The 114,755-nt window shown below is 58.2% G+C and carries 111 protein-coding genes and 1 rRNA gene (1 of these 112 running past the window's edge); 39 read left to right on the top strand and 73 right to left on the bottom strand.

What is annotated here, in order from left to right; all coding sequences use genetic code 11:
- The 6 genes in view from ACXWTF_RS10460 to ACXWTF_RS10435 are tightly spaced (at most 60 nt apart) and all read left to right on the top strand, a layout consistent with a single transcriptional unit that may run on beyond the window.
- Window positions 1–42 carry the end of a hypothetical protein gene (locus tag ACXWTF_RS10460; protein WP_416768555.1) on the top strand. It extends 423 nt beyond the left edge of the window, so the window shows 42 of its 465 coding nt (coding positions 424–465); the start codon falls outside the window, past its left edge; its stop codon occupies window positions 40–42.
- Window positions 14–1,810 carry an excinuclease ABC subunit UvrC gene (gene uvrC, locus ACXWTF_RS10455; protein WP_461714936.1) on the top strand — a complete coding sequence of 599 codons (1,797 nt, stop codon included), beginning with the start codon at window positions 14–16 and terminating at the stop codon, window positions 1,808–1,810. The genes ACXWTF_RS10460 and uvrC overlap by 29 nt, the downstream gene beginning before the upstream one ends.
- 60 nt (window positions 1,811–1,870) lie before the next feature.
- Window positions 1,871–2,290, top strand: coding sequence for a PAS domain-containing protein (locus ACXWTF_RS10450; RefSeq protein WP_461714935.1), 420 nt, complete (start codon window positions 1,871–1,873; stop codon window positions 2,288–2,290).
- Between the two features lie 15 nt (window positions 2,291–2,305).
- On the top strand, window positions 2,306–4,081 hold the full coding sequence (locus ACXWTF_RS10445; RefSeq protein WP_461714934.1) for a hypothetical protein: 1,776 nt from the start codon (window positions 2,306–2,308) through the stop codon (window positions 4,079–4,081).
- 12 nt (window positions 4,082–4,093) lie between these two features.
- Window positions 4,094–7,216 carry an ATP-binding protein gene (locus ACXWTF_RS10440; protein WP_461714933.1) on the top strand — a complete coding sequence of 1,041 codons (3,123 nt, stop codon included), beginning with the start codon at window positions 4,094–4,096 and terminating at the stop codon, window positions 7,214–7,216.
- A 17-nt stretch (window positions 7,217–7,233) separates the two neighbouring features.
- Window positions 7,234–7,611, top strand: coding sequence for a response regulator (locus ACXWTF_RS10435; RefSeq protein ID WP_461714932.1), 378 nt, complete (start codon window positions 7,234–7,236; stop codon window positions 7,609–7,611).
- Between the two features lie 26 nt (window positions 7,612–7,637).
- On the opposite strand, the gene ACXWTF_RS10430 is transcribed toward ACXWTF_RS10435, so the two are convergent.
- Both ACXWTF_RS10430 and ACXWTF_RS10425 read right to left on the bottom strand, forming a co-directional pair.
- A complete protein-coding gene (locus tag ACXWTF_RS10430) occupies window positions 7,638–8,387 on the bottom strand; it encodes an exonuclease domain-containing protein (protein WP_461714931.1) in 750 nt (249 codons plus the stop codon).
- 2 nt (window positions 8,388–8,389) lie between these two features.
- Entirely contained in the window at window positions 8,390–8,698 is a 309-nt protein-coding gene (locus tag ACXWTF_RS10425; RefSeq protein WP_461714930.1) for a hypothetical protein, read from the bottom strand.
- A gap of 57 nt (window positions 8,699–8,755) precedes the next feature.
- On the opposite strand from ACXWTF_RS10425, the gene ACXWTF_RS10420 reads away from it, so the two are divergent.
- From ACXWTF_RS10420 to ACXWTF_RS10375, 10 genes are all read left to right on the top strand, one after another.
- Entirely contained in the window at window positions 8,756–9,883 is a 1,128-nt protein-coding gene (locus tag ACXWTF_RS10420; RefSeq protein ID WP_461714929.1) for a DUF819 family protein, read from the top strand.
- Complete coding sequence (locus tag ACXWTF_RS10415; protein ID WP_461714928.1) at window positions 9,880–10,911, top strand: dipeptide epimerase; 1,032 nt, start codon at window positions 9,880–9,882, stop codon at window positions 10,909–10,911. Before ACXWTF_RS10420 ends, ACXWTF_RS10415 begins: the two co-directional genes overlap by 4 nt.
- A 228-nt stretch (window positions 10,912–11,139) precedes the next feature.
- The gene (locus tag ACXWTF_RS10410; protein WP_461714927.1) at window positions 11,140–14,232 is read left to right on the top strand and encodes a hypothetical protein; all 3,093 of its coding nucleotides are present in this window, start codon (window positions 11,140–11,142) and stop codon (window positions 14,230–14,232) included.
- Between the two features lie 81 nt (window positions 14,233–14,313).
- The gene (locus ACXWTF_RS10405; protein ID WP_461714926.1) at window positions 14,314–14,586 is read left to right on the top strand and encodes a GIY-YIG nuclease family protein; all 273 of its coding nucleotides are present in this window, start codon (window positions 14,314–14,316) and stop codon (window positions 14,584–14,586) included.
- Window positions 14,587–14,613: 27 nt separating this feature from the next.
- Window positions 14,614–14,874, top strand: coding sequence for a hypothetical protein (locus ACXWTF_RS10400; RefSeq protein WP_461714925.1), 261 nt, complete (start codon window positions 14,614–14,616; stop codon window positions 14,872–14,874).
- 5 nt (window positions 14,875–14,879) lie between these two features.
- Window positions 14,880–15,641: a pyrroline-5-carboxylate reductase gene (locus tag ACXWTF_RS10395; RefSeq protein ID WP_461714924.1), complete on the top strand. Its 762-nt coding sequence runs from the start codon at window positions 14,880–14,882 to the stop codon at window positions 15,639–15,641.
- 183 nt (window positions 15,642–15,824) lie between these two features.
- Window positions 15,825–19,355 (top strand): hypothetical protein, encoded by a 3,531-nt coding sequence (locus tag ACXWTF_RS10390; protein WP_461714923.1) that lies wholly within the window; start codon window positions 15,825–15,827, stop codon window positions 19,353–19,355.
- The gene (locus ACXWTF_RS10385; RefSeq protein ID WP_461714922.1) at window positions 19,349–20,032 is read left to right on the top strand and encodes a type II secretion system protein; all 684 of its coding nucleotides are present in this window, start codon (window positions 19,349–19,351) and stop codon (window positions 20,030–20,032) included. The genes ACXWTF_RS10390 and ACXWTF_RS10385 overlap by 7 nt, the downstream gene beginning before the upstream one ends.
- Window positions 20,029–20,871 carry a type II secretion system protein gene (locus ACXWTF_RS10380; RefSeq protein WP_461714921.1) on the top strand — a complete coding sequence of 281 codons (843 nt, stop codon included), beginning with the start codon at window positions 20,029–20,031 and terminating at the stop codon, window positions 20,869–20,871. Before ACXWTF_RS10385 ends, ACXWTF_RS10380 begins: the two co-directional genes overlap by 4 nt.
- The gene (locus tag ACXWTF_RS10375) at window positions 20,847–21,341 is read left to right on the top strand and encodes a hypothetical protein (RefSeq protein WP_461714920.1); all 495 of its coding nucleotides are present in this window, start codon (window positions 20,847–20,849) and stop codon (window positions 21,339–21,341) included. Before ACXWTF_RS10380 ends, ACXWTF_RS10375 begins: the two co-directional genes overlap by 25 nt.
- 50 nt (window positions 21,342–21,391) lie before the next feature.
- Here ACXWTF_RS10375 and hpf read toward each other — a convergent pair whose 3' ends face one another.
- Window positions 21,392–21,925 (bottom strand): ribosome hibernation-promoting factor, HPF/YfiA family, encoded by a 534-nt coding sequence (gene hpf, locus ACXWTF_RS10370; protein WP_461714919.1) that lies wholly within the window; start codon window positions 21,923–21,925, stop codon window positions 21,392–21,394.
- A 112-nt stretch (window positions 21,926–22,037) separates the two neighbouring features.
- On the opposite strand from hpf, the gene recG reads away from it, so the two are divergent.
- Window positions 22,038–23,837 (top strand): ATP-dependent DNA helicase RecG, encoded by a 1,800-nt coding sequence (gene recG, locus ACXWTF_RS10365; protein ID WP_461714918.1) that lies wholly within the window; start codon window positions 22,038–22,040, stop codon window positions 23,835–23,837.
- Between the two features lie 210 nt (window positions 23,838–24,047).
- Here recG and ACXWTF_RS10360 read toward each other — a convergent pair whose 3' ends face one another.
- The 9 genes from ACXWTF_RS10360 to ACXWTF_RS10320 all read right to left on the bottom strand — a co-directional run bounded on the left by ACXWTF_RS10360 (window position 24,048) and on the right by ACXWTF_RS10320 (window position 30,273).
- Complete coding sequence (locus tag ACXWTF_RS10360) at window positions 24,048–25,292, bottom strand: M16 family metallopeptidase (RefSeq protein WP_461714917.1); 1,245 nt, start codon at window positions 25,290–25,292, stop codon at window positions 24,048–24,050.
- 47 nt (window positions 25,293–25,339) lie between these two features.
- Window positions 25,340–26,389, bottom strand: a complete 1,050-nt coding sequence (locus ACXWTF_RS10355; RefSeq protein WP_461714916.1) for a dehypoxanthine futalosine cyclase — start codon at window positions 26,387–26,389, stop codon at window positions 25,340–25,342.
- Window positions 26,390–26,509: 120 nt separating this feature from the next.
- Complete coding sequence (nusB, locus tag ACXWTF_RS10350) at window positions 26,510–26,917, bottom strand: transcription antitermination factor NusB (RefSeq protein WP_461714915.1); 408 nt, start codon at window positions 26,915–26,917, stop codon at window positions 26,510–26,512.
- The gene (ribH, locus tag ACXWTF_RS10345; protein ID WP_461714914.1) at window positions 26,917–27,387 is read right to left on the bottom strand and encodes a 6,7-dimethyl-8-ribityllumazine synthase; all 471 of its coding nucleotides are present in this window, start codon (window positions 27,385–27,387) and stop codon (window positions 26,917–26,919) included. Before ribH ends, nusB begins: the two co-directional genes overlap by 1 nt.
- Window positions 27,388–27,428: 41 nt before the next feature.
- Window positions 27,429–28,226 carry a 3-deoxy-8-phosphooctulonate synthase gene (gene kdsA, locus ACXWTF_RS10340; RefSeq protein WP_461714913.1) on the bottom strand — a complete coding sequence of 266 codons (798 nt, stop codon included), beginning with the start codon at window positions 28,224–28,226 and terminating at the stop codon, window positions 27,429–27,431.
- Complete coding sequence (locus ACXWTF_RS10335; RefSeq protein WP_461714912.1) at window positions 28,223–28,510, bottom strand: hypothetical protein; 288 nt, start codon at window positions 28,508–28,510, stop codon at window positions 28,223–28,225. The genes kdsA and ACXWTF_RS10335 overlap by 4 nt, the downstream gene beginning before the upstream one ends.
- A gap of 101 nt (window positions 28,511–28,611) precedes the next feature.
- Entirely contained in the window at window positions 28,612–29,358 is a 747-nt protein-coding gene (locus ACXWTF_RS10330; protein WP_461714911.1) for a TerB family tellurite resistance protein, read from the bottom strand.
- Window positions 29,346–29,840, bottom strand: coding sequence for a hypothetical protein (locus ACXWTF_RS10325; protein WP_461714910.1), 495 nt, complete (start codon window positions 29,838–29,840; stop codon window positions 29,346–29,348). Before ACXWTF_RS10325 ends, ACXWTF_RS10330 begins: the two co-directional genes overlap by 13 nt.
- Window positions 29,833–30,273, bottom strand: a complete 441-nt coding sequence (locus ACXWTF_RS10320) for a phosphoribosyltransferase (protein WP_461714909.1) — start codon at window positions 30,271–30,273, stop codon at window positions 29,833–29,835. The genes ACXWTF_RS10325 and ACXWTF_RS10320 overlap by 8 nt, the downstream gene beginning before the upstream one ends.
- 79 nt (window positions 30,274–30,352) lie before the next feature.
- On the opposite strand from ACXWTF_RS10320, the gene ACXWTF_RS10315 reads away from it, so the two are divergent.
- Entirely contained in the window at window positions 30,353–31,297 is a 945-nt protein-coding gene (locus tag ACXWTF_RS10315) for a hypothetical protein (protein WP_461714908.1), read from the top strand.
- 15 nt (window positions 31,298–31,312) lie between these two features.
- Here the strand turns inward: ACXWTF_RS10315 and ACXWTF_RS10310 are convergent, their stop codons facing one another.
- From ACXWTF_RS10310 to trpA, 9 genes are all read right to left on the bottom strand, one after another.
- Window positions 31,313–31,717, bottom strand: a complete 405-nt coding sequence (locus ACXWTF_RS10310) for a hypothetical protein (protein ID WP_461714907.1) — start codon at window positions 31,715–31,717, stop codon at window positions 31,313–31,315.
- A gap of 13 nt (window positions 31,718–31,730) precedes the next feature.
- Complete coding sequence (locus ACXWTF_RS10305; protein WP_461714906.1) at window positions 31,731–32,918, bottom strand: MopE-related protein; 1,188 nt, start codon at window positions 32,916–32,918, stop codon at window positions 31,731–31,733.
- A 148-nt stretch (window positions 32,919–33,066) separates the two neighbouring features.
- The gene (locus tag ACXWTF_RS10300; protein ID WP_461714905.1) at window positions 33,067–34,323 is read right to left on the bottom strand and encodes an ATP-dependent DNA helicase; all 1,257 of its coding nucleotides are present in this window, start codon (window positions 34,321–34,323) and stop codon (window positions 33,067–33,069) included.
- A gap of 29 nt (window positions 34,324–34,352) precedes the next feature.
- Window positions 34,353–36,530, bottom strand: coding sequence for a polyribonucleotide nucleotidyltransferase (locus ACXWTF_RS10295; protein WP_461714904.1), 2,178 nt, complete (start codon window positions 36,528–36,530; stop codon window positions 34,353–34,355).
- Window positions 36,531–37,169 carry a phosphoribosyltransferase gene (locus tag ACXWTF_RS10290; protein ID WP_461714903.1) on the bottom strand — a complete coding sequence of 213 codons (639 nt, stop codon included), beginning with the start codon at window positions 37,167–37,169 and terminating at the stop codon, window positions 36,531–36,533.
- Complete coding sequence (locus ACXWTF_RS10285) at window positions 37,169–39,328, bottom strand: LPS-assembly protein LptD (RefSeq protein WP_461714902.1); 2,160 nt, start codon at window positions 39,326–39,328, stop codon at window positions 37,169–37,171. The genes ACXWTF_RS10290 and ACXWTF_RS10285 overlap by 1 nt, the downstream gene beginning before the upstream one ends.
- The gene (locus ACXWTF_RS10280; protein ID WP_461714901.1) at window positions 39,321–39,770 is read right to left on the bottom strand and encodes an RDD family protein; all 450 of its coding nucleotides are present in this window, start codon (window positions 39,768–39,770) and stop codon (window positions 39,321–39,323) included. The genes ACXWTF_RS10285 and ACXWTF_RS10280 overlap by 8 nt, the downstream gene beginning before the upstream one ends.
- Window positions 39,771–39,773: 3 nt before the next feature.
- Window positions 39,774–41,039 carry a phosphoribosylamine--glycine ligase gene (gene purD, locus ACXWTF_RS10275; RefSeq protein ID WP_461714900.1) on the bottom strand — a complete coding sequence of 422 codons (1,266 nt, stop codon included), beginning with the start codon at window positions 41,037–41,039 and terminating at the stop codon, window positions 39,774–39,776.
- 322 nt (window positions 41,040–41,361) lie between these two features.
- A complete protein-coding gene (gene trpA, locus ACXWTF_RS10270; protein ID WP_461714899.1) occupies window positions 41,362–42,105 on the bottom strand; it encodes a tryptophan synthase subunit alpha in 744 nt (247 codons plus the stop codon).
- Window positions 42,106–42,279: 174 nt separating this feature from the next.
- On the opposite strand from trpA, the gene panB reads away from it, so the two are divergent.
- The 4 genes from panB to ACXWTF_RS10250 are packed head-to-tail and all read left to right on the top strand — an operon-like array spanning window position 42,280 to window position 45,349.
- Complete coding sequence (panB, locus tag ACXWTF_RS10265; protein WP_461714898.1) at window positions 42,280–43,071, top strand: 3-methyl-2-oxobutanoate hydroxymethyltransferase; 792 nt, start codon at window positions 42,280–42,282, stop codon at window positions 43,069–43,071.
- Window positions 43,072–43,082: 11 nt separating this feature from the next.
- Window positions 43,083–43,274 carry a hypothetical protein gene (locus ACXWTF_RS10260; protein WP_461714897.1) on the top strand — a complete coding sequence of 64 codons (192 nt, stop codon included), beginning with the start codon at window positions 43,083–43,085 and terminating at the stop codon, window positions 43,272–43,274.
- 2 nt (window positions 43,275–43,276) lie between these two features.
- The gene (gene ruvB / locus ACXWTF_RS10255; RefSeq protein ID WP_461714896.1) at window positions 43,277–44,287 is read left to right on the top strand and encodes a Holliday junction branch migration DNA helicase RuvB; all 1,011 of its coding nucleotides are present in this window, start codon (window positions 43,277–43,279) and stop codon (window positions 44,285–44,287) included.
- A gap of 9 nt (window positions 44,288–44,296) precedes the next feature.
- Window positions 44,297–45,349: an AI-2E family transporter gene (locus ACXWTF_RS10250; RefSeq protein WP_461714895.1), complete on the top strand. Its 1,053-nt coding sequence runs from the start codon at window positions 44,297–44,299 to the stop codon at window positions 45,347–45,349.
- Window positions 45,350–45,546: 197 nt separating this feature from the next.
- Here ACXWTF_RS10250 and ACXWTF_RS10245 read toward each other — a convergent pair whose 3' ends face one another.
- From ACXWTF_RS10245 to greA, 13 genes are all read right to left on the bottom strand, one after another.
- On the bottom strand, window positions 45,547–46,227 hold the full coding sequence (locus ACXWTF_RS10245) for a dUTP diphosphatase (RefSeq protein WP_461714894.1): 681 nt from the start codon (window positions 46,225–46,227) through the stop codon (window positions 45,547–45,549).
- Window positions 46,228–46,322: 95 nt separating this feature from the next.
- On the bottom strand, window positions 46,323–46,763 hold the full coding sequence (locus tag ACXWTF_RS10240) for a pyridoxamine 5'-phosphate oxidase family protein (protein WP_461714893.1): 441 nt from the start codon (window positions 46,761–46,763) through the stop codon (window positions 46,323–46,325).
- A gap of 64 nt (window positions 46,764–46,827) precedes the next feature.
- Window positions 46,828–47,052, bottom strand: a complete 225-nt coding sequence (locus tag ACXWTF_RS10235; RefSeq protein ID WP_461714892.1) for a hypothetical protein — start codon at window positions 47,050–47,052, stop codon at window positions 46,828–46,830.
- A gap of 93 nt (window positions 47,053–47,145) precedes the next feature.
- The gene (locus tag ACXWTF_RS10230) at window positions 47,146–47,871 is read right to left on the bottom strand and encodes an SIR2 family NAD-dependent protein deacylase (RefSeq protein ID WP_461714891.1); all 726 of its coding nucleotides are present in this window, start codon (window positions 47,869–47,871) and stop codon (window positions 47,146–47,148) included.
- Between the two features lie 97 nt (window positions 47,872–47,968).
- Window positions 47,969–48,625: a hypothetical protein gene (locus ACXWTF_RS10225; protein WP_461714890.1), complete on the bottom strand. Its 657-nt coding sequence runs from the start codon at window positions 48,623–48,625 to the stop codon at window positions 47,969–47,971.
- A gap of 152 nt (window positions 48,626–48,777) precedes the next feature.
- Window positions 48,778–49,950, bottom strand: a complete 1,173-nt coding sequence (locus ACXWTF_RS10220) for a PatB family C-S lyase (protein WP_461714889.1) — start codon at window positions 49,948–49,950, stop codon at window positions 48,778–48,780.
- Entirely contained in the window at window positions 49,937–50,572 is a 636-nt protein-coding gene (locus tag ACXWTF_RS10215; RefSeq protein WP_461714888.1) for an ABC-type transport auxiliary lipoprotein family protein, read from the bottom strand. Before ACXWTF_RS10215 ends, ACXWTF_RS10220 begins: the two co-directional genes overlap by 14 nt.
- Window positions 50,569–51,534 (bottom strand): MlaD family protein, encoded by a 966-nt coding sequence (locus tag ACXWTF_RS10210; protein ID WP_461714887.1) that lies wholly within the window; start codon window positions 51,532–51,534, stop codon window positions 50,569–50,571. The genes ACXWTF_RS10215 and ACXWTF_RS10210 overlap by 4 nt, the downstream gene beginning before the upstream one ends.
- The gene (locus ACXWTF_RS10205; RefSeq protein ID WP_461714886.1) at window positions 51,531–52,271 is read right to left on the bottom strand and encodes an ABC transporter ATP-binding protein; all 741 of its coding nucleotides are present in this window, start codon (window positions 52,269–52,271) and stop codon (window positions 51,531–51,533) included. The genes ACXWTF_RS10210 and ACXWTF_RS10205 overlap by 4 nt, the downstream gene beginning before the upstream one ends.
- Window positions 52,272–53,387, bottom strand: a complete 1,116-nt coding sequence (locus ACXWTF_RS10200) for an MlaE family lipid ABC transporter permease subunit (protein ID WP_461714885.1) — start codon at window positions 53,385–53,387, stop codon at window positions 52,272–52,274. It lies immediately after the preceding gene.
- Between the two features lie 5 nt (window positions 53,388–53,392).
- Window positions 53,393–54,136: a UDP-2,3-diacylglucosamine diphosphatase gene (locus ACXWTF_RS10195; RefSeq protein WP_461714884.1), complete on the bottom strand. Its 744-nt coding sequence runs from the start codon at window positions 54,134–54,136 to the stop codon at window positions 53,393–53,395.
- Entirely contained in the window at window positions 54,126–55,133 is a 1,008-nt protein-coding gene (gene argC, locus ACXWTF_RS10190; protein WP_461715090.1) for an N-acetyl-gamma-glutamyl-phosphate reductase, read from the bottom strand. The genes ACXWTF_RS10195 and argC overlap by 11 nt, the downstream gene beginning before the upstream one ends.
- Complete coding sequence (gene greA, locus ACXWTF_RS10185) at window positions 55,126–55,626, bottom strand: transcription elongation factor GreA (protein ID WP_461714883.1); 501 nt, start codon at window positions 55,624–55,626, stop codon at window positions 55,126–55,128. The genes argC and greA overlap by 8 nt, the downstream gene beginning before the upstream one ends.
- 175 nt (window positions 55,627–55,801) lie before the next feature.
- Here greA and ACXWTF_RS10180 point away from each other — a divergent pair, with 175 nt between their 5' ends.
- Complete coding sequence (locus ACXWTF_RS10180; RefSeq protein ID WP_461714882.1) at window positions 55,802–57,151, top strand: FAD-dependent oxidoreductase; 1,350 nt, start codon at window positions 55,802–55,804, stop codon at window positions 57,149–57,151.
- Between the two features lie 207 nt (window positions 57,152–57,358).
- Complete coding sequence (locus ACXWTF_RS10175) at window positions 57,359–60,217, top strand: WD40/YVTN/BNR-like repeat-containing protein (RefSeq protein WP_461714881.1); 2,859 nt, start codon at window positions 57,359–57,361, stop codon at window positions 60,215–60,217.
- Window positions 60,218–60,229: 12 nt separating this feature from the next.
- On the opposite strand, the gene ACXWTF_RS10170 is transcribed toward ACXWTF_RS10175, so the two are convergent.
- From ACXWTF_RS10170 to surE, 4 genes are read right to left on the bottom strand one after another with little or no spacing between them, the layout of a single operon-like run.
- The gene (locus ACXWTF_RS10170; protein WP_461714880.1) at window positions 60,230–61,171 is read right to left on the bottom strand and encodes an AEC family transporter; all 942 of its coding nucleotides are present in this window, start codon (window positions 61,169–61,171) and stop codon (window positions 60,230–60,232) included.
- Between the two features lie 16 nt (window positions 61,172–61,187).
- Window positions 61,188–62,477: a redoxin domain-containing protein gene (locus ACXWTF_RS10165; RefSeq protein WP_461714879.1), complete on the bottom strand. Its 1,290-nt coding sequence runs from the start codon at window positions 62,475–62,477 to the stop codon at window positions 61,188–61,190.
- The gene (locus ACXWTF_RS10160) at window positions 62,474–63,115 is read right to left on the bottom strand and encodes a tRNA threonylcarbamoyladenosine dehydratase (RefSeq protein WP_461714878.1); all 642 of its coding nucleotides are present in this window, start codon (window positions 63,113–63,115) and stop codon (window positions 62,474–62,476) included. The genes ACXWTF_RS10165 and ACXWTF_RS10160 overlap by 4 nt, the downstream gene beginning before the upstream one ends.
- A 2-nt stretch (window positions 63,116–63,117) precedes the next feature.
- Window positions 63,118–63,891 carry a 5'/3'-nucleotidase SurE gene (gene surE / locus ACXWTF_RS10155; RefSeq protein WP_461714877.1) on the bottom strand — a complete coding sequence of 258 codons (774 nt, stop codon included), beginning with the start codon at window positions 63,889–63,891 and terminating at the stop codon, window positions 63,118–63,120.
- A gap of 73 nt (window positions 63,892–63,964) precedes the next feature.
- Between surE and ACXWTF_RS10150 the strand changes: the two genes are divergently transcribed.
- On the top strand, window positions 63,965–64,345 hold the full coding sequence (locus tag ACXWTF_RS10150) for a hypothetical protein (RefSeq protein WP_461714876.1): 381 nt from the start codon (window positions 63,965–63,967) through the stop codon (window positions 64,343–64,345).
- Here ACXWTF_RS10150 and ACXWTF_RS10145 read toward each other — a convergent pair.
- The 5 genes from ACXWTF_RS10145 to ACXWTF_RS10125 all read right to left on the bottom strand — a co-directional run bounded on the left by ACXWTF_RS10145 (window position 64,340) and on the right by ACXWTF_RS10125 (window position 70,050).
- Window positions 64,340–65,620 (bottom strand): ArsS family sensor histidine kinase, encoded by a 1,281-nt coding sequence (locus ACXWTF_RS10145; protein ID WP_461714875.1) that lies wholly within the window; start codon window positions 65,618–65,620, stop codon window positions 64,340–64,342. The genes ACXWTF_RS10150 and ACXWTF_RS10145 overlap by 6 nt on opposite strands.
- Window positions 65,617–66,285, bottom strand: coding sequence for a response regulator transcription factor (locus ACXWTF_RS10140; protein ID WP_345985120.1), 669 nt, complete (start codon window positions 66,283–66,285; stop codon window positions 65,617–65,619). Before ACXWTF_RS10140 ends, ACXWTF_RS10145 begins: the two co-directional genes overlap by 4 nt.
- A gap of 45 nt (window positions 66,286–66,330) precedes the next feature.
- A complete protein-coding gene (gene feoB / locus ACXWTF_RS10135; protein WP_461714874.1) occupies window positions 66,331–68,493 on the bottom strand; it encodes a ferrous iron transport protein B in 2,163 nt (720 codons plus the stop codon).
- Window positions 68,486–68,713, bottom strand: a complete 228-nt coding sequence (locus ACXWTF_RS10130; RefSeq protein ID WP_461714873.1) for a FeoA family protein — start codon at window positions 68,711–68,713, stop codon at window positions 68,486–68,488. Before ACXWTF_RS10130 ends, feoB begins: the two co-directional genes overlap by 8 nt.
- 62 nt (window positions 68,714–68,775) lie before the next feature.
- A complete protein-coding gene (locus ACXWTF_RS10125) occupies window positions 68,776–70,050 on the bottom strand; it encodes an OprD family outer membrane porin (protein WP_461714872.1) in 1,275 nt (424 codons plus the stop codon).
- A gap of 173 nt (window positions 70,051–70,223) precedes the next feature.
- Here ACXWTF_RS10125 and ACXWTF_RS10120 point away from each other — a divergent pair, with 173 nt between their 5' ends.
- A complete protein-coding gene (locus tag ACXWTF_RS10120) occupies window positions 70,224–70,778 on the top strand; it encodes a CDP-alcohol phosphatidyltransferase family protein (protein WP_461714871.1) in 555 nt (184 codons plus the stop codon).
- On the opposite strand, the gene ACXWTF_RS10115 is transcribed toward ACXWTF_RS10120, so the two are convergent.
- The 5 genes from ACXWTF_RS10115 to ACXWTF_RS10095 form a co-directional block, all read right to left on the bottom strand.
- Complete coding sequence (locus ACXWTF_RS10115; protein WP_461714870.1) at window positions 70,747–70,971, bottom strand: hypothetical protein; 225 nt, start codon at window positions 70,969–70,971, stop codon at window positions 70,747–70,749. The genes ACXWTF_RS10120 and ACXWTF_RS10115 overlap by 32 nt on opposite strands.
- Entirely contained in the window at window positions 70,968–71,948 is a 981-nt protein-coding gene (locus ACXWTF_RS10110; RefSeq protein ID WP_461714869.1) for a sensor histidine kinase, read from the bottom strand. Before ACXWTF_RS10110 ends, ACXWTF_RS10115 begins: the two co-directional genes overlap by 4 nt.
- Window positions 71,945–73,333 (bottom strand): DNA recombination protein RmuC, encoded by a 1,389-nt coding sequence (locus ACXWTF_RS10105; RefSeq protein ID WP_461714868.1) that lies wholly within the window; start codon window positions 73,331–73,333, stop codon window positions 71,945–71,947. Before ACXWTF_RS10105 ends, ACXWTF_RS10110 begins: the two co-directional genes overlap by 4 nt.
- A gap of 84 nt (window positions 73,334–73,417) precedes the next feature.
- Window positions 73,418–75,841 carry an endopeptidase La gene (lon, locus tag ACXWTF_RS10100; protein ID WP_461714867.1) on the bottom strand — a complete coding sequence of 808 codons (2,424 nt, stop codon included), beginning with the start codon at window positions 75,839–75,841 and terminating at the stop codon, window positions 73,418–73,420.
- Window positions 75,841–76,593, bottom strand: coding sequence for an outer membrane protein assembly factor BamD (locus tag ACXWTF_RS10095; RefSeq protein WP_461714866.1), 753 nt, complete (start codon window positions 76,591–76,593; stop codon window positions 75,841–75,843). The genes lon and ACXWTF_RS10095 overlap by 1 nt, the downstream gene beginning before the upstream one ends.
- A 247-nt stretch (window positions 76,594–76,840) precedes the next feature.
- On the opposite strand from ACXWTF_RS10095, the gene ACXWTF_RS10090 reads away from it, so the two are divergent.
- The gene (locus tag ACXWTF_RS10090; protein WP_461714865.1) at window positions 76,841–78,337 is read left to right on the top strand and encodes a DEAD/DEAH box helicase; all 1,497 of its coding nucleotides are present in this window, start codon (window positions 76,841–76,843) and stop codon (window positions 78,335–78,337) included.
- 3 nt (window positions 78,338–78,340) lie between these two features.
- Here ACXWTF_RS10090 and ACXWTF_RS10085 read toward each other — a convergent pair whose 3' ends face one another.
- From ACXWTF_RS10085 to gspG, 3 genes are read right to left on the bottom strand one after another with little or no spacing between them, the layout of a single operon-like run.
- On the bottom strand, window positions 78,341–79,555 hold the full coding sequence (locus ACXWTF_RS10085; protein WP_461714864.1) for a type II secretion system F family protein: 1,215 nt from the start codon (window positions 79,553–79,555) through the stop codon (window positions 78,341–78,343).
- Between the two features lie 9 nt (window positions 79,556–79,564).
- Window positions 79,565–80,131: a prepilin-type N-terminal cleavage/methylation domain-containing protein gene (locus ACXWTF_RS10080; protein ID WP_461714863.1), complete on the bottom strand. Its 567-nt coding sequence runs from the start codon at window positions 80,129–80,131 to the stop codon at window positions 79,565–79,567.
- Window positions 80,109–80,561: a type II secretion system major pseudopilin GspG gene (gene gspG, locus ACXWTF_RS10075; RefSeq protein ID WP_461714862.1), complete on the bottom strand. Its 453-nt coding sequence runs from the start codon at window positions 80,559–80,561 to the stop codon at window positions 80,109–80,111. Before gspG ends, ACXWTF_RS10080 begins: the two co-directional genes overlap by 23 nt.
- A 130-nt stretch (window positions 80,562–80,691) precedes the next feature.
- Here gspG and ACXWTF_RS10070 point away from each other — a divergent pair, with 130 nt between their 5' ends.
- The 9 genes from ACXWTF_RS10070 to ACXWTF_RS10030 are packed head-to-tail and all read left to right on the top strand — an operon-like array spanning window position 80,692 to window position 88,776.
- Entirely contained in the window at window positions 80,692–81,621 is a 930-nt protein-coding gene (locus tag ACXWTF_RS10070) for a hypothetical protein (RefSeq protein WP_461714861.1), read from the top strand.
- Window positions 81,605–82,561, top strand: a complete 957-nt coding sequence (locus ACXWTF_RS10065; protein WP_461714860.1) for a hypothetical protein — start codon at window positions 81,605–81,607, stop codon at window positions 82,559–82,561. The genes ACXWTF_RS10070 and ACXWTF_RS10065 overlap by 17 nt, the downstream gene beginning before the upstream one ends.
- Window positions 82,554–82,961, top strand: a complete 408-nt coding sequence (locus tag ACXWTF_RS10060) for a hypothetical protein (protein WP_461714859.1) — start codon at window positions 82,554–82,556, stop codon at window positions 82,959–82,961. Before ACXWTF_RS10065 ends, ACXWTF_RS10060 begins: the two co-directional genes overlap by 8 nt.
- Window positions 82,958–83,488, top strand: coding sequence for a hypothetical protein (locus ACXWTF_RS10055; protein ID WP_461714858.1), 531 nt, complete (start codon window positions 82,958–82,960; stop codon window positions 83,486–83,488). Before ACXWTF_RS10060 ends, ACXWTF_RS10055 begins: the two co-directional genes overlap by 4 nt.
- Entirely contained in the window at window positions 83,472–84,281 is an 810-nt protein-coding gene (locus ACXWTF_RS10050) for a PDZ domain-containing protein (protein ID WP_461714857.1), read from the top strand. Before ACXWTF_RS10055 ends, ACXWTF_RS10050 begins: the two co-directional genes overlap by 17 nt.
- Complete coding sequence (locus ACXWTF_RS10045) at window positions 84,265–86,172, top strand: secretin N-terminal domain-containing protein (protein ID WP_461714856.1); 1,908 nt, start codon at window positions 84,265–84,267, stop codon at window positions 86,170–86,172. Before ACXWTF_RS10050 ends, ACXWTF_RS10045 begins: the two co-directional genes overlap by 17 nt.
- 2 nt (window positions 86,173–86,174) lie before the next feature.
- Complete coding sequence (locus ACXWTF_RS10040) at window positions 86,175–87,689, top strand: GspE/PulE family protein (RefSeq protein ID WP_461714855.1); 1,515 nt, start codon at window positions 86,175–86,177, stop codon at window positions 87,687–87,689.
- Window positions 87,689–88,162 carry a prepilin-type N-terminal cleavage/methylation domain-containing protein gene (locus tag ACXWTF_RS10035; protein WP_461714854.1) on the top strand — a complete coding sequence of 158 codons (474 nt, stop codon included), beginning with the start codon at window positions 87,689–87,691 and terminating at the stop codon, window positions 88,160–88,162. The genes ACXWTF_RS10040 and ACXWTF_RS10035 overlap by 1 nt, the downstream gene beginning before the upstream one ends.
- Window positions 88,159–88,776, top strand: a complete 618-nt coding sequence (locus ACXWTF_RS10030) for a type II secretion system protein (protein ID WP_461714853.1) — start codon at window positions 88,159–88,161, stop codon at window positions 88,774–88,776. Before ACXWTF_RS10035 ends, ACXWTF_RS10030 begins: the two co-directional genes overlap by 4 nt.
- A gap of 10 nt (window positions 88,777–88,786) precedes the next feature.
- Here the strand turns inward: ACXWTF_RS10030 and dxs are convergent, their stop codons facing one another.
- The 21 genes from dxs to ACXWTF_RS09925 form a co-directional block, all read right to left on the bottom strand.
- Window positions 88,787–90,613, bottom strand: coding sequence for a 1-deoxy-D-xylulose-5-phosphate synthase (gene dxs, locus ACXWTF_RS10025; RefSeq protein WP_461714852.1), 1,827 nt, complete (start codon window positions 90,611–90,613; stop codon window positions 88,787–88,789).
- A 74-nt stretch (window positions 90,614–90,687) separates the two neighbouring features.
- Window positions 90,688–91,554 carry a hypothetical protein gene (locus ACXWTF_RS10020; RefSeq protein ID WP_461714851.1) on the bottom strand — a complete coding sequence of 289 codons (867 nt, stop codon included), beginning with the start codon at window positions 91,552–91,554 and terminating at the stop codon, window positions 90,688–90,690.
- Window positions 91,555–91,566: 12 nt separating this feature from the next.
- Window positions 91,567–92,661, bottom strand: a complete 1,095-nt coding sequence (gene hisC, locus ACXWTF_RS10015; protein WP_461714850.1) for a histidinol-phosphate transaminase — start codon at window positions 92,659–92,661, stop codon at window positions 91,567–91,569.
- A complete protein-coding gene (gene pheA / locus ACXWTF_RS10010; RefSeq protein ID WP_461715089.1) occupies window positions 92,658–93,740 on the bottom strand; it encodes a prephenate dehydratase in 1,083 nt (360 codons plus the stop codon). Before pheA ends, hisC begins: the two co-directional genes overlap by 4 nt.
- A 20-nt stretch (window positions 93,741–93,760) precedes the next feature.
- On the bottom strand, window positions 93,761–94,546 hold the full coding sequence (locus ACXWTF_RS10005; RefSeq protein ID WP_461714849.1) for an HAD-IIA family hydrolase: 786 nt from the start codon (window positions 94,544–94,546) through the stop codon (window positions 93,761–93,763).
- A gap of 3 nt (window positions 94,547–94,549) precedes the next feature.
- A complete protein-coding gene (lysA, locus tag ACXWTF_RS10000; protein WP_461714848.1) occupies window positions 94,550–95,764 on the bottom strand; it encodes a diaminopimelate decarboxylase in 1,215 nt (404 codons plus the stop codon).
- A gap of 94 nt (window positions 95,765–95,858) precedes the next feature.
- Window positions 95,859–96,932, bottom strand: coding sequence for an LptF/LptG family permease (locus tag ACXWTF_RS09995; protein ID WP_461714847.1), 1,074 nt, complete (start codon window positions 96,930–96,932; stop codon window positions 95,859–95,861).
- 29 nt (window positions 96,933–96,961) lie between these two features.
- Window positions 96,962–97,522 (bottom strand): aminoacyl-tRNA hydrolase, encoded by a 561-nt coding sequence (gene pth, locus ACXWTF_RS09990; protein WP_461715088.1) that lies wholly within the window; start codon window positions 97,520–97,522, stop codon window positions 96,962–96,964.
- Complete coding sequence (locus ACXWTF_RS09985; protein WP_461714846.1) at window positions 97,522–98,058, bottom strand: 50S ribosomal protein L25/general stress protein Ctc; 537 nt, start codon at window positions 98,056–98,058, stop codon at window positions 97,522–97,524. The genes pth and ACXWTF_RS09985 overlap by 1 nt, the downstream gene beginning before the upstream one ends.
- Before the next feature lie 70 nt (window positions 98,059–98,128).
- Window positions 98,129–99,349 (bottom strand): type IV pilus twitching motility protein PilT, encoded by a 1,221-nt coding sequence (locus ACXWTF_RS09980; RefSeq protein ID WP_461714845.1) that lies wholly within the window; start codon window positions 99,347–99,349, stop codon window positions 98,129–98,131.
- Window positions 99,350–99,352: 3 nt separating this feature from the next.
- Window positions 99,353–100,336: a transaldolase gene (locus ACXWTF_RS09975; protein ID WP_461714844.1), complete on the bottom strand. Its 984-nt coding sequence runs from the start codon at window positions 100,334–100,336 to the stop codon at window positions 99,353–99,355.
- 70 nt (window positions 100,337–100,406) lie between these two features.
- Window positions 100,407–102,206: an Lnb N-terminal periplasmic domain-containing protein gene (locus ACXWTF_RS09970; RefSeq protein WP_461714843.1), complete on the bottom strand. Its 1,800-nt coding sequence runs from the start codon at window positions 102,204–102,206 to the stop codon at window positions 100,407–100,409.
- Between the two features lie 77 nt (window positions 102,207–102,283).
- Entirely contained in the window at window positions 102,284–102,730 is a 447-nt protein-coding gene (locus ACXWTF_RS09965) for a DUF3015 family protein (protein WP_461714842.1), read from the bottom strand.
- Between the two features lie 94 nt (window positions 102,731–102,824).
- A complete protein-coding gene (locus tag ACXWTF_RS09960; RefSeq protein WP_461714841.1) occupies window positions 102,825–103,397 on the bottom strand; it encodes a lipid-binding SYLF domain-containing protein in 573 nt (190 codons plus the stop codon).
- A gap of 11 nt (window positions 103,398–103,408) precedes the next feature.
- Window positions 103,409–104,080 carry a leucyl/phenylalanyl-tRNA--protein transferase gene (aat, locus tag ACXWTF_RS09955; protein WP_461714840.1) on the bottom strand — a complete coding sequence of 224 codons (672 nt, stop codon included), beginning with the start codon at window positions 104,078–104,080 and terminating at the stop codon, window positions 103,409–103,411.
- A complete protein-coding gene (gene clpA, locus ACXWTF_RS09950; protein ID WP_461715087.1) occupies window positions 104,077–106,281 on the bottom strand; it encodes an ATP-dependent Clp protease ATP-binding subunit ClpA in 2,205 nt (734 codons plus the stop codon). Before clpA ends, aat begins: the two co-directional genes overlap by 4 nt.
- Window positions 106,281–106,580 (bottom strand): ATP-dependent Clp protease adapter ClpS, encoded by a 300-nt coding sequence (gene clpS, locus ACXWTF_RS09945; RefSeq protein ID WP_231019129.1) that lies wholly within the window; start codon window positions 106,578–106,580, stop codon window positions 106,281–106,283. Before clpS ends, clpA begins: the two co-directional genes overlap by 1 nt.
- A 165-nt stretch (window positions 106,581–106,745) precedes the next feature.
- Window positions 106,746–107,459: a Rieske 2Fe-2S domain-containing protein gene (locus tag ACXWTF_RS09940; protein ID WP_461714839.1), complete on the bottom strand. Its 714-nt coding sequence runs from the start codon at window positions 107,457–107,459 to the stop codon at window positions 106,746–106,748.
- 10 nt (window positions 107,460–107,469) lie between these two features.
- Entirely contained in the window at window positions 107,470–108,834 is a 1,365-nt protein-coding gene (locus ACXWTF_RS09935) for an FAD-dependent oxidoreductase (protein ID WP_461714838.1), read from the bottom strand.
- Between the two features lie 188 nt (window positions 108,835–109,022).
- Complete coding sequence (locus ACXWTF_RS09930; RefSeq protein WP_461714837.1) at window positions 109,023–110,663, bottom strand: SUMF1/EgtB/PvdO family nonheme iron enzyme; 1,641 nt, start codon at window positions 110,661–110,663, stop codon at window positions 109,023–109,025.
- 125 nt (window positions 110,664–110,788) lie between these two features.
- Complete coding sequence (locus tag ACXWTF_RS09925; protein WP_461714836.1) at window positions 110,789–112,024, bottom strand: aminotransferase class I/II-fold pyridoxal phosphate-dependent enzyme; 1,236 nt, start codon at window positions 112,022–112,024, stop codon at window positions 110,789–110,791.
- A gap of 56 nt (window positions 112,025–112,080) precedes the next feature.
- On the opposite strand from ACXWTF_RS09925, the gene bioD reads away from it, so the two are divergent.
- The 3 genes from bioD to ACXWTF_RS09910 are packed head-to-tail and all read left to right on the top strand — an operon-like array spanning window position 112,081 to window position 114,546.
- Complete coding sequence (gene bioD, locus ACXWTF_RS09920) at window positions 112,081–112,722, top strand: dethiobiotin synthase (protein ID WP_461714835.1); 642 nt, start codon at window positions 112,081–112,083, stop codon at window positions 112,720–112,722.
- Window positions 112,723–112,745: 23 nt separating this feature from the next.
- Complete coding sequence (locus ACXWTF_RS09915; protein ID WP_461714834.1) at window positions 112,746–113,627, top strand: aspartate carbamoyltransferase catalytic subunit; 882 nt, start codon at window positions 112,746–112,748, stop codon at window positions 113,625–113,627.
- The gene (locus ACXWTF_RS09910) at window positions 113,614–114,546 is read left to right on the top strand and encodes an aminodeoxychorismate synthase component I (RefSeq protein WP_461714833.1); all 933 of its coding nucleotides are present in this window, start codon (window positions 113,614–113,616) and stop codon (window positions 114,544–114,546) included. Before ACXWTF_RS09915 ends, ACXWTF_RS09910 begins: the two co-directional genes overlap by 14 nt.
- A 121-nt stretch (window positions 114,547–114,667) precedes the next feature.
- On the opposite strand, the gene rrf is transcribed toward ACXWTF_RS09910, so the two are convergent.
- Window positions 114,668–114,755: ribosomal RNA gene (rrf, locus tag ACXWTF_RS09905) — 5S ribosomal RNA — on the bottom strand; the annotation flags it as partial.

Genomic DNA, 114,755 nt, shown 5'->3' with positions numbered 1-114,755 from the left:
AGAGAACACATCCATGCTCGAACAGATTCAGAACCTGCCTGACCGTCCCGGCGTCTACCACTACTACGACGCCGGCGGCCACCTGCTTTATGTCGGCAAGGCCAAAAGCCTGAAGAAAAGGGTCAAGAGCTACTTCCGCTTTACCCCCGTGCTCGCCCCCAACCCGACCCTCTCCCCCCGCATCCGCAAGATGCTCGGCGAAACGGTGTCGCTGCACTATATCGTCGTCGAAAGCGAGCACGACGCGCTGATCCTGGAAAACTCCCTGATCAAGCAGCTCAAACCCAAGTACAACATCCTGCTGCGCGATGACAAAACCTACCCCTATATCTACATCGACCGGGCCCTCCCTTTCCCCCGTTTCGAGATCACCCGCAAAGTCATTACCGGCAGTAAGATCGAGTACTTCGGCCCCTACTCCGTCGGGGCGCGGGACATCCTCGACTCCCTCTATGACCTCGTACCGCTCGTGCAGAAACAGGGGTGCCTCTCCGGGGGAAAAACCTGCCTCTTCTACCAGATGAAACAGTGCCTGGGCCCCTGCGAGGGGCTGGTGACGCCGGAGGCGTACGCCGAGCTCATCGACGAGGCCAAAAGCCTTATCGACTCGAAACGGAAACTGCTCGCCCGCCTCGAAGCGCGGATGGCCTTTTACGCCGAAGCGCTGCGCTTCGAGGAGGCGGCCAAGCTGCGCGACCGCATCGACCGTATCGAACGGAGCGAACAGCTCTCCAAGATCGACCTGGCCAACGCGGCGGATTACGATATCTTTGCCGTCGCCCACAACGACCGCTACGCCGCCATCGTGCGCCTCTTCATGCGGCGCGGCAAGATCGTCTCTTCGGCCTTCGATACGATCCGTACGGGTGCCCTCTTCGATCCCGGCGAACTCTACGAACGCACCCTGCTGGAATTCTATGTCCATGACCAGCCCCCCATCGTCGCCCCCATCCTCGTTGCGGACGATTTCGAGACCCGCGAATGGGTCGCCTCGGCGCTCTCCAAACACCTGGGGCGCAACGTTCAGATCCACGTGCCGCAGCGCGGCGAGAAGCGCAAGGTCATCGATACCGCACGCCTCAATGCCGTGGAGCTGCTCCAAAAACAGCGCCACAGCGGTGCGGAACGGACGGCGGAGGCCCTGCAGGAGCTCTGCAACCTCTCCGCCTTCCCCGAACGTGTCGAAGTCTTCGACAACTCCCATCTTGCCGGGGTCGCGCCCGTCGGTGCCATGATCGTCGCCGAAAAAGGGACGTTCCTGAAAAAGGCCTACCGTCACTACAACCTCGACGCCCGGGACGAATACGCCCAGATGCGCGAAATGCTCTCCCGCCGGATCGAGAGTTTCGGCACCAACCCGCCGCCGGACCTCTGGGTGATCGACGGGGGGCGCACCCTGCTGCTGCTGGCACAGGAGCTACTGGCCTCGGCCGGGGTCAACCTTGACGTCATCGCCGTCAGCAAGGAGAAAATCGATGCCAAAGCGCACCGGGCAAAGGGAAAGGCCGCCGACCTGATCCACACCGCCGAAGAGACCCTGAGACTCCCGACGACCGACCCCCGTCTGCACTGGGTACAGCGGCTGCGGGACGAGGCCCACCGCTTCGCTATCACCTTTCACAAAAAGCAACGAGAAAAAGAAGCAAAAAGCTCCCATCTGCTGCAACTGAAGGGGATTTCCGAAGCCAAGGTGAAAAAACTTCTCAATCATTACGGCACCTTTGAAGCCATTTATGCAGCCCCCGAGGCGGAACTGGCCGCCCTCCTCAACACCGCTGATGCAAAAAAGATCAAAAACAGTTATCGATAAGTTGCATTTTGCGGTTAATATGCTATATTTATCCAGACACAAATTAAAACAAGGCCGACTATGCAGGTAGTAGAACCGATAGATGAAGAGTTTAAATTCGAAGGCCGTGCGATCGTCAGTGAAACAGACCTGAACGGGGTCATTACCTTTGCCAACCGGAAGTTCTGTGAAATCTCCGGCTACACCAAAGAGGAGCTGATCGGACAGCCGCACAATATTATCCGCCACCCTGATATGCCGAAAAAAGCGTTTGAAATGATGTGGAACACCATCAAGCAGGGCAATGTCTGGACCGGTCTTGTCAAAAACCTGCGCAAAGACGGGCGCTACTACTGGGTCGAAACAACCATTACGCCGATCCAGGATGAAAGCGGGGCGATCACCAAATACGCCGCCGCACGCAAAGGGGCCAGCGAAGCGGCCGTCGAAGAGGCCGAGGCCCTCTACGAGCGCCTACGCGGCGAAGAAGCAGAATCATAAAGTGAAGGAGGCATTGTGCTAATCTACAACCACAACAAACAACTGGTGGGTATTGACGACGAAACGCTACACCATCTCGGCTATAAAACCCTCTCCGAGTTTCTGGCGGACTACAAGGATGTAGCTGAAATGTTCGTCAAGAAGCCGGGCTATATCCACAATTTCCAGAATTTCCCCTGGATCGATTTTGTCCTTCACGCCGACGCCGAAGATACCCGCGCCATCATCCAGAACGAGAAGGTCAACTTCTCCTGTGTCCTCAGCCTCTCGCCGATCTTCATGACCGATGCCCCGGAGAATGAGGGGTACGTCGTCCACCTGAAACAGATCAAATCCCTCAGCGGAACGATGGAGCCCTTCGAACGCCCCGCACCCACGGAGCCGGCACCCTTTGCGGAACCGGCTGCATTCACGCAACCGCCCCACCCTGCTGCCGAGCCCGAAGCACCGATCGCGCCCCCTAGCGAGCCAGAAGAGGAGTTTGAGTTCAAAGAGCTGCCGGCGATCGACCTGCCGGACATCAACCTCGACGGGTCGCTCAACGAACCGGAGAGCTTTGAAGCCGAAAGTGTTGAACCGGAACCCTTCGCCCTCGAAGAAGAGCCCTATATGCCGGAAACCTTTGAACCGGCTGTCACCCCGGCCAAAACCGAAAGACCGATGCTCGGTGACTATATCAACCAAGAAGAGCAGGCCTACCTCGACAACCTTCAGACCGACAGCGACTATGTTTTCGATCCCCACGTTGCGGCGGATGAGCTCGGCCTCCCCGTCGATCTGATCGAGGAGTTCATCGGTGACTTTATCCAGCAGGCCCACGAGTTCAAAAACGGCCTCTTCAACGCTAACCACGAGGAGGACTTCGACGAAGTCCACCTGCTCTCTCACAAACTCAAAGGGGTCGCGGCCAACCTGCGGATCGAAGACGCCTTCGAGGTCCTGAGCATTATCAACTCTTCCCGTGACCAGATCGAGATCGAGGCCAACCTGAAGCAGTTCTACCTGATCGTCGCGAAGATGGAGGGCAAACCGCTTCCGGAGATGCTGGAGACAGCCGCACCGGCTGCAGAGGAATCCCTCCCGCCGGCACCGGCGGAAGAGCCCGAAGAGGATCTCTACGACTTCGGCGACCTTCTTGGAACCAAGGAGACAGAAGAGGAACTGCCCGCCTTCGATAAAGAGCCGCCGGCCCCGATCCCCGAACCGGAAGAGGAAGAGGACCTTCTGCCCCTTGACCTCGGCCTTCCGGATGAGGAGCTTCCGGAAGAGGCGGAGGAGTCCGTCGAACTCCCGCCGCTCAAAGATGAGCACACGCCGCCGGTCGAGGAAGAGCCTCACGAGCCGGTCGAGGATGTCGAACCGTTCGGTCTCGACATCATCCCCGAGACAGAGCAGCACCTTATTGATGATGCCGAAGAGGGAGAACACTACAAGCAGGTCAGCGGTGACGCCGCAAAAGACGCCGCACTGATGTCCGGAGCCGAAGAAGCAGAGCTGCATTACGACCTCACACGGGCGGCGGCCGAGATCGGTCTGAGCGACTCCTTCGTCAAAAGCCTGGTAGAGGATTTCGTTGATGACGCCAAGAAGAAAAAAGGCGAAATCATGCAGGCGATCGATGACGGCGACCTGAAAAAAATCCGTGCCGCGGCCTTCGAATTCAAAGGCCTTTCGGACAACCTCCGTATCGAGGATGTCTCCCGCAGCCTCACCAAGCTGCTGCGTCATGAACAGCAGCCCGCCCTGAAACGGGAAGCGGAACACTTTTATTCACTCTTGAATCAACTCTAAAAAGGAAGCTATATGAATTTGGGACTTAAAAGCCAGTTACGCCTGATCAGCCTTTTGCCGATCCTCCTCCTGCTGAGCCTGGCCAGTTTCTACGTTTATACCTCGTTCAGGGACTACCAGTCCGCGGAAGTCCTGCAGACGAAGTTGGCTGAGAACAAATACCTCAACGGATTGTTCACCAATATTTCCCGCGAACGCGGGATGACCGTTATGTACATGGGTAACCACTCCGAAGCGACCAAAAAATCGCTGCTCTCCCAGCGCGATATCGTCGACCAGTCGCTTGGGCAGCTTGCCGGTACCCTGAACTCAAAGGATGCAGCAACGCTCAAAGGCATCACCGGCACCATCGAAGAGGTGCGTAATGCCGTCGATACCGGCAATGCGGAGTTCGAATCCGTTTATGCAGAAGCCTACGGGGTCGTCCTGAGCAACATCCTCGAGATCCTGGGGCACATTACCCAGATCTCCGATGACAAAGCGCTCTCTTCCAGTGCTTCGGCCTACTTCAACCTGCTCCAGTCCGAGTTCTACACCGCTTCCGAACGCGACTTCATCTCCTTCATTCTCGCCCGTTCGACGGCGCTGGAGACCGAAGAGGTCAACCGCTGGCTCTCACTGATCGGCCGGGCGGACGCCATCAGCTACGATACGGCCCTCGATGCCGACCTCAAAGCCGCGATGGATGCCCTCTTCAAAGGGGAGGATAATATCGAGCTCTTTGAAGACATCACTGCCGAACGTGCGGAGATCATCCAAGCGATCAACGACGGACTCTACTCCACACAGTCCGGTGTCTGGTTCGCCATGCTCTCAGAAAAGACCAACCTTCTCTCCGAAGCGGAAAATGTCCTGATCGAAGCGATGGATAAACGCGCGGCCGTGGTTCAGACCCAGGCCCTCGAGATCCTGACCGCCGCCGTCGTCATCTGGGCCATTGCGATCATTATCGCACTGCTGGGCTACTTCCTCGCCAACGATATCGCCCGCAACATCAAGGACCTCGAATCGGTCCTCAAACGTGCGGCAGAGGGTATCGAAACGGAAAGCACCGATATCAACCTCGAGACGGCGAAGGGTACGGCGCAGGCCTACGCCCTGCTTGAAGGGGTCATCGAACAGACCCGGATGGATAAGGTCTCCGCCCAGGAAGCGAGTGAAGCGAAATCGATGTTCCTGGCGAACATGTCCCACGAGATCCGTACCCCGCTCAACGGTATCGTCGGCTTCACCGAACTCCTGAAAGACACCGACCTCCAGGAGGAGCAGCGCGAGTTTATCGATATCATCGAGAAAAGCTCCGAGAACCTGCTGGAAATTATCAATAACATCCTCGACCTCTCCAAGATCGAAAGCAACAAGCTCGAGATCGAAGAGATCGCCTTCAACCCGCTCGAAGAGTTCGAAAGCGCCGTCGAGGTCTATGCCGTCCGTGCTTCCGAAAAACACATCGACCTCGGCTGTTTCATCGACCCGAGCCTCGAACGTCCGCTCAAAGGGGACCCGACCAAGATCAAAGAGGTCGTCATCAACCTCCTCTCCAATGCGGTCAAGTTCACCAACAGCGGCGGCGCGATCAACGTCAATGTCCGCCGCGAAGCGTGCGATACGCCGAACCGTGCCCGTATCCGTTTTGAAGTCAAAGACAGCGGTATCGGTGTTACCGCCGAGCAGAAAGCCCGTATCTTCGAAGCCTTCGGTCAGGCAGACACCTCCATTACCCGTAAATACGGCGGTACCGGCCTGGGACTGACGATCTCGAGCAGCTTCATCGAACTGATGGGCGGCAAGCTCGATCTCGAGAGCGAACCGGGACAGGGAACCACCTTCTTCTTTACCCTGGAGCTCGAAGAGATTGAGACCCTGAACGATTCGCTCAGAAACACCTTCTCGAATATCAACGCCCTGGTTATGAACGATGCCACCCGCCAGAAGGCGCAGACGGAGTACCTGCTCGAGTACCTCAACTTCTATGGGGTCAAACATACGACCTTCGAGGACCTGCGCGAACTGAAACAGCTTCAGGAGAAGGGCAGCTATGACATGCTGATCGCCGACTTCGACTACTGCGACGAAGAGGTACTTCAGCAGGTCAGCGCCACACCGGAAGCGACCGTACTTGTCACCAAGTCCTACTACATGAAGAAGATCGAGAGCATGGAGCTCGACCTCTTCAAAGTACTCTACGAGCCGCTGAACGGTACCAAACTGCAGTCGGTGCTTGAATCCTTCGACGCCGAAGACTATGTCGTCAAAAAGGCGCAGAAAAAACGTAAAAAAGTCAGTGCGGACAGCCGTTTCGATGCCAAGGTCCTCGTCGCCGAAGACAATATCATCAACCAGAAGCTTATCCGCCGCACCCTCGAAGAGCTCGGCTTGGAGATCACCATCGCCAACAACGGACTCGAAGCTTTCGAAAAACGCAAAAACGGCGACTTCGACCTGATCTTCATGGATATCCAGATGCCGGTCCTCGACGGAATGGAAGCGACCATGGAGATCCTCGACTATGAAGAGGACGAGAACCAGCCGCACGTTCCGATCATCGCCCTGACGGCCAATGCCCTCAAAGGGGACCGCGAACGCTTCATGGACGTCGGGATGGATGAGTATACGACCAAACCGCTGGTCCGCACCGAGATCCTCAACCTGCTCAGCCAGTTCATCGGAGACAAGATCGTCGATACCCGTACACTCGAAACGGCAGAACCGGCGGAATCGGCACCGGAAGAGGTCGCAGCTGCCGTCGAAGAAACCGCAGCCGAACCGGCAGCGGAGGTCACCTACAGTGCCGATATCCTGCTGGTCAAGAAAGGGGTACTGGAGAACAAACTCTTCGGACAGCTCCTCTCGGATCTCGGCTTTACGTATGACAGCGTCAGCGGTGCCCAGAATATGGTCGAGGCCATCGAAGACAAGGCCTACAAGCTTGTCCTGTTCGACCAGGAGATCGAAGGACTCGATATGGAGCTCCTGCAACGGGCGCTGGACAGCAATGCGCACAAAACCGCAACCGTCATGATGATCGACCCGGGCGTCGAACCTGACGACGCCACACGCAGCCAGGTGGATGACGTTATCAAGAATGTCATCAACAAAGACCTTCTGCGTCTGATCTTTGAAAAATACGTATAAATACTAAAGGAAACTGAATGCCGAACAAACAACTGAAAGTACTTGCCGTCGATGACGACCTGATCAACCTGAAACTGCTCAAATCCATGCTGATGAAAACGGGATATGTCACTGAGGTTATCGAAGCCAAAAACGGCGCCGACGCGATCGGCGAGCTGAAAAACGCTCCGGATATCGATGTCGTACTGCTTGACATCATTATGCCCGTGATGGGCGGGCTGGATATGCTTCGCGTTCTGCGTGCAGACGAAAACCTGAAGCAGCCGCCGGTCATCGTGCTCACCACGGACGAGACGAAAAAAGCCGAGGCTCTCGAGGCCGGTGCGAACGGCTTCCTGATGAAACCGGTCCGCGAAAAAGAGCTCAGCGCCAAGATCTCCCAGCTGATCCTCTGATCGGCGGGGCTTTCCCCTCTTCTCCCTTATACGCCCGACAATACCCTGTTGATCGAATAGCGCATATCTTCATCGAGACTTTCCATCTTTTCGACCATCCACTGCAGATAGCCGCGATCATCCGCCGCGATTTCAAAGAGGGTCTTCCCTTTGTACTTGCCAAAGCGCATCGGGCCTTTGTAAAAGACGGGCTCCTTCGTCAGCGCGACCATCTTTTCGACGGGATTCTCACCCGGGAAACGCTCCTGGACACGCGCACGCAGACGGCTCAGAAAGAGCTTCAGTGTCAACACGTCGCCGATGGCGTCGTGCGCCTTGATCTCGACGCCGAGCTTCTGCGCTTCCGCTGGCTCCTCTTTGTAAAGCCCCATCTTATAGCGGAAATACTGCAGGCGGTGCGCCTCTTCATCGTCAAACACATGGCGGGCGCAGCGCAGGGTGTCGATCAGTTTCATCCCGTTGGCGAAGCCCTCTTTTTCGAGCATCCCCAGGTCAAAGGGGGCGTTATGGATCACAAGGTAGTTCTCGTCCCGGTTGAGGGCCATGAGGGCCCGGTAAGCCGGCGTCTCCGTACAGAGCGGTTTGCCTTCGATCATCTCCGGGGTAATGTGATGCACCTCCATCGCGCCATACGCGATCGGCACCTCCGTGGAGCAGAAGTCGTTATAGATTTCCGTCTGCTGTCCCGCCTCCAGTACCATAAAGCCCAGCTGTATAATGCGGTCCGTTTCTCCCGCCCCTGTCGTCTCCGTGTCCAGCAGTACGAATTTCGCCATGCCTATTGTTCCTCCTCGTCATAAAGTTCGCTGAACAGCCGTTCCATATCGAATACCGCCTTGGGTGCCTTCCACAGCAGATGCGGCAGCAGTTCCAGGAAAAAATAGCCCGCATAGATCATCGGATAGAAGATTTTGACTTCGTAATAGAGCTGCTTGTAGGTGTGATGTGCGCGGATCCATTTCTGGGCGATCTTCGATCCCCCCATGGCCAGGTTGACTTCGAACGATACGATAAAGCCCCAGACAAGGTAGGTGAGGATTGACCCGAAAAAGAGGTACCAAAAAGAGAACTGGAGCGAATAAAACATCCTGTCATTGTGCCATAGCAAACCCGTAACTAACCAAAAAGTGTCTACAATGTGCCCATGATAGAAAGCATCTACGGCTACCTCGGCATTGTCATCACCCTCGGCGGCGGTCTGTGGTGGATCGAGATGCGCACGCCCCTCAAACTCTTTACTTGGCTCCCCGCCATCGTCCTCATCTATCTCATTGCCATCACCCTGTCGCAGAGCGGTCTTTTTGCGCAGAATGCCGTACAGGCCGCGGCATACGGCGAGCTGAAAGCCTGGCTCCTGCCGATGATGCTCTTTAGCATGCTGCTTCAGCTCGACCTGCGGGCCTTCGCCGCACTCGGCAAACCCCTTCTGCTGGCCTACGGCGGCGCCGTGTTCTCCATTACCGGGGCCTTCTTCGCCGTCTTTGCCCTTTTTGGTTTCGGCCCGGAAGCCGCCGGGGTTTTCGGGGCACTCGGCGGCAGCTGGACCGGCGGGACGGCCAATATGCTTGCCGTCGCAGCGGCTCTCGAGATCTCCGAAACCCAGCTCGGCCCCGCCCTCGTCATCGACTCGCTGCTCTATACCCTCTGGGTCAGCGCCCTGCTGCTCGCCGTCCCTTTTGCCCGCCGCTTTGACCGCTGGAGCCGTGCGGAGGGCATAGAGATCACCTTGACGAAGCCCGAGGAAACCAAAAGCAGCCCGCGAACCATCCTCTTCCTTCTGACAGGCGCGCTCCTGATCGCCTTCGCCATCAAAACAGCATCCCCGCTGCTGCCCCTGCTGCCCGCAAGCACCTGGAGCGTACTGCTCGCGACCCTTGCCGGTGTCGCGGGAAGTTTCACGCCGATGCGGCGGCTGGGCGGCAGCAGTACCCTCGCCTCTTTTCTCCTCTACGTTCTGATCGCGCTGATCGGCTCCCATGCCGCGCTGCACGGCTTTGCCGATGTGCCTGTCTATCTTGCCGCCGGTGCGGCCATTCTGCTCCTGCACGCACTCTTCATGCTCCTGTTTGCCCGGACCTTCAGGCTCTCGCTTTTCAGCATCGGGGTTGCGTCGCTTGCCAATATCGGCGGGGTCGCCTCCGCCCCCATCCTTGCCGCCGCCTATAGCCGCCTGCTCGTCGGTCCCGCCGTTATCATGGCGATCATGGGCTACCTCATCGGCACCCTCGTCGGCCTCACCATCGCAACCGGCCTGCGGAGTGTGGCCGCATGACCATCAGCAGTGCCAGAGTTTTTCGGGCGTCACTCCCCCTGGCCACCCCCTTTGTCACGGCCCTGCGGCGCGTTGACGATGTCGTCTTTGTCATCCTCGAGCTGCAGACCGACAGCGGCCACACCGCCTACGGCAGCGCCCCCGCGACCAAGGCGATCACGGGTGAAACGCTCGAGAGCATCGAAGAAGCCCTGCAGCATCATATCCTGCCACGACTGTTCGGCCGTCCCTTCGAGTTCGAAACACTACTTCAAACCGTTGCCGCATCACTGCCGGGCAACAGCAGTGCCAAAGCGGCAGCCGACATGGCGCTCTACTCCCTGGCCGCACAGTGCGACGGGCTACCGCTTTACCGTTACCTTGGAGCAAATGAAGCGGCCCCCGTCACCACCGCCGTCACCGTCAGCCTGGGGACACCTGAAATGATGCGGGAGAAAGCTGCCGAACTCTTCCGTAACGGCTACGATATTCTGAAGGTCAAAGTCGGCGGCGGGGACGGGCTGGATGCCCTGCGCATCAGGGAGATCGCAGCCGTCCTGCCCGACGCACAACTGCTCGTCGATGCGAACCAGGCCTGGAACCTGCAGGAGAGCCTGGCCTTCATCGACGCCTGCGCCGACCTGCCCCTCGCCCTGATCGAACAGCCTGTACCCGCACCGGATCTCGAAGCGCTGCGGCAGATCACCGCTCACTCCCCCTTCCCGATCCTGGCCGATGAAGCGGTCTTCGATGCCGAAGACGCCCGGCGTGTACTTGATGCCGGTGCGGCGGACCTCATCAATATCAAGCTGATGAAATGCAGCGGCCTCTCCGGGGCCCTTGCCATCCTCGACGTCTGCCGCGCTTACGATATTCGGTGTATGCTCGGCTCCATGCTTGAAGGCCCCGTCTCCATCACCGCGGCACTGCATCTCGCCGTTGCCCACCCCGACCGTTTCGCCTGGATCGACCTCGACAGCCCCCTGCTCTACCACACCCTGCCTGCCGACCTCCCTTTCAGCGTCGATGGAAACCGTTACCTGCTCTGATACCGAAGCAAGCTTAGCTACATCCAACCTCTTCACTTATGATTTTTCATAAAAAACATACATAAAAAAATAAGTATAAATTTTTGACAATATGAATAATACTAAACTGAAATCTTTTTCAATTTTTTCACTCTTTAGAACATATTTGCTCTATACTCAAAAAAAATCCAGATTAAATCGTGAAAAATTAATATTTTTCAGCTGATATTATCCGCCAAAGGATACACCTTGAAACGTGTTATGTTCATTCGTTTGTTTGTCAAGGTTAGTGCAATCCTTTTCCTTCTCACCATCGAAGGGAATGCTGCCTGTTCAGAGCAACAGAATCAAAATTTATGCGAACGGGCCGGATACTGTACCTGGGATTCTGATATTGGGACCTGTAAAACAGGTCCGCAGCAGGACCTTTGTTACGGTACGCCGGTAACAGAGTGTTCGTTAGGTGCTGTCGTTGGCGGTCTGCTTGACATCGCGACGGACCTTCTCCCGATCCTCACCCCCATTCTTGATGATGCAGGAATCGTCTACACCGTAGTCGACGGTGTTATCTATATCGCCTGCGATGTTGTCGACCTTGTGCAAAGCATTCTGGATGCCATCAATATCGAGCTGCTAGGGGGGCTTATCCAGATCAATCTCGGAGAGGGTATCCAGATCCTTCGGACCAGTACGATCCCCATTAATCATGCCAATACAGACGGCGATCTCACCGATGTCGAAGTGATCGCCGACAATACACTGCTTCAGTCCCTACTAGGCGTCGTGGATTTTTGCGGTGTTGACGGGAGTGCCGGGAACTGTCAGTACGAGAGTGCACTGTCCCTCAATCTTGGCTATCTGGGACTCCTCGATCTCCTGAGCGACGCCATCGTTTACGACATGCCGGACATGGATGTCGCAGACGGCAACCATTCGATTTTCGCAACAACCACGCTTAATATTGATCTTGCATCCCTGCTTGGTGATTCTGCTTCGCCGCTGCTATACGGCCGCTACATAAAAAATGGTGAAACTTACGGAGGGAGAATTGCCAGCTGTTCCGGAGGCGGTGGAAACAGCGAGGAACCTTCCATACCCTCAACGGCAGATATTGTCGACACCGATGAATACCCCTATTTTGGAACGAGACAGGTCCTGAAAACAAAGGTTGCAGGAAACCCCGAAATCGCGCTGACCGTAGCCTACCTCGATCCGACGACGCATGAGCCCAAAACCTATAACAGCAGCGGGGAGTTTAACTGGTTACCGCCCCTTGAAGTCCTGCTCTACCGCACGGACAGCAGCTGTACGGACGAGCTTCCGCTGGCGGCACCGACAGCGGGAAGCCCCGCGGGCGAACCGGTCATCGCTTTCATTGAAAACGGCACGAGCTATGCGGACGCCAATACCTTTACGATGGCTGCCGTCGCCAACAGCAATACCCGGATACTTGCCAAATATGCAGACTGGGGAGATCTGCTCAATGACCTTGAATCGGCCAGCAGCTGCTTTTTGAACTCCAACTGGTCCGCGAACTTGAACGGTCTTCCTCAATGTCTGAACAATCTGGGAAGCTCCAGCGGAATTTCTCAAGAACTGATAGATAAATACCCCAATATCGCCACGGAGTGTCTCAACCCGCTTTTAACGACCGACCAGCAACCCTGCGGCTCCTCCGCCTACGACAACAGTGGTTCCAAAGGTTTTATCCTGCCGGAAAAATACAATCACGCCTACGGATGTCTGGCCTGTATTCTGGACAACGCCGCGAATGTGACGGCCTGTTCAAGTGACAATTTTGCCATTCGGCCTGCATCCTACAGCCTTGATATCAACGACTCAACCACCCCCAAAATCGGTGGAGAAGCCTATACACTGGAAGCCAATGCCACGTATGTCGGAGGTGGTGTCTCCCCTACCTCCGGATATACTGTTCTGCTCAACAATACGGCAGACAAAAACGCTACATTCACATTCAACCCCATGCCTACGGCAACGAACTGTCCGGGCGGTGACCATGGCTTTGACTACACGTTCACGGACGGAACGGGGAGTACCGCAATCACCTATCCGAATGTCGGCGATGTCAATATCACTCTGGCCGATGCGAACTGGACAGGCGTGGATCAGAACAAAGACGGATGGCTGGAGTGTCTGCCGGATTCGGACCGAACCTCTCCCGATCCCGTAGGCTGTCTCGTGAGCGCGCGTATCTCCGAGCGCTATATTCCCGATCATTTCGACGTCAATGCTTCGCTTAACAATGCCGGTGCAGGGTTCACTTACCTCTACGACATGAACCGATACAATGATGTCAACCAGACAGGTTACGATTACAACCTCTCAACGGCATCCCTCGAGATCAAGGTCTCGGCAATGGGGGCAAACGGGGTCGGAGTTATGAGCAACTATCTCGACAATTGTTACGCCAAAGACACCAATATCACGCTACAGACATCAGGTACACAACTCGACCCGCCATCGGCGCTGAACTACTTTCTTTATTTCAACCCGAACGAAGCGGATCCAGCGCTATCCAATAGCGGGGAAGGAAATACCACCCTTCCTTCACACGGTCTCATAACCTCCCTGCCCCTTACCAACACCACGGCTAGCTTCCCCGCTCGGAGCGCGCCAGATGCCAACGGAACAACAACCATCGCCTACAGAATCAACTTCGACCGCAAGGTCAACACTCCCCTCAACCCTTTCCGCCTTGCATTGGCCGGCGTCGACATTGTGGATACCGACGGCGTCTCCGGTTCCGACTTCAGCCCCAGCCCTGATACTGCGACCTTCCTCTACGGTCGGGTGCATGCACCGCGCTACCGTATCGACTGCAGCACTGCCGTAACAAGTCCCTGTAATTCCACACAACCACTCCAACTCTATTTCGCTTTTTACAGCACCGATACCAATCTGACACTACGGCGTCAATACGCCCATGACGACGAGAGAAGCAAAGATGCCATTTACTGGTTTCGCAATACAAACCATAGTGCACTGATCGATGGCAATGTCACTATTCTCAGCCACCTATACAACGGCTATAACCTCTCTACGACATCCGCGCCGCTGCATCAAAACAGCACTATCAGCGTTCCTGCTGCCGGCACATCCACGGTAACAATCGGCTATGACGGCAGCAGAGGCTACCCGTATAAATCATCGATTGGTCTTCATACGCAGAAATGGTTGAACTACCATCGCTTCAACACTAATCCGGATGTCAACGCCTCTTTCCTGATTGAATTCAATGCCGTCGGCCTAGAGGCAGGCGAAGGCAATTTATCCGATACGCATAGTGCACCAGCCAATTCACACAGGAGGATCAGGTGGTAATGCAATGAGGCCCGTTTTTCAGCCCGTTCAAAGATGCCAAAGGAAACAATGGTGTGAACAAAGAGTGCAAAGGAAACAGTAATGTTCTACAGCGTGTATATCGTCCACTGTAGTGATGGAACTTACTATACGGGAGTCGCTGTCGACACGGAGAAACGTCTTCATGAGCACAACCATACTTCAAAAGGGGCCCGCTATACCCGTGCAAGACGTCCGGTCGTCCTCGTCTACGCAGAAACACATCCGGACCGCAGCAGCGCCCAAAAACGCGAGTATGCCATCAAACAGATGACACGGGCGGCAAAAGAGGCCCTTATCCGACGCCACGAGGCTTCAAGCCGCCCTATGTTATAGTGTTATAAACACTTGCAAAGGGCCCTTATGACCGAAGCCGAAGACCTTATCGACCTTTTGGAAAACGACGTGATCCCCGAGATCGAATCCTTTATCGACGACCTCTACGAAAAGATCGCCGAAACGAAAAATGCCACGGAAGAGGACAAAACACAGCTTGCTGAACTGCAGGAGCTGAAAAAAGAGTTCGCCCTGCTGCTCGACGACGTCAAAAACGGTGACCTGGATGAGGAAGAGTGCCGTGCCATCATCGATGAGATCGACATGATGCGCGAAGAGGAGGAGTAGTCAACATGAAAAAGACCATTACCTTTATTGGCAACGGCAACATGGCCACGTCCATGGCGAAGACCCTTAAAAACAACTACCTCATAGAGGTTGTCGGCCGGAACCTGGAAAATCTTGATACCTTCGAAGCGGCCGTCGGCACCGACGTCAGCAAGCATCTCCTCAACGACTTCGATATTACCGGCAAGACCCTTCTGCTCTGCGTCAAACCGGCCAATATCGCCGAAGTCGGCACCAAACTGACCGGCAAAGCCGAGGCACTCTTCTCCGTGCTGGCCGGAACAAAGATCGAAGTCCTCAAAAGCCATATCGCCTCCGCCGGTACCGTACGTGCCATGCCGAACCTTGCGGCAACCGTGGGCCGTTCCATGACGACCCTCACCGGCGACCGCCACCTCGAGGCCGAAGCAATTTCGCTCTTTAACGCGATCGGTACGACACTCTGGCTTGGCAGCGAAAAAGAGCTCGATATCGCCACGGCACTCGCCGGAAGCGGTCCGGCCTACCTCGCACTCATCGCCGAAGCCCTCGCCGACGGCGCCGTCAAGCAGGGTCTCAGACGCGACGATGCTATGACAGTGATGCGCGGTCTCTTTGGCGGTTTTGGGGAACTCATCCAGAACGAACACCCCGCCCTCCTCAAGGACGGAGTCATGAGCCCTGGCGGCACAACGGCCGCCGGATATGGCGCATTGGAAGCTGCAGGTGTCCGGCGAGGGATGATTCAGGCTATTGAAAAAGCCTACAAAAAAGCGCTGGAACTGTGAGTTGTTCCGGCTTTTTAACAAAAAACAATATATCATTAAAATGATCCTTGGCTCACTTCACTGTTTTCATTGTTTTAAGATATCTTAAATCTATTGCACTCTATACTAAAAGATAAACTACTGTTATTTCGTCAACCCACTCAGGTTGATTTACATGTATGCAAGTACGTTAAAGGGCAGACAATGCAGAGAAGTATCCTGACGAAAATTGTTGCAGCCGTCATCCTCCTCATTTTTTCAGTGACGCAGGCTGAAGCTGAGGGGGTTTGCGGTGCGACAGCAGCAAACAGTTTTACGTTCAATGAAACGAATACAACAGGAAGCTGGAGCGGCGCTGTTGATTACAATAGTACCACTGATTATTACTTTCAAATAGACTATCCGGGGACACTGACAATTGAAATCTCTAGCCCCGCCAGTAAAGTGAACTTGGCATACAGTAACGGTGTTTCCTGCCCTACTCCGGGGACAAGTCCATCATTCAACACGACGTTTGAGTTTCAAAGCGACCCGCAGACCCTGCCTTTTGTACTTAACTTGACAGCTTATGCAGACAGTAATAACGAAACCCTTTATACGATTAGCGCCACCTTTACACCATCCCCGATCGGGCTTTCAAAAAGCAACTACCCCATGCAGATATTAAATGGTGCCGACACGGAGGTCACCTATTCGCTGACGGCTTACAACTACAGCAATGTTCAAGGGTTGCTGACGCTTGAAGACACCCTCCCGGCTGAGCTGAATGTTTCAACGATCCAACCGATCAGCACCCCGCCGGGTTGGAACTGTACGTATCCGACAGCGCCGTCTAATACATTCACATGTACGATGTACGGCAGCGATGTTGCCCAGAATGGTACAACGCTCACATTCGCTGCAACACTTCAACCCGATGTCGCAGTCAATCAGACGCCCTATCCCATTACGAATACAGCAACCTTGTATGATCCGGATTCCGGTTATGTAGCCAATGCTGCTTCCACCGTCGAGGCAGTTGACAACGGCAACAGCGTGGACCTTGAGATCCAGAAGTATGCCGAAGCGGACATGATTCCGGCTGACACCGATTTCAAATACGCGATTTTCGTTCTCAATCACGGGAATAAAGACGCCTATATGATCAATGTCACCGACAGCTTTCCGAATGGGCAGGTAGACGTCGTGAGCTATGATACTACCAGAGGCTGGACCTGTCCGACACTACCGCCAACCGGTACTGCGACAAACCCCGCATCGTTCAATTGTACCTATGACAGTACCCTCTCAAGCAATGACATTGCCGTTCTGGTCATCAATGCACGTACAAAAGATTTGACCGTTGTCGCCAACGGCGATAATGTATACAATGTTGCCGAAGTCGATGCCATCAACCCCCTAGAGGACGAACCTGACCATCCGCACGTCGATGATGCGAACTTTACCATCGGCTATAACAGCTCGGCGGTTGTCGGCGGTATTTACCCGGAAAATGGTATTGTCGACGCCTCGGATGTCTCGCTTAACAGTATGGGAAGTCATCGCAGCCTAGCTTATCTGCATACCAGGGTTGCTTCCGAACCAAATCAGGTTGAAAATGTCTACTTTTTTGACAACAATCTCACGGCACCCTACGACACTAACGTGGAAGGTAAGGCTGTTCCGCTGACAGTTATTTTCAGGCTGGGTCATGAAGACAGCAATGGGCGTTGTGTCTTGACAGACGATGACAGACTCACTTATGACGGTTCACAAGTCGTTGCCATCTTCGATGAGACTAATAATCAGAGCCCCCGGACAAGTAATGCATTCCAGATGCGGAACCAGGCCATAAAAAAAGCCCGTCTGATTATGAAATATATCGACATCAATAAACTGCTCGACCTCAAAGATGAGGACTGTGCACAATCCAACATGTCTTCGAACCTGGCCGGTATTCCACAATGCTTCAACTCGGGCGGCTCCACCAAGCTCGACAATAATAAATATATTACTGTCTTTGGAGCCGATGCTTATGTCCGATGTATTCTAGGAAACGGCAATCCATGTGACTCTAACAATCACGGTAGAAGCTGCGGTGGTATCGTCAATGGGTGTCCCGGATATAATGACGAATATGACCATGATTTCGGATGCTATGAATGTACCCTTGGCGGCAGCGGTTCGTGTGCACGAGACCCTTTTGCCATTCGTCCGAAGGCATTTGATGTCAACATTTCCAACGGCGATGTCTTTAGAGCGGGCAGTGAAAACAGCTGGGCGTTCAAAGCATTAACGGCAAATCCGACACTGACGTCCGAGGCCACGCTCGACTACAACGAAACAAACAATCCCATGTATGACACATCGTTTATCGTCGATCTTAACTTCACCAAGAAGCCAATCTGTAATGACGTCAACCTCACACCCTATGTCCAGTTTCAAGACGGTGTCGACCTTGGCGATTTCGCTTTCGATAACGTTGTCACGGATGCCACATTCTCTATACATGAAGACCATGAGAACAATGCAACTGCATACGCAAGCATCGACGCCAACGACACCGCCGAGACGGAAAGCATGTTGTTTATTGAAGACTTTAGCCTTTCAAACATCACAATCATTCCCCACCACTTCAACGTCGATGGCAACCTCAGCGATTATGATGAAGCCAATGCATTCACCTATATGTTTGATATGAACCTCTACGATGGGGATGCTGCTTCGAATGAATATAATCTCAGTACGGCGTCTTTGGATGTGAAGATCAAAGCTGTCGGAAAGTACGATAAAGTCACGACCAACTATATCGATGAGTGTTTTGCTGATCCTGACGTAAACGTTACCTTGAAAATCAAAGGAACTAAGGTTGTACCCGCAAATGCACTCACAAAATTCCTCTATCACTATTACGCCAGGGACAACAACAATAGTGTTGCGGAGTGGGATGGAAATACCACACTGACCCAGAATGCGACTATAACGGAGCTGCACATTGAAAACAACGCTGCGCTGCATCCTGTATTTATTAAAGATGCAGAACCCGATGGAAATGGGACGGTCTTTATTCAATACAAACTCAATTTCGATCGAAAGATAAACAAAGCAGCCAATCCAATGCGCCTTTCACTCAAGAGCGTCGACGTCAATAACACCAAAACGGATCCGGACTATAATGTATTTGGCCAGGACGTTACGACGGATACTGCAACATTCCTTTATGGCCGGGCCCATTCACCCCGCTATCGTGTTGATTGTAATACGACGAATACCGGTCCTTGTACCTCGTCCCCCTTGGAACTTTTCTTTGAGTTCTACAGTACCGATTCGAACCTGACCCTGCGGAAAGAGTATGCACAGGACAACCAAAGAAGTAAGGATGCCATTCGCTGGTTCCGAAATACCCATCATAGCTTGTCATCGGATGGAAATATTACCGGCCTGAGTCACAAATATTTCCTTTACTATCTTGATGGGACCTCCGGACCTCTGAAACAGATCGGGAGTATTAGCACGCCTGCGGCCGGCATCTCTTCTGTAACGCTTGGCTATACCGGTAGCGACGGCTATCCCTACAAAGGCTCAGTCGAACTCCATACCCAGAAATGGCTCAACTATGACCGGTTCAACCCGAACCCGGATGTCAACAGCTCATTCCTGATTGAGTTCAATGCCATCGGACAGGAGACGGGTGATGGGACCTTAGCAGATCCGGGCGATGGACCGGCCAACTCCAACAGGAGGATCCGATGGTAAGCCGCAAACACGCCTTTACTATGATAGAAATGATCTTTGCGATCGTCATTATCGGTATCACTGTTGCCGGGGTCTCACAGATCATGACACGGAGTGGTCAGACCATGGAGGGGGCACTCTCCCAGGAGGCTGTTTTCCTGGCCTCCATGGAAGGGGCCAGAGTCTTTTCCAGTCTTTGGGACCCCAACTCCAAAGATGGTGCAAGTGAACTCTCATATTCGAAGATCCTTGACACAAATGCATTGGCAAATTATATGCGTACATGTATCGACCCTATAACCGATATAAGGTCAAATCAACCCTGCACCGCTACACAAGCATCGAGCGTTTTGCGTTATGGAGGGATCGCCCAAGACAAACACCGACGATTCCATAGCCAACCTACCGCAAGTTCCGTACCTTACCCTGAGGGGATGCCTGACAATGCGACCGCACTACCTATTACCGGTCCCAATGGGTATAAACACACGTATGAAGTTTCAAGAAGCTCAGACTATGTAAACTTTAATAACAACGGGTTTAATACGAACGGAACAGGCGGTGCAGAGACGGATATCAAAATGACAGAGATCAATATCAATGCAACCGAGAACGGGAATACTGTCAATCTCGTCAAAATGCGCGTATACTCCTACAACATCGGTGAGATTGACTTTTCTAAAAGGATTTTCGAATGAGAAAGCTTCATTTGAAAACGCGTCATGCCTTTACAATGATCGAACTCGTTTTCGTCATCGTCGTGATGGGGATTCTTGCAAAATTCGGCGTCGATCTTTTTCTTCAGATATATGAAGGGTACACCCGAACAACAATCGGGGCCTCTCTTCTGAGCAAAACCGAAGCAGCCGTCGGCCAGATCGCCAACCGATTGACTTACAGGATCAAAGATTCTGTTATTGCAACGGATGCAGCCGGCGGGTTTGGACCTCTTGTAAGTGCAAACGGCACAGAAAAGATTTTTGAATGGGTCGGGCTTGATCATAACGGCTGGGATGACGGTGACTACAGCGGTATCATCGACCTCGACCTCAGTACAAAAACGCTATTGGCCAGCCCCGGAACGAGTGCACTGCCCGTGAATGGAGCACTCCTTTTCGCCGGTTCTAAAATAGATGTAGCAAACAGTTTCGGGTGGTATGGATCCTATGATGAAAATACGAGCGATCTGCACATTTATGACGGTGTTGCAGCAGGTGGTGGAGCTATCTCGTTTGCAACGAACAGTTTTAAAACAGGCGATGAAATCTTCGAGTTTTATCAGGTAGCCAGCAGCGCCTTTGCACTCGAACTCGATACGACAGACGCTTCAAATAAAAAACTTCTCTTGTACCAGAATTACTACCCGTGGCTTGATGGTGTCTATACGGATGTCACCCCTGACCTTCTTGTCGATCATGTCAGTACATTTACACTGCAAAAATCAGGCGATATCATCAAAATCGAGCTTTGCCTTAGCAATGCGAATTTCATGGGCGAAGGGGAATACTCCATATGCAAAACAAAAATCGTGTTCTAAAACGCGGCGGCTTCGCCGTCATCGCCTCCGTCTTTATGATGTTGCTGATCACGTTGATGCTGTTGAAAATGCTCTCTTACACAACAGACACCGCAAAGCGTACCAGCAACAATTACCTCAATGAGCAAGCGCAATTGCTGGCCTTCAATGCCACCGAGGATGCGGTCTACCGTATTTCCGGAGAAAATAGCAGCGGTGGAAATGCCTGTACACAATCTTACAATATACACTACCCTTCTGCCGCGCCCTACATGTTCGATATCAACGTCAGTATCAGTTATATATGGGCGACAGATTTAACGCCGGGCGATGCGAGTTGTCGAAACTATATAGGTGCTGGAGCCACGTACCAGCTTGAAAGTAATATTACAAACGGGGCCGCTGTTGTCGATGTCATCGTCACTACCAACGACACCCTGAACCTCAGTGAACCTGTCCGTTTTCATCGTAAAACACTGCAAAAATTGTAACTCAGAGAAGTCTTTAAAGAAGAGACGGCAAAAGCCGTCAAATAAATAATTCAGTAAAGGCCGAAGCGGCCATCGTTACGTTTGTAAAGTACCCGTGTCTTTCCGTCGTTATCGAGGAAGATGTCGAACTGTTTCTCACTCCCTTTCAACTCCTCAAGTACATCGGCAACTTCCCGTGGTTTGTAACTGTCCAGTTCGACCGGGATCACCTCGTCTTCAAGCGCTTCGGCGGCCGCTTTGACGTCTGCCGATCCGCTTTTGGCATCGTTCATGCTCTCATGGTGATGATCATTGATCTTGTCATGCATGCGGCGCAGCGCCTTTTGGGCACGGTCGATCGCAATGTCGATCGCGGCATACATATCATCGTCGCTCTGCTTGATGACAACGGTATTCTTGCCGGCCAGGTTGATGGTAAACTCTACAGAAACCCCCTGCTTTTTGCCGGCGCTTCGTTTGGCGCAGACCGCCTGTGCCGAAATGATGTCCAGATTGAACTTCGAGAGCGATGTAATCGCGTTTTGCAAATACTCTTTGATAGGATCGGTCAACTCGATCGCTCTTCCGGTCAGTGAGATATTCATCATGGAACCTTTCCGGGCCTCGCCCTCTGTTGTATTGTCGTAGGCAACGATTATAGCACAGGAAACATGTCATTTTTCAAGCCGGACCGCCATAAACGCGCTAAAATATCCCATGCAGATTGAACAGGCCGATATCGAAAAATTCAAAAAACTCGGGGTCTACTCGGCCACAGAGCTTGCGATTCATATACCGGTCCGTTTTGAAGACCGCCGGCTCTACCCCAGACTCAAAGAAGGCACCGAGCAGGCCATCGATGCCACCGTCGAATCGATACACCGCTCGCCGCGTACAGTCACAATCACCCTGTTTGTGCACAATTTCGACCACCGCATCGAGGGGGTCCTGTTCAATCCGAAACCCTATATGCTGCGTTTTTTCACCGAAGGGGAGCGCACCCTCTTCTACGGCCGAATCGACTGCAGGCAGGGGCGCTGCCAGATGAGCCATCCCCAGCGCATCCCCGAAGCGGGTACGCTCACCCCCAAATACAAAACACCACTTCGCACCGACGTCATGGCCCGTATCGCCGCGCGCTATATCACCCGCGCAAACCTCCTGGACGAAGGACTGCCCCCCGCTGTCGCCGATGCGCTGCTTGGACTGCACTTCCCCAGGGAAGCGCCGCTGAAAGAACCGACTCCCCAGCAGCTCTACGCACTCAAATACGCCGAACTCTACAGTTATATGCGTTCACTACAGGGCAAGCGGCGCTACTTCCATGCATTGCAAAAACTGGATAGTGACTGGCGCGGCTGGGCCATGCGTCTGCCCTTTCTCCTGACGGATGAGCAGACAAAAGCGATCGAGGCGATCGAAGCGGACTTTAAAAAGCCCCATGCCGCCAAACGGATGGTCGTCGGGGATGTCGGCGCAGGCAAAACGATGGTGATCCTGGCCGCCATGCAGATGGCTTCTCCCCACCGGAGCATCCTGATGGCCCCTACCACCATCCTCGCCAACCAGCTTTACGAAGAAGCGCGGAAGTTCCTGCCCGAAAAGAAGATTCTCCTCGTCACAAATGCCACGCCTAAGAAAATGGCGCTGGGGGAGGCCGATGTCCTTATCGGCACCCATGCCCTGCTCTACCGTGAGCTCCCCGACGCCGTGCTCGTCATGGTGGATGAACAACACCGCTTCGGTACCGCACAGCGCCACCGGCTGGAAAAACTGCTCTCGGAGGGTGCCCAACACCCCCACTACCTTCAGTTCTCCGCCACGCCCATCCCCCGTACCCAGGCGATGATCGACTCCGCCCATATCGACGTCAGCCTCATCACCAAGACTCCCTTTAAAAAAGACATTTCAACCTCGGTCATCCACAAACCTGACTTCCCCGCTCTGTTGCAGCATATCCGCTCGGAAATCGCGCAAGGGCACCAGGTTCTCATCGTCTACCCTCTTGTCGAAGAGAGCGAGAATTTCGGCTATCAGAGCATCGAGGAAGCAAGAGGCTACTGGGAAAAACATTTCAAGAACGTCTACGTCACGCACGGAAAAGACAAGGAGAAAGAGGCGATCCTGGAGACCTTCAGAGAGCGGGGAGACATCCTGCTCGCAACAACTGTCATCGAGGTGGGCATTTCACTGCCGCGCCTGACGACCGTGGTCATCGTCGGTGCCGAACGGCTCGGACTCGCCACCCTGCATCAACTGCGCGGACGCGTCAGCCGAACGGGCCTCAAAGGGTGGTGCTTTCTCTATACAAACCTCAAAGAGAGCGAGCGCCTCAACGCCTTCCGGAAGACCGACAACGGTTTCGACATCGCCGCCCTGGACCTCAAATACCGCAAAAGCGGCGACCTTCTCAAAGGCAGTATTCAAAGCGGCAAAAAATTCCTCTGGGCCGACATGTCCGAGGATGAGGCGATTGTGCGGGAGGTCAAAGCGGCGCTGTCGCGTGGTAAGTGGTAAGTGGTAAGTGGTAAGTGGTAAGTGGTAAGTGGTCAGTGGTAAGAAGCTTGTCAGTACCCTCTACTTCTGTCAAGGCAAGAACGGTAGTTAGCGGGTCAGGTGGATCACCGGGGAATGGAGTGCCCCGAAAGCGGCAGCCTTTTATCCTTTTTTCTTCCCGGTTCGGCTTCTGCTTTACACAAGTAAAGAAGAAGCCGAACAAAAGACCCGTTACTCCTCCGTCACAATCGCGAAGGTCAGTTTCTCGATCTCTTTATGCTTCTTGATAAAGGCGTTGAGTGTGGCAAGATCAAGCGTTTCGATCTGGGAAAGTTCGCGGGCAGACGCACCGATCCCCTCCCCCTTGTAATACTCAAGGAACGTGCGCGAAAGGCGCTGGGAGAGTGTCTCGACCCGCAGCGGTTCGGACCCGAGCAGGAAACGTTTTGCCTGGTCGAGTTCCTCCTGGGTAGCCCCCTGCTCGATAAAGGTATCGATCACTTCACGCACAGTTTCAACGGCCTCTTTCTGCGAAGCGATCTTCGTCTGGAGGTAGCCGAAGAAGTAGCTGCTGGAACGGGCGATATTCGCGCGGCAGTAGGCGGAGTAGGCCAGCCCGCGCTTGACCCGGATCTCTTCCATCATCCGGCTGCCGAAACCGCCGCTGCCGAGGATGAACATGGCCACGCGGCTGATGTAGTGCTCGGGATCCCCCACCTTCATCTCAAAAGGCGCGCCGAAATAGACATAGGCCTGTTCCGTTTTCCGCTTGAACAGCTCCGTCTGTGCCGCGGCACTTGCCGGGTAATACCCGAGCGTCTCCAAGGAACCTTTCGGCAGGGTGCTCAGCAAACGACGTGCGGCATCCTCTGCGGCTGCCTTGGAGATGTCGCCGCCGATCACGACGATAGCCCGCGAGGTCTGGAGATGGTTCTCGACAAAGGCTTTGACCGCTTTGAGCTCCATCGCCTTGACGCTTTCAACCGTTCCCGACGCCGGGGATGCCAGCGGGGTGTCGGCGAAGAGCGCCGCGCGCAGCTCGCGGTTGGCGACATAGTCGAAATCGTTCTCTTTCCGGCTCAGTGCGCCGACCATCGTCGTCTTCACCTTCTGCAGAGCCTCTTTGCTGAGATTCGGCGCAGAAAGAAGCTCTTCAAGCAGTTCCACCGCTTCACCGAACTCCTCTTTGAGCGAGCCCATTTCAAACACCATCGTCTCCGTCCCGGCATGGACACTGAGGTGGATGGCGCGCGCGTCAAGTGCCTCGGCAAAACCGACGGCGCCGCGTTTTTTGGTCCCTTCGTTGAGCATCGAAGCGCTGACCTTCGCCAACCCCGCGCGAGCACCGTCCTCGATCGAACCGCTCTGGCGGAAGACCAGCTGCATGGAGACGATCGGCAGCCGGGAATCCTGCTCAAATATCATCGGCACTTTGATGCCGTCTACTTCTACCTGTTCCACCGTCGTTTCAGCCATTACAATCTGTCCTGTCAAAAAAATGAATAATAGTAGCGCTTTGAGGCTCACGCAAAAAGCTCCAGCGTTTCATACGCCGTGTTCCGGATCGCCGGCGTTTCACCGAGATCGCGGATCAGGCGGACCATCTCCTCCTTGGCCATACGGAAGCCCGCCCCCGCACTGCGGACGACGTTCTCCTCCATCATCGTTGAGCCGAGGTCGTTCGCACCGAACTGCAGCGCCATCTGCCCGATGTAAGGTCCCTGGGTAACCCACGAGCTCTGCAGGTTCGGTACGTTGTCCAGGAAGAGGCGAGAGACCGCCAGCAGACGGAGATAGCGGTTGGCCGAATGTTTCTTCATCTCGGGGAACTCTTCGAGCAGTTTGGTATTCTCTCCCTGGAACGACCACATGATAAAGGCACGGAAGCCCTCCGTTTCGTCCTGCAGGCGGCGGACCATATCCCAGTGCTCCACGATCTCTTCGTCCGTCTCCATCGTACCGTACATCATTGTCGCCGTGGATTTGATCCCGAGCTTGTGCGCCTTGCGGTGGATGTCGATCCAGACGTCGGCGTCGATTTTGCGCGGGGCGATGATATCGCGGACACGGTCGTTGAGGATCTCGGCGCCCGCTCCCGGGATGGAAGCGAGCCCTTTTGCCTTCAGGCGGGTCAGAACTTCCTCGACGCTGATGCGCGACACTTTGGCAATGAAGTCAATCTCGATGGCCGAAAAGCCGTGGATGGTGATCTGCGGGTATTTCGTATGGATATGTTCGACAAGATCCTCATACCACTCGATCTTCAGTTTGGGATGAACGCCGCCCTGGAAAAGGATCTGGGTCCCGCCGATGGCAAGCAGCTCATCGATCTTCGCATCGATCTCATCGTAAGTGAGGACGTACGCATCCTCGTCCTTCTCGTGGCGGTAAAACGCGCAGAACTTGCAATCGACCCAGCAGATATTGGTGTAGTTGATATTGCGGTCGACGACGAAAGTCGTAACCCCTTTGGGGTGCAGCTCTTTTTTACGGGCCGTGGCAAGCTTTCCGAGGGTTTTGAGGTCGGCGTTGCGGATCAGGTCAACCGCTTCTTCTTTGGTGAGTCTGCTCATGATGATTCCATTTTCGTACATTTTTTCCTTGGCCGCAGTATAACTGTTCAAGGATTCAGTTCCGCCCCCGCGTCCGAAGACAGAGGAGTTTGAAAAGTTTGATTTAAGCGCAGGCGGGGCTCAGGAAGCGCTTTTCTCTTTGGCGATCGCATCAAGCACGCCGTTGATGAATTTGGGAGACTGTTCCGTGCCGAACGCTTTGGCGACTTCGATCGCCTCGTTGATCACGACGGCGGAATCCAGGTCACTGTGAAGCGCCTCGTAGGCCCCCAGGCGGAGCGTTGCCCGTTCGATGGAGCCCAGGCGGTCGAAATCCCACTCCTTGAGGTGTTTGACGATCGCTTCGTCCACCTCTTCCAGATGGGCCATAACCCCGTCAAAAAGCGTCAGGGCAAAATCCTTCTGCTTGTTGCGGATCTTTTTCTCCTCAAGGATCTCATCGGTATGATCGGCGATCGCCCCGTTACCGAGGTCATAGGCATACAGCAGGCTGACAACCGCCATACGTGCATGGTGACGTGTCGCCATTACGCCTCGATCTCCGCATAAAGGTTCAGCATCTCGATGACTGTTGTCATCGCTTCAAAGCCCTTGTTCCCCGCTTTCGTACCGGCCCGCTCGATCGCCTGTTCGATCGTGTCGGTCGTCAGCAGACCGAATGCAACCGGTTTGGCGTACTTGAGTGAGACCGTCGCGATCCCCTTGGTGGCCTCCGCAGAGACATAATCAAAATGCGGTGTCGCCCCGCGGATCACCGCACCCAGTGCACAGACAGCGTCATACTTGCCGCTGGCAAGCAGGCGCTCCGTTGCCATCGGCAGTTCGAACGCGCCCGGGACCAGGACAAGGTCCAGCTCCGCGTCGTTGCCGCCGTGGCGGGCGTAGGCGTCTTTGGCACCTTCGACCAGGCGGTCGGTGATCAGGTGGTTGAAACGTGCCGCGATAATAGCGACTTTCTTGTCCGTGGGGACCTGCAGTTTTCCCTCGATTACTTGCATCTTTCTTTCTCCTTGTTTAACTTTCTTCTCTACTGTTCAGCTTAACGGCTGCAGCCCTCGATGGCGAGCAGCGTCTCTGTCAGCTGTTTCAGTCCATCGAGCGTGATCATGTTCGGGCCGTCGCTCAGGGCGCAGGAAGGGTCGAAGTGGGTTTCAAAAAAGAACCCGTCGACCCCGACGGCAGCCGCGGCCTTGGCCAGGTAAGGGACCATCGAACTGTCTCCGCCGGTTTTCCCGCCGCCGCTGCCGGGCATCTGTACCGAGTGTGTTGCATCGAAAACGACCGGGGCGAATTCGCGCATGATCACCGGCGAACGCATGTCGACGACGAGGTTCCCGTAGCCGAAGCTCGAACCGCGTTCGGTGAGCAGCACCTTATGCTTCTTGGCGTTTTCATACCCCACCTCGTCACATCCGCGGGTCTTGAGTACTTTGAGGACCGAGTAGCGCATATCGGCAGGATTCATAAACTGCCCCTTCTTGATATTGACGATACGGTCCGTGTTCGCCGCGGCGACAAGCAGATCGGTCTGGCGGCAGAGGAACGCGGGGATCTGAAGGATATCGGCGACTTCCGCCGTCGGTGCCACCTGGTAGGACTCGTGGACATCCGTCACGATCTTGTAGCCGAACTGATCTTTCACCTTCTGCAAAAGACGGAGTCCCTCCTCCAGTCCCGGTCCGCGGTAACTTTCGAGCGAAGTGCGGTTTGCCTTGTCAAAACTCGCCTTGAAGTAGAAGTCGAAACGTGCATCCTCATGATAGGGCTGCAGCGCCTCGGCGATGCGGAAAAGGGATGCTTCGCTCTCAATGACGCAGGGCCCCGACATTAAAATCATTCGATGCTCCCGTTACCCTCGACCATAGCCTGGGATTCGACCGGCCGCATCTGCGGGGAGACGACCCGCTCTTTGTACTTGCTGTTCCCGACGGCTTCGTCAAAATCGTCGACCGCCTTCTCCCGGAACTCCGTCAGCGAATGTCCCGTTTCATGCGAATAGATGATATATCCCAAAACTACAAGGACCAATACCATCGTTTTCTTGGCGTTGGTCTGCCACTGCATGTACGCCAGAATCAACAAGACGACTATCGTCGCCGGATAAAGCCATGATGCATCCATTTTATACCCTTTTCGTGCCACGGCAGTGCCGCCGAAAATAAATAGGATTATACCAGAGGTTGTTAACAAACCCGGTATCGCATCCCCCTAAGAACGCTCGGCTACCTCGACGCTTTGATCATTTCATAAGCAGCATTGATCTGCTGCATCTTCTGCGTTGCCTCCGCCATATAGGCTTCATCCGCCCCTTTTGCCTTCATAAGATCGGGATGGTACTGCTTCACAAGCGCACGGTACTTCTTTTTGATGCTCTCCATTGCTTCTCCCTCTTCCGCCCCCAGCAGCGTATAGGCCTCCTGCAGGCTGGTACGGGTCGGCCCCGCCTTGTAGATCTGCGCGAACCGGGCCATGATCGCCTCGACCTGTTCCGGGGCGATCTGCAAGAACGCCGCGATTTTGATCAGCAGGTTCTCTTCGTTTCGGCTGAGCTCCCCGTCGACAAAGGCAAGGTTGACGAGGAATGAGAACATCCCAAGGCGCTGTTGCGGGTGGTGCACGGTCGCATAGGCCAGACGCTGCGCGATCGCATCGGCATTGAAACGCTGCTCCTTTTCACGGTTGAAGATCGTTTTGAGCTCTTCTCGGACCATCTGCGGATCCGGAAACGCATTGGCAATGTCCGTGAAAGTGTTGCCGATCAGCTCCGCTTCCAGGGTATCAACCCGGCCGTCGGCCTTGGCGACCTTCGCCATCAGGGCGACAAAAAGCCCCAGTTCGGAGTTGCGTACCGCTTCGGAGGTCACGGGGCCTCTCCCCGTCGCTTCCGCCCGGTACTGGTAGCGGCCGTAGCTCCTGAAAACCCAGATCAGGAAAAATCCCACAAACAGGTAAAATATCAGTGAGCCCATACGTTATCCCCCTCACCATCGATCTCGATGCCGACGACCCGCTCACACGGCACAATGCGTGTCTTTCCGGGGGCACTGACCACAAAGAACCAGCGGCTCCCTGCCATCAGCGCTTCGTCATACTCCCCTGTACGTTTGACGTCTTCGGTCTCCATCCGGCGCAAAACGACCCCGGTACTGAACCCCTGCCGGTAGTCATCGGCCGCCGTATCGATATCGGCGAACTCCACCCTATCGGCGGTGCGGACAAGCCGGTAACGGTTTTGGCGGGCCCACCCGCGTACGCCGAACCAGAGTGTACCCATCAGCAGCAGCGCAGCACCGCCGGCCACAACCGTGTACGTGAAAGCGACGGCTGCAACAAGCACCGTCAGCGCCCCCCATACCACAAGTGCCGCCTCATCGCTTTTTTCAAAAGCGATCACTCTGAACGCCAGAATGAGCGTCCGAAGATACTGCAGCCATACCAGCACTTTAGCCATCAAAGCGGTCCCAGAAAAATTCGATCCACTCCGTCGCTTCCCGGCAGCTGAAGTCGGGCTGCTCGCAGGCTGTGGGTTTATACCACGGTGCTGCACATTTGATCTCGCTCTGCGGAAAACGCTCCCGAAGATAAGCCTTCACCTGCTGCAGCGTTTTGCCCGAGTCAACGATATCATCGACGACCAATATCCGCTGTACGTCACCGCCGGGGCAATCCCCTTCGATGGTGACCGTTTCACGCTGCGATTCATCATCATATGACGCCACCCGCAGCAGACCGATGTTGCGCACATCCAGCCCGTAACCGAGTAGCTGCGCCCCCATCATGCCGCCGCGCGCAAGCGCCACGATCAGATCCGGCGCATAGGTACGGCATGCCGGCAGCAATGCACGCATATCCGCTTCAAAAGCCTCATAGCTGTAATAATACATGGCCGCATTATACCACTAAAGGGCATCTCTAAAGCCCCCCTTTACCCATGCATTGCTACCATGACGAAAAGGGAGTTTCATGCGCTTGGATTTCTTGGCTTTGTTGACCGTCACCCTCCTCTTTTCGGGCTGCCTGGCACCGACACCCCCCGAAGTCCCCGCCTGGGTCGAACACCCCCCGCCGCCGACGGCGACAACGCTTTACGGCGTCTCCGTGGCCAAAAGCAAAGAGGAGGCCTATATCTCCGCCATCGGCAATATCGCTTCGACCATGCTCAAGGGTGCGGAATCCGACCTCGAACTGCGTGTCAGCGATCTCAATGAGCGCAAACAGATCACGGCTGCTATGCGTACGGTCCTCCGGGAGATCGACTATCCGGGTGTGACCGTCAAAGAAGCGGCAGAAATGGGAGAGGAGCATGCAGTCCTGATCACCATGCCGCGTAGTGTATTGGCGGCACAACTCGATGCCCGGCTCAAAGCGCACCGTCAAACAATCGAAGCACACCTGCCGGTCGATGACCTTCCCCTTTTTGCCCGCCTGGGCAAGCTGGGCGCTGCCCATGAAGAGAAACCGATGCTGCTGGGGGAGGTATTCCTCCTTGAAACGGCCGACCCGTCTGCCGACACGAAACCCGCCTATGCCTTCGCAAAAGAGACGGATTCAGCCTATAACGCGCTCAAATTCGGTGTGGCACTCAGTGTGATCAGCGATGCGGAAGCGATTGTCTACGTCAATACCGTCGAGCAGGCCCTCCGCTCAGAGGGAATGACGGCGACGGGGAACCGTATCGGCCTGCTCCTGCTCCATGCCGACAGCCAGCAGGAACGTCGTAACGGGCTTTTCAGCGTCACCATGCGGCTCCGGCTTGAGTCTGTCGCCAAAGGTACACGCTTTGCACAAAACGAGTTTTTCCTGGAAGCCGTATCGGCACAGAGTTTCAGCGACGCCAAGCGCCGTACGGCCGAAGAGCTCAAAAAACGCATTCGGGAGCGGGGCCTCTTTCGTACCCTCGGGTTCTGACGTTCCCTCCGCCGCCTATTCACCCATGCCGTTATCCGGCCGAACGGGTTCCTGCACCTCGATGCGCCTGAGCGCCGCTTCATCACCGCTGCGCCTTGCCGCGTTCAGCGCCTGACGCCATTCACGGCGGGCCTTGAGATAGACAACCCGGGCGCGCTGACGTTCGATACGCCGCTCCGCGGCGACGAGACGGTTATAAGCTCTCTCCTCCTCCGTCAGGAGAGGCGTATCGTGAGGTAAACCCGTCATCACTGCTTTTTCCGGGGCTTTTTTCATCATCGGAGCGGGTTGCACCGCCATTTCAGGCACAGACGGTATGCTGAATTTTCCGTCTACCGGTGCGTTCGGATGCCCCTCCATCCTTCCTGCCGCCAAAAATGCGGCGGTCATCACACCCAGTGCCAGTACGATCCAGCGCATCTGTAACTCCTGCCTAACTCGTCGGATCGCCGTCGCAATTCCAGTCCTTCGGGTCCAACGGTCTTTCCGTCGCCCCCGGGTAGATCAGGGCGTTCGTGTCATCGCAGTCAGGGGACCAGTCTTTCGTGTAGAACCCGTCACCGTCACTGTCCGTTCCTATCGGGATCACTGCAGGGGCGTACCAGGTCGTGGATGATCCGTCCTCCGACATCACCTGGAGGTAATAGGTCTGTGTCGTCGCGATCCCCCCGGCATCCGGTGTACTCATCTCGATGACACCTCCCGGACCTTTCGAATCGGTAATGCCCAGCGCGCCACCACCGTCATCGAGCAGCGAAGTCTGTAGCCCCGCGGGCCCCTGGGAAAAATCCACCACATAAGCGGCACCGTAAGGCGGCAGCGTCACTTTGTAATAGTCCGTTTCACTCCCGGGGTTGATCGTATGCGCCAGGGTATAGAGGGCGCCTTGATAAATGATCTCACCGACGGCACTTTCGGTGCTGTAGATCGTTGTCGCACTGCCCAAGCTCCCATCCGATTCAAAACCGTCTATACCGGACGGGGCGTCTGCCCCGGAACAGTCTTCATCGATCCCGTTGCCGGCGATCTCGGTCGCATAGGGGTAAATGGCATTATTGCTGTCGTTGCAGTCAAACGTTTCGGAGTAGCCGTCGCTGTCCGCGTCGACAAAAGAGCGGACGCCGAGCTGATAGCTGGCCATGTCAAATGCATAGTAGGAGTAAATGTGGATCAGGTATTCCCCTGTAGCCGTGATCGCAACCTGCTCGATATTGCTGTCAAAAGAGAGGTAGTTATCATTGGACGCTACCAGCGTAACGCCATCGGGCTTGTACAGCTCTATCACGGTGTCGGCCGTGTAGTTCAGGTTCGTGGCGAAAACTTCATAGGTCTTCCCCGCACTCAACGTCACTTTGACCCAATCCTCATCCCCCTGCGGATAGAGCGTACGCGTTTGCAGCCCCCCGACCAGGATACTGCTGGAGTGCTCTTTCGTATTGTCGCCGGCGCTGCCTTCAAAGCCGTCGGCTCCGGTCGGAAAAGCCGCTGCGACCACCGTGCCGCCGCCCCCGGTGTTACCGCCGCCGCCACTGTCCGCCGTTTCGCTCTCGACCTTGCACCCTCCGGCCATCAGTGCCACCGCGGCAAGCAGAACGATTCCTTTCGCTTTCATGGTTTTCATCATTCCCTCCTTCGCATACTAACAGGGAAAAACGTGAATTAAAACCATCTTACAACGCAGCGCCTTTCGCTTGACGGCGGAGAACAAAACTAGCTGTTAAAATTCAACTGCATCATATAATAATAAATAATAGTTTATTTTGCAAAAATCAGGCGGGGACGAATGCCAGGGCCTTGGGGTGTACAAAGGCCAGGTTTGCCCAGTTGACACGGGGCTGTTTCAGGATCAGGCTGTGGGGCGACACCGCCCGCGAAAGGGCGACATAGAACTGTGACGGGGCGAAGATCTCCGTCGTATCGATCACCAGGTCGCTGATGCTCATCCCCTGGGATTTGTGAATGGTGATGGCGAATGCAAGCACGATGGGGAACTGGTAGAGCGTAAACTGCGGGACCTCTACCATCTGTTTCTCCTTCTCGACCGTACGCTCCTCCCAGCGGCTCTTCTCCGTGCCGACACGTTCGAGTTTGACGACCATGCCGTCCTCTTTGCGGACATGGACGCTGTCCTGTTCGAGGCGTACGACGATCCCCCGCTGTCCGTTCACGTAGTTCCAGCTGTTGCGGGTGAAGAGCACCGGCACGCCCACCTTCAGCTCGAGTACTTCCGGGATACGGGCATCCGCCATAAAACGCTCCACCTCCCGCGGCTGCGTTTTAGCATCATGGTAGACACTCTGGGTCTCAAAGGCGTAGAGGTCCCCCTCGACCGCATCGAGCTGCTCGCGGTTGTGTCCGAAGGCCGAACGGTTCGTCCCGTAAAGGAAGGTATAGCTTGAGAGGTCATCACCTGTCGGCTTGATCAGCTCATGCAGATAGCGGTGCTCCTCCTCCGTGACCCTGGCATGCCGCACGGCGTTCAGGATGCCGTTGAATTGGCTGTCCTCGCTGCGCCAGTTATGCGTCAGCGTCAGCGTCTCAAAAGCGAACTGCTCCCAGCTGGAAGACTCGAAAGCAAATCGGATCGCCCCCTTCGTCACCGGCGGAAGCTGCAGAAAATCCCCCACCGCAAGTAGCACGCCCTCAAAACCGCACTGCAGCAGGCGCAACCGGACCATGTCGAGTACCTCGGCGCTCACCATCGAGATCTCGTCGATGACAATGAGGTCCATGGCGCGCACCAGCTTGACGATCTTCTTTTTGGGGATGAGCTTCCCCCGGCGTTCCAGGTCTGTTTCGCTGTCGGCAATGCCCAGGTCAAAAAAACTGTGCAGGGTCTGTCCGCCGATCAGGGCCGCCGCCATCCCCGTCGATGCGAGCTTGGCGACCTTTTTCCCTTCGGCGCCGTAGGCGGCGATGATCTGGCGGGTCAGGGTCGTTTTGCCGGTACCGGCCCCGCCGGTGAGAAAGAGGTTCTGTCCGGATTGAAGCGTATCCAGCAGTGCTGAGAGTGGGGTATTTTCCATACGTTCGGGCTGCGCAGCCCTGCGGGTGTCTAGAGGGCCGGTGCGCGGCCGAGGCTGATCTTGGTCCCTTTGAACTCGAGGATCTCGACGTCAATGTCATCCCCTTCGCTCAGGACATCGGAAACGTTACGCACATGCGAATCAGAGATCTTGGAGATGTGCAGCAGACCGTCCACGCCGCCGGGCAGTTCGATGAAGGCGCCGAAATCGACGATCTTTTTGACCCGTCCCTTGACGATGTCGCCGACATGGTATTCTGGTTTTTCCATCTTCGGTACAGAGACGATCTGCTCGATATGCTCGCGCGCGCCTTTGACCCCATCACGGTTCTTGCCCGTCACCTTCACGTTCCCGGCTTTCTTATCGATGTCGATCGCGACCTCGAACTTCTCGATGATCTCTCTGATCGTCTTGCCCGCCTGGCCGATAACATCGGCGACACGGTCGGGATCGATACTGAAGAAATCGCTGCCGGGCAGCTCGTCGCTCAGTTCGATCTTGTGCTCGGCATCGGCCATGATATCAATGATGTGGGCCCGCCCCGCTTTCGCCTGATAAAGCGCGGTTTTGAGCAGCTCCAGGGAGATGCCGCCGAGCTTGATGTCCATCTGTAGCGCCGTGATCCCCTCTTTGGAACCCGCGACCTTGAAGTCCATGTCCCCGTCGTGGTCCTCAAGACCGGTAATATCGGTCAGGACCATGTTCAGGTCCCCTTCGCTGACCAGTCCCATCGCCACGCCGGCGATCGGGTCGGTCGTCTCAAGGTCTGCCGCTTTGAGCGCCATGTAACCGCCGCAGACGGTCGCCATGGAGGAGGAACCGTTGGATTCGAGGATCTCGGAGACGAGACGGACCGTCTGTCCCGGGGCCTCCAGGACCGGTTCGAGGGCCCGTTTGGCGAGGTTGCCGTGTCCCAGTTCCCGGCGGCGCGGCGGCTGGACCGGCGATGCCTCCCCGACGCTGAAGCCCGGGAAATTGTAATGGACCATAAAGCTCTCGTACTGCGCCGAGCTGTCGGTAAGCTCTTCATACATCTGGGCATCTTTGTTGCCGCCGATGGTCAGGGTCACCAGTGCCTGGGTCTGCCCCCGGGTAAAGAGGCAGGAGGAGTGGACGGAAGGCAGGACATTGGTCAGAATGCTGATCGGACGCACCTCATTGAGTTTGCGGCCGTCGGCGCGGGTCTGCGTCTGCAGGATCTGCGCGCGGACCGTTTCGCGCTTGACCGCTTCGATCGCTTTTTTGAGGGCGTGCTCGTCAAACTCCGGTTCCGCATCGAGGATCTTTTTGCGCAGGTTGCGCAGGGCCGTCGAGCGTTCGGTGCGCGCCATTTGAGCGATCGCCGCGGCGATGTCGTCGCTGTGGTGTTCCTTGACGTACGCCATCAGGTGCTCCTCCGGCTCCGCGGCGATGCAGGTCAGTTTGAACGTCTCTTTTTTGAACGGAGCAAAGGCTTTGGCATAGGAAACGTTCGCCGTCGCCAGCAACTGCTGGGCTTCGGAAAGCAGGACGATAAAATCATCCTCGCCCATCGCGTTGCTGCGGTAGCGGGCGATCGTCTCAGCGGCGAGTGCCGGATCGACCAGCGGATCGACCATCATCGTATCGAGCAGCTCCGTCTCCACCGAACCCTGGACCCGCATCTCGATCATCAGCAGATCGGACTCCGTTCCCGCGAGGAAGAGGTCCAGTGTGCTGTTTTTGAGCTGCGGCAGGGTCGGGTTGAAGACGACTTCACCGTCGATCTTCGCCACGCGGACGGCGCTGACGGGGATGTCGATGTCGATGTCGGAGACGTACAGGGCCGCGGAGGCCGCGTTGAGGCCGAGCACCTGGAGGTCGGCATCTTCATCCGCGCTGAGGACCATCACGGTGATCTGGACGGGGTTGGCAAATCCTTTGGGGAAGAGCGGACGCAGGGAGCGGTCGATAATGCGCGAGGTCAGTGTCTCAAAGTCGCTCGGTTTCGCCTCACGTTTGATAAAACCGCCGGGGATCTTGCCCGCGGCGTACGCCTTTTCGATGTACTGCACCGTCAGCGGCAGGAAGCCCTCTTCGACGAATTCGGTCTCGTCGATGACGACTGTGGCCAGGATAACCGTGTTGCCGGCCTTGAGCCATGCGCTTCCGTTTGCCTGACGGGCCACGCTTGTAAGCGCATACTCTTCCGTTCTGTTCTCGACGGCTACCAGTACATCATAATCCATTTAGTCCCCTAGTATCTTGATAATCATTTCATCCGAAACATCTTCTAATTGTGAATAATAACATGATGTTTCTATATAATCCTCCAGCACGTGCGGGCAGAAGAGTGCGTCGCAGAGCGGTTCAACGGCCGCGTAGACCTCTTTGGGCAGTACCGGCGCGCAGGCGAACAGGGCATCGGGCGAGCGCGAAAGCACCGTTTTGATCGCGCACATCAGCTTCAGACCGCTCTCTGCGCCTTGGTCGACGAGCAGCACTTTCTTGCCGCGCAGGGTCGTGAGCGGGCGCCCTTTGCGGTAGTGGTAGATCCGGGAGAGGATCTTCTCTTCATGCTTGCGGTGCGCCTCGCCGTAGACGTAGTCGTACTGGATACCGAAGGCCTTCACGAGGTCGTCGTTGATCACGATCTCCTCCGTCTCACTCACCCTCCCCAGTTCACACTCCGGATTCTGGGGGGCCATGATCGACTCGCCCAGCAGCCAGTCGACCTTGAGTTTCATCCGACCGTTGAGCTCCTGGCACAGTGCGACGCCCCCTTCGGAAAGCGCGATCAGGACCCACGACTCCCGTTGCATCTGCGCCAGCGGCAGCAGCTCTTTGAGTGCCGCAACGGCCGCTTTTCTATCTTCAAACAGTCTCATTACGAACCATCCAATACATCGCTGAGTTTATAGTTAACCTCGGTCCCGCCGATCGGACGGAGCTCCACGGTAAAATAGACATACTTCTCCAGCACCGCATCGGTCTGGGCGTTGGTCAGGATCGGGCGGTTATTCTCGACGTATCGCATCCCGAACTTCCAGCAGCGTTTCGTATAATCGAACCCGATCTCGGAGAGCTTCTTCACATTGGCCTCCAGGTCATAGGCGTAGCGTCCGAAATAGCGGTAATGGTCATTATAGCGGTATGCGGCATCGAAGGTCAGGTAATTGACCCGGTTGGTGCCGTTGACGTCAGGCTGGTCCTCGTAAAGGTCCGTGGCGCCGACATTGAGCGCACCGTCGTCGTAGCGGATCCCGTTGAGCGTCTTCGAGACCCGGTGGTAGTCGTAGTTGTAGAAAACGTCCGAATAGAGCGAAACCTCCGGTGTCACCTGCCAGTCCAGTTCGTTTTCCAGCTCGCTGAGCTGATCCTGGTATCGGTCGAAAGAGAAGCGCTGCGAGAGGCGGTGGTAGAGCACCTGTTCGCCCACGTCATTGACAAAGAACTGGCTGAATTTCAGATCAAGCGCCTCTTCGATCTCGTTGACGGCATAAAAGTCGCACTCGGGGTAGAGCGCCGCATCGCTCCCGGTGCAGAGCGACTGCTGGGTCTCGTAATAGCCCGTCGCATCGTCAACACCGGCTTTGGTATAGGTGAGGTCCAGCCCTGCGGTGTGGCTGAACCCGTCGAACGCCTTTGTCACCTGCGTTCCCGCATCAAAGACATGGTAGATGCGTCCGAAAAGCCCCGTCTCGTACATGCCGCCCGTCGGGATCGCCGAGACGCTCGTCGGCTCGTTCCCGAAGGTGATGTATTTTCCGTTGAGGCGTGCGCTGTAAGAGAGCAGCAGATAATCTTCCAGCGCGGAGGTCTGCAGCGTCACGGGCAGATCGACCTCCCCTTCGACCGCCCGTTTCCCCGTTTCACGGAAAATGTTGTTGCCGCGGAGGTTGAAGGTATAGTAGACATGTTCGTCGAGGAAGGTGTTGATATAGCGGTGATAACGCAGGATCGGCAGGTTCTGCGGCGTATCGGCATTGCTCTGCTTGTTCAGGTCGAGATAGTAGCGGAGGTTCATGCCGTAGTAGGCATCCTCCTCATTATAGAAGAGGTTGACCCGGGAGAGCACCTGGTTGGAGGTGGCGTAGTTGACCGTATCGTTGGACGAAAGGTTGATGTAGTCGATATCGTTCATCCAGCTGATATCGGCGTAGAGCCCAGACTGTCCGGGGAGATCCACCCCCAGCCAGCGCTGCAGCACCGCCGTATTGGTGTAGAAAAAGTCGAAACCGTAGTGGTTCGAATTGGCCAGGTCGTAGGTATCGACGTAGGAGGATTTTTCCTGGAAGTATCCCGCATTGATCGAACCTTCAGAGACGTTCGAATCGACAAAACGGAATTTCCCGTAAAGCCCCTCGCCCCGTTCTGTGCGCAGCTGCGGCCGCAGTTCGACGTCCCAGGAGGGATCGATCGCGATGTAGACGGGCTGTTCGACGAAGAAACCTTCCGTACTGGAGACACCGAAGGAGGGGACCAGCAGACCGCTGCGGCGGCGGTTGTCGAGGGAGTAGCCGAAATAGGGGAAATAGAAAACGGGAATGCCGTAGATCTTGAGATAGGCGTTATAGACGTTCATCCAGCGCGAGTCGCTGTCGAAATCGGCGCTGGAGAAGTACAGCACCCAGAACGGATCGTTGGGGTCACACCCCGAGACCATCCCCTTTTCCACCGTAAAGTCCTTGTCCTCCGCGCCCGAGCGCGAGGAGCTCATCCAGACGTTCGTATGGCGGTCGAGCATGAAAAAGGGTGAGAACTCCCGGCTTTTATTGGCGACATCGAGCTTGGCGTAATCCCCCATCGCGAAATACTCCGACCCCTGCATGGCGACAATGTTGCCGAAGAGCTCCAGCGTACTGCTGTTGCGGTCGAAGTAGGCCTCATTGGCGCTGAGATAATACTCTTTATAAAGCACGAGGACGTCGCCGCTCGCATGGACGACGCTGAGGTTCGAATCAAGACGGGTCGCGAAGAACTCGATCCGGTTTTCCGCCCGCAGCGCGGTCAGAAAAAGTGCAAGAAGAAGGAAGAACCTAAGCATCGACGACTACGGTGCGCGCGGTGCGGTCGTGCCACGCCTGGTTGTTGGGATCGAACATCGCCCAGATGAACCCGAGATAGAAGATGATTTCGCTCAGAATGCGGAAGACGGCGCGGTTGAATGCCGGCAGCCAGCCCGGGATCCCCCCGTCCTCAATCGCCGCGACACGGATGCGCATCGCCATCTTCCCCAGCGACGCACCGTAGAGGGCGACGAAGAGCGTCTGGTAGAAGACCTTCATCCCCAGGTACTCCAGGGCATAGGCGTTGGTGATGAACAAGAAGGTCTCCATGTCCTCCGCCTTGGAGATAGGCCCCCAGAGCATGATCGTAAAAAGCAGGCTCAGCAGGAGCTCGTCGATCAGGAACGCCACGGCGCGCTTCGGGATGGAAGCGAGTTGCAGTTCATGCCGATCCAGCAGCGTTTCGATCGTCTCGTTCACGGGTTAGAGGGCCTGGTAAGCGATGTCGGTCCGCAGTTTTTTCCCGGCGAAGTGCACCTGGCCGCAGAGCAGGTAGGCGCGGTCGCGGGCTTCGCGGATGCTCGCTCCCGTCCCGACGCAGACAAGGACCCGTCCACCCGTCGCGAAGAGCTTGCCGTCTTCCTCGCTGACGCCGGCATAGGCGATATGCGAATGTTCGGCCAGTTCGGTATGGACGATCTCGTCGACGACGATCTCCGCCGGTTCGCTGCTGCTGTAGGGGTAGTCGCGGCTCGCCATGACGACGCCGACCGCGTATTCATCCTTGAACTGAACGTCAAGCGTATCGAGCTGCTTCGTCGCGGCTTTGTAGAAGAGTTCGCTCGCCGGGGAGCTGAGCAGCGGCATCAGGATCTCGCACTCGGGGTCGCCGAAACGGACATTGAACTCCAGGGTGATCGGTTCGCCGTTCACGATCATCAGGCCGATGAAGAGAACCCCCTCGAAGGGTGCGCCCTCCGCCTGCATCCCGTCGAGCGTCGGGCGGACGATGCGCTCTTTGACCTTCTCGTAGATGTCGTCGTTGACAAGCGGCGTCGGCGCGTAGGCCCCCATGCCGCCCGTGTTCGGTCCCTGGTCGCCGTCAAGAAGACGCTTGTGATCCTGCGCCGCCTGCAGCAGGATAAAATCTTCCCCGTCGCAGATGGCGAACATGGAGAGTTCGTAGCCGTCGAGGAACTCCTCGATGACGACCTTTTTGCCCGCGTCGCCGAAGGAGTGTCCGCTGAGCATCTCGGAAGCCGCTTTTTTCGCTTCATCGTGGGTCGCGGCGATGATAACGCCTTTGCCCGCGCAGAGCCCGTCGGCTTTGACAACGACCGGCGTCGGCAGGGTCTCGATGAACTTGAAGGCCGTATCGATATGGTCCGTTTCGATGTAGCGGGCCGTCGGGATGCCGTACTTGGCGAGGAAGTTCTTCATGTAGACCTTGGAGCCCTCGAGCTGAGCCGCCGCCTTGGAGGGGCCGAAGATCGTCAGCCCCTTCGCCTTGAAGATGTCGACGACCCCTTCGGTCAGGGGCGCTTCCGGCCCGACGATGGTAAGGTCGATATTGTTGGCGATCGCGAAATCCGCCAGCGCGTCGTACTCCTTGATTGAGACGTTTTCGCCCAGCATCGGCGTCGCCCCGTTGCCCGGTGCGAAATAGAGTTTCTCTACCGCTTCATCCTGTGCCAGTACACGCCCGATCGCATATTCGCGCCCGCCGCTGCCGATAACCATTACATTCATTCTTTTGCCGATCCTTCTTGCTGTTTTCATTCAAAAAGACGGCATCTTCTTGAATGAAAGCGGCATCTAAACCCGGGCGGCCGTTCCGCAAGATAGCTTTGGTTCTCAAAGCCAAAATAATACGGACTGAGGGCTTCCTCAGGCGGCAGTCTCTCAGGCTTGCGCCTTCAAGCGAGATCACCGGCACACAGAAGCGGCTACACCGTCCATAAAGTAGATATGTAGAACCCCCTGAAATGCGAGAGCTCGTACCGCTCAGGCTTAGAAGACAATTATAGCCGATACGCCATAAAGAGGGGCTAAAAAACGGGAGCGTTTCGCCCTACTCGTTGATGCGTTCTTTGATCGTTTTGGCGATGCGGCTGCAGTGGTTGATCTTTTCGGACAGCGAGAGGTCTTCGCGCAACAGCACGTTGATGAACGCCGAACCGACGATAACACCGTCGACCCCCTCCGCTTTCGCTTTGGCCGTCTCTTCATTCACACCGAAACCGACGTAAACAGGCGTCTGCGTGTGGCGGCGGATCGAAGCGACGACCTCACCGAGATCTTCGCTTTTGCCCGCCCCGGTAATCCCGGCGTAGGCCACAAGGTAGATGAACTTCTGCGCAGTACCGGCGACGGTCTGCACCCGGGCATCCGTATCCGTCGGTGCGACGAAGGCGATGTTGCTGATGCGGTGCCGGGCAAAAGCGTCGGCATAGAGGGCCGCCTCTTCATGCGGCAGGTCCGGGACGATCAGGCCGCTGACGCCGAGGTCATTCGCTTCGCGCAGGACATTCTCCATCCCGAACTGGTAAAAAGGGTTGAAGTAGCCCATCCAGAGGGTGTCGACGCGGGGTGCAACGGCACGGGAGACGTCCAGGACGTCTTTGAAGCGGAACCCGTTCTCCAGGGCGACGTAATTCGCCGCCTCGATCACCGGACCGTCGGCGACGGGATCGGAGAAAGGGATCCCCAGCTCGAGCGAATCGACACCGTTCTCCCCCATCGAGAGCGCCAGGTCGATCGTAAAATCTTTGTCGGGATAGCCCGTCGTAATGTAGCCCACCAGTTGTTTTTCCACCGATTACCCTTCTGCCGCATCGCCCGTACCCGGGCATTCCCGCCCGCTGCAACGGGACGGCGGCCTGCCATATTTATCCGCAATTGTAGCATTTTTGGATAAAATCGCTCTCAATTGACTAGGGCGCCGGGAAGGGGTATTCCTCCTATTCCGGCCCGCCTACAGGAGCAATCTATGGCTAAAAAGCTGAGCGTCGGTGCCATCCGAAACGCCAAAGGCGGTACCCCGCTGATGATGATCACCGCGTATGACGCCCTCTTCGCACGCCTTTTCGACCCTATTGCCGATATTCTGCTGGTGGGGGATTCGCTCAATATGAGCTTTGCCGGGAAACCGGACACCCTCAGCGCCACGCTCGAACAGATGATCTACCATACCCAGGCCGTCTGCAGCGGCGCGCCGGGCACCTTCGTCATCTGCGACATGCCCTTTGGCACCTATACGACCGCCGATCGCGCCCTGGACAACGCCATCGCCGTCTACCGGCAGAGCGGGGCCGACGCCGTCAAGATCGAAGGGGGCCGGGACAAGGCCGACATCATCGCCCACCTCACGGCCAACGGCATTGCCGTCTGCGGCCATATCGGCCTGCTGCCGCAGGCAGTACGCGGCGAAGGGGGCTACAAGGTCAAGGGCAAGGATGAGGCAAATGCCCTCTCCCTGATCGAGGATGCCAAAGCCGTCGAAGCGGCCGGCGCCTTCTGCATGGTCGTCGAAGGGGTCAAGGCCGACGTCGCGACGCGGATCGCGGAAGCCGTATCGGTCCCGGTCATCGGTATCGGTGCGGGCAGCGGCGTCGACGGGCAGGTGCTCGTCTTCTCCGATATGCTCGGCCTCTACGAGCCTTTTGTGCCGAAGTTCGTCAAGCAGTATCTGCAGGGCGCCGATGCGGTCAAAGCGGCCGTCACGCAGTACAAAGAAGAGGTCGCGGCGCGCACCTTCCCGGCAGAGGAGCATACGTATTGATCCCTCAAACCGTGACTGTACTTGTCTTGGGGGTACTGGCCTCCGGCTGTTCCAATGCAATGCGCTACGACATGGCACATGACATCGCCAAACAGAACTGCCGCAATATCACCAGCCCCGATGAGCGGCGCGCCTGCGAGGCGCAGCACGACCGGCCCTATCAGGAGTACAAAGCTGCGGAACAATATCCGGTGGGACAGTAACGATGGAACGTATCGTAGAGATCGAAAAATTCAGCGCCGAGGAGACGGTCGAGACCTCTCTGCGCCCCGAGGGGTGGAAGGATTACATCGGCCAGGAGCAGATCAAGAAGAATCTCGGCGTCTTCATCGAGGCGAGTAAAAAGCGGGGCGAGGCCCTGGACCATACCCTTTTCTTCGGCCCTCCCGGCCTGGGAAAAACGACCCTGGCGCTGATCATCGCCAACGAGATGGGCAGCAGCATCAAGGTCACCGCCGCCCCGATGATCGAAAAGAGCGGCGACCTGGCCGCCATCCTCACCAACCTCGAGGAGGGTGATATCCTCTTTATCGACGAGATCCACCGCCTCTCCCCCGCCGTTGAGGAGATCCTCTACCCCAGCATGGAGGATTTCCGCCTCGACATTATCATCGGCAGCGGCCCCGCGGCGCAGACGGTCAAGATCGACCTGCCCCGCTTCACCCTGATCGGGGCGACCACAAGGGCGGGGATGCTCTCAAACCCCCTGCGCGACCGCTTCGGCATGAACTTCCGGATGAACTTCTACCACCCAGAAGAGCTCTCCCGCATCATTATGCAGGCCGCCGAGAAGCTGGGCAAGCCGATCAAGCATGACGCCGCGCTGGAGATCGCCCGCCGCTCCCGGGGAACGCCGCGGATCGCCCTGCGGCTGCTGCGCCGGGTACGTGACTTTGCCGACGTCGCCGACGAAACCACCATCGGGCACGAACGCACCGTCTACGCCCTGAACGAACTGGGCATCAACGCCCACGGCTTCGACGAGATGGACCTGCGCCTCCTGGAGCTGCTGGTCCAGGCCAAAGGGCGGGCCATGGGGCTCAGTACCATCGCCGCGGCGCTGAGCGAGGATGAGGGGACCATCGAGGATGTCCTCGAACCCTACCTGCTTGCCAACGGCTACCTGGAGCGTACGGCCAGGGGCCGCGTCGCCACGCCCAAGTGTTACGACGTGCTCCGGCTCACCCCGCCCGCCGAACAGAGCGGGCTCTTCTAGGATCGCGCCGTGAAGCCGCAGACGATCTTTGCCATCCTGCTCGCGGCGTCGCTCTACTGGATGTACCTGCTCTACAGCCCCTACCTGATGAGTATCCTGATCGCCTCGCTGCTGGCGGTCTCGACCTTTTCGTTCAAACGGCGGCTTCGGGAGTTGACCGGATCGGTCTTCGCGGCAGCGGCCCTCTCCACCCTGATGATGGCCCTGCTCTTTTTCGCCCCTCTGGGCTACTTTCTCGCCAAGATCACCATCTACCTGCAGCACTTCGACCCCGCAACCCTCGAATCGGTCATGGACTACCTGCAGGAGCTCATTGAGCGGGCGCCGGGCTTCTCCGGGCGCTCCAGGTCCCATATCTCGGACTTCATCGCTTCGTACGACCCCGCCGACCTGACCAAGAAAGCCCTCGCCTACGCCGGGACCATCGGCAGCATCAGTGCATCGTTCGTCAAGAACGCCTTTATGATTATCGTCTTTTACTTCTTCGCCCACCTCTACGGGCAGCGGCTGGCGGCCTATTTCAAACATGTCATCAACCTCCCGCCCGACGATGCCGCCCTGCTGGGCTCGGAGGTCTCTTCGGTCATGAGCATCGTCTTCTACTCCATTCTGCTCACCGCGGCCCTGGAGGGGGCGCTCTTCGGGATCGCCGTCAGTTTCATGGGGTACAACGGGCTGCTTTTCGGCATCCTCTTCGGGTTCGCCTCCCTCATCCCCGTTATCGGCGGTGCCCTGATGTGGGTCCCCTTCTCCCTGTACGAGCTCTCCCTCGGCCATATCGGCAGTGCCGTATTTATCGCCCTTTACACGATCATCGTCATCTCCGTCATTGCCGACACCTTCATCAAACCCGTCATTATCAAGAGCATCGACAGCCGCCTCTCCACGACCGAGAGCAAGCGTAACGAACTGATCATCTTCTTTGCCATCATCGCGGGGCTGACGAGCTTCGGGTTCTGGGGGATGATCCTCGGCCCCGCCATCACCGCCTTCTTCATGGCACTGCTGACGTTGATGGAGCGTAAAAACGCCATCAGCGAACGGGCGACGGATATCAGTTGAATAGCAGTCAGAGTTAGGAGTTAGGAGCAGCCTGTGACAATCCGTCCATTCTGTTAAGGCCGAAACGATCATTAGCGTGTCAGCCGGATCACCGAGGAATAGAGTATCCCGAAAGCGGCAGCTTGTAGCCCTTTCTTCTTCCCGGTTCGGCTTCTTCTTTGGGCACACAAAGAAGAAGGGGAACAAACAATTGCAAATTACGCTGCCGGGTAGACGCTTTCCAAAGCAGCATAGAGTTCCTCAGGCGTCATATCGCCCTTCTCCTCCCACAGCCGTTTCATCACGACGTTGTCCTCTTCCCCGTTCCAGATCTTCACGTAGTGCCCCTCTTTGTAGCCGTGGTCCTGACGGAACCGGTTTAGGATGTTCTTGCCGACGTAGAGGCGGTAGAGTGACGTGAGGTCGAGGTTGCTCATACGGACCAGCTCGAAGAAGTCCGCCAGCAGCTTCGTGAGGTCGGGTTTACTGTCCAGGGCGTCTTTCATCACCGACTCCACCTGTGCCATCACCAGTTTCTCGTCGGCGAACCCCTCCGCGTCGTCGTGGAGCATCTCGTAAAAGGGCATGATGGCAATAGCCTTCGCCGCATCGTCGAGCGTGCCGAGGTTACGGCGCTTGTACTCCTGCAGCACCAGGCTCATCACGAAGTGCCAGACATCGACGACCTCGATCTGAAGGTTCGCCCAGTCCGGGTCGGCGGCGATATTCTTCCAGTGCTTCCAGGCGAATGAGTCGATCATCTCCGCGCACTCCATGTAGATGCAGCGCTTCCAGTTGATCGCCTTGCCGTTCTTGGTCGTACCCGCTTCCCAGTCTGCTCCGTTCGTGGCATCGTTAAGCTGCTGTTGCAGCTGCAGCATCTGTAAAGCTCTGTTCATGGGTACGCTCCGTTTTTTGACGACATTCTACCGGGAATTGCATTCAGCCCCCCTTCTGCGGGCAAGAGGAAAAGTGAAGCGGAAGCGGAGCTTGTTCACTCCGGAGGGAGCTCATCGGGCAGTGCGGCTTCCCAAAGCAGTTTCTTGCCGAATCCCAGCCGGTTATCGGTCAGTTTCATCCAGGAGGGCTCCAGCCGCCACAGCGTCGGCCGCATCACTTTGGCATAGGGGAACCGGGCATAGTAGCAGCGCGCGTCCGCCGCATCGCCGTCGACGACCCGGCCGCGGCACTGCAGCCCCCGGATCTTGCCGACGGCATCCGTCTCCAGGGCGATCCCTGCCGCGACCGAGGGGTTGGCTTTCATCTGGGCCGTGTGTTCCGTCTCCTGCGACGAGGCGAATACTAAGCAGTTGCGCGCATCGTCATACGCGTAAAAAAGTGGCGTGGCGTAGGGAATGCCGTCACGGCTCGTGGCTAGGGTCAGGACATGGTGTTCCCGCACGAACTCGGCGATGGCGTCAAGGGCGGAGCGCATTGCGACGCCCCGGGAAGAGAGGTAATAACATAGAGGGATTATAGCGCGAAACGCGCCCGACCCCTCAGGCGCTGCGCATCAGGTTGACGTACCAGTCGTCGCGCATATAGCCACGGTCGGGGATCAAAGAGAGCTGCATCGTCCCGTCGCAGCAGTGGACCTCGCTGATCAGCTCTTCGGGAACCTCAAGCTCTTCGCAGAGGTACTCTACCGCGACTTCGTCGCAGTCGATATCGGGCCAGCCCCAACCGTTCTCCAGATGATGGATTTCAAAGGTCGTCTCTTTCATTGCTCACTCCGGATGCAAGATGGCGCAATGTTAATGGCGTTTCATCTCCTCCCTGTTACGGCAACGTCTCATTTCCATTTCATAACGCTGCCTTCACTCATGCATAAAGCGTTCCACAAGCTCCATCAGCGGTTCGGCCGCCGCCACGGCGCCCATCTGGAGAAAGTCGGAGAAGAACGTATCGATGTTCCGCTCGAACGAACCGAACATCGTCACATACTCCTCACGGCGGGGATTGACAAGCACGGAGCGGTCGAATTCCCGGGCGATGGGAACGATGTCGATCACCTGGCCGCTGGTGCCGATAGCGACGAAAAGCGCGGCATCGTTCACCGCTTCGTAGATCCGGCGGTACATCGGCGCGCTCTCGCCGAACATGACGACGTTATGGCGGACGAAGGCACTTTCGCAGCGCGGGCAGCACGCACTCTCCGTCTGCTCCGCATAACCGATATCCCAAAGATGCCCGCAGCTTTCGCACCGCAGATCCCGCAGCGTGCCGTGCAGGTGGATCACCTCCTCACACCCCGCCCGCTCCAGCAGGTCATCGACGTTCTGCGTCAGGTTCCAGACCTGCCCGGGGTAGCGCCGCTGCAGCTCGGCGATGGCCCGGTGCATCGCATTGGGCGTTTTGTCCGCCAGGTCGCGGCGGCGGGCGTTGTAAAAACGGGTCACCAGTTCCCGGTCCGCTTCCCACCCCTCGGTCGAGCAGACCTGCATCACATCGTACTCCTCCCACATCCCGTCATGGTCGCGGAAGGTCCGCAGCCCGCTCTCGGCACTGAGACCGGCACCGCTGAGGATCATCACTTTTTTCATGGCCGCTCCTTCCAGAACGCTTACGGGTGTCTCCCCATTCGCACTCCGGTCAGGATACCATGTCCGCCGTAAACAAAGCGGTGTCAGTACGCCGGATTCAGCGGCGCTGCGCCAGACGCGGCGCCATCATCTCCAGCTGCATCTTGATCTTGTAGGTCAGCGGTTTCAGACGGCTGACATCGGCATAACCGACCGCTTTATAGGCACGGTTCACTTCCTCGAAATAGGCCTTGTACGCATCGAGGTACTCCAGCAGGGGCGCTTCCATCTCCTCGTCGAGGTAGAGTTCCGAGATGGTGACGCTGACGTTGGTCCAGGCCGTATCGAACGCTTTGGCCAGCCGCGCATCGGGCTGTTTGACAAAGCGCCCCTTGACGCGGCTGAGCTCCCGCCAGCCATGCAGCAGTTCCCGCAGTCCGATGCTGCCGAGGCGTCTGTTGAATTCACCCAGGCCGTCGAGCAGCCGGCGGTAGTGCTGATGAAGATACGGTGCGCTCTTTTGCAGTTCGGCCCCGATACTGCTGACCGTCGCTTTGTAGGTGTCAAGATCCTTCAGGATAGCGCTGCGTTCCTGCTCCGGCAGCCCCAGTGAAGCCACTTCCGCCCGGATACGGGTGATCCCCTGTTCCTGGGTACTTCGCAACGTATATTCACCGCGCTTCGTAATGGCACTGGCATCGCTGGCATTTTCTTTGAACTGCTTCAGCAGCCCCATCCGCTGCGCCGCCTTTTCGTGCACATCCGTCTCAAACATCCCTGCCTTCAACCCCGTAAACATACAAACCGCCAAAAGAACAACTCTCATCATGCCTCTCACACCTCCAAAGAGGCGTGAAACAACGCCCCCGTTTTTGGCGCGAAGTGTAGACAAAAGAGATTACGGTCCCGTTACAGACCCGGCACCGGCTAGAAGCGCTCCAGCGCCCCTCCCAGCCGCTCCAATGCCGCATCCATCGTCGGCGTCGGCACGGCGAAGTTGAGGCGCATGAACCCGCTCCCCTCCCGTCCGAACGATATGCCGGGGCTCAACCCGAGGCGTGCCTCGCCGATAAAGAACTCCCGCAGGGCCTTGTCGGAATCAAACCCCATCTGCCGGCAATCCAGCCAGGCGAGATAGGTCCCTTCCGGCGGCCGGAAACCGATCGCTTCATAGCGGCCCAGCAGCGCGGCGAGCCTGTCGAGATTGCCCTGCAGGTGCACGAGCAGCGCTTCCAGCCACCCTTCCCCCTCACGGTAGGCCGCTTCGAAACCGACATGGCCGAAGACCGTCCCCTGGGCAAAATGGATCGTGTCGTAAACCGCTTTGAACTGTGCCCGCATCCCTGCATCCGTGATCGCCACGGTCGAAACGGCCAGGCCCGCGATATTGAACGTCTTGCCCGGCCCGATCGCCGTCAGTGTGATCGCGCGGACGGCGTCGCCCAGCGATATAAAAGGTGTATGGTTATGGCCCGCAAAGACCAGGTCCGAATGGATCTCGTCGGCAAAGACCCTGATGCCGTGGCGCAGGCACAGCTCCGCCAGCGCTTCGAGTTCCGTACGTTCCCAGACACGCCCGACGGGGTTGTGGGGCGAACAGAGCAGCAGGAGTTTCGTTTTCGGCGTGATCTGTTTTTCTAGCCATTCCAGATCGAAACGGTAGATGCCCTCCGCATCCTGCCGCAGCGGGTTGGAGAGCACTTTTCGGCCGCTATGGCGGACCGTACTGACGAAGGGGGGATAGATCGGGGGCTGGACGACAACCTCGTCGCCCGGCGCGGTAAAGGCGGCAATGGCCGCGGAGATGGAAGCGACCACGGAGTGCGAGTACAGGAGATCTTCCGGCTCCAGCGTCACCCCGTGGCGGCGCGCCATCCAGCCGCACTGGGCTTCAAAGGCGCTGCGGGGCATCTCCTCGTAGCCGTACACCGCGTGTTCCGCCCGCCGCAGTACGGCCTCACGGACGCAGAGCGGGGTCTCGATATCCATGTCGGCCACCCACATCGGCAGCACGTCTTCGGTGCCGAAAAGCTTTTGGCGCAGGGCGTACTTTTCGGCGTTACCGCCGCTGCGCTCCGTGACGCGGTCAAAGATCGACATCGCTGCGGTTAACCTTTTCCTGCGTCCCGCACTGCTGTGCGAGCCATGCGATCAGCGCCGTTTTGAACGCGGAGACACCCTCGTTCCACCCCTTCACCGCACTGCGTACGTCCGCCGCGCTGCTCTGCTGCCGGTAGGTGAAGCTCTTCTGCGCCAGGATGCGCCGGCTGTACTGGTCCACGAGCACCGCGTAGAGCATCAGTTCCGTTTCGCCCGCCCCCGTTTCACCGATCGTCTGCAGCATCTGTTCGATGCGCACTTCCAGCAGCCAGTCGTTCTTGGCCAGGGACTTGTAGGGCACAACCCCGTCAAACAGCGCGCTTTCAATGACGCTCTTCTCGATCATCTGCTGGATCTGCTGCACCGGGGACTGTTCCCAGCGTGCACGGGTATAGCGGTAGAAACGGTGGTCCGTCCCGGCGTAATGGATCGCCGTCCCCTCCAGCCACTGCGGGGCCTCGATCAGGGCGATGCGGATCACACGTTCATGGCACCCCTCCGCCCCGGCAACGGTGATCATCGCCCCGCCGTCGAGCCGGTAACTCTGCACCGGCGGCGCTTCGCGCGTCACGCTGCAGCCGCCGATCAACACTGCTATCAGGATTCCGATTACCCATTTCATCTTGCTTCTCCCGGTCCCACCTGCGGCGGTTGATGTTCAAAGAGCATATCCGAAGGGTTCTCACCGTAACGCAGCAGCATCTGGTTGAGCAACACCAGGCTCTGCTCCATCTGGCGCATCGTCACTTCAAACTGTGCCATCCCCGGCCCCATCGTCTCTTTGATACTGTAATCGCCGTTCTTGTTGCGCGCGTTGATCACCCGCAGCGCTTCGGCCATGGAGGCGAAACTCTCCTGCAGGGAAGCGAGCGAGACTCTGGCCTGTCCCATCGCGGCATCACCGCTTTGCAGCAGCTGCGGGAGCGCTTTCGTCCGTGCATCGAGGTTCGCCACCAGCCTTCCCAGTTTCCGCACGGTCTCGTCCAGGCGTGCAAACCGTTCCGCGGTCAACCCTTCGTCCAGTTTTTCCGCGACATTCGCGCTGTGGTGCAGCAGCCGGGTCACCTCCACCTGGTTCTGTTCGCCGATCAGCTCTTTGAGGCGCAGCAGAAGCTCCGAGATGTTATCGGATGCCGAGCCGAAAGTGCGCTCCAGCGTCACGAAGAAGGAGGGTTCGAACGGGATGGTCGGGACCGTCTCCTCCCCCTCGGGTTTGAGCAGCGGGGCCGCCTCGCTCCCGCGGCTCAGGTCCACATAGCTCAAGCCCGTAATGCCCTGGGATTTGAGCATGGCGATCGTATCGGTTTTCACCGGGGTCGTCTTCCAGACATCGATGATGACCTCGATCTTCTCGATATTTTTGGGACTGATGCGGATGGCACTGACTTTCCCGACCGTCACGCCGCGGAACTTGACCGGCGAATCGATATTCAGCCCCGATACCGACTCCCCGAAGTCGATGCGGTAGCGCTGCAGCTCATCCTGTTTTGCCGGCTGCAGCATCCAGATGACGAAAAAAGCCATCAGCGCCAGCGAGAGCAGCACAAAAATTCCGACGACCGTCTCGTTCGTCTTGGCGTTCACGACACGTCACCTCCAAAAAAAGTACGTATAAAGGGGCTCGGCACCTCTTTCACCTCCGAAAGCGTCCCTTCGGCGGCGATACGCCGCTCATCGATGATCGCCATACGGTCAAGGGTCGTCTCGATCGACGCGAGGTCGTGCGTCACCATTACTACGGTTAATTGTAGCATGTCCCGCAGCCGCATGATCAGGGCATCGAACTCCCGCGCCGACACGGGGTCGAGTCCCGAGGTGGGTTCATCCAGGAATAGCAGCGGCGGGTCCAGGGCAAGGGCCCGGGCCAGGGCCACCTTCTTTTTCATCCCCCCGCTGAGTTGGGAGGGGTAGAGCTTCCCCTCGTTGGGCGTGAGCCCGACGATGTCGAGTTTGAACGCGACGATCTCGTCGATCAGGGCCGCCGGAAGTTCCGTGTACTCCTTGAGCATCACGGCAATGTTTTCGGCGACGTTCAGCGAGGTGAAAAGGGCATTGGACTGGAACAGCACCCCCCACCGGCGCCGCAGCGCCTGGGCCGCGTCGAAGGAGAGGGAGTTCAGCGGTTCCCCGAAGAGACGGATGTTGCCGCTCTGGAGCGGCTCAAGCAGAATGATCTCACGCATCAGCGTCGATTTGCCGCAGCCGCTGGGGCCGAGAAAACCGTAGATCTCCCCGGCATTGACGTGCAGTGACACCCCGTCGTGCACCAGGCGCTCCCCAAAACGCGTCACGACGTTATCGACCTCGATCACCGCCCCCATCTAGAACCCCAGCTTTGTAAAGACGATGGAGAAGAGCGCATCGCAGATGATCACGGCGAAGATCGCCTCCACGACGCTTTTGGTCGTATTGATCCCGATACTCTCCGTATCGTTTTTGACCTGCAGGCCCCGGTAGATCCCGATGGAGGCGATCAGTACGGCAAAAAACGGCCCCTTCACCAAGCCCGCCCAGAAATGCTTCAGTGCCACCGCTTCGGTGAAACGGTCCGTGAAAAGCGTCACGGAGAGCCCCAGCTCCGTATGCGCGATCAGCATGCCGCCGAGCATACCGAAGCCGTCGGCGAAGAAAATGAGGATCGGCATCATGATAATGAGGGCGAAGAGGCGCGGCAGTACCAAAAAGGCATAGGGGTCAAACCCCATCGTCCGCATTGCATCGATCTCCTCGGTCATTTTCATGACTCCGATCTGCGCGGCGTAGGAGGAGCCGCTGCGTCCGGCAACGACAATGGCCGTCAGCATCGGGGCGAGTTCACGGAGAATGGAGATGCCCAGCGCATCAACGATGAAGATATTCGCGCCGTAGGTTTTGAGCTGCACCGCCGACTGGTAGGCGACGACGACACCGACGAGGAACATCGTCAGCGCGATGATGCCAAGGGCCTTGATGGCACTCTCCATCATCTGGTAGCCCGTCTCTTTGTAGCGGAACCCCACCCGGCGCGACAGCAGGTGCAACAGTGCCATGAACGTCCGGCCGACAAAGGCGACGATCCCCGCACCGTTGGCGACGACCTCGAGCGCGTTCCGTCCCGTCTGTGCCAGCACACCGGGGACGGGAACGGCGAAGTCGGCATCGGGGTGGCCGTAGCGCTGCGTCATCGCCATCACCCGCTCGGTATGGGCATCCGCACCCCGTATCACCACAAGGTTGTTCGCAGCTTCCAGACTGCGCTGCAGCTTCTGCAGCAGCAGCGCACCCGCCGTATCGATGCCCGTCACGGCGGAAAGGTCGAGGACGACCTCATACTCTTTCAGGCGTGCCAGCTCCCCGCTGATCGTCCCGGCAACCGCGTCAAGCGTCGTGGCATGCCACGGACCGCTGCAGTGCAGCGTTATCCCGTGTCCGCTCTTTTCGATCTGCAGCTGCGCCATTGCTCCTACCCCTCGTTCCACTCCTGCGTCTGCAGGGCAAAACCGTTTTGATCGTTTCTAACGATAGCATAGCGAAGATTACAGGCAAATGCGGCCGGGTTGAAATAGCGCAGCCCTTCGAAGTCATAGGCGACCCCCTGGTGGTAGTGCCCCTCAATGAGCACATCGACGCCCTCAAGTGCGAGCGGGGCGAGATGCGCCCGGACGAACGCCTCGTACCCCGTCATCGTGTGGCAGTGGTTCTTCCGCTCAAGATAGGCCTCGAGCCTGGTGATGATCCCGTTGCCGGTCAGGCGGTTGATGACGCCCAACAAACGCAGCACTGCGCCGTTGCGTATCAGCGCCGTATAGATCCGGTAGGAGAGCGGCTGGTTGAAATCGCCGTGGGCCAGGAGGAGAGTGCGCTCGGCGCAGCGGCAGGCAAACGGCTGGCGTGAGAGCGGTACGACAGTGGCTTCGGGGAAGAGCGCGGCAAGGTTATAGTCATGATTGCCTTCGAGGTAGAGCACGGGGAGGCGGCGGCTGATACGCTGCAGCACCGCAACGGCCTCCGCGTTCATCGCATGGGTCACCTTGATCTGCCCGAACAGCAGATCGAAGATATCGCCCATCAGCAGCAGCTGCGGGACCTCCAGCCGCCCCGCCTCGATCGCCTGCAGCAACGAGAGCATCTGCGGTCGTGTCGCGGAGTAGTGGGCGTCGCTGATCAGCAGGGCGCCGGGGAGGAGCTCGTAGGGATCACGGGACATAGGCGATGGTCGGAATGCCCGTGTTCTCCTCCAGTCCCATCATCAGGTTCGCGTTGGCAACGGCCTGGGAAGAGGAGCCGCGGACAATGTTGTCCACGCTGCTGTTGACATAGAGCTTCTTCCCGCGGACCTTGGCGTAGATATCGCAGAAATTCGTCCCCGAGCAGGCTTTGATATCGACCGGGTTTTCAAAGACACGTACGAAGGGTTCGTCGGCATAGTACGCCTTCAGGACGGCGATCGGGTCGATCGCCTCTTTGAGCAGGGCGTAGGCGTCGATCAGCTCGCCCCGCGTCGCCGGGATCAGGTGCGGGACGAAGTTGATATCGAACGTCTTCCCGCTTTTGAGATAGAGCTTCTCCCCGATCTCCGGTTCATGGCGGTGCTCGAACGGTTTATACGCGAAGATGTTCTCATTGATCGAAACGAAATGGGTACTGGTCGTACACTTCTTGCCCGCCCCGCTGACGCCGCTCTTCGCGTCGATAAAGACCGGAAACGCTTCATCCATATAGTCGACGAACGGAAGCAGGCCGAGGATCGAAGCGGTCGGGTAGCAGCCCGGATTCGCAACGAGCCGTGCGGATCTGATCGCCTCGCGGTTGAGTTCGGGCAGGCCGTAGACGGCGTGTTCGAGGTTCTCCGGGTCGGTATGCGGCACGTAGTGGGCCTCGTACGTCTCGCGTTTCAGGCGGTAGTCCGCGGAGAGGTCGACGACTTTGACCCCCAGCGCCATCAGCTCTTTGACGAACCCCATCGCCGTCATATGCGGCAGGGCGAGGAACGCCAGCTCGCACGAAGCCGCCACGGCCGCGGCGTCCGCTTTGTGCACATCGCACTCAAAGATCCCCTGCATCGCCGGGTGCAACTCGGTCAGGCGCATCCCGCCTTCGCTGGTCGCCACGTAGGCGAGTTCAAACCGGGGGTGCCCGACCAGGATCTTGACCAGTTCCAGGCCGGTGTAACCGCTGGCGCCGATGACGGCGACGTTAATCATGGCACTCAAAAACAATCTCCTGGTATTTCACTTCGATGACCTCGAACTCCTTCATCCCGCCGGGCAGCTTGGCCTTGAGCTCGTCGCCCTCCTCCTTGCCCAGCAGCTGCTTGGCCAGCGGCGAAGCGAAAGAGATCAGCCCCAGTTCGGGGTTGCTCTCACAGCCGCCGACGATGGTATAGGTCATCTCTTCATCGGTGTCCATGTCGCACAGCACGACCGTCGAGCCGAAGCTGACGCGGCTGTGTTCCAGGGTGGAGGGGTCGACGATCTGCGCATTGCCCAACAGCTCGGAGAGTTCGCCCATACGGTCGTCGATCTGCCCTTGGCGCTCCTTGGCGGCATGGTACTCCGCGTTCTCCTTCAGGTCCCCCAGGGCCACGGCCTCCTCGATCGCCTTGACGATCGCCGGACGTTCGACCGTTTTAAGATGGTTCAGCTCCGCTTGCAGTTTTTCGTATCCGAAACGGGTCATCGGTTGTGCCTGGCTCAAAATCATTCCTCGTTTTTAGATGAATTATAGCGCACAATCCCCCTCCCTTGCCAACGCACGCCGCCGGGGCGAAACGGCAGGTTAATCGATTTTAGTCTACCATTTTGGTTTCAAGCGTACCCGAAACGTCCAACAGAAGGTCCCTACCCGATCCCACTATACCGGAGTCATTATCATGAAATTTTCCCGCAGAGACGCCCTGAAATTCGGCGGAGCCCTTGCCGCGGCCGTCGCGACCGGCACGGCCGCCGAAGCCGCCCAAACGGTCCCGAAAGCCAAAACAGCCGGTAACCCGGCCCCGCTGCCGCAATCCAAAGGCCCCCGTGTCGTCGTGGTCGGCGGCGGCTGGTCGGGGCTCAGCCTGGCCAAGTACACCAGGCTCTTCGCCCCAACGGCCGAGGTCGTCCTCGTCGAGCAGCGCGACGTCTTCATCTCCTGCCCCGTCAGCAATATGTGGCTGGTGGACAAGGTCGACCTGGAGTTCATCACCCATGATTACTACCAGGCCGCACAGCAGCACGGCTACACCTACTTCCACGCCGCGGCGACAGGGGTGGACAAGGCAAAGAACATCCTGCATACGACCATGGGCGACATCGCCTACGACTACCTGGTGCTCGCCCCCGGCATCGACTACGACTACTCTTTCTGGACCGACGACCCGGCGCTGCAGAACCGCCTGAGCCAGGAGTATCCCGCCGCCTTCCGCCCCGGCTCGGAGCATATGACCCTCAAACGCAAGATCCACCAGTTCCGGGGGGGCACCTTCCTCATGACCGTCCCCGGCGGTAACTACCGCTGTCTGCCCGCCCCTTATGAGCGCGCCTGCCTCATTGCGGACTATTTCAAGCACAACGGCATCAAGGGCAAGGTGCTCCTGCTCGATGAGAACAACGACATCACGATCAAGGCCCACGGTTTCCATACGGCGTTCGAAGCGCTCTACAAGGAGTACATCGTCTACGAACCCAACGCCGTCATCGAGGAGATCGACCTTGACAAGAAGATCGTCAAAACCGAGTTCGACACTTTCGCGTTCGACGACGCCTCTTTCTACCCCCATGTCCGCGGCGGGAAACTCCTGGAGATGTGCGGGGTCGCCAAAGACACCGTCTACAACCGGCTCGAGGGGGACATCGACCCCATGACCTACGAGGTCCGCGGCCATCCCAACATCTACGTCACCGGCGATGCCCGCCCCACCGGCTTCTCCAAATCGGGGAACACGTCGCTCAGCGAAGGGCAGAACGTCGCAAAAATGCTCGCCGCGAAGATCAACAAACAGGCTCCCCTGAAGTGGATGTCGCCGGTGACGCTCTGCATCTCCGCCGTCTCCGCCTTTCCCGAACATGGCATCTTTATCCACTCCGAATACGCCTACAACCCGAAGCACAAACAGTTCGAATTCGCCACCCCGGTCACCGATGAGCACTGGAAAGGCGAAGAGGGGCTGGAGAATGCCCGCAACATTTACGGCTGGGCGGAGGCCTGCTACATCGATATGTTCGGGGCCGCCAAGAGCTGACGCCGGAGCGTTTCCCTGTGTGACCGGCATCGCCGGGGCGCACATCCTCCCCCGTGCCGCACTCCCTTTTCCCCATCCCTCATCATCATCCGAAGCTGCAGACAATGCCGTATCACACAAGTTTTAAAAAATGAAAATCAATGAAATTAAAACTCCTTTAACGGAAGTTGCAGGACAATAGGTACAAAGACCAAACGAGGAAAAACAATGCGACTTCATACTCTTTTGCGCGGGGGATTCGGCCTCCTGTTCGCCGTCGCCATGTTCACCGGCTGCGGCTCCTCGTCGGGCGGCCAAAACGGCGACGTTGTCTGGGCCGTCGGCAATGCCGACAGCAGCGGTTACGCCGCCCTCTACCGTTCCGACGACGGCGGAACGCGTTGGTACCGGCCCAATGCCGAGGCCACGATGCTGGAGGGGTTCGACGCCCAGAACCTCTACGTCGCCGACAGGGACGACGTCTGGGTGGTCGGGACGGCGCAGACCCTGGTCCATACCGCTGACGGCGGACAGACCTGGGAGAAATACGCGACCTTCCCCGACCAGAACAGCTCGGTCGAGTTCTACGGTATCTCCGCCCTCTCCCCCGACGAGTTCTGGGTCAGCGGCAGCAACGGCAGCGTCTACCACACGAAAGATGCTGCGCGCCACTGGGAAAAAATGGACCCCGCCCTCTTCGGATACGGCATGGTGCAGGGGATCAAAGCGATCGATACCCTGACGGTCTATGCGGTCGGAAAGCCCGCCGACAGTACTGGCGGGTTTGTCTCCCGTTCGTTAGATGGGGGTGAGAGCTGGGAAGCGATCACGCTTCCGGACAACTACAATACCAACGAGTGGATCGGGGTCAAGGCCACCGACAAAGATCACATCGTCGTCTACGGGGGAAGGGGCCACTACAGTGCGACCGCCGACGGCGGTACGACCTGGACCAACGGTCTGATCGATGTCAGCGGGGGTGTCGACGGAGCCGACATCAACGACCTCATCATGCTTGACCGCACGCAGTGGTGGAGCGCCATGGACCTTGACAACATCTTCCTGACCACCGACGCCGGCGTGCATTGGAACGAACAGAACAGCAGCGGCGCGGGCAATATGTTCCTGGTCGGGATCGATGCCGCCGATGCGCAGCACGCCGTCATCACCGGCATGTCGGCAGGCTACCCGCTGATCGGGAAGATCCTGCTGACCCGTGACGGGGGCACGACCTGGACCCAGCAGATCGAAACGGAAGTCCCGATGCAAAAAGTGCTGTTCGCTCGCGCTGCAGAGGTCAATGCGACCGAAGAGGAGGGAGGCTCGATGTTCGCGTCGATCATCCGGACGTCGGTCGAAGGCTTCATCGGCGGGGCGACGGGGGATATCGGCGGGGTGGTCATGGGACTGATCTTGGAGAAGATCGGCTGGGGAAGCCAGGGGGATGACGAAGAGAACCAACTGCTTCAAAGCATGAACGCCAAACTAGACGACATCCTCAACGATCTACAGGCGATCAAGGAGAGCCTTGATTCCCTCAAGGTACAGCTCAACCTCGATATGGAGATCATCAACAAAAACATCCTCGACCCCACCGACGCCATCACCGATATCGGCACGACGCACGACGAGTTCAACGCGACCTTCGGCGGCGTGGCGGCGGGCGAAGGGAACCAGACGGAGATCCACGCTTTTATCGACAACCACATCGTTAATAATTTTCACATCGAGAACGACGTGAACACCATCCACGACGCCATCGTCCCGCCCGATATCGCCAAAACCCCGGCATTGACCAACTTCACCAATTTCGTCAACGACAGCCATAACCAGGGCAACGGCACCCTGACCGACGCCTACAAGGCCGTGGAGCTCTACACCTCGCAGCTTATTGTCAACCAGCTCAAGGGGGTAAACCTCGTCGTCGAGGCCAAACACGTCGAAGAGGGGAACGCGTCCGTTGCGCAGTACATGGGAAGCTACCAGACGAAGCTTCACGAGATGCTCGGCGATCCCGGCAACGGCGAAAGCTTCATCTACAATGCCTACCGCCTGGCCCTGATGCATGCCAACCCGCTGCCGTACAAGTCCGGTGACGACTACTTCACGGACGAAGCGGCCGCGCTGCTCAAACGCGCCGAATTCTACCGCCTCCTGGCCTCCGGCAGCAAAACGTTCGGGCCGCGTATCCTCGTATTCGAGACGCAGGACATCCCCAGCGACAACAGCTTCTACATCGCCAACCCCGACGCCTTCTTGAAGTATTCGGAGTTCAGCTGTACCCAGGCTTCCGGATCGGTGCCCGGCGCCACCTACGTCTACTGGGACGGCAACCGTATCAAACCGGAAACCGCCTACAACGTCTACGAATGTACGATCGCCGATCCGATCGCCCCCGGCACCTACGAAATCCTCGATCAGAACCCCTACCCCTACATCGCGTCACTCGGAACCTCGAACGCCATCGGCACCATCACCGTGCAGCGCTATGACGAAAACTACACCGTGCAGCCCGACGGGAACTATACCTACGGCCAGACGACCTTTTTCCGGCGGAGCGCACTGAACCACTTCGGCAAGGATTCGTCATACTGGACCACCTCGACAACCGGCATGTATCTTTCCCATACCTACGGCACCGCGCCCTGGGGAACGGGGATCGTCGGATGGGCCGACGGGGAGTACGAATATACCGGCCATTATGAGCTCGAGGGCCATTTTCACTACGATGGGGCCAAAGAGCGGACGCTCTATATCGACTATGATGCCAAATACCATATGGTCACCAACAGCTACTACACCGGCGCAGGTTCAAGCGAAGCCCATGCCTATGTCCATTTCGGCGTCTGGGATGCGACCGAGGGGCAGGCGGTCACCCTCTTTTACAACCACCACCAGGATACGGTCGCGGAGGTCAAGGACACTTATCACCACCCCAAAGGGGTCAGTCACTTTACCGCAAAACCCGGACACAGCTACTACGTCTATTTCAGCATGCATGAAAGCGGCATCAGCGGCATGCCGGACGACGGCACCCACTCGCGGGTCTATCTCGAAGAGATCAACTACATCTATCTGCACTTCTGACGGTGCGGGTGTCTACCCCAGCAGACGCATCATGACCGTCACCGTCACCATGCTGCCGATCAGGGTGGCGAACACCAGCTGTGAGGCAAGCTGAACGTCGCAGCCGTAGCGCTTGGCGAAGGCGACGCTCAGCATGGCCGAAGGCATGGCGGATTCGATGACCAGCACCTGGAGCTGCCACGGTTCCAGCGCAAAATAGTGGGCCGGCAATGCGATAAGGAGGGGGGAAGCGACCAGCTTCAGGAGAAGCACGACCGCAGCGATACCGGCGATCGCCCTGAGGCGGTCGAATCCGAGGGTGACCCCGACGAGCAGGGTGACCAGCAGCGTATTGGCCTTCGCGACGATCTGCACCGCATCGAAGAGCGGCGCGGCCACCATGCCGGTCACGGGCAGTCCGGCAACACTCCAGGCACTCCCCGCCACAATGGCGATGAATATCGGCGAGCGGAAAAAGGCCCCTGCCCCGCCGGATCCCGGCGCTTTTTTGCTGCCGTAGTGCATGGCGATCATCGCCCCCAGCGTGAACAGCGGCAACCCCACCCCCAGCTCCGAAACCAGTGACGCTTCGGCCATCGCCTCCGCATTTTTTCCAAAGACCTCGGCCACCAGGGCGTATCCCAGCAGCGCGGAACTCCCAAAGACGGATGCCAGGATAAAGCTGCCCATTTTCGGCGCGGAGAGCCCCATCGCTCTGCCCGCACCCCAGGCCAGCGCGAACAGGAGCAGTTCCCCCGCCAGCATCAGGCCCGTGATGAGCAGATATTTCCACTCCAACGCGGCATGCGAAAGCGCATAGAAGATCAGGGCCGGCAGGGTCAGCTGTGTGATGAGGGAGGCGAACAGCGTGCCGTTATCGGGGCTGAACATGCCCGAACGGCGCAGGGAAGCGATGAGCACAATGATACCGGTGAGCACCAGCATCGAGCTCAGCGTGTGCAGATAAATCTCCATGCTCTCCTCCCCTCTTTTAGCCGATAAAGGACTCGAAAGTCATGGACGACAGATCGTACCTGATAATACGGTGCGCCCCGCTCTCGGCAATATAGAGGCTGCACCCCTGCTTGCACAATCCAGCGGGCTCGTTCAGCCCTTCCATCAGTGTCATCATCCGTCCGCTTTGGGGATCGTACACCTTGAGCTTGCCGTTATAGGTATCGGCAATAAAGAGGCGTCCACCGCCGCAGCCGTCCCCGATCCGGCCGCAGGTGATGCCCTGGGGGTGCTGCAGCAGGATCGGATCGCTGTCCGAATCCCCCCAGGTGAACAGTCCCTCACCGACGGCAGTCTGCACGTGACCGTGCTCTATAAATCGCAGGGCCGAGCTCTCCGCATCGACGAACCAGAGTGTCCCGTCGTCGCAGCGCGTCATCCCCATCGGCTGGGCCAGCTGTGCGGCCTCCCCCGCCCCGTCGCGCAGCGCTTCAAAGCGGTTGCCGTAGGTCTGCAGCGGGCGCAGCGTCGCCTTGTCGTAGACCGTGACGGTATGCGCCCCCGCTTCGGCAATAGTGATCGTCTTCTCCTCCACTATGAGTGCCGACGGGGCGCGCAGCTGCTCGAACAGCACCGTCCGCTCTTCACTGCGCAGATCGATGCGGCAGACACTGCCGCCGGCACGGTCGGCGATATAGAGCATCCCCTCCGAGAGGGCCAGGGCCGCCGGGGTACGAAAGGGGGTAAAACGGCGGACAAGCTGCCCCGACGCGTTATATTCGCGCACATCCCCGCCCCCGCTGTTGGATATGAACGTTTGTTCATCCGAGACCAGCACGGCTTCGGGAAAGCGCAGCGGGCCCTGCGGCACCGCACGTTCGGCCGCGCCCTCCCGCGGGAGCAGACCCAGCTTTTGAAGCGCCAGGTCGATGGCGACCCCCTGCGCCTCCCCCCGGAAGGTCGCCGCGATATACCCCTCTGCATTGACCAGGACCATCGTCGGCCACGCCTTGACCGCGTATTGATCGACCAGGGCGCCCTCTGTGTCGTTCAATACAGGGTAAGTGATCCCGAGACGCGCGGCGGCGGCACGAACGGCGTCGGCAGTTTTCTCGTGGGCGAATTTGCCGCTGTGCACCCCGATGACCTGTAGACTGTCGCCGTAGCGTGCCTGCAGCCGGGTGAGCATCGGAAGGTTGTTCATACAGTTGATGCAGCCGAAGGTGAAGAAGTCGAGCAGCACGGCCCGGGGACGCAGCCCACGCAGGGAAAGCGGCCCTCCAGCGATCCATGTACCGCGGTCAAGCTCGGGGGCGCGGACACTCATTTTGAACCGATGAGCCGCCGTACCGCCAGCGAGCACATGGTCAGGCCAAAGGCGGCGGTCACCCCCATAAAGCTCCCCTTGACCTTCACCCGCGGCGGCTCGCTGCTGAAAATGACGGGGTATTTCTTGCTGAAGCGGCGCTTTTTGAGCTCGTAGCGCAGCTTGGAGGCGAAGCGGTCGCCGTGGGCCGTCCAGATCGTCCCCACCTCGATTTTCGTCGGGTCCAGCCGCTTGGCGGAGCCCGTCGCGCTGATCAGTTTCTTATAGCACTTCTGCGCCAAGGCCAGCTTCGCCTTCGTATCGTCGATGGCGTCGAGCACAAGGTCGAAGGGCTCGAAGTCGAAGGCTTCCACCCACGCCTCGTCAATGCGCGTTTCGATCACGGTGATCTGCGGATAGTGGGTCTGAAGCGCCTGGACTTTCGACTCGCCGAGGTGGTGTTCGCTCCAGAGCTGGCGGTTCTGGTTGCTCTCGTCATAGGTATCGAAATCGACGATGGTGATGTCGTTCACCCCGGAGCGGATCAGGCAGTCGAGGCAGAAACTGCCGACCCCGCCGACCCCCAGCAGCAGGAGTTTGGCCCCCTGCAGCTTTTCAAAGTCCTCTCCCAGGAGCATGCGGGAACGTTCATAGCGCACGCTCAGACTCCCAGCCAGTCATCGAGCGTGCGCATGGACGCATAGGCGCTCAGGTCCAGCATGATCGGTGAGACGGAGATGTGCCCCTGCATCACCGCTTCGAAATCGCAGAGCTCCTCGCGCCCCTCCCTGGCTTTGTACTCCAGGGGGTGCAGCCCCAGCCAGTAGTACTCTTTGCCCCGGGGATTACGGTGCAGGTGGGCATCGTTCGCGTAAAAGCGGTGCCCCGCATAGGTCACTTTCGTCGCGGCAGAGGTGAGCTCCGGCGGGATATTGACGTTGAGGAACTGGCGCGGCGGCAGGGGGAATTCGGAGGCGAAGATCTTTTCCACAAGGGTGGAAATAGTCTCCTTCGCCAGCGCAAAGTCCGGCAGGGGCTTTTCAAAATCCATCACCTGCGACACGGCGATAGCCGGTACCCCGTGCAGCACCGCCTCCATCGCCCCGGCCGCCGTGCCGGAGTAGGTGATATCTTCGCCCATGTTCGAGCCCTTGTTGATACCGCTGACGACGAGGTCGGGTTTCTGCTCCTCGAACATCGAGTGCAGGGCCAGGTAGATACAGTCGCTCGGCGTCCCGTCGTCAAGCTTGTAAAAATCGTCACCGACGCTGATGAAACTGAGCGGGTGCGACAGGGTCAGGGAGTGGCCGCAGGCCGATTTTTCGCTCGAGGGCGCGACCACCGTTACCCGGCCGTGGGGGCGCAAGGCTTCGACCAGCGCCAGCAGCCCCTCCGATTCATAGCCGTCGTCGTTGGTGACAAGAATTTGCTTCACGTTGTATTTCCTTACTCTTTGTGATATTATAGTTTGCTATAAATCAATGGTAGTTGATACCGGAGTTCGTTCCATGATTCATACACACCCCCCGCATGAGGGTCAAGACGACCCGCAACCGTTCTCACAACAACAAGTCGACCTCGCCAAGGTCTTCCCGTTACCGGAGGGGTATGAGCGTCTGTTTCTCGGACTCTATTTTATCATTATCCCCTACGTCACCGGCCTGATCTTTCTGTTTATCTTTATCGCCAAGGGCAATTTCGACAATTTCCTTGCCCTCGATATCGCCATGTTCGCCGCCGTCTGGGCGATCGGCTATGAGATCTGCGCTTCCGTGGCCCTGACGGTCATCTTTTACATGATGATCAAGTACAACCGGACCCATAAAAGCGTTGTACGGACCAAGAAGCGCAAGACGAAGCCCCTTCACGAGGTGTATGATCTCTCATAGCGCAGTGATATAGAAGCGGTTGACCCCGTCGTCATAGGCGTAGGCCAGCTGCAGCCCGTGGGCGTGCAGGATCGCATCGACCAGGTAGAGCCCCAGTCCGAAGCTGTTGCGCGCCGGGTGCTCTTTCGTAAAGGGCTCGACGTAATAGCGCAGCGGATGGCGCAGCTTCTCCCCCCGGTTTTCGAAGACAAGCTCTTTGCCCTCCATCCTGATGGACACCCGTTTGTCCGGCGAATACTTCACCCCGTTATCGATCATGTTCTTGATGACCGTCGCCATCATCGTGAAATCGCAGGCCATCCGCTCGCTGCTGTCCACATCGACGGTGACCATCTCCGGCTCCAGCATCGACTGGTCGATCGCCTCGTCGATCAGATCCACCAGCCGGTAGGTCCCGATGTTCTTGTTGCCGAAGCCGGAGGAGGCCTCTTCGATCATCGCGAACTCGTTGATAAGCTGCTCGAGGCGCAGGAAAATATTGTTGAAACGTGCTTTGTGCTTGGGGTCGGCCAGCAGCTCCGCAGAGATCCGCCCCTTGGCGATGGGCGTTTTGAGCTCATGCATCACGTTGCGAAGGAAAAGGGTCCGGGACTCGATCAGGGTGTTGATGTTCTTGCGCGCCTGCTCCAGTTCGTTGGCGAGGATGGCGATCTCGTTACTGCCGTTCATTCTGAACACGACGTTCCGGTCACCCTCGGCATAGCGGATCACCCGCTTGGTCAGCAGGCGCAGCGGGCGGATCCGGCGCCAGATGATAAAGACCGCCCAGGCGATCACGAAGACGATCGTCAGGTAGGCGCTGAGCAGGTGGGTCGGGAAGTAGGGACGGAGCTGTTCATCCAGCAGCAGGAACCTGCCCTGGGGCGTCTCCAGGAAGAAGTAGATCTTCCCCTGCGACTCCAGCATCGTCGCCCGCAGATCGCTGACCCGGTCAAGGGCATGCATCGCCTCGTGGGAGAAGTGCATGGTACGCACCACCTCCTGGAAGCCGACACGCTTGAGGACGTCGGCTTTGTCGAAAACGGCGCGGACCGCCTTGTCCCCCTGGATGTTCGACAGTCCGTAGACAGCAAGGTTCGCCTCCAGGATTGCCTCGGAGGTATGCTTCATCATATGCTCGCGGTAGATCTGCGTAATGACGGTGTATTTGTTGAAAATGTTGTCGATATACTGGGCGCGGTTGTTCTTGTAGAACTCCCAGAAGACGAAGGTGACGCTCAGCAGCGTCACCGCGAAGGCAAAAAGGATGGTCAGTAAGACGGCATTGCGCCTCATTTGATAAGCTTGTAGCCGATGCCCCGCACCGATTCGATCAGGGATTTGTCACCGAGCTTGTTGCGGATCCGCCCGACCATGACATCGATGCTTTTGTTCGAGGAGTCCTCGTTAATCGCGTTGACGTTGAGGATGATATCCTCGCGGGAGACGACCATCCCCTCTTTTTTGATCATAAAGGCGAGGATGCCGTACTCCGCGTTGGTCAGGTCCAGCGCGCGCCCCTTGTAGCTGATCTGCATCGCCCCTTCGTCGAGCTTGAAGTCGCTGTGGTGCTCCTCGGCCTGTCTCGCCTCCGTCTTCGCGGCGTAGCGGCGCAGGACCGAGCTGATGCGGGCTTCGAGTTCACGGGGGTCGTAGGGTTTGGGGAGGTAGTCATCCGCACCCAGCTCCAGGGCGTTGACCTTGTCGGTGACGTCCGAACGGGCCGACGAGATGATGATGGGGATATCCTGGCGTTCGCGGATCGCTTCGCAGACCTCCAGGCCGTCCATCCCCGGCAGTGTCAGGTCGAGGATGACGAGATCGTAGGGTTTGAGCTTGAGAATGCTCAGCGCTTTGAAGGGGTCGTCCTCCGTTTCGATCTCGTACCCGAACTGCTCGAGGTACTCGGTCAGGATCTCCGCGAGCTCCAGATCGTCTTCAATCATCAATATCTTTTTCATGCGAGCATTCTATCCCAGCAGCATTAACTTTTAGCTAACGGTCCCCTAGTGCGGCAGCACCGCTGCGGCCCCCGTCAGCATAAGGGTGAGATGGTAGGCGACGAAGGCGAGCGCATAGGCCGTCGCCGTCGTAAAGAGGAAAAGGTAGAAGAAATATCTGATCCCGCCCGCTTCCCGGGTAAAGACGACCGAGGCCGCGAGGCAGGGAAGGTAGAGCATGATCACGACGATAAAGGCGACGGCCGACGCGAAGGGGATATGCGCGCGGATGGCGCTGATGAGGGTCTTGTCCGTTTCCGTCACCCCTTCGCCGACGGCATAGAGAACGCCGAGGGTCGAGACGACCACCTCTTTGGCCGCCAGCCCCGTCTGCAGGGCGATGGCCATTTTCCAGTCCAGCCCGATGGGGGTAAAGAGCGGTTCGATCGCCTTGCCGATACGCCCCAGGTAGCTCTGCTCCAGCTGGGCCGCATCCGCTTCGACGGTGAGGTGTGCCGCCGCACGCTCGTCGGCCGCCTGTTCGATCTTCACGCTGTACGCCGCCTCGATCTCATGGGAGTGGGGGTAGCTGCTGAGGAACCAGACCAGCATCGACGCCCCGGCAATGAAGGTCCCCGCTTTGCGCAGGTACATCAGCGTCTTTGTCAGTACCGTGTGCCAGATCAGTTTGACCGAGGGGAGACGGTACTTGGGCATCTCCATGACGAAGGGTTCATCCTGCCCGCGGAAGGCCGTCATCTTGAGGACCTTCGCCGCGACGAGCCCGATCATCGCCCCGGCGATATAGATGGCGAAAAGGACGTTACCCGCCACGCTCGGCGCGAAGAAAGCCCCGGTAAAAAGCACGTAGACCGGCAGACGCGCCCCGCAGCTCATGAAGCCGATGATAAAGAGCGTCAGCAGGCGGTCGCTGTCGTTTTTCAGGATCCGCGCGGACATGTAGGCGGGGATGGAGCAGCCGAACCCGGTGACGAGCGGGATAAAAGACTGCCCGTGCAGGCCGAACTTGTGGAAGATACCATCAAGCAGGAACGCGACCCGCGACATGTACCCCGTCGATTCGAGCAGGGCGATCCCGATAAAGAGGATGATGATGTTCGGCGTGAAAAGGACCACCGCCCCCACCCCGGCGATGACACCGTCGACGACAAGGGAGCGGATGTCGGCATTGGGGATCGTCGCCCCCACCGTCTCGCCAAACCAGCCGAAGAAGGCGTCGATCCACTCCATCGGGATGCTGCCGATCTCGAAGGTGAGCTGGAAGAGCCCCCACATCAGGAAGAGGAAGATCGGGATCCCCAGGACCGGGTGGATGAGCAGGTCGTCCACCCGCTCGGTAAGGCTTTTCTTCTCGACCGGCTGTTCGGTCATCCGGACCGTTTCCGTGATCACCCCGCGGATGAACGCCGCGTACTCCTCCGCGAACACCTCTTTGACATCGTCGGTATCGTGGTGGGTCTCGATGTGCTTGTCCGCCTCGATGAGCAGCGGCTGCAGCTCCGTCCAGAGCGGCAGGTCATGGAGGGTGCGGTAGGTCTTCGTCTCGTTCTGAAGCAGGTTGATCGCAATGTTGCGGTTGGAGATCGCCGCCTTGAAGCGGTGCTCGTCGAGGTAGGAGGCGATAATGGCGATCTCCTCCTCCACGGCCTGCGAAAAGATCAGCTTCGGCTCCTGGTAGGCGGTCTCATGGGCCTCAATGACCGATTCGATCAGTGTGTCGATCCCGATTTTGGCTGCCGCAGAGACCCGTACGGCCGTCACGCCCAGCAGCTGCGAGAGATAGTCGTAATCGATCCGGATCCCCTCCCGGTCCGCCTCGTCGCTCATATTGAGCGCGAGCACCATCTTCTTGTTCATCGTCATCAGTTCGGCGGTGAGCTGGAGGTTCTTCTCGAGGTTCGTCGAATCGACGACGTTGATCATCAGATCGTAATCTTCGTTGCACAAGAAGTCGTGGGTGACCCGCTCTTCGATGGAGTAGTCGGTGAAGGCGTAGGTGCCCGGCAGGTCCACGATGGTGAAGTGGTAATCCTTGTAGTCGAAAAAGACCTCGGACTTCTCGACCGTGACCCCGCTGAAATTGCCCACGTGCAGGCGGGCGTCGCTGATAGCGTTGATCAGCATACTCTTTCCGACGTTGGGCTGGCCGACAAGGGCGATGCGGATATGCTTCTCGGTCACAGGGCAGACAGGGACGGTATTAGACATCGGTGGTGACCTCGATCAGTTCGGCTTCTTCTTTGCGCAGGGCAAGGCGCATGCGCCCTATCTTGATCTCTACGGTACTTTTGGCAGGGGCGAAGCCTATCAGCTCAACCCGCGCCCCCTTCATCACGCCGAAGGAGACAAGACGCTGCTTCAGAGGCCCCTGCGCATGCAGTTTCACTATGGTGGCACTGCACCCTTTCATACACTCTGTCAATTTCACTGTTTGCTGCATCCCGTCTCGTAGTAATTTCTAAATGATAATAAAAATCAAATAAATGTTTACTAAAAACTGTAATCCAATCGGATCCAGTAACGTTCAAAATCAAAACAGCCGGGATGATCGCAGCGCCGGCCGTCGAAATCTGAAAACACCATGTCCACGCGGAGACGGGGGATCGCCTCCGTCCAGAGCAGCAGGTCCGTCTCGGCGATCGAGGCGGGGGATGCGTCGGGGTCATAGAGCCCGTACACCGCTTCGAGGTGGAGTCCCTCCCCTGCTCCCGCATCACCGAGCCCGATTCCGCCGCCGACACGGTAGACCGAAAGGCTGTGGCCGGGGAAGATCTCCGACGCCGCCGCCACCGTCGCTTCGTCCAGCGAGGTGAAATAGGGACCGCCCCCGAACCCGTCCGTCACGACATCCTCCCCGCTCACCACTGCCCGGTTGTAGGCCAGGCCGCCGTAGAGGTTTCGGTAGTGCAGAATGCCCATGGCCCCCAAAACGCTTCCCCCGATCCCGGAGTCTGCCAGCGCATGCATCTGCGCCCCTTGCAGACCCCACTCCAGGTGCAGCAGCGGCCGGAAATGGAGCCGCCCCACGGCTTCCGCGTAGAGCAGGTCGTATTGCCGGTCGACATGATAGGCCCACAGCGACACTTCCGCCTCGTCCGCTGGCGTATAGAGCATCCCCGCCGCCAGGAGCCCCTCCGACTCCTCCGCCAACCGGACAAAGTCCGACTGCGCCTCACCGCTGTCAAACCCGGCCCAGCGCACCAGATAGAGCAGGTCGACACTCAAACGGTCGTTGAGAGCATACCCTGCGCTCACCCCTTCAAAGGTGTTGCAGGCCATCCGGATATCGTCCGGATCGGCGAAGGGTGTCTCGACCTTTATCCGCCCGCCCCGCAATAGGAGGTCGCCGACCCGGTATTGCAGCTGCGCTTCGGAAAGATAGGTAAAAGGCTCACCGTCGCTGCCGTACAGTTCCGGATGCAGGGTGGCGGCCCCGGTCGGGTTGATGCCCCAGAACCGCTGCGACGTCTGGAGCGCAGCCATCGCAGAGACCCCGTAAAATTCAGCCGTTTGCACGCCGAATCGGCCGCCGACGGCCGTGGCCGTTTTCTGCACGCTATCCCTGTGGGCGTCGATCCACATCCCCCTGAGCGTCCCAAAGAGTTCGACACCCTGCAGTGAAGGGGCACTCCGGTTCATGTCGTCCTCCCACCCCGCCTGTCTGCCGTGGAACCACCCCTCTTCGGTCATCATCTCCTCGGTCATCTCCGCCGCACCCAGTGCGAGGCTGCACCCCGCCAGTATCTGCAGCACGCCTTTTCGCATCACTCCCCCCGTTTCTCTTTAACGACTCACGCCACTTTATTTAAATATATACTTATAATAATTATAACTAAATGCATCTAAAGGGAGGCGTACCTGCCGCGCTTGCTGCGGCGCACTTAGCCGAAGAGGGAGGAGAATTTGCTATAATTCCCCCTTTTAGATCAAGGAAATCTATGCAGTCACTGTTCCGTGCCGACAACCATTTCAACCTGGCCAACCTCTTTACGATGGTCAACATTGCCAGCGGGCTCCTGGCCGTCTATTTTATCAGTCAGAACAACTTTTTTACCGCCATCATCTTCGCCTGGATCGGTGGGGCTTTCGATATTTTCGACGGCAAAATCGCCCGGAAATACCGCCTCTCGAACGAGTTCGGCATTCAGCTCGACTCCTTTGCCGACTTCCTCTCCTTCGTGCTCGTCCCCGTCTTTCTGATCTTCCAGGCGGTGTACGCGGGACTTGACGGTGTAATGCTGCTGCTTGCAGGGGCCGTGAGCATCTACTACGTCGTCAGCGGTCTGCGCCGGCTGATCCAGTTCAACATCAATGCCGAAGAGGGAAGCGTCGAAAAATACTTTACCGGCGTCCCCACACCGCTGGGAGCCATTCTGCTCTGGCTGGCCTACCTCACTGCCGCCTATGATCTCACCAATGCTTCTATCGTCATGGGGGCCATGCTGCTCATCGGCTGGCTGCTCAACTCGAAGGTGAAGGTCCCCCACCCGTAAGCTCCTGCCGGAACCGGCATTCGCCTACCGTTACCGTCTTTCCCCTTTTTGTCGCCTCCAGGACATAGGCGAGCAGCCCTTCAGGATCCGCCCCCTCCATCTCCTCTGCTAGAATGCGCAGGGCGTCCTCATGCCGGGTCGGTACCCAGCGCGTCTCTTTGATGAAACAGGTCAGCAGCGTCGGTCTCTTCACTCCCCCTCCTCGGTCTGATGTTTTCCGACCTTGAGGTAGAAACACGCACCCTCGTCGATGTTGTCAAAGGTCAGCTCGCCGTTGCAGTGCTCTTCGGCAATGTTACGCGCCATATAGAGCCCAAGCCCCGCCGAACGGCTCTTCGTCGAAAAATAGGGTTCAAAGATCCGGTCGGCGATGTTCACTTCGACCCCGCCGGCATTATCGCTCAGACGGATCACGATGAACTGTCCCGTCTCATAACATTCGATCGTGATCCTCGGCAGGCTTATCCGCCGTTCGACCAGGGCCTCCTTGGCATTGCGCAGCAGACTGATCAGCACCCGTACGACTTCATTGCGGTAAAGGGGCAGCGTCATGGAACACTCCAGGTGTGTATCGACCCGGATCGCTGCATCGTCGAGTTCCAGCGCCAGTAATGCCACCGCGCTGTTGACGCTTTCACTAAGATCGACCGGCTCGCGCACGGTATCGGGACGGAAGAACTCCTCCCACTCCGCCAGACTCTGAAGCATCGAAGTGGCGATCAGCGCCGTCGACTCCAGCTGCCCGTCCCGGTCGTCCTGCGTTTCCCCCAGCGCAGCGAGCCGCTGCAGCGGTTCACGCCAGCGGCCGGTAAGCAGTCTGAGCGTCTCCTCCATGGCCTGGGTAACCGAACGCTGTATCCCCAGACGGTCGCTGCGGCGCTGTGCTTCCACCGCCTCCTTCACCCGTTCTTCTACGGTCGCATTGAACTCCCGCAGGGCATTGTCGCGCAGATATACCTGTTCCCGGTGTCGTACAAGCAGCGCATATCCCCAGTACCCCGAAACGAAAACGGCAAGCAGTGTCATCAATGCGATCAATGCCGCCCCGATAACCATTTCATCCTGCTGCAGGCTCACCCCGAACACGGCATAGAGAATCGCACCGGCAATGAGCGCGAACAGGACGGGTACAATGGCGGTGACCCAAGGTATCCATCCGTCACGTTTCATGCCGTCCCCTCGTCGTCACTGCCCGGCAGCGACTTTTTCGGACTGAGCCCGAGCTTCTTCATCTGCTCCGCCCGGCGGATCAGGTTCCCTTTGCCGCTGGAGAGCTTGTTCATCGCCGCGTCCCACTGCCCCTGGGTTTTGGCGAGCTGGTCGCCGATACGGTCCATATCGTCGACAAACCCGACAAACTTGTCATAAAGCGCCTCCGCCTGCCGCGCGATCTCAGCGGCGTTTTGCTGCTGCTGCTCAGTCCGCCAGATATTCTCGATGGTACGCAGCGTCGCCAGCAGGGTGGAGGGGCTGACGACAATGATCCGGGAATCGTACGCTTTTTTAAAGAGCCCGCTGTCGTTTTGCAAGGCCAGGTGAAAGGCCCCTTCGATCGGCATGAAGAGCAGCACGAAATCCAGCGTCCGCATCCCCGGCAGGTTTTCGTAGCGTTTTTCGGAGAGCCCTTTGATATGGGCATTGATCGAGACGAGGTGCTGGCGGAGCGCTTTGGCTTTCTGCTCGGGGTCGTCGCTGCTCATAAACTGCTCGTAGGCGACAAGGGAGACCTTGGAGTCGATGATGACGCAGCGCTCCTGGGGGAGGAAAACGACGACGTCGGGACGCAGCATATTCCCCTTGTCATCCTTGTAGGTCCCCTGGGTCTCGTACTCGTGCCCCGGCCGCAATCCCGAGCTCTCCAGAACCCGTTCCAGCACGATCTCCCCCCAGTTCCCCTGGGTTTTCGTCTCCCCCTTGAGGGCATTGGTGAGGTTGAGCGCATCTTCTGCGATCCGTTCATTGAGGACCTTGAGGCGCTCGATCTCGCTTTTGAGCAGGTGGCGTTCCTTGCTCTCTTCGACGTACTGGCTCTGCGTCTGTTTGGAGAAAGCGTCGATCTGTTCGCGGAAGGGCCCCAGCAGCAACTTCAGCTGCTGCTGGTTCGCGGCGTCGAAGGTCTTGGCCTTCTGTTCGAAGATCCTGTGCGCCAGCCCCTCGAACTGCGCGCTGAGTGCCTGTTTGGCCTCGTCAAGCAGGCGGAGCTGTTCCGCATGCTGCTTCTGCGCCTCCTCATAACGGGTCTGCAGCACCGCGAATTCACGCTCCAGCCCCTGCTGCGCCTGCCGCGCGTTTTCGAGTTTCAGCGTCGTTGCTTCGAGACTGTCGTGAAGGCGTGCCTCTTCCTGTTCACGCCACGCCAGCGTATCGTTCAGGCGGATGCTCTGCTGCTCGTGCTGCTGCAGCGCCGCCTGCTGCGTCTCGGCAAAGGCGCGTGCCGCGTCGAGTGCCGCGCCGCGCCGTCTGAGCTGCACAAACAGGTACAGCGCCACACCCGCCAGCAGCGGGATCACTAGAAGAGGAACGATCTCAAGAGGGGTCAAGGTTTCTATAGACACGGCACACTTTTGTTGCTGGATTTTGATATTGATTATAGTGAGAAAATAATTAGGGAAGCGTAAATGGGGCAGCCCGCAATGGGCTTATTCCGGAAGGAGTGTCAGTTTGAGGACCTCTTCGATCCGTTCGACCGGAACGATCGTGACGCTCTCTTTGACCTCATCCGGAATCTCGTCGAGGTCGCGCTCATAGTTCTTTTTCGGGATCAGCGCCGTATGCATCCCCGCCTTGTGCGCGGCGATCAGCTTCTCCTTGAGCCCGCCGATAGGCAGGACGTTACCGCTCAATGACACCTCGCCCGTCATGGCGATCCCCGCGCGGACCGGCTTGTTGCTGAGGATGGAAGCGATCGCCGTGCTCATCGCGATCCCCGCGCTCGGCCCGTCTTTGGGCGTCGCGCCGTCGGGGACGTGGATATGGAGGTCGTAGCGCTTGTACACTTCACTGGCGTCCAGCGTTATCTGCTCCTCCTGCTCTTTGAAGGTACGCGGGATCACGGCGTGGTCCACCTTCACCTTGCCGTTGTCGATCTGCGTCTTGACGACGCTCATCGCGATACGCGCGGACTCCTTCATCACCTCGCCGAGGCTGCCGGTAAGCTGCATCTGCCCCTTGCCCTTGATGCGGATCGTCTCGATCTTGAGCACGTCCCCGCCGACGGCAGTCCAGGCCAGCCCGTTGACAACGCCGACGCGGTTGACGTTGTCGGTCTTCTCGATCTCGAAGACCGTCTTGTCCATGAAATCTTTGAGGTTCTTGACCGTCACCGAGACTTTGCCCTGTGCCGGATCTTCCAGGATCATCTTCGCCGACTTGCGGGCGATGTCGGCGATGCGGCGGCGCAGGTTGCGCACCCCGGCCTCGCGGGTGTAGCTGTGGATCAGCTCCTTCATCGCCGGGGCGGAGACCGTCACCTCCTGTTTTTTCAGGCCGTGCTTTTTCAGCTCCTGCGGCAGCAGGTAGCGCTTGGCGATCTCGAACTTCTCCTGCGGGGTGTAGCTGCTCACCCCGATAAACTCCATCCGGTCGCGCAGCGGGGCCGGGATGCGGCCGACGTCGTTGGCCGTCGCAATGAAGATCACCTGGCTCAGGTCGAGGTCGAAGTTGACGAAGTAGTCGCGGAAATGGCTGTTCTGTTCGGGGTCGAGGATCTCGAGCAGCGCCGCCGTCGGGTCGCCGCGGTGGGACATCCCCACCTTGTCGATCTCATCCAGGACGACGACGGGGTTCATCTTCTTCGCGTCGATGATCCCCTGAATAATCCGGCCCGGCATCGCACCGATATAGGTACGGCGGTGGCCGCGCAGTTCGTTGACGTCCTCAAGGCCGCCCAGGGCGATCCGCACGAGCGGACGCTTGAGGGCGGTGGCAATGGAGTTCGCCAGGGAGGTTTTCCCCACGCCCGGAGGGCCCGCGAAACAGAGAATGGCGCTGCTCCCTTTCTGCGCGCTCTTGCCCCGCAGCTCCATCAGCTCCTTGACGGCGAAGAACTCGCTGATCCGCTTCTTCGGTTTTTCGAGGGAGAAGTGGTCGGCGTCGAGCTGGGACTCCACGTTCTCGATCTTGAGGGCTTTTTTGGCGAGTTTGCCGAAGGGGATCTCCAGCACCCACTCGAGGTACCCCTGGATCATCCCCGCGTCGGCGGAGTCGGGGTGCAGGCGCGCATAGCGGTCGAGCTGTTTGGAGATCTCTTTGTAGGCATCCTCTCCCATATGCTCTTTCATCCCCTCGAGCTGCTTGCGGTACTCGGCGATCTCCTCTTCGCGCTGGTTGTCGACGCCGAGCTCCTGCTGGATCTCTTTGAGCTGCTCTTTAAGGAAGTACTCCTTGTTGATCTGCTCCATCTTCGTGTTGACCTTGGTGCGGATCTCGCGCTGCAGCTTGCTCGCTTCGATCTCCTCGATCAGGTAATCAATGAGCAGCAGCAGGCGCTGTTCGGTATCGGCCTCGACGAACATCTCATAGGCGCGCTGTTTCGGCAGCTTGACCGTGCTGCAGATCAGGTCGGCGATGCGGTTGTACTCCTGGGTCTCCTCGATAGTGCGCAGCAGGTCCGGCGGGAAGAAGTTGCTCACCTGCGACAGGGAGCGTACCTTCTCCCGGACCACTTCCAGGATCGCGTCCATCTTGATCTCGTTGACGGGCTTGGGGTCGATGGTGTCGACCAGCACCCGCAGCGGGTCTTCGCCCCGCGCTTCCATCGCCTTGCCGCGTGCCAGCCCCTGGAAAAGGACCTTCACGCGGCCGTCGGGCAGCGAGACCTTGCGCATAATGGAACCGATCACCCCGGCGTCGTGGATGTTCTCAAGGCTGCGCTCGCCCTCCTGCCCCTCTTTCGTAGGGCAGACGATGACAAGCGAGTCATGCTCGATCGCATAGGTCACCGCCGCAATGTTCTCATCGTCTTTGAGAAACAGCGGCGAGATCATGAACGGGTAGAGGAACAGCCCGTCTTCGAAGATGACCGGCAGTTCGGTCGGGAAACTTGCATAGTGGTCCAGTTGCATTACTCTTCCTTCATATCGGTTCGGTTTTCATCCGCTGCAGCGTTGTAGCGGTGGCGGGAGACGACGCTTTGGGTATCGGGGATGATAAAGGCGTACCAGCTCGCGTGGCCGTCGCCTTCAAACATCCTGCGGTACCACGCCGTCTGCGCCGGGTCTACTTTGTTCCAGTCGATCCACGGCTGGGGCTTCTTTTCGCGGTAGAACGCGGCGGCTTTGGGCTTGTCCAGCCGGTCATAGAGCTCGGCGATCGACTCGTTCAGGGCCGCTTCGGCAAGATAGAGCCTTGTCACCATCGTATCGACGACGGGGGCGTACGTCGAACGGGGGTAGAGGCGCATGAAACGCTCGCCCTCTGCGATCGCTTCGTTGATCAGCCCCTGGTCGCGGCGCGGGTTCGGCAGGGCCATGTACTTGGCCTTGACCTTCATATACTCGGCATATTCGCGCTCGGCGGGGGTCGCGTAGCGTTTGATGTATTCGGTCAGGAAGTGCTCGGCCAGCAGGTACTCCTCCGACTGCAGGTGCGCGATCGCCATGATCATCGTCGCCTCGGGCAGCAGCGGCGACCCGATATGCTCGCTCTGCAGGGAGCTGTAGTAGTTGTCCGCCTTGTCCAGACTGCCGTCGGAAACCGCCGCGACCATCTTCTCGTACCAGTACGCGGCCGGTTTGTTATATTCATCAAGTTCTTTGGTACAGCCGCCGAAAAGGACCAGCAGCGTTAAAAGGGTTGCAATTGTCTGTTTTATCATTCTCTCCCACACGGGTTCCAAAAAGTGAAGCCATTTTAGCGAAAAAAGTTAAAGGGACGCGCCGCGCCGGCCCTGCACCCCGGTACACACCGCAAAATGCAAAAATTTCGCTATAATTGCATTCAAATTTACCGGGCCCGATCAAACTGTCCTTCCTGCTTTTTAAGCCGCTTCAGAAAATGCAACTCAATTTTTGATTCACTTCAGTCGCAACGATGGTTTAGCCGTGTCCGTTTCAAGAGAGAAAATGCAGACACCCCCCATCGAAACACAAGACGATACAGTCGCCGCACCGACGGCCTCCTTTGACGACTTCGGTCTTCGCCCGGAGATCCTCCAGAGCATCCGTTACGCCGGTTTCAAAGTCCCCAGCCCGATCCAGCAGCAGGCAATCCCCCTCGTCCTTGAAGGGCGCGACGTTGTCGGCCAGGCCCACACCGGGACCGGGAAAACCGCTGCCTTCGGCCTGCCGACGCTGAACCAGATGGCCCTCGACCGCGGTGTCGAGGCGCTGATCATCGTCCCGACCCGCGAACTGGCCAACCAGGTCAGCGACGAGCTCTTCAAATACGGCAAGAAGCTCGGTATTCACACGGTCACCGTCTACGGCGGCAGCTCCTACAACCGTCAGATCGGCCTGATCGAGCGCGGTGCGCAGGTCGTCATCGCGACCCCGGGACGCCTCAAAGACATCCTTGAACGCAACATGCTCAGCGATTTCGCCCCCTCCACCGTCATCCTTGACGAAGCGGATGAAATGCTCGACATGGGCTTCCTCGACGACATCAATACGATCTTCGACTTCCTGCCGACGGACCGCCAGACCCTGCTCTTCTCGGCGACGATGCCCAAGCCCATCAAAGCCCTCGCCGAACGCATCCTCGTCAATCCCGCTTTCGTCTCCATCACCCAGGAAGAGACGACCAACAAGGACATCGCCCAGCAGTACTACGTCATCGAGGAGAATGAACGCGACGACGCGATCATCCGCCTGCTTGACGCCGAAGAGCTGGAGAAGACCATCGTCTTCTGCCGCACCAAGCGCGAAGTCGACCGCCTCTCCAATGTCCTCTCCTCCGTCGGCTACAACGCCAACGGTCTGCACGGTGACATGGAACAGCGGCAGCGCGAATCGGTCATCAAGGGCCTCAAAGACAATGCAATCGATATTCTCGTCGCGACCGACGTCGCTGCCCGGGGGATCCATATCAACGACGTCAGCCACGTCATCAACTACCACATTCCCTTCGATCCCGAAAGCTACGTGCACCGTATCGGACGGACGGGGCGTGCGGGCCAGAAAGGGGTCGCCATTACCCTGGTCACCCCGCTGGAGTTCAAAGAGCTGCAGCGCATCCGCAAGATCGTCGGTACCCAGATGGCCCACTCCTATATCCCGACAAAGCAGCAGGTGCAGTCCAAGCAGATGTCCCGCCTCGTCGACGAGATCGAAAAACAGAAGATCTATGAAGAGGCGACCGAGCTGTTCAACGTGCTCTGCGACGACATGGACCAGACACAGATCGCCTACAAGCTCATCTCCCTTCTGATGAAGAACATGAACGTCAAAGGGCCGCAGAACATCGGTGTCCCCAAGCAGCGTCTGGACAAGATCATGGAAGCAATGGAGCGCAATGACAGAGGCGGACGCCGTGGCGGCAAACCGCGCCGCGGCGGCTACAACAACCGCCGGCGCAATGACGGCGACCGCAACCGTGGCGACCGCAACCGCGGCCGCCGCTAAGGTCTAGCCGATATTCATCGAGAAGATCGGCAGCAGCATCGCCGTGACGATGAAGCCGATCACCCCTCCCACCAACAGCATCAGCATCGGTTCCAGCAGCGAGAGGAAAAGCCCGATCTTGTCCTTGTTCTCCTCGAAATAGAGTTCGGAGAGGTTCTGCAGGATCGCCGTCACCTCGCTCGTCTCCTCCCCCAGCGCGATCGCCTGGGCAAAAGAGGGGTCGATCTCGAACCCTTCACGCAGCAGCGCATTGGAGAGCTTGGAGCCTTCGACGACCCGGTCGGATGCGTCGGCGAACTTGCGTTGGAGCACCTGGTTGTGCAGCACGTTCGCCGAGAGGTTGATCGTCTGCGCGAAAGGCACCCCCGAACGGATCAGCACCGACGCGATATAGGAGAAACGCCCCAGTTCCGACGTCTGCACGACCTGCCCGAAAAAGGGGAGTTTGAGCTGCAGCATATGCACGCCGAAACGGAAGGGGCGGTTGTACTTCATCGCCGAGGCGAAAAGCCCGATCAGTGCCACCACGCCTATCGCGAGCCCGAGCCAGTGGGCGGTAAAGAAATCCCCCGTCGCAATGACGAACTGCGTCACCGGCGGCAGCTCCTGGTCGAGCTGGTCGAAGATCCCCGTGATCTTCGGGACGACGAAGGTGATCATGAACGCCACCATGAAGATCGAGACGACGATGATGAATGCGGGGTAGGCGAAGGCACTTTTGATCTGCTTGGTGATCCGGTCCTGTTCTTTGAGGAAGATCGCCATCTCCAGCAGGACCTCCTGCAAAATCCCGCTCTCTTCGGAGACGCGGATCGACTGTTTGTAGAACTCCGGGAGCGCAAGGATATTCTGGCGCTCCAGCGCCTGGTAGAAGCTCTTCCCCTCGTCGAGCATCGTGATGATGCTGCTGAGGAAGTTCGTCATCTTCTTGTTTTTCGCGTACTGGTTGCGGGCCAGTTTCAGGGCGTTGACGATGGAGATACCCGATTTGATGTAGATGGAGAGGTCGCGGCTGAGAATGGAGAGCTCGTTCGCCCCGGCGACCCGCTTGCGCGTGAAATTCAGGCGGCCGACGGCGGCACGCTTCTCCACATCAAGCTTGGTATAGAAGATCCCCTGGGAACGAAGACGCTTCTTCGCCTCCTCCAGATCGGCGGCTTCGAGGACCCCTTTGGTCTTCTTGCCGTCTTGCAACAGGCCCCGGTAGGCAAATACCATGCTTCCCCCTTAAAAGTCGTAGACCCGTTTGTCGTCGGGTATCAGTTCCGTGCGGTTGTAGGCCGCCGCCGCATCCTCGAGCGTCTCGAAGCTCTGTGTCGGTTCGCCGTAGGCGTCGAAGAGGTAAAACCGCTCCTCGGACTCGACGATGTAGCTTGAGCTGCTGTCGTTCGCCCGCAGCGTGAAAGCGAAGCAGACGTTCACGGTATCCGTCTCCCCCTGCCGGACGGGCACGAACGTGTAGGGTTCAAACTGGCCGTAGCGGTCTTTGCGGTAGACGGTGGGTTCATGCTTGAAAAGCGCTATGTCCGCCCCCTCCACCGGCTGGCCGTCGACAACGACGCTGCACTGCGCACAGGGTTCCGGACAGATGAGCGAGACCGCCTTCTTCTCCGTCCGGAAAAGGGCAAGGTAGTCGCGCAGGGTCTCCAGCTTCACGGCCCCTTTCCCCTCCATCGGGGTACGGCCGCTAGCGAACTTGTTGATAAAGACGCCGTACAGAATGGCGATCAGTACGACGACCAGCAGCAGTTCGAAGAGGGTGAACCCCCGCCTACTGCTTGATGCACTCGGCATAAGTAATGTCTTTACTCTCCGCGCTGCCGCCCTCTTTGCGGTCTGCCCCCAGCGAGATCAGGTTGATGCCCTCCTCACCCGGAACATAGATATAGCGGTTCTTCCAGGGATCTTTGGGCAGGATGCCCTCTTCAAAGTAGCCGCCCGAAGCGTAATTGGGGTACTTCTCCGCATCCGGGTTCTTGGCCAGGGCCTCCAGCCCCTCCTCCGCGTCGGGGTAGCTGCCGTTATCGAGCCGGAACATATCGAGGGCGTTCTTGATCCCCTTCATCTGGACACAGACGAGTTTCTGTTTCGCCTGTTCGCTCTTGCCGATCAGGTTCGGCATGACCAGTGCTGCGAGCAGCCCCAGAATAATGATAACGATCATCAGCTCCATCAACGTAAACGCCCCGCGGGCCGCACCCCGGTAGACTCTATTGCTCTGCATGCACATCCTTGGACCCTTCGCGTCATACGGTATCACTCCGCCTCACGAAAGATAATTTTTTCGGCGATTATAGTATACTTAAAATAAACAGAGATAAAATGCTGGGCCAAAGCACGAAAAGAGGTATGATTTGCACCGAAAAGGGATAGCGCTGCTGATGACGCTCGCCTTCGTTACCGCCATTGCAGCTCTGATCGCCGTCGGGGGAAGCATCCTGCAGCGGGGGTACAGCCAGACGGAAAACAAAGCGTTCCTTGTACAGAGCAACACCCTTCTTCCGCGTATCTACACCATTCTGAAACAGAATACGGGGGATATCAACGACTCCGACACCCTCGATATCCTCCTGAGCGTGCCCCTCTTCTTCGAGAACAAACGCAACGGCATGATGATGGACATCACCTTCGCTTCCGATGCCGGAAAAGTCAACATCAACCACCTTGTCAAAAGTAACAGCGAGGTTACAGCGGACCCCTATACTCCCCTCCCCCTCGATACTGCGGTAGAGGGGTACCTGGAGCGTATACTAAGCGTTTACAATGTTTCCGATACCATTCTGCTCATTTCCATGGTAGCGGACAGTATTGATATGGACACCAACGAACGTTTCCCGGGCTCGGAACTCAGCCTGAAAGACCCGGATTTCACCCAGGGGCACCTTTATGACATGCCGCACTTCAAACAGGTGCTCGATGCCTACAAAGCGGTGACCTTCGATTTCACCGTCGACGAGATCCCCTGGAAGCACCTCATCGGCTTCCGCAACGAGACTATCGATTTCAATCATATCGAACCCGACACCCTCCACTTCATCGATCCTGCCATCGACCCGGCGACCCTGGCGGAGATGACGACCCAGCGGCTTGAAACCTACGCCTCCCTCGACACCCTCCCCCTCGAACCGGAGACAAGGCAGCTACTCGAAGATCTCGGCGTCGCCTTTTACGCCCCCAACGTGGTCGGTACCATGAACCTGATGAGCAAAACCCGTCAGACCACCTACAGCTTTACCTACAATCTAGCCAACCAGAAAGTGAGCGAAATTGCAGTTTCCAATTAACTTCTCCCGACCGGAAACGCCCGTAACCACCCTGTTCCTCGACAAGGAGGCACAGCCTGTCGACGTGCAGGGGAAGGTGGACCTGGTCCTCTCCCCGTCACTGTACTGGTTCCGCACCGAGGCGCTGCCCGTCAAAACGGTCTTCCAGGCCAAAAAACTCGTCCCCTCCGTCTTTGACGCCATCATCCCCGAGGGCAGCTACAGCTACCATGTGCTCAAACGCGATGAGACCTTCTGGCTCTTTGCCTACAGTGAAGAGCAGATCATCGACGCCGTTACCCGTTCGGGCATCCGTCCCACCGATATCCGGCACATCTACTTTGCCCAGACCGAATGCGTCGCCCTGCAGACCCCCCTGCGTCTGGGCGGAACGCGGATCCTCTCCAGCGTCGACGGCGTCGTCACGGAACTGCCCGCCCGGTACGCCGCCGAGGCCGAGGATGCGCGCCGCTTTTTCGAGACCCATGCGCGCAAAGGACCCGCCGTCGGCATCACCCTCTACCACAGCACCCTGCTGGACAAGAAACAGTTCAAGCGCCTCAGCATCGTCGCCGCCGTTTTCGCCCTGCTCTACGGCATCGAATACTTCACCGCCCGCGCGCACCTGGCCGACGTGCTCGAGGAGCAGGAGAAGATCGCAGACACCTACCGCCTCCCCCAGACCTCTTTCGAACGCGACGGCCTTATCAACGCTCTGGAGAAGAAACAGAAGCGCCAGATGCGGCTCCGGGAGGCGGCCAAGGCCCTCTTCGCGCTGCCCGCCGATGCGGATAACCGCCTGGAGCGCCTGACCCTCACCCCCCGGAGCCTGAGCGTCGCCGCCCGCTTCAAGGAGCCTGCAAAGGCCGAAGCGTTCAAAAAAGCGCTGAAACAGATCGGGACCGTCACCTCGGAAAAACGCAAGGGTGATACCCTCTACCTGGAGGTGGCGTATGAATAAGATCAATATCGTCTACGTCTTCGGCGCCGCCCTTTTCCTGGCCCTGCTGATGTTCGTACAGAGCAGCCGGACGGAACACGCCGTCGGTAGCGCCCTCAAAGCGAATGCCGAAACGGCACGGCTGGGCAAGCAGATCCGTACCGTGCAGCAGCAGTGGGATGACAGCAAACAGATCCAGCGCCGCATCGACGCCATTTTGACGCAGGGCGAATTCAAACGCTATGTCGACCGGAAAAACAAAAACGGCCGCACCTACCAGGTACAGTTCACCCCGCTGCCGGCGCAGACCTTTGACCGCCTGACGACGAAACTCTTCAACACCCCGGTCACGATCTCGAAAATGACCGTCAGCCGGGGCGGCGACCAAAACGTCAGCCTGAGCATGGAGTTTGCCCTGTGAGCCGCCTGAAAATGCCCCTGCTTTATACCGCTGCCTTCGTGCTCTTCCTCCTCGTATTCCTGCCGAAGACGGCCCTCTACCATGCGGCGGAGCAGCAGCTCAAGCCCCTCGGCCTCGCCGTTGCCGCCGAAACCCCGGTGGACCGCGGGTTCGACTTCGTTCTTGAGGGCGGCAGCCTCTACTTCGAGGATCTGCACGTCGCGGACCTCGAACGGCTCACCGTGACCCCCTGGCTGCTGTACAACAGCGTCCGGATCGCCCCTTTCGCGTTCAGCCCGGATATGGAGGGGTTCACCCCCGCCGGCGTCGACGGCATCAACATCACCTACTCCGTGCTGGATCCGCTGCACATCCGCCTCGAGGGTTCGGGGGAGTTCGGCAGCGTCACCGGCCAGGTGGCCCTGACGGAGCGCAAGGTGACGGTGGATCTGACTCCTTCCGCCGCCCTGCGCGCCAAGCGTCCCTTCTGGCTGAAACAGCTGCGGAGTATCGAAGGAGGGGCATACCGCTATGAAACAACGTATTAATCCTCTCTGGGTGCGGCGCTTTATCGTCCTGGCCACCCTCGCCGCCGTCGCCAAAGCCCTGATGCTCGTCCTGGCGACCCAGCTGCCCTACGGGGGCGTCGAACCGGCCGTCGCCCCGGGGGACAGCCTCACCTACTCCCGCTACAGCCCGTCGCGTCTTTTCGGGATCGAAGCGCAAAAAGCCGTGCCGACAAGCGGCGGCAAGCAGACCGAGGTCTACCGCCTCGACGCCCTGACGCTGCGCGGGATCTACCTTGAGGAGACCAACGCCTTCATCCTCGTCGAAGAGGGAACCAAAACCGAGCTCTTCTCCATCGGCGACCGCTACAAGCGTTATACCCTTGTCGACATTCTCCCCTCCAAGGCCATCTTTGAAAAGGACGGGCAGCGTTACGCCCTCGCCTTCAAAGAGGAGAGCAGCGCAGGGCTCCAGTCGGCAACGGTCCCTCCGACGTCCGTCGTCTCCCAGAACGGCTTCACCTCCATCAAGCGCAAGGAAGTGCGTTACTACACCGAACACTTCGACGCGATCTGGAAAAACGTCAAGATCCAGGAGGTCTACAAGAACAAGAAGCTCACAGGCTTCGAGGTCAAATGGATCAAAAAGGATTCGATCTTTGCTAAAATGGGACTACAGGAGCGCGACATCATTACCGGCATCAACGGCAAACCCCTCACCTCCGTGGCAGAGGTGCTCAAACTCTACAAGAACATGGACCAGATCGACAACCTGACCCTGGATATCCAGCGAAACAACACAGAAAGGCAGCTTGACTATGCAATTTACGACTAAACTCCTCACCCTGCTCGTTGCGGGGGCCCTGGCGTTCGGCACTGCCGCGGCCGCACGCGAACAGGTCAACCTGAAGCTCCAGGACATCAAGATCGAGGAGCTGATCAAGATGGTCGGCAAAGCCAACGGCAAGAACATCCTGCTGGACAAACCGATCCCCGGCACCGTCAACTTCGTCTCCTCCACCCCGATCTACAAAGACGAGCTCTTTACGATTCTGCTCTCCGTGCTGAACAGCAAGGGCTTTACGATGGTGCAGGAGGGGAGCTACCTCAAGATCGTCCGCCAGAACGTTGCCGTCAAGGAGAACCTGCCGATCAACACCCGCAACAGCTCGGCGCTGATGCAGACGCGCTTCGTCTCCGCCAAGAACGAGAACATCGACGTCATCGCGGCCAAGGTGCGCCAGTTCCTCTCCCCGGCCGGCAAACTCCTGACGATCAAAGAGAACAATATGATGATCGTCAGCGACACCCCGGGCAATATCGGCGTCATTGAAACGATCGTCAAAAAGATCGACCGGGACCAGGCCAAGGACGTCCGGGCTGAATTCATCCAGCTCTCCAGTGCCAAGGCGAGCCGCCTGGCCGCCTCCATCACCAAGATCGCCAAGGCGATCATCAACCAGAAGGTCGAGAACAACAAAGTCGAGATCCTCAGCGACGACGCCACCAACGCCATCATTATTCTCGCCACCCAGGAGAATATCGACAAGCTGACCCCGCTCATCAGCCGTCTCGATGAGAAAGACGACTCGACCAACCAGCGTCTGACGATCATCCCGCTGGAAAACAGCGAAGCCAAGAACGTCGTTGCTTCCCTGCAGGCGGTGCTGGACAAGAAAAAGTACGCCAAGGAGGCCGACAAGCCGACGGTGAGCGTCTATGACGAACTCAATGCCCTCGTCGTCTCCGGCCTGGAATCCGATATCAACGATATCCGTGCCATGATCAAAATCCTCGACGTTGAAAAGCCGCAGGTCTTCGTCAAGGCCCGCATCGTCGAAATCAACCAGAACATGGCCGACAGCATCGGGGTTAAATACGGCCTTGCCGGCGGCGCGGTCACCGATGCCGGCCTCTTCACCTTCGCCGCGGACCTCGGCGGCTCGGCCATCGCCTTCGACGGCGGCGGGCTGATCAACCTCAGCAGCGCCACTTTCGACTCGGGGATCGCCTTCGGCGCGACGATCGATTTCCTTGCCAGCAACGGCGCAGCCAATACCCTCTCGCAGCCGACCCTGCTCTGTGTCAACAACCAGGAGTCCTCCATCTACGTCGGGCGCACGGAGCCCATCGTCACCTCAACGGCCCAGGCCGCCGATACGACCTCCGTCGCACGCAACACCTACACCCGTGAAGATATCGGTCTGACCCTCAAAATCAAGCCTCGCCTCTCCCAGGGGAACAAGGTGACGCTCATCACGACGGCCAAGCTCGAGGACATTCTCAACAGCTCCGTCCCCGGCCTGCCAAGCACGACCAAGCGCGAGGTCGTCACGACGGCCATCGTCAGCAATGGCGAAAGCGTTATCATCGGCGGCCTGATCTACGACAAGAACCGCGACGAAGCACAGGGGATCCCCCTGCTGCGCGACATCCCGCTCATCGGCGGCCTTTTTGACTGGAAATACACGACCCATGAAGAGATCAACCTTGTCATCGTCCTGACACCGTTTATCGTCCGCAACAACGAGGATATGCCGAAGGTCCGCAAGATGCTCCAGGAGCTCGACGCTATCCAATCCAAATACGAAGAGCTGATCGAAGAGAAGCTCGAAGAGCGCAAAGAAGAGCTTGACAAGGATGCCTCTGACAGTGACATGTCCGGTGCCGCCCAACCCGCCGCGTCGGGCAGCGCTCTCTCCGTCATCACTCCGGCCAAGCGTTAACCATGCTGAACATACCCGAACTCGAAGGGGTCGACCTCAAACCCCACCCGCTTGAATCGGTGGACCTGAACCTCAGCCTGCGCAGCTACGTCCTGTTCAGCGAGATCGACGGCGAGGTCCATATCGTCCTCTCCCGCGCCCACCTCTCCCAGTCCTTCGATTTCCTCGCGAAGTTCGACCTCGACCTCCCCCTCGTCATCGTCGACGCCGACTCCTTCGACCGCCTCTACAACAAGTTTCTCGAGATCCGTACCGACTCGGAGCTCAGCGGGATCGAACAGGAGCAGGAGGAGATCGAAGAGGAGGAGATGTCGCTCTCGGACTTCCTGCACACCTCCTCAGACCTGCTCACCAGCGAAGAGTCCGCCCCCGTCATCAAGTTCGTCAACGCCCTCTTCTACCAGGCGGTCAAACAGCGCGCCTCGGATATCCACGTCGAGGTGCACGAGTACAAGGGGGAGGTCCGTTTCCGGGTCGACGGTGCATTGACCAAACACGCCGACATCGAGAAACGGGTCGCCAACCTCATTATCAGCCGTATCAAGGTCATCTCCAACCTCGACATCGCCGAAAAACGCATCCCCCAGGACGGCCGTACCCACGTCAAGATCGCGGGCAAGACCCTTGACGTCCGGGTCTCCGTCCTGCCGACCTACTACGGCGAACGGGTCGTCATGCGGATGCTGATGCAGTCCGAGGACATCCCCCACCTCGAGGGGCTCGGCTTCGACCATACGCTGACGCGGCAGCTGGATGAGATGCTCAAACACTCCCACGGGATCATCCTCGTCACCGGACCGACGGGGAGCGGGAAGTCCACGACGCTGCACGCTTTCTTGCAGCAGGTCGCGACCCCCGACATCAACATCATCACCGTCGAGGACCCCGTCGAATACAAGGCCGACAACATCAACCAGGTCCAGACCAACGCCAAGGCCGGCCTCACCTTCGCCTCGGGACTGCGCTCCATTTTGCGCCAGGACCCCGACGTCGTCATGGTCGGGGAGGTCCGCGACAGCGAAACGGCCGAGATCGCCATCCAGGCGGCCCTGACCGGTCACCTGGTCTTCTCCACCCTGCACACCAACAACGCCACCGCCTCGGTCACCCGTCTTGTCGATATGGGCATCGAACAGTTCCTCATCAGCTCCTCCCTGCTGGGGGTCCTGGCCCAGCGCCTCGTGCGCAAACTCTGCCCCGAATGCAAACAGCAGACCGTGCTGACCGACGAATATGCCGAAGAGCTCGATCTGCCGAAAGGGGCGGTCGTCTTCGAGGAGCAGGGCTGCAAAGCGTGTAATTACACGGGCTACGCCGGCCGCCAGGCGATCGGGGAGTTCTTCGAGATGACCGATGAACTTGTTGCCATGCTCAAAGACCAGGTCAACGACCATGACCTGCGGGCCAGGGCGATCGCCCTGGGGATGACCCCGCTCTCCAGCCAGCTCAAGACCCTGCTGCTCGACGGCACAACGTCCCTGCACGAGATCATCCGCGTCGGGGTCAAGGACGCCTGATGCGTCCCGCCTTCACCCTCGTCGAAGTGCTGGCCGCCGTGGCGATCGCAGCGATTGCGGGCGCGGCCCTGCTGAAAATGAACAGTTCAAACCTCTTCTTCCTCGGCCAGCTTGAACAGACCTCCCGAATGACCGAGGATCTCGCCGTCGCCTCCCTGCATGCCGACAAGGGGTTCCACCGCAGCGACAAGGCGCTGTACGACCTGCTGCGCGAGAGCTATACCATCGAAAACGACGATCTGCGTACCTATTTGAAATCCCAGCAGTTCCGTTACACGGAGACCCTCGTCGATACCATCTCTTTCGACACCGGGATGCTGACCGAAGGTGCGGAAACCGGTGAAACCTTCGACAGCAAGGATATCCAGGCGGCGGGGGCCGTCCCGCCCATCCAGTTCGAGCTGATCCAGGTGACGCTCAGTGCCGAACGCCGTCACGGCTCCATTCTCACGATCAGGCCAATGCCCCAATGAAACGTACCGCTTTTACCCTGATGGAACTGCTGATCTCCGTCGTATTGATCGCCATGCTCGCGCTCTTCCTATACGGCGCCCTCGGCGGCAGCCGCGCGAGCAACCAGACCATGAAAGCCCACGCGGATGCGGAAACCAGACGGCTTAAACAGTTTACGCTGCTCTACCGCGACTGCGTCGAATCCTACGCTTTCGGCGTGCTTTCCACCAACGACAAGCACTACCAGGTGCTGCAGCTGCAGACGAAGAACTCCCTCTACGGTATCGCCGCCCCCTACGTGACCTATTTCGTCCACGCGGAGACCCTGCAGCTTGTGCGCCTGGAAGCCGCCTTTCCCATTACCCTGCCTGTGCCCTACGATGACAGGGAGCGGATCCACGTCAACGTTATCGAGAGTGATGTGACCGACTTCAATATCTATACAGGGAAAGGGAACGAGACGGCAGACGCCAACGCTACCGCCGCTACCGGCGACACTGCGCCTGTTGCCGCCACGGGGACGGAGGCGTCAACCACGGTACTGAAAGGGGGGGAGCGCACAATCAACTCCCACCTGCTCTACCTGAAGACCAAGGGGACGCAGCAGCCGCTGCTGATGGAACTGGCGTTTTAGCGCTAAAGGGTTAGAGGCTTTCGCGGATACGTTCGGCGAGCTGTTCGGGGCGCAGCCCCAGTGACGTTTCCACCTTCAGCGTCGCGCCGTGGGTAATGAAGGCGTCTGCATATTCAAAGCTCTGCAGACGGACATCCACGATCCCCTCCGCGGCGAGCCACTCCAGCAGGGCACTGCCCACACCACCCGCGGCGGCAGAGTCGCTGAAGACATACCAGCGCTTGTGGCGTGTTGAGAGCATTTGAAGCAATTCCGTATCAAGGGGCTTGACGAAGCGCAGGTCCAGCAGGGCCGCCGGCATCCCCAGCTGCTCCAGGGTCTGCGCCGCACGGCCGACCCCGTTGCCGTACCCGATCAGCAGGATGTCGCTCTGTGCCTCGATCAGCAGCTCCGCCTTGCCGTATTCAAAAGAGACAGACTCGGGCAGCTCCGCTTCCAAAAAAGCTCCCCGGGGATAACGGAGCCCCAGCGGACGCTCAAAGGCCGCCGCGAAGGCGACGGCCTGGTGCATCGACTTTTCGTCCCGCGGCGCGCAGAGCGTCATGTTCGGGATGGCACGCAGGAAGCTGATATCAAAGACCCCCTGGTGCGTCTCGCCGTCTTCGCCGACGATGCCCGCACGGTCCATTGCGAACACGACCGGGAGGTCCATCAGGCAGACGTCGTGGATCACCTGGTCGTACCCGCGCTGCAAGAAGGTGGAGTAGATCGTACAGAAGGGTTTGAACCCCTCCTTGGCCAGCGCCCCCATCGACGTCACGGCGTGCTGCTCGGCGATCGCCACGTCCCAAAACCGGTCGGGGTACTTCTCGAGCAGGGGCGTGAGTCCGGTGCCGCTCGGCATTGCCGCCGTGACGCCGACAACCTTTTCATCACGCTCGGCCTGGTGCATCAGCGCCTCGGTGTAGATCTGGGTCGCACTCTTGCTCCCCCCGCTCTTCTTCCGTGAAATGCCGCTGTCGATGTCAAAGGGGCCGACACCGTGCCACTGCTCGTGCTGACCTTCGGCGATCTTGTAGCCCTTGCCTTTGACGGTCTGGGCATGGATGATCACCGGCTTTCCCATCGCGCGGGCGGTCTCGAAGGTCTCGACGAGACGCTTGATGTCGTGGCCGTCCACCGGGCCGATATACTCGATGCCCATCTCTTCGAACATGATGCCCGGGGTGATGAGCTTGAAGGACTCCTCGAACCGCTTGGCCAGGTAGTGCGCACTCTCGCCGAAGTGGTCCACGAAGGTCTCCGTGCCCCGCTTGATCTTCTGGTAGAGCGGGCTGGCCATGGCGGAACTGAGCATCCGGCTCACCGCCCCGATCGGCTTGGCGATGCTCATCTCGTTGTCGTTGAGGATGATCACCATCGGGTATTCGCGCTCGCCCAGTTCGTTGAGGGCCTCGTAAGCCATCCCCGCGCTCAGCGCCCCATCGCCGATCATCACGACGGGAATACGTTCGTGCTGTTCCCCCTTAAGTGCGATCGCCTTTGCAGCGCCGACCCCGAGGGAGATGGAGGTGGAGGAGTGCCCTGCAACAAAGTAATCGTGCTCGCTCTCCTTGGGCTTCGTATAGCCGCTGAGGCCGTCAAACTGGCGCAGGGTAGCGAATTCCTCCCAGCGTCCCGTCAGCAGCTTATGGGCGTAGGCCTGGTGGGAGACATCGAAGATGAAGGGGTCCTTGGCCGAATCAAACACTGCATGCATCGCCACGATCAGCTCGGTCGCCCCCAGGGTGGAGCTCAGATGCCCGCCGTTGGTACTGACCACGTCCAGGATCCGCTCCCGGATCGCGCGGCACTCAGCCTCCAGCGCTTCATAATCGTGTAGTGGTTTTTGATTCATCCTGTCCTCGTACAATGGCCTCTCCCCGAAAAAGGGAAAAAAAGGTGAAGCATATTAGCGAAAAGGGGCTATTATCAACCTTCTTCGCCCCGGTGCGCCTGCACGGCTTCAGCTTCGAGTAATCTGATCAGCCCCTCGTCGGGGTGCCCCCTGCGCAGTGCGTTCAGCAGCGCACTGCGCGTCGCGGGGGAGAGGCGCCGGTAGATGGCAAGCATCTTCGCCGTCGTCTCCGCGGGACGTACCCTTTTATGCAGCGCTTTCGCTTTCACCGCGAAGAGCTCCGCCACCCGGGTGCGGAGCCCCTCGTCGCAGCTGCCGCTGAAAGCCATCCGCTCCCAGACACGGTCACGTGCCTGCGCCGCCATCGATTCCATGGCGGCAGCGGCATCCGCCGTCGCCAGCCCAAGCAGGTAGACCGCAACAGTCTGGGGGTGTTCGCCCTCGAACAGCCGTGCCGTGACGGGGTCAGCATCGGCAGCCGATGGGATCTCGGAAGATGTCGGGACCGGCGGTGTCTCGTCGACCGGTCGGGCCGCAGACGGGCGCGGCTGCATGGAACGCAACAGCGCGGCAAGCCGCCGCAACGCCAGGGCCAACGCCCCGGACGTCGCCAGCAGCAGGAGGATCAATCCGCCCTGGGCCGCACGGTCGGGCTGCGGACGCGCCTGCCCCAGCGGGAGCCCCTGGCGCTGCAGACGGGCGGCATCATGCTCGTTCACGAGAATACTGCCGTCTTTTTGAACACGGTAGTCGGCGTCCAGCAGCTCCAGCCGCTCGATGAGCCGCCCCGTTCCGACCGGGTCGGCAATAGAGCCGATAGCGATATCCGTATGGACGAGGGTGCGGTACAGCATCCCCGCCAGCAGCAAGAAGCTGCCCAGCAGCAGTGCGGAGAGAAGGGCAGTTTTCGGCAGGGGTGAAAAACCTTCCGCGCCCTTCATCCCGCCCTCCGGTCAGACCAGCTCCGCAGCCAGGGCGAAAAAGCGGTCGTTCTCTTCGGGTTTGCCGACCGTGACGCGGATCGCGTTGAGCCCGTACCCGGCGAGGTTACGCACGATCACCCCCTGGCGCAGCAGGGCGTCGGCCACCTCGGTGGAGTTCTTGCCCTCCCCCAGGCAGAGGGTGACGAAGTTCGTATAACTCTCGATCGCCCGGATACCGTGCGCCTCGGCGAAAGCTTCGTAACGTGCCATCTCCTCAAAGTTCTTCGCGATGCTCATCTGCACAAACGCCTCGTCCTCCAGGGCCACAGAAGCCGCTTCAAGCGAGAGGGTCGTGATGTTGAAAGGCGGGCGGAGCTTGTAGAGCGCCGTGATGATATCGCGCTGCGCGATCCCGTACCCGACACGCATCCCCCCCAGCCCGTACGCTTTCGAGAAGGTCCCGAGGTAGAGCACATTTTCATAGGTCTCGATAAGTTCTTTGGGCTCGAGGGCCTTGCGCGCATCCTTGTAGCGGGCGTACTCCATATAGGCGCCGTCGACGATGACCAGGGTCTCCTTGTCGATCTTCGAGAGGAAGGCCTTCACCTCCGCCGCGTCCGCACTGTCCCCGGTCGGGTTGTTCGGCGTACAGAGGAAGATGATGGAGGGTTTATGCTCCAGGTAGAGCGCGTAGAACTCGTCGAGGTCATGTTCGCGCGATGCCGTGCGGATCACCTCCGCGCCGACGTGGTGCGCGTAGATCTCGTACATCGCGAAGGTGACGCTGTTGACAAGCACCTTGCTGCCCGGCCCCGCCTTGGCGTGGACGGCAAACTCGATCACCTGGTCCGAACCGGCACCGATGACGATTTCGTGCGGATCGACGCCGAAACGTTTCGAGAGCCCGTCTTTGAGCTTGTACATGGAGTCGTCGGGATAGAGCGCCATCTTGGAAACGATCGCACCGACGGCGTCCTGCACTTTCGGGGAGCAGCCGAACGGGTTCTCGTTGCTGGCGAGCTTGATAATATCCTTCGGCGCGATCCCGAATTCGCGAACGACAAGCTCGATCGGCTTGCCCGCCTCATAGACTTTGATGGCATCAAGTACGGAATTGAATCTCATTGTTCCCCTTCGACGTAGCTTCCCAGCCACGTCACTTCTTCGGTATATTTTTTCAGGACACGCTGCACGTTTTTCTCATCGATGTGGCCGTAGAAATCGATAAAGAACCAGTAACCGAAACCGGCACCGTTTTTGGCCGGACGGCTCTCGATCTTGCTGAGGTTGATCTTCGCTTTGTCGAAATCATGCAGGAAATGGACCAGGACACCGGCGCGCGTCGTCTTTTTGAGTTTGGCCAGGATCGAGGTCTTGTCATGGCCGCTCGGCACGTTTTTGAAATCGCTCAGGATGAAGAAGCGCGTCGTATTGTCGGTCACGTCCTCGATGTTCTCGAACAGCATCGGCACCCCGTAGAGCTTGGCCGCGATATGGCTGCAGATCGCCGCGGACTCCGGGTCCTTCGCGGCGAGGATGGCGGCCTTCGCCGTCGACTCGACGGGAATCTGCTCCACATCGTGCAGCCCATGTTCGTCCAGGAAGGCGCGGCACTGGCCGAAGCCCTTGTCCTTGGAGTAGATACGCTTGATCCCCTCAAGGTGCGGCGCCTTGGTCGCGAAAGTCATATGGATCGGCATGTAGAGTTCCGCCACGATCTTCACGGGGCTTGCCGCCAGCAGGTCGAGGGTCTCGCCGACGACGCCGTCGCGCCGGCTCTCGATCGGCACGACCCCGAACTTCGCCCGTCCGCTCTCCAGGGCCTTGAACACGCCGTGGATCGTTCCCATCGGAAGGTATTCGCTCATGGCGCCGAACCGGCTCTCCGCCGCCTGGTGGGTAAAGGTGCCTTCCGGCCCGAGGTAGGCGATGCGTTCGGGAAGTTCCAGGTTGCGGGCCACGGCGAAGATCTCCAAGAAGATCGCTTCGATCGCCCCGGCGTTGAGCAGTCCCTTCTGTTCAACGTTGAGCTCTTCGAGCCGCTTCAGAATCGCCCGTTCGCGTTCGGGGCGGTAGATCGGGGCACCGCTTTCGTTCTTGATCTCCCCAACGCGCTCCACCACGGCCATACGCTCATTGATCAGGGCCAGCAGCTTGGTATCGATGGCGTCAATGGCATCGCGGCACGCCTCGAGGGTGTCCAACGCTTTTATCGCTTCGCTTTTCACATCACACTCTTTCCGGACGGTATCTCAGTGATGTCATTATACACCACCGTCCCCGATTCTTCCCTGCGCAGCCGCGTCACAAGCGCGTCTTCGGGGCGCACTTTGCCGCTGAGCACCAGGGTCGTCCGCATCCCCATTGCCGCCGCACCGGTCAGATCGCCGTCGTAATCGTCACTGATCATCGTCACGCGCCCAAAGGCCGCCTCCGGAGAATGGATGCGCAGCAGACGCAGCGCCTCGCCGTAGAACGCCTCGGAGGGTTTGCCGACAACCGTAAAGGGGACGGAGGCGGCATAGGAGAGCATCCGCAGCAGCGCCCCCACCCCGGGGTAACGCGTTCCCTGTGTCGCGTAGAGTGTCGTGTCGTGCATCCCGACCAGGCGAGCGCCGTGCATCAGGAAGCTGATCATCTGTGCGAAATCCTCCGCCCCGTAGTCGGCCCGGACGGAGAGCAGGAGCGTTTGCGGCGCGGTGTAATCGCGTTCATACCCCATGGCGTCGAGTTGCGCCAGGAAGGTCTCGCTGCCGTAGGCTGCGACCCCCTGCTTCGGGACCTCCTTCTCCAGCAGCATCAGGGCATCCAGATAACGGCTCTGCGGGATGGCAAAACCGAGTGATTGGAGGTAGGTCAGGAAATCGCGGCTGGCGCGTTTCGTGTTGTTGGTGACGACAAGGTACGGGGTATGGGTGCGGTTGAGGGCGTCGATAAAGCCGACCGCCCCGGGGATGGGCGCCTGGGCCCGGTCATCGATCAGGGTGCCCTGAACGTCGACGAAGTACATGGCTCAGCCGAGGTATTTCAGCTCCGGCGCGACCAGGTCCTCGAACGTTTCCCGGTCCCGGATCAGACGGTCTGCACCCGCTTCGACGGCCACTTCCGCCGCGCGGCCGCGGGTATTGTAGTTGCTGCCCATGCCGAAGCCGTAGGCCCCTGCGCTGTGGACGACGAGCAGGTCGTTGTGCGCCATCGGCGGCAGCGGATACTCCTTGGCGAGGAAGTCCCCGCTCTCGCAGACCGGACCGACGATATCCGCCGGGGTCTCGTCGCCTTCATGCGCCGTCGCCGGGGCGATACGATGGTAAGCGCTGTAAAGACTCGGACGGATCAGGTCGTTCATCGCGCCGTCGACGACGACAAAACGCTTGGCCCCGTTTTGCTTCTCGTAGAGCACCCGTGTCAGGAAATAGCCGGCGTTGGCCGTCATGAAGCGGCCCGGCTCGCAGACGACGGTAATGTCCATTCCCGTCAGGGTCGACAGCACCGCCTGGGCGTAGTCGTACGGTGCGATCGTCGTTTCATCCTTGTAACGGATGCCGAGTCCCCCGCCGATGTCGAAGAACTTCAGCTCGATCCCGATGGCCGCTTTGAGGGAGCGCACGAGGTCGGCGACGATCTCGCTCGCTTCGCGGATCGGGTCGAGTTCGGTGAGCTGGCTGCCGATGTGGAAGTGGATCCCGACAGGCTCGATCCACTCCGAGGCGTTGGCACGGATGTACATCCGCTTGGCCGCATCGATCTCGACGCCGAACTTGTTGTCGTGCAGCCCCGTGGAGATGTAGGGGTGGGTCTTGGGGTCGATGTTGGGGTTGACGCGGATACTGATCCGCGCGACCTGCCCCAGCTCCTGCGCGATCATCTCGACACGGCCCAGCTCCGCTTCGCTCTCGAGGTTGATGTAGAGGATGTCGCGCTCGATCGCCTCGCGGATCTCATCATCACGCTTGCCGACACCGCTGAAGATCACCTTGTATTTGGGCACGCCCGCCATCATCGCGCGGCGCACCTCGCCGATGGAGACGCAGTCCGCACCCGCACCGAGGTCGGCGAACTGCTTGACGACGCTGAGGTTCGAGTTGGCCTTGACGGCGTAGGAGATGAGGGATTTACGGCCGCGGAACGCTTCTTTGAGCTCCTCGTACTGCGCACGCATTGCATCGAAATCGTAGACGTAAAGCGGTGTACCGTATGTCTCTGCCAGGGCGTTGAAGTCCATTGACATGCTTCCTTCTTTCGGGGCCTGGGTGACAGCTGCAGCGGCACCGTGCCCGGGAAAATTGTTGCGCGATAATAGCGAAAAAGGGATAAAGGGGGCGTTAGGAGTGTGCGTCGACCCCGTGCCCGTGGTTGCGGTACCAGAGGATCAGGGCCGCCGCGAAGAGCGCCAGGACCGGCATAACGATGCCCACCTCGCTGGGGATCGTTTTGTTGTTAGAGAGCTCGGTGAGCATAAAGAGAAAGGACCAGGTCATCATCGTCGCCAGGATCGCAATGAAACTGAACAGCGTAATGTTGAGGAAACGGGGGCTGATCGGGACGAAAAAGAAGATCAGGATGATCAGGCTCGGCACGAACAGCGGCGTAATAAAGATGCGGTAGAGCGCACTTTTGATCTTGTCGATATTGAGGTTCTCGCTCCCCAGCAGCAGCAGCGCATCGATCGCGTCGAGAATGGTGTAGTTCACCTTCCCCTCATACACCTGGTCGAGGATCTTCGGCCGGAACCCCTCGAGCATCATCAGATCCTGCAGCTGCGTCACGGTGATCCCCTCCCCCGCCAGGTTCAGGGCTTTGGGCTTTTGGAGCGACACGGCGTGGCTCAGGTGCCAATGTTCGTCCGTGTAGTAGGCCCCCTCGGCGGAAAGTACCTGCTGCAGCTCCCCGTTCTCATGGGTAAAGATACGGATATCCTCGGCGCGCTCCTGGAGCGGATAAAGCTTCCCGAAATAGACGTAACGGTCCTTGAAGGTGAAGAAGAGGTTGGAGGTCGGCTGCAGGTACTGCGCCGATCGGCGGATATTGTTCGCGTATTCGTCCGCCCGGGCGAACGAGGTCGCATGCAGGGCGATGTAGAGGGTCATGATCACCACGGCGACGCCGACAAAGGGTTTGATGACATCGGTTTTGTTGTACCCCAGCGCATAGATCGCCACCAGGGCGTTGGAGCGGATCAGAAAGATCTTCGTCGCGATCATCGCGAAGACCAGGGAGAGCGGCAGCAGCATATCGACGGCAAAAAAGGTTTTGTAGGTGAGATAAATGACGATAAGGTTCGCCGACTGCAGCTTGTCCGCACTCTCCATGTAATCAAACCCGACCATGAAAAAGACGAGGGCAAAAAGAATGACGGCGATGTATTTGAGATAGTGGTAGGCAATATAGCGGAACATCAACATCGCAGGCCCCTGAAAAATATCGGTTATTGTAACGGAGTTTTTTTGACGGTGTACTTAGAGGCGACCTCATCCATGCCCATGCGTGTCAGCGCCTCCACCGCGTCCGCGGCCCGTTCGATCCACGCGGGGAGGCATTCGACCTCCTGCGGTGTAAAGGCGCTCAGCACATAATCGGCGACACGGTTGCGGTCCCCCGGGTGGCCTATGCCCATCCGCACCCGGATATAGTCGGATGAGATCGCCGTATCGGTCGATTTGAGGCCGTTGTGCCCTCCGTGGCCGCCCCCGCGTTTGAAGCGCAGCGTCCCGAACGGCAGATCCAGGTCGTCATGGATGACGATGACCTCATCGATCTTGTAAAAACGCTTGACGTTGCCGATGGAGCGGCCCGAAAGGTTCATGAACGTGAGCGGTTTGAGTAAAAAGTGGGAGGAAAATTTATAGAGGTCGCCTTCAAAAACGGCTTTTTTGACGGCATCGCACTGATGGCGCTGCAGGAGCGCATCAATAACCATGAACCCGACGTTGTGCCGGGTCTTCTCATACGCCGAACCCGGGTTACCCAGTCCGACGATCAGCAAAATTACTTCGCTTTGATGATGGAGAGAACGGAAACGCGGTCAGCGTCTGTGAACGTGAACGCTTCGGATTTCTCCAGGTCACGGATCAGGATGGAATCACCGAGGTCGAGCGGAGCGACGTTGACAGTGATCGCGTTCGGGATCTGATCGATCGCACCTTTGACGCGCAGACGCTTCTTCGCGATGTAGAGCATCCCTTTGTTCTTCAGACCGAGCGGAGAACCTTCCGTTTTGACCGGAACGTTGTAGTGGGTAACGACACCCGGCTGCGCGACCATCAGGTCAACGTGCAGCAGGTTACCGGACACCGGGTGAGACTCATACGCCTGAACGACAACATTCATCTCCTGATCACCGACTTTTACCGGGAACGCCAGGGTCTCTTTGTTGCGAACTGTACGGATGAACTCATTCATCTTGAAAGCGGCGTGAACGTTTTCAAGCCCCTTTCCGTAGATGTTGGCAATCAGATAACCATCGCGGCGGAACGCTTTCGTAGCGCTTTTACCGGTACTCTCTCTAACAATACCTTCCAACATAGGTGTGTCCTTGTAATAAAATAGGACGGAATAATACTTAAATATTCTTTAAAAACAGCTAAAAGCGATGCTACTCGCCCTTGAGCTGGAAGATCTCATCCTCACTGAAGCGCGGCTTGTCGTCATCCTCGCCGCTGGACTGCTGTGTACTGCCGTCTTTGGCGGTGACGCGGCTGGTAAGTCCCTCCATCCGGAGCTTGAGGTCCGCCGGCGAGGTCGCGTACTTGAACGCCTGCTCCGTCGAGATCCGTTTGGCGTGCCAGAGGTCCAGGATCCCCTGGTCAAAACTCTGGGAGCCGTAGATATCCTTACCCTCCTCGATGGCGTCGCGGATCTCGCTGTCGCGGTCCTCCATGATGAGCTGCGCGATATAGGGGGTATTGACGAGGATCTCGAGCGCTGCCGTCCGCTTGCCGTCGACCGTAGGGATCAGACGCTGGGAGATGACCCCTTCCAGGACCGCTGCCAGTGTCATACGGACACGGTTCTGCTCCCCGGTCGGGAAGATGGAGATGACACGGTTGATGGTCTCTTTCGCATCCAGGGTGTGCAGGGTGGAGAAGACAAGGTGCCCCGAGTCCGCCGCATGCAGCGCCGTCTCGACCGTCTCGATATCCCGCATCTCCCCGACGAGGATGATGTCCGGGTCTTCACGCAGTACCGCGCGCAGAGCGTTGGCAAAGCTTTTCGTATCCTGCCCGACGCTGCGCTGGTTGACGATACATTTGCGGTCTTTATGGACGAATTCGATCGGGTCCTCGATGGTGACGATGTGCTTGCGCAGCGACCAGTTGATCTCGTTGATGATCGCCGCGAGCGTCGTCGATTTACCCGAACCGGTGACCCCCGTGACCAGGACCAGGCCCCGCTCGGTATGGGCGAACTTGTGGACGACCTTCGGCAGCCCGAGGTCATCGATGGAGACGATCTTGACGGGAATGACACGGAAGACCGCGGAGACCCCGTCCATCTGGAAAAAGATGTTGACACGGAAACGGGTATTCTCGTCGAAAGAGTAGACGAGGTCGAGCTCTTTTTGCCGGACGAACTCGGCAAAGCGGGTCCGCAGCAGCTCCTTGGCGAAGGTGAGCGCCTCCTCTTTTTTGAAGATCTCGCCGCTGAGCGGCGTAATATCACCGTTGATGCGGGCCCGCACGACGGAGTTGGCCTTGAGGTGGAGGTCGGAGCCTCCGGCGTCCATCATCCGCTTCAGGTAACCGCGGACACGCCGGAGCGTTTCAAAGGTCAGACTCTCAATATTGACTTCGGTATCGACATGATTTGTACTCATAAATTACTCCAATTCCGCCAGGATTTCGGCAAATGCTGTTTTGAATGCTTCGAGGCCCTCGGCCATCAGTTGGGCGCAGACCGCCTCGATATCGATCCCGGCCGCTGCCACGGCTTCAAAATGTTTTTCGATCCGGTCCGCATCGAGGGGCAGTTTCGCCGCTTTGTCTCCATGGGCCACGAACGCATCGATCGTCTCGATCGGCGCCGTATTGACACTGTGCGCCGCCAGAAGCGCATCGACGTAGTAGGAGGGACGCAGGCCGCCCCCCTTGACGCCGGTGGAGGCGAAGAGTGCGCGGCAGCGCGGCACCTCCAGCGCTTCGATCGCTTCATAGATCGAAGCGGCGTTGTAGACGCCCGCCAGGGCGGGCTGCACCCCTTTGGCTTCGAGGGTCGCATCGATAGCGCGGTCCAGACGGCTGACGAAGATACTGATCACCGTATCGACCTGCGTCGAGCCTTTCTCCAGCCCCAGGGCGAAGGAGTTGGCACAGGCGAGCGCCTGCGCCTTGGAAAAGATCAGCGTCGCGTTGACGGGGATCCCCTCACCGACCAGCGCCTCCATCGCGACATAGCCCGCCTCCGTTGCGGGGACCTTGATCATCACGTTGGGACGGCTGATCTCACGGAAAAGGCGGCGCCCCTCCTCGATCGTACCGACGGCGTCATTGCAGAGGTAGGGATCGACCTCGATGCTGACATAGCCGTCATTGCCCTGGTCATAGAGCGGCCGCAGGGCGTCTGCCGCCTTCTGAATGTCCGTGATGGCCAGGGCCTCGTACTTTGCCTTGGGGGTATGGTTCTGCAGCGTCTGCAGCTGCATCTGATATGCGGGTGACGTTAAAATAGCGCTTTTGAAAATAGCGGGGTTGGAAGTCGCCCCGTTGACAATTCCCTGTTCAACAAGCCGTTTGAGGCCCGTATCAATAAAATCGCGTTCAATGAAATCGGCCCAGAGGGAAAACTCTATTTGCGGGATGTACATCGTCTCTCTTCTTATCTGATATAGTCTACTGATTATAACCGAAAGCGGCACCGGTGTCTATAAAGGCTCGTTAATAATAGTGGACGAATTCGGCCGTGAAACTGCGTTGTACCCCCGCCCTTTTGTCCGTGTAATCAAAGCCGAGTTTCAGCGCGTTGTTCTGTGAGAGGCGGCTGGTGTGCCTGACCGTGCCCGTCCACTGGCGCATCCCGTCGGCATAGAAACGGTACCCCCCTTCCCCGGTCAGCTTAGCTCCGCCGCCGACGTCAAACAGAAGCCCGAGCGACGTTTTGAGCGCACCGTACCCTTTGTCCGTCACAAACAGTTCCGGCTCCGCCAGTGCGTACCCGTACCCCCAGGAGCCTCCGGCCGCGATGCCCACTCCCACCGCCGTGCTGAAGACCGTATCCCGTGTCACGAAGTTCTGATCCCATCCCGCGTGCATCCGCCAGGAGAAAGGTTTGAAAAAGGCGCTCTGCGGGGCAAGGGAGGTGATGGAGACGATGGTCGCCTTTTCGACCGCGGCACCCGCTTGGTCATAGCGCGCTTCGAGGTCCAGGAACTCGATCTGCGTGCCCGGCATGAAGCCGATATCGCTGTCGCCGAGGTCGTGATAGGCCGGGCGGATGCCGAGCTGCTGATAAGGGCGGCCGTCCCGCCACCCCGTCCCCAACCGCGCCCGGGTCGCCCGGTGCCCCTCGTCGGGGTTGCGCGGCTGTGCCACCGGCAGTTTCTCCCCCTGCCCCAGTGCCGCCCGGGCGGAGAGGATGGCGTGGAACCGTTCCGAATAGGTCGCCTTATCGACGGCCCCTTTCATCAGACGGTACTCGGCAAGCTCCGATGCCGCTTCGAGGGTGTAGCGTTTCAACTGCGTGTCACGCGCCGGCTCCCCCACTACTGCTCGAGGAGCAAGCGTGCCGTCGGCCAGGGCCTGGGCTTCCGCCTCGCCACGCACGTCCAACACCCTCTCATAAGCCAGCAGCAGCGTCCGCTTCGAGGGGCGGTAGTGCTTGGCCCGGACCAGCTGCTCCTCCTCGGTGGCATGCACAGTCTCCATCGGGATGATGTGATAGGCGAAGCGGCCGCGCACGTCCACGTCCGGACGGGCGATCTCCATCAGCCAGAGCATGTTGTACGAACAGTTCTCGTCAAAGAAATAGTACCAGTTGTACACCCCCTTCAGCTCCCAGATATGACGGATCATCGCCATCACCTCATCATGGTTCAGGTCCAGGTCGTACTCCCAGACGTCGCGCTGTTCCGTATCCCGGTACTCTTTGAGCTTCTCATAATAGGGCAGCAGGGAGTAAAAGCCGGGATAGCCCCCGAAAAGCCCTTTGACCGCGAAGATGATGCCGTTTTCCTTGTCGGGGTCCGCCCCTGCGGCGTAATTGATGGCATAGGAGAGCATCTTCGATTCATAGGAGGAGTCGATGCGCAGGAAGGTGTGGCCGAACATGGAAGCCGGGGAGTTGATGTGCGCCGACGAGAAAACCAGCGTCACCGACTGCGGGTCCATCTTACGCACCAGTGTCTCGTAGGAGGTGCAGCGCAGTTCCGGCAGACCTTCCAAGCCCAGTGTCTCCTGCAGCCAGAAGCGGCGGGCGGGGAAACGACACCCCGTGGCATTGTCGTCGAAACGGCTTTCATTGTAAAGCGCCGTGAGCGTAGCGTTCAGTTCGGCTTCCGCGTTGCTTTTGCCCCCCGGAGCGAGAAAAAACGCCGGGTCGTCGACTTCGCTGACATCTTCGGGCATATGCAGCAGCAGGTGCCAGTAGCGGCTCTGGGCCACACCCGTCTTCGCCGCCTTCTCCAGGGCATTTTCCAATACGTTTGCCTGCAGGATATACGGCACGATCATCAGTATCATCAGGAAACGGTACAAGAAAAAACCCTTTGAGGGAAGATGGAAGGATGGGCCGGGGAACCGGCCCGGTAAAAGCAGATTCAGCCCTCGACGGTTGCGATGTTGTCGAGAACGTCAGCCATCTTGACGTCGCCGGACGTGTAGATGCTGTTGTAGTTTTGCTGCAGGGATGCCGCGAAAGCCGCTTTGTCGTCGACTTTGAGCAGTTCCGCAAGTGTATCGACGGTTTCACCGCCGCCGATTGCCGCCTCTTTGGCGAGCTGATCCATGTTGGATGCGACGAATTCGGCCGCACGGTCGTTCATTACCAGCGGCATGCGCTTACAGCCGGATGTACCGGATGTGATACCGAATGTCTGGTTTGCAGAGGTACCGTTTGTTGTCGCCTGAAGGGCAAGCATAATCGCGGAGCTGTCATCTTTGATGATCATTGCGCCGAGACCACAACCTGTCTGGCTATTGACACCGGCGAACGCCGCCGAACTGAGTGCCGCAACCGCAGCAAGACTTACAAGTACTTTTTTCATAGTGACTCCTTCATCGTTTGATGATGGTTCAGTATAGGAATTGTTTCCTTAAAGCGGTCTAATAAACACCCTATTTCACCATTGCGGGCAACGGCTATTCATTAAGCTCTTCATCCTGCCAATACTTCGTTCCCTGGATCGTCGCCTGCAGCGCCAGGCCCGTCTTGGTCAACTGGTAGAGTCGGATACCCGGGGCGACGGTCACCGCCCCGCCGAAGGCAGCCCCTTTGTCGTCCGCTTTGGCGGCGGCATCGGCCTGGGCGTTTGCCTCCCACCCCTTGTTGATGAAATCCTCATAGACTGTCTTGTTTTCGAAAAGGAAGACCCCGCGGAAATCCTTGATGCCGAGTCCAAGCCCCACACCGACGGTCCCCATATTCATATAGGTATCTTTGCCCGTTTGATTGTCGTGCGCCACCCCGGAGCCGCCGCCGGCGGAGACAAGAATGATATTCACGCCGATATTGCTGAACACGGCGTAGCCGTACGCTTTCTTGATGATCGCTTTCGCCTCCGGCGCCTCTTTATAGAGCATCGCCAGCGTTTCCGCCTTCATCTTCTGTACTTCCTGGCGTTTCTCCTCCGCCGTCTTCCCGCTCCAGAAGCCCGAAAGCAGAATGACGCCGAGCAGTGCCGCAACGGCTGCCCTGATCGTTTGCAGTTTCATGCCCACTCCTTTTACGCTTGCATGAAACCCATTATACCTTTATCGCGCAGCTGTTCGAGACGCATCAGGAAATAGTCGCGGCTCACCTCGATGGCGCCGAGGCTTTTGAGATGTTCCGTCGGTACCTGTGCATCGATCATTTCAAATCCGCGCGCTTTCAGATGCTCCACCAGGGCGGCAAAGGCGGCTTTGGAAGCGTCGCTGACATGGGCAAACATCGATTCGCCGCAGAACATCCCGCCGACCTCGACCCCGTAGAGCCCGCCGACAAGCCGCCCCTCCTGCCACGCCTCGACCGAGTGCGCATGCCCCATCGCGTGCAGCACCTCATAGGCCTCGACCATCTCCGGCAGGATCCAGCTCCCCTCCTGCCCCGGACGGGGTGTCGTCGCGCAGGCGCGGACCACGTCGCCAAAGGCCGTATTGAAGCGGATCTCGAAATGCTTCAGCCGTTTGCGCAGGGAGCGGCGCAATACGAACTCCTCAAGATTGAGTATCAACCGGGGGTCGGGGGACCACCACAAAATGGGGTCGCCTTTGCTGTACCAGGGGAAGATGCCGCTGCGGTAGGCCAGCAGCAGCCGTGAAGGGGAGAGGTCGCCGCCGAAAGCAACGATGCCGGATTCATCCGCATCCCTCGGGTCGGGAAACGCCAGTTCGTATCGGATCTGCTGCGGGATCACACCGCCGCCTCTTCCTCCGCATGTTCGTCGTACGTGAAAACGATCTCGTTTTTGTAATCGACGTGGACCTTTCCGCCCGCCTTCAGGCGGCCGAACAGCATCTCGTTGGTGAGGGGATCTTTGATCTTCTCCTGGATGATGCGTCCGAGCGGGCGGGCACCCATCGCTTTGTCATAACCCATCTCCGCGAGGTAACCGCGGGCCTTCTCGCCCAAGGTGATCGCAATGCCCTTCGACGCCAGCTGTGTATTGAGCTCGACGATGAACTTGTCGACGATCCCCTCGACGATCTCGCGGTCCAGCGGTGCAAACTCGATAACGGCATCGAGGCGGTTGCGGAACTCCGGCGTAAAGAAAGCCTTGAGCGCCTCGCCGCGGGCCAGGCTGCTGTCGGCATTGAAGCCCATAACACTGCGCTCCGTCGCGCCGACGTTGGAGGTCATGATCAGGATGACGTTCTTGAAGTTCGCCTTGTAGCCGTTGTTGTCCGTCAGCGTCGCGTTGTCCATCACCTGGAGCAGCACGTTGATCAGCTCCGGGTGGGCCTTTTCGATCTCATCGAGCAGCAGCACCGTGTAGGGGTGCTTGCGGATCGCCTCGGTGAGCAGACCGCCCTGCTCGTAACCGACATAGCCCGGAGGAGCCCCGACCAGGCGGGAAAGCGCATGTTTCTCCATGTACTCGCTCATGTCGAAACGCTCAAAGTGCACCCCAAGTGTCTCCGCCAGGGACTTCGCCAGTTCGGTCTTACCGACACCCGTCGGTCCGGCAAAGAGGAACGACGCGATCGGGCGCTCTTCGGGGTTGAGCCCGGCGCGGCTGCGTTTGATCGCCAGGGCAACCTTTTCGACCGCGGTATCCTGGCCGATCACCTTGCTGCGAAGGTCGCGCTCGAGGTGTTCAAGCCGCAGGGTGTCGTCTTCGCACACCTGCGAGGTCGGGACCCCGGTCATCTTCGCGATGACGTTCTCGATATCGAGGGCCTCGACGACGTTGCGGTCATGTTTTTTCAGATGGAACGATGCCCCTGCCTCGTCGATGAGATCGATCGCGACGTCGGGAAGGAAACGGTCGGAGATGTATTTTTTCGCGAGCGATACCGCCACTTCGAGGGCCTTGTCCTCGTAGGTGAGTTTGTGATGCTTCTCGTACTTCGGACGGAGCCCTTTGAGGATCTCGATACTCTCCGCCTGGCTCGGCTCGTCCACGTCGATCTTGGCAAAGCGGCGGCTCAGCGCGCGGTCCTTTTCAAAAACGTTACGGTACTCGGCATAGGTGGTCGCCCCCATACACTTCATCGCCCCCGATGCCAGGGCCGGTTTGAGCTGGTTGGAGGCGTCCATACTGCCGCCGTTGACGGCACCGGCGCCGACGAGGGTGTGGATCTCGTCGATGAACATGATGGCGTTCTTGTGCGCCGTCACCTCATCGATCACCCCCTTGAGACGTTTTTCGAAATCTCCCCGGTATTTTGTGCCGGCAAGCATCGCGCCGAGGTCAAGGGCGTAGACAGGAGCTTCTTCGAGCAGTTCGGGCACCTCGCCGTCGGCGATGCGCAGCGCCAGCCCCTCGGCGATGGCCGTCTTTCCGACGCCCGGTTCGCCCACGAGCAGCGGGTTGTTTTTCTTCCGGCGGCAGAGCGTCTGCACGACCCGTTCGATCTCGTCGGTCCGGCCGATGACCGGATCAATACGGCCGGCGCGCGCCTGCGCCACCAGCTCCACCGTATACTTCTCGACGTAGCTCTCCTCCGCATCCGAAACAGACTGCGGCTGCACATCCTTGTGCGAGATCACCTCCAGGACGTCCACGCGGTTGATATCGCTCTCGAGCAGGACCTGGCAGGCGTAGGTGTGCTTCTCTTCGTAGATCGCCGCCACGAGGTCGCCGACTTCCGCCTGCTGCTTCTGCGCGCTCTGGATATGGCGGATCATCTGGTCGATCATCCGTGAAAGCGCGACCGTCTCGAAGGGTTCCTGGGTCACGTCTTCGGGCAGGGGGTCCATCGTCATGGAGAGGTAGCGGCTGACCATGGCACGCATGGACGCGACATCGCCGCCGCATTCGCGGATGATGGCGATCCCCTCTTTGGAACCGAGCAGGGCATAAAAGACATGCTCGATCGTCAGGTATTCATGCCGCTGATCTTTGGCATACAGCAGCGCTTTTTGAAAGACGGCATTAAGTTCGGCACTGATCATCACGCTTCCTCCATCGTTGCTTTGAGCGGGTACCCATGCTCCCGGGCCAGGCGGCTGACCTGCATTACTTTGGTCTCTGCCACTTCGTAGGTATAGACGCCGCAGATACCGCGGTCCTGGCGGTGGATATCGAGCATAATCTGCTCCGCTTCCTGATAATTTTTATGAAAAATACTCATCAAAACCTCGACGACGAAATCCATCGATGTGTAATCGTCGTTGAGCAAAATCACTTTATATTGTCCCGGCTCCTTGAGCAGCAGTTCACCCTCAAGTTCAAGCTCTTTTTTGGTACTCAAACATTGTCCTTAAAACGTGCATTCCACTGCTTCTGCGGTGAAAATGCATAAATCGGTCTTGTTCTTTACTAACGCCAGTTAGATTAGCAGGGATTGTGTAAGCAACGACTTAAGAATGCAGATTAACGGCGGAGGCCCCGGAAAAGCCTGCCGCGGGAAGAAAAATCAGAGTTTGACGACGTCTTGCGTGTAGTCGCGCAGGGGAACGGTTTCGGCGCGTTCGGCCACCTTGGCTTTCGCCTTGCGTTTGCTGCCGAACTGCTCTTTGAGCTCACGGCGGAAACTGCCGAAGAACTCGTGAAACTTGTCTTTACCGAGCACCCCGACCGCCCAGAGCGTATTGTCGCTGCCGACTTCGAGCACGATGGCCGCCAGCGGCTGCGGCGCCTTGCCCTCCTTGACCCGGCAGCCTCTGCCCGCGTCATAGACCGAGGTATGCCCGTCACAGACGATATCCCCCTCGAAACGCTCCCCGGGATTGCGGAAGGTGATGAAACTGTCGCTCTTGTTGATATGCGTCAGCTGGTGCGGGCAGATCCCGCTATAAGCGACGATCGTCCCCTTGCTGCCGACGCCGCCCTTCCAGACGTATTCGTTCCCGAACTCGTCGGTCAGCTCAACCTCTTTCGCCGTCGGGTTCGGCAGGTTGACCAGCAGGCATGACGTGCCGGCATAGGGGTAGTTGAAAACATAATTCTCCCCCGTTTTCAGCGCATCGGCCTTCAATGGTGCGCCGCTGCCGTCAACGAGCTGCACCTTGGCGTACCGCTTGTAAAGCGCCCCGTCCTTGGCCATCAGCGTCTGCCCGATCGTCGAGGGGTTGATTGCGATCACCGCACCGGTAGCACTGAGTACTTTCAAAAAATTTCTGCGTTCCATTCGTTACCTCCTATGCATTGAACATGTCGCGGTACATGCCCTTGGCCCACTCCATCAGGCCCCGACCGTTATTCATACCGACACGCCCGTCCCAGGTCTCGTTGGCATAGACATTGGCGAAGGCAAAGCGCTTGGCCTTCGCATCGTAGGCGTAGGCGGCGTTGATCGAAATGGCCAGGACCGGATCGCTGGAAACGGCCGAGTAGCAGATCGTCAGCGGCGACTCCCACGGGGTCTCCCCGCTGCCGTTGATCCTGGCGGCGATACGCTTGGCGATATAGACCCCCTCCGTATTGGCCGTGTTCCCGGACTTGCTGAAGCCCATCGGGCGGACGTCACCGGCGCAGTAGATCTCCGGGTGGCCGTTGACCTCATAGGTCAGCACGTTGATATCGGCTTCCATCTTGTTGAAAATGCTATCCTTCGCCACGCCGGCGACCTCCAGCACTTTCCCGCCCCGGACGTGCGGATAGAACGCGGCGTCTTCAAAGGCGATGACGTCATCGTAATCGGTCGTCACCTCTTTTTTGTCCAGATCGAACTTCGCGATCTTTGTCCCCGGGTGATACTCGATGTAGTCCTTATAGAGCTTGTCAAAGGCCGAGTGGAACCCTTCGGCCTTGATCGTGATATCGTCATTTTCATCGATCAGGACCACCTTGCCCTCAATGCCCTCTTTCTTGAAATAATCCGCGATCAGACAGGCCCGCTCGTAAGGGGCGGGAAGGCAGCGGTAGTTTCCGCCGGGCACCGTCAGGATAAAGTTGCCCTCTTCGAAATCCAGCACTTTGTTGCGCAGGGTAAGGTGTTCCGAACCCGGTTTGAACCCTGCCGGGTACTCCGTACGGAGCCGAAGCTCCATTGCCGGGTCCTTCGTCCATCCCGAATAGTCGTAATCGATACCGGGTGCGAGGACCAGATAGTCGTAGGTGAGATCGCCGTCGCTCGTCATCACGGTACGGTTTTCCTTGTCGACCCCGACGACCGTCGCATTGAAAAAGGTGTAATGGTTTTCCCGTGCGGCCTGCAGGTAGTCGTGCATGAGGAAGTCGAGCTCCACCGCGTCGATCAGCCAAAGGTTGCTAACCGGACAGGACATGAACTCCCCACGCTGTTCGACCAGGACCACGTCGGCATTCGGCGCATATTTTTTGACGTACTTGGCCACCGTCAGACCGGACCATCCTCCGCCGACGACGACCACGCGGGGCGTATCGGTTTCCGGCAGCGCCGCTTTCGTTCCGACACCGACGCTCCCCGCGTTCGGTACCTCCTCCTCTTCCGGTCCAAGTCCCATCTGCGAACACCCTGCAGCCCCCATCGCAACGGCGGCGGCACCGGAAAGTTTGAGTAGATCTCTACGTGACACTCCCATGATTCCCTCCTTAAACAATTCATGCGGCCTACTCGGCCATTTTTGGTGAGCTCCCATTGTCACTTCTTCAAGCTTAAAGGAAGAATAAACTATTACTGAAAATAATATATTACATTTTACTTATTTTTTTAGATTAAATTTTATTGATTTTTATTAATGTGAAAGTAGGTAGTGAAGATGTTCCGGCTTCACGGCTCGAGGATGAGCCGGAAACCGATGGTTTCGCTGCGGAAGGTAGGGATGTTGGAGTCGCGGTAGGAGGGCGAAAGCCCCTCACCGCTGCTCTTGATGGAGCCCCCGCGAATGATTTTCATCGCTTCGTTGTCGGAGGTGACTTTCCCCGCTTTGGAAGGGGCGCTTTTATAATCGGGGGTGGCCCCGTCCAGACACCATTCGGCCACATTACCGGCCATATCGAAGAGACCGAAGGCGTTGGGCTGCAGCAGACCGCGGGAGTGCACGAAGCCGTGGGCATTGGTCGCCATCCAGGCATACTGGGCGGCATTGGCGGCACTGTCACCCCAGGGATAAAGCGCATCACTGCCGGCACGGGCGGCGTACTCCCACTCCGCTTCCGTCGGGAGGCGGTAGTGCTTGCCCGACATTTTGCTCAGCCATTCGGCATACGCCACGGCATCCTCCCAGCTGACGTACGCCACCGCGGCGCTTTCGTTTTTGAGCAGTTTCTTCTTGCGGTACTGCGTTCCCGTTGCTTTCAAAAAGGCAGCGTATGCCTTGTTGCTGATCTCATAGGCACTCATTTTCAGTCCCGACCTGACTGTGACCATATGCACGGGTTTGCTGTTTTCAAACTGCTCGGATCCCATGAGGAAAATCCCTTCGGGAATCGTCACCATCTCCGTCGGTTCGAAATAACGCGGGGCTTCCTCCACCGCCTCTTTATCGGCTGCAAGCGCCTGCTGCTCCGCTTTCAGGCGTGCGAGGGTCTCCTGTTGCGCTTTGAGCTCGGCTTCGACCTTCTCCTGCTCTTTGGCTTTAAGCGCTTTAATACGGCTGTTGGCCTTCTGCTGATAGGCCGAATCGGGGTAAGCGATCAGGAAGGCTTCATAGCCCACAATATTGTCTTTGGCCTCCGCGCGCTGCCACGCCTTGTCCGCAGGCGTCAACAGTTTGGCCGGGACATTGAAATAGAAGTCCGCCGCGGCGATCCGGGAGTGGACCCCCGCCTTGGAAAGCTTGTCCGCCAGGGCGTCCATATCGTCATGGCCTTTCCCCACCGCCTGCAAAAGGTGATCGAAGAATGGAGAGGCCGCCGCTTTACCGTTCCAGCGCACGAGGGTATCCGCCTCCTTGATATCCTTGACGGCATCCAGGATCAGCTCTCCGTCCGTCGTGTTGGCCTTGCCGCTGTAACGGAACGCGTCGACGATTCCCAGGCTCACCCGGGGGGTATGCCGCTGCAGTTTCTGCAGCAGGAAATCAAAACTGACCGCGGAGAGGCGCAGTTGGGGTAATCCCTCCAGCTTCATCCGTGCCGGCAGTATCCACGCCTGTGAGTCGTGCACGACCGTCCGTCCGCTGTAGACAAGGGTAATGACGGCATTGGGGGTAATGCGCTTGTCAAAGCTGCGGAAGGTTTTGATCAGCTCTGCCCGGTCGAGGTTGAAAGCCGTGACCGTCGTAAAGCCCTTGGATTTCAAAAAAGTGGCCAGGACCTGTGCCGACGCGACCGCCTTGTCGTCGTTCGTCTCGGTAGCCAGTCCGTTGGCGATCACCAAAGCATAACGCTTCTCACTCTTCATCTGCTCTACGGTGGCGGAAAAGAGAAGCGAAACACCCAGGAACATCAAGAGGAAAAAAGTACGCATGGTTAGCCTTGCAGGGGTATCAAGTGGCCTATATTATCATTTCCTTAAGCTTACAATCTAATTAAATCTAACAACCTATGGCCACTAACGGCTTTTGTGATACCCACGCCGCACTTATATAACCGCTACTCTGCGGCCGCGATAAAATCCCTGATCAGGTCATCGGGATTCTCCAGGCCGACCGAAACACGGATCAGCCCCGGCGTAATGCCGAGAAACGCGCGTTCGCTGTCGCCGAAGTCGCTGTAGATCGTCGAGGCCATGTGCAGCGCCAATGTCCGGGTGTCGCCGATATTGGCCGTGATCGTCACCAGTTTCGATTTGCGCAGAAAGTCGTAGGCGGCCTCCGCACTTCCCATGTCGATCGTAAAGAGCGGTCCCGTCCCGTTGCCGAACTGCGTGGCGTAACGGTCGTGATGCGGGTGATCCCTCAGGGCCGGATGATTGACGTTCAGCCCCGCCTCTTTCAGGGCATGCACGACCGTTTCGACACTGCCGATGATCCGGTCCAGGCGCAGCGGCAGCGTCTCGAGCCCCAGCATCGTCAGGTAGCTGTTGAAGGCCGACGGGCTCATACCGAAGTCGCGCATCGCCCGTTTCTTGCCGACGGCGATGAGGGCCATGGCTCCCATTTTGTCGATGAACTTGTGGATCGACGCATAGCGCGGCGTTTTGAACTTGTCCTTGCCTTCCCCGATCGCCCGGAAGACGGCGGCGCCGCCGAGGGCCGACGCGTTTCCGGCAATCAGTTTCGTCGTCGAATAGACGACGATGTCCGCGCCGAGCTTCAGCGGCTGGATGCTCAATGGCGTCACGGTGTTGTCCACCATCAGAGCGACCCCGTGGGCGTCGGCGATCGCTGCGACGGCCTCAATGTCCGGCAGACGCATATTCGGGTTTCCGACGCTTTCAAGGTAGATCAGCTTTGTCTTCGCATTGATGACCGCCTCGACCTCTTCGAGAGCATCGACGTCGAAAAAAGCGGTACGGATGCCGAAGCGTTTCAGGGTCTCCTCAAAAAAGGAGTACGTTCCCCCGAACAAACCGCCGATGCTGATGATCTCGTCCCCGCTCTCCAGCAGCGACATAACCGCCAGGGTCGTCGCCGCCATGCCCGAACTCGTCGCGATGGCGCCGACGCCACCGTCCATCTGGGCCAGGAGGCTCTCCAGTTTTCCGGACGTCGGATTGCCTACCCTAGCATACAGCGGCTTTTTCACGCTGCCGTCGAAGATTCCCTCCGCCGTCTCCGGATCTCCGTACGCAAAGGCCGCAGAGTTGGCGATCACGGACGAGATCGCCCCCTCTTTCGCCCCGCTCCCCTGCACGATCTGTGTCGTAAACGCTTCAAAACGATTCATTTCTTTAAACCTGTTGACTGTAGAATTGGGTCACATTATAGCCGAAAGAGGTTTAGGTGGCGCAACACATTTTTATCACAGCGACCAATACGGAGATAGGCAAAACTTATACGACTGTCAAACTGATGCATGCACTGAGTGCACGCGGCCTCCATGTCGGCGTTGTCAAGCCGATCGAGACCGGCGTGACGACCGCTCCGGAGGACGGTACCCTGCTGCTGCAGGAGCTCAAACAGCTCAACCCCCAGGCATGGGCGCTCGACATCGATGATATCGTTCCTGTGCAGTTCACCCTGCCCGCGGCCCCCTATGTCGCCAAGGGGGAGGCCGCTATCGATTGGCATGCCATCGACCATGCCGTCGAGGCGATGGATGCGATCTGTGACGTCTGCCTGATCGAAGGAGCCGGCGGACTGCTCGTACCCGTTGACGCCCAGACCGATATGATCGACCTGATCCCCCGATACCGGGCTAAAGCACTGCTTGTTGCCCACTGTCGCCTTGGCGGCATCAACGACCTGCGTCTCAGCCTTGAAGCGCTAAAACGGCGCGGCATCGAAGCAGAATGGGTGTTGAACTGCCGGAAAGGGGATAACGGGTTCGATGCGACCTCCCGTCCCTGGTTCGATACCGCCGCGCCGGGATGGTTCAATCTCGAAGAGGATATTGGGCAACTTTGCGACGCGCTTTTGCTATAATTCTCCAAAAATAAAGAGGATCCATGCAGCATCTCATCCGTACCGACGACTTCAGCACTGAAGAGATTCTCTCCCTCTACAATGACGCGGACCTCTACGCCCGGGGCGGTTTTCACCGCATTCTGCAGGACCGTATCATCATTACCCTCTTTTTTGAAAACTCGACACGGACCCGCAGCTCCTTCGAGATTGCCGCCAAACGTCTCGGTGCCGAAGTCGTCCACCTCGATGTCGGCAAAAGCTCCACGAAAAAAGGGGAAACCCTCGTCGATACAGCGATGAACCTCGATGCGATGGGACCGGATGCCATTATCGTCCGCCATGCCAACGCCGGGGTCCCGAAGATCCTCTCCAACCACACCCGTGCCGCGATCATCAACGCCGGCGATGGGGCCCATGCCCACCCGACGCAGGCCCTGCTCGATCTGTTTACCCTGCGCAAACATTTCGGGGACGTCAACGGCAAGCGCATCGCCATCGTCGGTGATATCAAGAACTCCAGGGTCGCAAACTCCAACATCGAGCTGCTGCAGCGCTTCGGTATGCAGGTGACCCTCGTCAGTCCGCCCCAATTCATGCCGCAGACTGACCTGCCATCCACCTACCACCTGCAAGACGTAATGGACGACGTCGATGCCATCATGAGCCTCCGAACCCAGACGGAGCGCCACTCCCAGCCCAGCTACGCATCGCTGCAGGATTATGCCAGCGACTTCTGCATCACCAAAGAGCTTGTCGGCGACCGAGACATCATTATCCTGCATCCGGGGCCGGTACACCGCAATATCGACATTGATGATGACCTCCTGGCCGATCCGCGCTGCAAAGTCCTTGAACAGGTCTCAAACGGCGTCTCCGTACGCATGGCCGTGCTCAAGAAACTGATCCTTGATGGCAACCGCTAGTCTTAACTCTCTCTGCGAACAGTCCATCCCTTTCTTCTTTCTCTCAGACTTTGAAGGGAAGGAACTTACCTGCTATCCCCTCGATACATTGACCGAAGAAGATATCGAATTTGCATTCCATGCGACAGGCACCCCCCACGATTCCAATGTGGAGAAGTACCCTGTCAGTTTTAAGAGTTATAGAGAGAAACTTCTGAAGGTACAGGAGCACATTAAAAACGGCGAAACCTATATGCTGAATCTGACCCAGCCCACACCGATAGAATGCAGCGATAGTCTGCATACCATTTACGCCAAAGCCAATGCACCCTTCAAACTGCGATTCCGAGATCAGTTCGTCTGCTTCTCCCCGGAAAAATTCATTGAGATCATCGATGATAAGATCTATACCTATCCGATGAAAGGCACAATAGACGCCGCACTGCCTGATGCAGAGACAACGATCCTTGCCGATGAAAAAGAGATGGCGGAGCACTTGATGGTCGTCGACCTCCTTCGCAACGATCTCGGTATCGTCGCGACCAATATACGTGTAGAAAATTTCCGATATATCGACAGGATAAAAGCCGGTTCCAAAGAACTTCTGCAGGTCAGTTCCAAGATCTCAGGAGAACTGGAAAACGCATGGCCTTCGCGAATTGAGGAGATACTACGTTCCCTTCTGCCGGCAGGGAGTATCAGCGGTACACCGAAAAAACGTACCGTGGAGATCATCAAAGAGATCGAGGGTTATGATCGCGGATATTTCACCGGCGTTTTCGGCTATTTTGATGGAAATAACCTTTACAGTGCCGTATCTATCCGTTTTATTGAAAAGACAACTGGTGGACTTGTGTACAAGAGCGGCGGCGGCATCACTATAGACAGTGACGTAAAGAAAGAGTATGAAGAGCTTATAGACAAGATCTATATCCCCTAAATACATATCAAAACAGCTCTATGAATTAGACGAAGAGTCTAGACACATAGTTTAGTTTTAGAGATAGTTCAAAGTAAAAAGATTGTTGATTGATTTGATTAAGGAGGAAGTAAATCCGAGAACCAGGCGGCGACCTACGTTCCCAACCCTGAAAGGGTCAGTATTATCAGCGATGAGAGGCTTAGCTTCCGGGTTCGGAATGGGGCCGG

The organism is Thiomicrolovo sp. ZZH C-3 (genome assembly GCF_054862725.1).
The sequence above is the reverse complement of the archived record's forward strand: the minus strand, read 5'-3'. Positions and strand labels throughout refer to the sequence as shown.

Bases quoted from the DNA above. Each gene is read 5' to 3' on its own strand.
- dxs (WP_461714852.1), bottom strand. From the start codon at position 90,613: ATGAATCAAAAACCACTACACGATTATGAAGCGCTGGAGGCTGAGTGC.
- ACXWTF_RS10290 (WP_461714903.1), bottom strand. From the start codon at position 37,169: ATGAGACTGTTTGAAGATAGAAAAGCGGCCGTTGCGGCACTCAAAGAG.
- ACXWTF_RS09925 (WP_461714836.1), bottom strand. From the start codon at position 112,024: ATGAATCGTTTTGAAGCGTTTACGACACAGATCGTGCAGGGGAGCGGG.
- ACXWTF_RS10170 (WP_461714880.1), bottom strand. From the start codon at position 61,171: ATGGAGATTTATCTGCACACGCTGAGCTCGATGCTGGTGCTCACCGGT.
- ACXWTF_RS09970 (WP_461714843.1), bottom strand. From the start codon at position 102,206: ATGATACTGATGATCGTGCCGTATATCCTGCAGGCAAACGTATTGGAA.
- ACXWTF_RS10440 (WP_461714933.1), top strand. From the start codon at position 4,094: ATGAATTTGGGACTTAAAAGCCAGTTACGCCTGATCAGCCTTTTGCCG.
- ACXWTF_RS10175 (WP_461714881.1), top strand. From the start codon at position 57,359: ATGCGACTTCATACTCTTTTGCGCGGGGGATTCGGCCTCCTGTTCGCC.
- ACXWTF_RS10095 (WP_461714866.1), bottom strand. From the start codon at position 76,593: ATGATAAAACAGACAATTGCAACCCTTTTAACGCTGCTGGTCCTTTTC.
- ACXWTF_RS10165 (WP_461714879.1), bottom strand. From the start codon at position 62,477: ATGAGTGTCCGCGCCCCCGAGCTTGACCGCGGTACATGGATCGCTGGA.
- ACXWTF_RS10020 (WP_461714851.1), bottom strand. From the start codon at position 91,554: ATGAAGGGCGCGGAAGGTTTTTCACCCCTGCCGAAAACTGCCCTTCTC.
- ACXWTF_RS10125 (WP_461714872.1), bottom strand. From the start codon at position 70,050: ATGCGAAAAGGCGTGCTGCAGATACTGGCGGGGTGCAGCCTCGCACTG.
- ACXWTF_RS10385 (WP_461714922.1), top strand. From the start codon at position 19,349: ATGGTAAGCCGCAAACACGCCTTTACTATGATAGAAATGATCTTTGCG.
- recG (WP_461714918.1), top strand. From the start codon at position 22,038: ATGCAGATTGAACAGGCCGATATCGAAAAATTCAAAAAACTCGGGGTC.
- ACXWTF_RS10285 (WP_461714902.1), bottom strand. From the start codon at position 39,328: ATGCTTAGGTTCTTCCTTCTTCTTGCACTTTTTCTGACCGCGCTGCGG.
- panB (WP_461714898.1), top strand. From the start codon at position 42,280: ATGGCTAAAAAGCTGAGCGTCGGTGCCATCCGAAACGCCAAAGGCGGT.
- ACXWTF_RS09965 (WP_461714842.1), bottom strand. From the start codon at position 102,730: ATGAAAAAAGTACTTGTAAGTCTTGCTGCGGTTGCGGCACTCAGTTCG.
- ACXWTF_RS10430 (WP_461714931.1), bottom strand. From the start codon at position 8,387: ATGGCGAAATTCGTACTGCTGGACACGGAGACGACAGGGGCGGGAGAA.
- ACXWTF_RS10420 (WP_461714929.1), top strand. From the start codon at position 8,756: ATGATAGAAAGCATCTACGGCTACCTCGGCATTGTCATCACCCTCGGC.
- lon (WP_461714867.1), bottom strand. From the start codon at position 75,841: ATGCAACTGGACCACTATGCAAGTTTCCCGACCGAACTGCCGGTCATC.
- ACXWTF_RS10120 (WP_461714871.1), top strand. From the start codon at position 70,224: ATGCAGTCACTGTTCCGTGCCGACAACCATTTCAACCTGGCCAACCTC.
- ACXWTF_RS10300 (WP_461714905.1), bottom strand. From the start codon at position 34,323: ATGGAAAATACCCCACTCTCAGCACTGCTGGATACGCTTCAATCCGGA.
- ACXWTF_RS10145 (WP_461714875.1), bottom strand. From the start codon at position 65,620: ATGAGGCGCAATGCCGTCTTACTGACCATCCTTTTTGCCTTCGCGGTG.
- ACXWTF_RS09935 (WP_461714838.1), bottom strand. From the start codon at position 108,834: ATGGGAGTGTCACGTAGAGATCTACTCAAACTTTCCGGTGCCGCCGCC.
- feoB (WP_461714874.1), bottom strand. From the start codon at position 68,493: ATGTCTAATACCGTCCCTGTCTGCCCTGTGACCGAGAAGCATATCCGC.
- gspG (WP_461714862.1), bottom strand. From the start codon at position 80,561: ATGCAGAGCAATAGAGTCTACCGGGGTGCGGCCCGCGGGGCGTTTACG.
- ACXWTF_RS10295 (WP_461714904.1), bottom strand. From the start codon at position 36,530: ATGGATTATGATGTACTGGTAGCCGTCGAGAACAGAACGGAAGAGTAT.
- ACXWTF_RS10325 (WP_461714910.1), bottom strand. From the start codon at position 29,840: ATGGCTAAAGTGCTGGTATGGCTGCAGTATCTTCGGACGCTCATTCTG.
- ACXWTF_RS09985 (WP_461714846.1), bottom strand. From the start codon at position 98,058: ATGTTGGAAGGTATTGTTAGAGAGAGTACCGGTAAAAGCGCTACGAAA.
- ACXWTF_RS09910 (WP_461714833.1), top strand. From the start codon at position 113,614: ATGGCAACCGCTAGTCTTAACTCTCTCTGCGAACAGTCCATCCCTTTC.
- ACXWTF_RS10335 (WP_461714912.1), bottom strand. From the start codon at position 28,510: ATGGATGCATCATGGCTTTATCCGGCGACGATAGTCGTCTTGTTGATT.
- hpf (WP_461714919.1), bottom strand. From the start codon at position 21,925: ATGAATATCTCACTGACCGGAAGAGCGATCGAGTTGACCGATCCTATC.
- ACXWTF_RS10180 (WP_461714882.1), top strand. From the start codon at position 55,802: ATGAAATTTTCCCGCAGAGACGCCCTGAAATTCGGCGGAGCCCTTGCC.
- ACXWTF_RS10110 (WP_461714869.1), bottom strand. From the start codon at position 71,948: ATGAAACGTGACGGATGGATACCTTGGGTCACCGCCATTGTACCCGTC.
- ACXWTF_RS10035 (WP_461714854.1), top strand. From the start codon at position 87,689: ATGCGTCCCGCCTTCACCCTCGTCGAAGTGCTGGCCGCCGTGGCGATC.
- ACXWTF_RS09980 (WP_461714845.1), bottom strand. From the start codon at position 99,349: ATGAGTACAAATCATGTCGATACCGAAGTCAATATTGAGAGTCTGACC.
- ACXWTF_RS10045 (WP_461714856.1), top strand. From the start codon at position 84,265: ATGCAATTTACGACTAAACTCCTCACCCTGCTCGTTGCGGGGGCCCTG.
- ACXWTF_RS09930 (WP_461714837.1), bottom strand. From the start codon at position 110,663: ATGCGTACTTTTTTCCTCTTGATGTTCCTGGGTGTTTCGCTTCTCTTT.
- ACXWTF_RS10080 (WP_461714863.1), bottom strand. From the start codon at position 80,131: ATGCCGAGTGCATCAAGCAGTAGGCGGGGGTTCACCCTCTTCGAACTG.
- ACXWTF_RS10405 (WP_461714926.1), top strand. From the start codon at position 14,314: ATGTTCTACAGCGTGTATATCGTCCACTGTAGTGATGGAACTTACTAT.
- ACXWTF_RS10425 (WP_461714930.1), bottom strand. From the start codon at position 8,698: ATGTTTTATTCGCTCCAGTTCTCTTTTTGGTACCTCTTTTTCGGGTCA.
- ACXWTF_RS10435 (WP_461714932.1), top strand. From the start codon at position 7,234: ATGCCGAACAAACAACTGAAAGTACTTGCCGTCGATGACGACCTGATC.
- ACXWTF_RS10005 (WP_461714849.1), bottom strand. From the start codon at position 94,546: ATGTACTTCGTCGACGTTCAGGGCACCCTGATCGATGACCGGGCCCAG.
- ACXWTF_RS10380 (WP_461714921.1), top strand. From the start codon at position 20,029: ATGAGAAAGCTTCATTTGAAAACGCGTCATGCCTTTACAATGATCGAA.
- ACXWTF_RS10195 (WP_461714884.1), bottom strand. From the start codon at position 54,136: ATGTCCCGTGATCCCTACGAGCTCCTCCCCGGCGCCCTGCTGATCAGC.
- clpA (WP_461715087.1), bottom strand. From the start codon at position 106,281: ATGATCAGTGCCGAACTTAATGCCGTCTTTCAAAAAGCGCTGCTGTAT.
- ACXWTF_RS10395 (WP_461714924.1), top strand. From the start codon at position 14,880: ATGAAAAAGACCATTACCTTTATTGGCAACGGCAACATGGCCACGTCC.
- ACXWTF_RS10400 (WP_461714925.1), top strand. From the start codon at position 14,614: ATGACCGAAGCCGAAGACCTTATCGACCTTTTGGAAAACGACGTGATC.
- ACXWTF_RS09975 (WP_461714844.1), bottom strand. From the start codon at position 100,336: ATGTACATCCCGCAAATAGAGTTTTCCCTCTGGGCCGATTTCATTGAA.
- ACXWTF_RS10320 (WP_461714909.1), bottom strand. From the start codon at position 30,273: ATGTATTATTACAGCTATGAGGCTTTTGAAGCGGATATGCGTGCATTG.
- ACXWTF_RS10375 (WP_461714920.1), top strand. From the start codon at position 20,847: ATGCAAAACAAAAATCGTGTTCTAAAACGCGGCGGCTTCGCCGTCATC.
- ACXWTF_RS10330 (WP_461714911.1), bottom strand. From the start codon at position 29,358: ATGGGCTCACTGATATTTTACCTGTTTGTGGGATTTTTCCTGATCTGG.
- ACXWTF_RS10450 (WP_461714935.1), top strand. From the start codon at position 1,871: ATGCAGGTAGTAGAACCGATAGATGAAGAGTTTAAATTCGAAGGCCGT.
- uvrC (WP_461714936.1), top strand. From the start codon at position 14: ATGCTCGAACAGATTCAGAACCTGCCTGACCGTCCCGGCGTCTACCAC.
- purD (WP_461714900.1), bottom strand. From the start codon at position 41,039: ATGAATGTAATGGTTATCGGCAGCGGCGGGCGCGAATATGCGATCGGG.
- ACXWTF_RS10215 (WP_461714888.1), bottom strand. From the start codon at position 50,572: ATGAAATGGGTAATCGGAATCCTGATAGCAGTGTTGATCGGCGGCTGC.
- ACXWTF_RS09995 (WP_461714847.1), bottom strand. From the start codon at position 96,932: ATGTTCCGCTATATTGCCTACCACTATCTCAAATACATCGCCGTCATT.
- ACXWTF_RS10140 (WP_345985120.1), bottom strand. From the start codon at position 66,285: ATGAAAAAGATATTGATGATTGAAGACGATCTGGAGCTCGCGGAGATC.
- ACXWTF_RS10310 (WP_461714907.1), bottom strand. From the start codon at position 31,717: ATGCGCTGGATCGTACTGGCACTGGGTGTGATGACCGCCGCATTTTTG.
- ACXWTF_RS10085 (WP_461714864.1), bottom strand. From the start codon at position 79,555: ATGGTATTTGCCTACCGGGGCCTGTTGCAAGACGGCAAGAAGACCAAA.
- ACXWTF_RS10355 (WP_461714916.1), bottom strand. From the start codon at position 26,389: ATGAGCAGACTCACCAAAGAAGAAGCGGTTGACCTGATCCGCAACGCC.
- ACXWTF_RS10060 (WP_461714859.1), top strand. From the start codon at position 82,554: ATGAATAAGATCAATATCGTCTACGTCTTCGGCGCCGCCCTTTTCCTG.
- ACXWTF_RS10240 (WP_461714893.1), bottom strand. From the start codon at position 46,763: ATGCGCTCCGCCCTTGACGCCATCGCCGAGTTCGTGCGGGAACACCAT.
- ACXWTF_RS10415 (WP_461714928.1), top strand. From the start codon at position 9,880: ATGACCATCAGCAGTGCCAGAGTTTTTCGGGCGTCACTCCCCCTGGCC.
- ACXWTF_RS09915 (WP_461714834.1), top strand. From the start codon at position 112,746: ATGCAGCATCTCATCCGTACCGACGACTTCAGCACTGAAGAGATTCTC.
- ACXWTF_RS09960 (WP_461714841.1), bottom strand. From the start codon at position 103,397: ATGAAACTGCAAACGATCAGGGCAGCCGTTGCGGCACTGCTCGGCGTC.
- ACXWTF_RS10230 (WP_461714891.1), bottom strand. From the start codon at position 47,871: ATGAAAAAAGTGATGATCCTCAGCGGTGCCGGTCTCAGTGCCGAGAGC.
- ACXWTF_RS10305 (WP_461714906.1), bottom strand. From the start codon at position 32,918: ATGAAAACCATGAAAGCGAAAGGAATCGTTCTGCTTGCCGCGGTGGCA.
- ACXWTF_RS10150 (WP_461714876.1), top strand. From the start codon at position 63,965: ATGATTCATACACACCCCCCGCATGAGGGTCAAGACGACCCGCAACCG.
- ACXWTF_RS10220 (WP_461714889.1), bottom strand. From the start codon at position 49,950: ATGTCGATCTTTGACCGCGTCACGGAGCGCAGCGGCGGTAACGCCGAA.
- argC (WP_461715090.1), bottom strand. From the start codon at position 55,133: ATGATTAACGTCGCCGTCATCGGCGCCAGCGGTTACACCGGCCTGGAA.
- hisC (WP_461714850.1), bottom strand. From the start codon at position 92,661: ATGAGATTCAATTCCGTACTTGATGCCATCAAAGTCTATGAGGCGGGC.
- lysA (WP_461714848.1), bottom strand. From the start codon at position 95,764: ATGTCAATGGACTTCAACGCCCTGGCAGAGACATACGGTACACCGCTT.
- ACXWTF_RS09940 (WP_461714839.1), bottom strand. From the start codon at position 107,459: ATGGAACGCAGAAATTTTTTGAAAGTACTCAGTGCTACCGGTGCGGTG.
- ACXWTF_RS10225 (WP_461714890.1), bottom strand. From the start codon at position 48,625: ATGTTTGAGACGGATGTGCACGAAAAGGCGGCGCAGCGGATGGGGCTG.
- ACXWTF_RS10235 (WP_461714892.1), bottom strand. From the start codon at position 47,052: ATGAAAGAGACGACCTTTGAAATCCATCATCTGGAGAACGGTTGGGGC.
- ACXWTF_RS10040 (WP_461714855.1), top strand. From the start codon at position 86,175: ATGCTGAACATACCCGAACTCGAAGGGGTCGACCTCAAACCCCACCCG.
- nusB (WP_461714915.1), bottom strand. From the start codon at position 26,917: ATGGCGACACGTCACCATGCACGTATGGCGGTTGTCAGCCTGCTGTAT.
- ACXWTF_RS10090 (WP_461714865.1), top strand. From the start codon at position 76,841: ATGCAGACACCCCCCATCGAAACACAAGACGATACAGTCGCCGCACCG.
- ACXWTF_RS10200 (WP_461714885.1), bottom strand. From the start codon at position 53,387: ATGGCGCAGCTGCAGATCGAAAAGAGCGGACACGGGATAACGCTGCAC.
- ACXWTF_RS10315 (WP_461714908.1), top strand. From the start codon at position 30,353: ATGCGCTTGGATTTCTTGGCTTTGTTGACCGTCACCCTCCTCTTTTCG.
- ACXWTF_RS10050 (WP_461714857.1), top strand. From the start codon at position 83,472: ATGAAACAACGTATTAATCCTCTCTGGGTGCGGCGCTTTATCGTCCTG.
- ACXWTF_RS10390 (WP_461714923.1), top strand. From the start codon at position 15,825: ATGCAGAGAAGTATCCTGACGAAAATTGTTGCAGCCGTCATCCTCCTC.
- ACXWTF_RS10360 (WP_461714917.1), bottom strand. From the start codon at position 25,292: ATGGCTGAAACGACGGTGGAACAGGTAGAAGTAGACGGCATCAAAGTG.
- ruvB (WP_461714896.1), top strand. From the start codon at position 43,277: ATGGAACGTATCGTAGAGATCGAAAAATTCAGCGCCGAGGAGACGGTC.
- ACXWTF_RS10245 (WP_461714894.1), bottom strand. From the start codon at position 46,227: ATGAACAGAGCTTTACAGATGCTGCAGCTGCAACAGCAGCTTAACGAT.
- ACXWTF_RS10030 (WP_461714853.1), top strand. From the start codon at position 88,159: ATGAAACGTACCGCTTTTACCCTGATGGAACTGCTGATCTCCGTCGTA.
- ribH (WP_461714914.1), bottom strand. From the start codon at position 27,387: ATGCAAGTAATCGAGGGAAAACTGCAGGTCCCCACGGACAAGAAAGTC.
- kdsA (WP_461714913.1), bottom strand. From the start codon at position 28,226: ATGATTTTAATGTCGGGGCCCTGCGTCATTGAGAGCGAAGCATCCCTT.
- ACXWTF_RS10205 (WP_461714886.1), bottom strand. From the start codon at position 52,271: ATGGGGGCGGTGATCGAGGTCGATAACGTCGTGACGCGTTTTGGGGAG.